The sequence below is a fragment of the Phyllobacterium chamaecytisi genome, assembly GCF_020164455.1.
GTDB lineage: Bacteria > Pseudomonadota > Alphaproteobacteria > Rhizobiales > Rhizobiaceae > Phyllobacterium > Phyllobacterium chamaecytisi.
In genome coordinates this window covers 229916-345258 of record NZ_JAIQWW010000002.1, presented here as the reverse complement: position 1 = coordinate 345258, position 115343 = coordinate 229916, and the positions used below count along the sequence as shown (strand labels likewise).

Here is a 115343-nt window from a genome sequence, read left to right as displayed (position 1 = left end):
CAATGTCCTGGCGCTGCCGCTGGTGGATATCGGCTTCGACAGCCGCTATCCCTCCGGCATTGCGATCCCGCGGATGAACGGCGCCCTGCCCGCAGCAGTGATCGTGCGGTCGATTTCCTCGGGCACATTCGAGGCTATTACGCGCCGTCTCGGCATCCTGCATGCTTTTGCGCATCTTGGTGTTCCGGTATGGAACTCGGCCAAGGCCATCGAGCGCTGCGTCGATAAATCCACCACCACGTTCCTGCTGGCACAGGCAGGATTGCCGACACCGGAAACCTTTGCGGTGGAAAGCGTTGCGAATGCCCGGCTGGTTGCCGAACGTGAGCTCGTGCACGGTCCACTGGTGCTGAAGCCGTTGTTCGGCTCTCAAGGGAAAGGCATTCGCCTGATCCGCAGCATCGAGGACCTGCCGGAGCCGGAAGAAGTCGATGATGTCTATTATCTGCAGCGTTTCGTGGCGCGCCCCGGGCCCCCTTATTGCGACTATCGCGTTTTCACCTGTGATGGCGAAGTGTTGGGCATGATGGCGCGCCGCGCCGAAGGCTGGATCACCAATATTGCCAAAGGAGCGAAGGCGGAGGCTGTCGAGGGGCCGTTGCGTGCCAAGCTGGAAAGTCTCGCGCTCGCGGCTTCCGCAGCCATCGGCGCCGATTTCGCCGGTATAGACATTATCCCGGCGGCTGACGGCAAACTGCTTGTCCTCGAGGTCAACAGCATGCCGGCCTGGACCGGTTTGCAATCCGTCGTACCCGTGCGCATTGCCGATTGCATCGCCAATGCTCTGGCGGCTTGGATCGAGGACGAACTCGACGAGAGACCGGCGGCGTGACCGCGACGCGCGAGCAGATAAGGCGTGCCTATATCGACGCCTGTTATCAGGAGATCGACGCACTGAAACCCGGTAATGTGCATCGTTTTGCCGACGGCCATCGCATGAGTGCCGAGCAGTTTTTCGAAAGCGCGCAGGCTTCATCGCAGGCGGTGACAGACCCTGCCCTTTCCACCGGACAGCGCATTCTGGCGGCCGTCAGGGAGACGCGCCGCAAGGTCGGAACCAATACCAATCTCGGCATCCTGCTTTTATGTGTTCCCTTGGCCAAAGCAGCGGCAAATGGTGGGGAAGACCTGCAAGGCGGCCTCGTCACGATCCTTCAAAAACTGGACGTCGAGGATGCGCGCGATGTCTTTTCGGCGATCATGCTGGCGCAGCCCGGTGGCCTCGGCTCCGCGCCCAAACATGATGTATCGACCGTCCCGGAGGTGTCACTGCTGGAAGCGATGGGGGAAGCCGCGGACCGCGACATGATTGCGCGGCAATATGTCACCGGATTTGCCGATATTTTTGACGGCGGGCTCAAGGCTTACGAAGCCGCGGCGAAACGCGGCGAGCGCGAGATGTGGCCAGCCGTTTTTACCTATCTGTTTTTCCTTTCGGCATTTCCAGACAGCCATATTGTCCGCAAGCACGGCAGTGCAATTGCCGGAAAAACGCAAAAGCAAGCGCAACAAATTCTGACGCGCGTCGAAGTCCTCGACGATGGAAAAGAGCGCGAAAAATTGCTTCTTGCTTTCGACGCCCAATTGAAAGCCGACAACATCAATCCCGGAACCTCCGCAGACCTGACAGTCGCGACGCTTTTTGCATTTGGACTCAACTCTCTCTTGCATAATGGCGAGGTAAATGCTTGAATTTCCCCAGCGGATTTCGTCCGCTGCTATCTGGCCAACCGACCCCGCTCGAAGGGTGCTGTGAACAAGGATAGCTGTCCATCGAGAGTCGTGTCTCGAGGTACGGCGTCTTTGGACAAACCATTGGGAAAACGGTTTAGGAGGAAATTGGCCGTGGCAAAAATCAATAAGGTTATGGTTGGCGAATCGCTGATTGGCGATGGAAATGAAGTCGCGCACATCGATCTTCTGATCGGACCGCGTGGCAGCGCTGTCGAGACGGCATTCTGCAATGCACTGACGAACAACAAGGACGGGTTCACCTCCCTTCTTGCGGTTATTGCGCCGAATATGGCGTGCAAGCCGAATACGATATTGTTCAACAAGGTTACGATCAAGGGCGCCAAACAGGCGGTCCAGATGTTCGGACCTGCGCAGCATGCAGTGGCTAAAGCGGTTCAGGACAGTGTTGCCGATGGCACCATTCCAGCGGACGAGGCTGATGATCTGTTCATCTGCGTCGGCGTCTTCATTCATTGGGAAGCTGAAGACGACGCGAAGATCCAGGACTTCAATTATCGTGCAACCAAGGAAGCGCTTCAGCGCGCAGTGACGGGCAAGCCGACTGCCGCCGAAGCAACCGCGCAGCGCGATTCAGTCAAGCATCCATTCAGCGCTTAGACACGAGACAACCCCGCACAGAGCAAACCCTCTGTGGAACCGGAGGGTCTGTTGCGCCGGTTGGCAAAAAGTCTGGGCTTCTAGACATGAAGAAGGGGGACACCCCCTTCTTCCACTGCCTCATCCCTGATTTTCATCCCGCATCAGAGACGAGATCGCCTCGGGTGCCAGCGCACCGCTATGCAGCGCCGTTGCCACAAGTGCAGCCGAGATGCCGATAGCTTGCAACTGCTCGAGATCATGCACGTTGCGTACGCCACCAGCGGCAATCACCGCACGATGTCCGGCACGGCGCTTGATCTCTGTCAGCCGCTCGAAATCGGGACCAGAATTGGCCCCGATGCGGCCAAGCGTCATGACGATGATGCGCGATGGCCAGTTGCTGGCGTTTTCAAGAATTGATCGGGGACCAAGGAACGCGTCGCCCCGGAAATCCAGCGAGAGAACGAGACGCGGGTTGGAGTGGCAGGCCTCCAGCAACGATGGATCAATTTGGGATTCGGAGCCTAGGACGGGCCAGATGCCATCTGTCGCGAGAGCGATTTCCAGTTGCTCCCGATCATTAAAACCGGCGTCTAGCCAGATATCAGCGTTCGACAATAATGGCTGCAATTTGTCCAGAGAACTTACCCGGCGGCGCTCTATCGCATCGAGATCGGCGACATAGAAAGCCGAAAAGGGATAGATTTTGCGCAAGCCCGCAGCGACATCGAGTATATCGGCGGTTGGGCTGAGCGGGGTTTCGATGGGCCGGTAGGAATCGCGATCGCCCAAGCGCGCGCGCACCACGAGACCATCTTTTATGTCGAGTACCGGAATGATATGCACGAGTCGCACCTGAGGATAAGAGAACTCATGAAATCCCGATTTGCCAACGAAGGAAAGACCCTAATTACCGGTTGGGATATCGGCGGCGCTCATCTCAAGATGGCGCAGTGCCGGGATGGCGAGATCATCTCGGCAAAAATCTTCAAGACATCGCTCTGGCTCGGGCTGGAGCAGACGCGTGAGGCATTGCGGGAGATCGCTCCGCTGCGGGGCGAAGGCAATATCAATGTCTTCACGATGACTGGCGAGTTGTCCGATACATTCGCCTCGCGCGACGCGGGAATTGCCGGGCTGCTGGACTTCATCGAAACGGAATTCGGCGCCGGGGACACGCTGATCTACGCCGGACGGTCGGGCTTTTGCGATCTCACAGCAGCGCGCAGCCTTGGCAGCGAAATCGCTTCCGCCAACTGGCACGCCACCGCAAGCCTGACTGCGAAGCTGACAGGCACGGGCCTGTTTGTCGACATGGGTTCGACGACGACCGACATTCTAGCGTTCAGGGATGGCGAGCTGGTGAATGACGGATATTCCGATGCCGAGCGGCTCTTGACCGGCGAGCTGGTCTATACGGGGTTTGCCCGTTCCGCGCTTATCGGCATCGCCGCACTGGTACCGGTGCGCGGACACATGACGCCGTTGATGAACGAATATTTCGCCAATACTGCTGATCTCGGCCGCATTCTCGGCACGCTGGACGAGGCGGATGACAAATATCCTTCGGCGGACCGGCTGCCAAAGACCGTCGCGGGTTCCATTCAACGCATAGCGCGGATGGTCGGGCGCGACAGCGGCGATCTTGAAGAGCACGAATGGATCGATATTGCGCGCTGGTTCAGCGAATATCAGCTGCGCATGATCCATGACGGCGCGTTCCGGGTGGCCCGCAAACTGGGTCATGCTGCGCCCGTCATAGGAGCGGGCATCGGACGGCCGCAAATCAGGCAATTGGCGAAACGCATGGATCGCCCTTACATCGATTTCGGTTCGTTGATTCCTGCAACCGAAAAAGCTCGCGACGACGCCAGCAAGGCAGCGCCGGCGGCGGCCGTCGCGTTGCTTGGGTCGATTTATGTAACTAATCAGACTAGCGCTTAGACCTGCGGCACTCTTGTCACGGCCTATTTTATGTAGGACCACTAGGGTCAGATTGGAGCATATCCTGATGAAAGAGATTCAATTGAGGGATGCCAAGGCAACGTTCTCACGTGTCATCGACGATGCAGTTGCCGGGGAAACCGCCGTCATTACACGTAACGGCAAGCGGGCGGCCGTGATCATCAGCTACAGCGAATATGAACGGTTGAGCCGAGTCCCTTCGCTTGGCTGGCTGTTTACCAACTCACCTTTGGAGAGAGGCGATCTGCCGGAACGTAAGCCTGCGAAGGCTTTGCACCGCTCAACGAAAGAGACTTCAGACCGCTCGGTGTCAAGTATCAGAATCCGTTCAGGACGCTCCCGGCCTGGGTCTTGAATCGCGCCCTCTCCGTCATCCTCGGGCTTGACCCGAGGACCTATTGGGATGCTCAAATCTGAGCGCTGAGTTCTTATTTGTTCAGAAAGTATGGGTCCTCGGGTCAAGCCCGAGGATGACGGAGAGGGAGGTGCGTTTCAGCCAGAACCCGAAACGTCCTAAATCTGACCGCCATGATGATGCACGGCTTCCTTGCCTTTCGCATCCGCTGCATCCTGGTGATCCTTGACCTTTTCCATCAGCCAGGACCAGGCCTGCAATTCATCCGGCCCGGCAGTTTTTTCCATCGCGATACTGAGATAGGCGATCTCCGCCTCGATCTTTTCTGGCGGCAGCATGGAAAGGCGGCTGACGAGGATCGCAAGTTCGAGTACGGCAGCCTTGGCACGGTTGAGCCCGGTGAATGGTGCGTGCGTGGCTTCGGAAACCACCTTGCAAAAATGGCGCGGGCGTATGGCATCCTCGTCGACGGAGACGACCTTGAGCACCGCATGACTGAGCGCTGCCTCCAATCTGGGCACCGGGCAGTTCTTCACTGCAACCGTGCGCCAATCCTTGCGGCCGGTCAGGCAACCGGCGAAGATCAGCATGTCGTCGGTATAATTGGCGATCGCGAACGGAATGGCGGCGAGATTTTCGAGCGTCTTCGACGGGCGGAACGGCGCGATCACCCAGCCATCCTCGTGCTGGATGATACCGAGCGGCGCAATGTGCGCGACGCCTTTGCTATCGACTGTAGTAACAATAGTTTCCCTGATATAGGTCACGGCGCCTTATCCTTTTTCGTGCGCAAGGTATGCCCCGCTTCCGCCAACCGCAGTCGGTCCTGTTGTTTGCCAGGAACAGCCGCGCCCCAGGAAAGCGGTTCATCCTGCGTGTAACGCTTGCCCAGCTTCCAAGCGATTTCCGCCTTGGTGAGTTCAGCACCGAGATAGAACGCATGGGCGCCGTCACTCTCAACGCCGAGAGTTGGAAAAAGTTCAAATGCGTCCTGCGCGATCCTGTGACCCTTGGCATTGAAGATGTGCACGCCATCCGGTGCAGTCATGATGCGGAAATTGGCGTCGCGCACGTCGGCGGCCAGCGCGGCAATATCCTCGACGCTGTTCGGGTAAGGCTTACGGTCGTGCACCTGCAACAGACCGGGATCATAGCCACGCGGCAGGGCATGATCCTGCTTGGCCGCAAACATGGTGCGCCGCGCGCTGTCGTGCTCCTCGACCGTGCGGATCGTATGCGGGCTGACATTGACGACAAGCACATTGCCGATCGACAGCTCGGAGCAGATGCCCGCAAGCAGGGCAGTGACACCGGAACTGTCGGCGTCGGTGAGTTCGGTGAGATTGCCGGTGCCCATCATCATCGGGATATCCGGCCAGCGGCGGCGCGCTTCAAGAAAGCGTCCGAGCGAGACGGAAAATCCGAAATGGATCGGGTCAAGCACCGGATCGGCGATGAAGGCGATGTTCGCAGCTTGAGCTGCAGCGATGGCGCGGCCGAGCGAATCGAGATCGCCCGGGTTCGAAGGAATGAGAATGGGCGTGACGCCATGTTTGATGGCGAGACCGATGGTATGCTCGGTGAGGCTCAGGAGATAGTCCGCACCGGCCGCGGCACCAGTTTCGAGCTCTTCGAGATTGGCCGAGTCGACACTGACTTCGAGCCCCTGACTTTTCAGAGCGCGAACGGCATCGGCCAGATGCGGAAACGGGGTTTCCGGCAGGCAGCCAAGGTCGATGACATCGGCACCGGCAGCGGCAAGATGCATTGCACGCAGCATGAGGGCATCGAGCGACAGCGCCGAAGCATCGACGATTTCGGCAAAGATTCGCATGTCATGCCTGGAAAGGTCGATGGGCTTGCCGACACGCCCAAGAAAGACGGGAAGATCGGCGACTTCATCAGGACCGCGGACGAATGGAATGCCGAAACGCTGGCTCAAACTGTCGAGATCACCGCGATAGCGCCCAGGCAGGATGACACGGTCCGCCAAAACAGGCGGCTTCAGGCGGCGGGCAATGATATCCTCGGTCATCAGCGCTGCGACCTTCACGCCGATATCGACAATCTCGTAGGTAAACGCTGTCTTACCTAGATCGGCAAGGATCCGCTCCAGCCGTGCACGGGCAAGATGCCCGGTCAAGAAGAGCAGATGCTCAGCCACCTGAAATCACCTTCTGGCGGGCGGTGATCGTTTCTATGAGTTCGGCCAGCGACTCGACGACCCTGGTTCGTTCATAGGTCTTGAGCTTTGCGGTGTTTTCCAGGTCGATCGGGCGCGGATAGACCTTGACCATGCCGCTCGGCGCCATGGTTTCAAGCTCCGGCGCCGTATCGCAGGCAAAAACGATGGACGGCACGAGGCACTTCCCCGCCTGCGCATAGACATTGGTGGGGAGCGAATCCGAAATGCCGGCGACACACTTTGCCACCGTGTTCGATGTGGCCGGTGCGATCACAGCCGTGTGGTAGACGCCGGTGTAAAACCCGCCAATGGGAACGGAACTTGCCGTCTTGTCGTGCAGGACACGGGTCGTTTCCGGAAAATCCAGCTTGAGCTTGTACATGCGCAGGACTTCGTTCGCCGCCTTCGAGACGAAAACATCGCAATGCTCGAGCGTGCGGATCAGCTCAAAACTTTCCACAAAGAAATGGCCCGAACCGGTCAATGCCCAGGCCCAGCGCGGCGTATGCAGTCTCGTCATTGCGCACCCATGGCTTCGGTCTGTCTGTGGCGCATGATCCTGCGTCCGGGGATGGATGCCAAGGGTAAATCGTGCGTATCAAGCATCCTGGGACCGGCAACATGGAGGCTCGTGCCCTCGCCCAGCATGTCCGGCAGCATGCTGTCGACAATGCCAACGGCGGCAAGTTCCCGCACAGTTGTATAGTGGGTATATTCGTCGGTCTGCTTCACCAGCAGCAAAGTATCGGCAGATAATTGTCTGGCCAACCAGGCACTCAAACTATCCGACGTGATCTGCCAAGAACACGGTATATCCACCGCATCCAAGGTCATCGATGAAGGAAGCCAGACCGGCGTTGCGCCGGCGTCCAGCACCTCGCCGATCTGCGATATTGATCGCGCCACCCGCAATTGCGGATGCCGCTCGGCGATGGCGATGCCGAACTGGTCCATGGCAAGGATGGCCATCGCATGCGCCGCGTCGTCGGAATAACCGAGACGTTTCTGCGAAGTTCGCACCTGATCGGCGAAAGGACCGCCGCCCGGAACGATGACCAGCGGAAAGTTTGCGCTCGCCAGAAGGTCGATCCAGCGCTGCATTTCCGCATGGCCCGCCGTGCTGCCTCCAAGCTTGACGACGAGAGGCTTCATGAGGATTTCCGGCCTCCATGCGCATGGATCGGCCGGGGCTTGGCCGATGAATTCTTCACATCGTTTTTCCGCTCGATCTCTACACCGACACCGCCGGGTCCAAGCTCCAGCTTTTCGGCCCGTACGACGACGCGGGTCACGCGCGGATTTTCCAGAACGAAAGCCGCTACCTGCTCGGCCAGCGTTTCGGCAAGCTCGATATGGCCGCGCGCGACGATGGCACGAATGCCATCCATGATGAGATCGTAGGACACGACGTGGCGCATGTCTTCCGGGTTGCGCGTCACCCGCAAGACATCGGCTGACACATCGAAACGCACCTTCTGCGCCTTGCCATGCTCGAAACTATAGGCGCCGATATGGACGGGCAAAACGAAATCACGGACGAATATCTTGTCGGTTCCAAGTCCGGCTTCGGCAGGATCGGGGAAATAACCGCGCGCGGCGAGCAGCTTGTAGTCGACGCCAGGAGGGGCGCTCGCCTCAAGAGCCTCGGGGATCAGGCCGCGAATCTTCGCTGTTGCCTGCGCATCGATCGGCGCAGTGCGATCGAGACCTGAACACAGCGCACCGCGGAAACCGAGAAAATCCGGGGCATAGGCCAACAGACGCGGGATATCCGGCGCTTCGAGCGATCCGGCAACGCCAACCTTCAACTCGTGCGACTGGCCATCCTTGATGAATTTGCCGATCTGGTCAGGTGTCATGTGGTCGAGTAGCCGCCCTTTCGACTTGTCGGCCGTATCGATCATCACGCCGTGAAAACCAGCGGAAGAGAGCTCCGCAAACAGATTTTCGCTGTACGTATCGCGGTAGTCGGCAAAGAGCACCGCGATCAATTTTTTGTGTGACGCAAGCGGCTTCAGCGCTTCCAGACAGCCGGCTAAATTGCCTGACGCGAAGAGCCCGATCTTGATATAGTCCACGCCGGTTGCGGCGAATTCCTCAACCTTTGTGCGAACGACTTCAGGTTGCATGGGAAGATCGCCGCAAGCGGCACTGACGGGCCGCCTTCCCGCAATAAAATCGATAACTTCCATAAGCTTGGACAGTGCAACCGCGCCAAGTGCACCGTTCGCCGGATCCTTCAGATCGATGATATCCGCACCATTCTGGAAGACGATTTCCGCCTCAAGAACATCCTGAACGCTCGCCAGCATTTGTGTCATCAGCATAGCCCCCGAAACAGATTGGAAATCTTGCCTGGCGCCAAAGAAAAGTTGACACCGAGGGTTGAGATTATGGCGGGGTTGTTTAAAAACACTACGGGCACCTCTGTTCTTAAGCGACCGCCGTTACGTGAATGGCGGCTAGTCTGAATGGTATGATCATGAAGAGTACGGTGCCAAACACTCTCTCAGTTTTATTCGGCTTTTTTTTGCTGTTCGTCAACGTGTCCGGAGCATCGGCGCAGCAGGCTGCGACGAATAAACCTGCAAAACCAGTGGTTGAAACGCGCATTGGCTATCTTCGCGCCTATGAACCGCAACTGGCACTATCCGTACTCGATATACCGCCCCGGGACGAGGGCGTGGCCGGCGCCAATGTCGCCATCAACGACAACAATACGACCGGCAAGTTTCTGGGCCAGAGTTTTGCGCTGGATGTGACCGAGACGAAGTTCGACGCCGACGTAGTGCCCGTGTTCAAGGAAATGCTCGCCCGCGGCGACAAGTTCATCCTGACCGACATTTCCGCCAAGCAATTGCTGTCGATTGCCGATCTTGCCAAGGATAGCGGCGTCCTCTTGTTCAATGTAGGCGCTACGGATGACAGTCTGCGCGAGGAGGAATGCCGCTCGAACGTCTTCCACACGGCGCCGACGCGAAGCATGCTCGCCGACGGACTGGCGCAATACCTCGTCTGGAAACAATGGCGCAAATGGGTGCTGCTCTATGGCTCGCACGACCGCGACAAGCTCTATGCCGATGCGATCCGCCGTGCCGCCACGCGGTTCGGCGCAACGATCGTCGAAGAGCGGCTTTACGAGGACAAGGGCACCGCGCGCAGGACCGATACCGGCGTCATCCAGGTGCAAAAGCAGATGCCGGTATTCACCCAGAACCTGCCGGAACACGATGTGGTCATCGTCGCCGACGAGAGCGAGGTTTTCGGCAGCTACGTCCCTTACCGGACCTGGACGCCGCGGCCGGTGGCAGGAACGGCCGGACTGGTTCCCTCAAGCTGGCACCCCGCCAGCGAACAATGGGGCGGATCACAGATTCAGAACCGTTTCGACAAGGCGACGGGACGGCGGATGCTGTCGAAAGACATGCAGGCTTGGACTGCAGTGCGAATATTGGGAGAGGCAATCACGCGGTCAAAGGGAAACGACCCCAAACAGGTCGAAACTTTCATCAAGGCGGATGACTTTTCCATAGCGGCCTTCAAGGGACAAAAACTCAGTTTCCGCAACTGGAACTGGCAGTTGCGCCAGCCGATCCTGATCGGCGATGGCCACGGCGTCGTTTCCACCTCGCCGCAGGAAGGTTTCCTGCATCAGTTCTCGGAGCTCGATACGCTGGGCGTGGACAGGCCGGAGACCAAGTGCAAGCTTAATTAAGAACAATGGATTGGGAGGACCAAAATGCGACGACGACACATGTGCCTGCTCGCTGCGACCATAGCGCTGCCATTTCTTGCACAGCCCGCCTGGGCAAATCTGGTCTATGTCTCGAATGAGAAAGACAACACCGTAACCGTGGTCGATTCGAAGACCATGGAGGTGGTCAAGACGATCAATGTCGGACAACGGCCGCGCGGCATAACCATCTCGCCCGACGGGAAGATCATCTATGTCTGCGCCAGCGATGACGACACGGTCGAAATGATCGACACCGCCACGAACGAGGTCGTGGGATCGCTGCCGTCAGGTCCCGACCCCGAGCTTTTCGTCCTGTCGCCGGATGGCCAGACGCTCTATGTCGCCAATGAGGACGACAATCTCGTCACAGTGATCGACGTCAATACCAAGGGTGTGGTTGCCGAGATACCGGTTGGCGTCGAGCCGGAAGGCATGGGTGTGAGCCCGGACGGCAAGACCATCGTCAATACCTCCGAGACGACGAGCATGGCGCATTTCATCGATACGTCGACCCATGAAATCACCGACAATGTACTCGTGGATTCGCGCCCGCGCTTTGCCGAGTTCAAGCCTGACGGTTCCGAGGTTTGGGTATCCGCTGAAATCGGCGGCACTGTATCGGTCATCGACAACAAGACCCGCGCGGTGACCCACAAGATCACCTTCGAAATCCAGGGATTGCGCTCCGAACAGATCCAGCCTGTGGGTATCCGCATCGCCGCCGATGGCAAGAAAGCCTATGTAGCGCTCGGGCCTGCGAACCGGGTCGCAGTGGTCAATACGGAAACCTACGAGGTCGAAAAATACGTGCTTGTCGGACAGCGGGTATGGCAGCTCGCATTCATGCCGGATGGCAAACAGATCATCAGCACCAACGGGTTGTCGAACGACATCACATTTATCGACACGGAAACCGATGAGCCGATCAAATCCGTCACCGTGGGGCAGTTGCCATGGGGCGTCGCGATATCGCCGAATTGAAGTAATTCTGAAGACCAAAGGGAGGAACTACATGACAACATATAAAACGCTCGCGCTGGCCGCATTTCTCAGCGTCGGACTGGCTCAATCCTTTGCCTTTGCTCAGGCTGACGACGATGACGACGCCAAGGCAGCACAGGAGCCGAAAGCGGCGATGCAGGCAAAGCCGCCGGCGATCACGCGCGGCAGCAAGAATGTGCCAGAGCTTATTCTCGGTTCGAAAGAGGATGAATTCACGGTCAATCAGAAGGATTTCGAACTGGTTGCCGGACAGGGCTATCGCTGGAAGATCACGTCCGCGGCCGGACTTGAATACAAATTCGTCACCGATCTTTTCCGCAATGTCTGGATGAACCAGATCGTCATCAACGATCTTGAAGTGCATATGGATGGCGGGCCGGCCTGGCTCGAATTCGACTCGCCGGGGACGATCAATGTACAGTTTACGGCGGTGCGGCCCGGTAAATACACCTGGTCCGTGCCAGACCTTGCAGACAAGGGAATGAAGGGTACGATTACCATCAAATAGCCGTCAGTTTGCGGCAAGGTCGTCGTCGCATAAGGTACCAAGGGTGGAGCTTGATGGGTACAAATGCCGGACTGAGGAACATCAATGACAAGTCAATGCCGGAAGCAAATCTTCCGGCGCTTGATCTCGCATCGGTGAGTTACGCCTATGGCAAACGCCAGGCGCTGGAAAACGTCACGTTTTCCATAGCGCCAGGCCGTTTTGCCGTGCTGCTTGGCCTGAACGGAGCCGGCAAGACGACGTTGTTCTCGCTCATAAGTCATCTGTTCGCAACAAGGCATGGCCGCATCCATGTGTTCGGTCACGACATCGACCGGCGGCCGGGCGATGCGTTGCGGCGGCTCGGCATTGTTTTCCAGGCACGCACGCTCGATCTCGATCTTTCAGTGCATCAGAACCTCTCCTACCATGCATCGCTGCATGGCATTCGCTCGCGCGAAGCCAACCGACGCATTCACGATCTGATGCAATCCATCGACATGAGCGACCGGCTCCATGAAAAAGCCCGCAGCCTCTCCGGCGGGCAAATCCGGCGCGTGGAGATTGTGCGGGCGCTGTTGCACGAACCCTCGCTGTTGCTGCTCGATGAAGCGACCGTTGGCCTCGATATCAAATCGCGCGCCACCATCCTCGCCGATATTCGCAAGCTGGTCGAGGAGAAGGGCATCAGCGTCCTGTGGGCGACGCATTTGATCGACGAGGTCAGCCATGCGGATCAGGTCATTGTCCTCAACCAGGGCAAGCTCGTCGCCAATGGTCCGGTGCATGACGTGGTCAAGAACGCCGGGGCGGAGACGATCAACGAGGCGTTCTCTCGGCTTACCGGGATATATGCATTGAATGCGGGGAACCGGCTATGACGGACATTGCCAGCCGCGTCCCCATCGGACGCAGCCGCTTCGGCGTGATGAATTATCTCGTTTGCCTCAAAGGTATCCTCATCCGCGAAGGCCTGCGCTATCTCAACCAGCGCGAACGCTTCATCTCGTCGCTGGTGCGGCCACTCTTGTGGCTGTTCATCTTTGCGGCTGGCTTCCGGCAGGTGCTCGGCGTTTCGATTATCCCGCCTTATCAGACCTATGTGCTTTACGAGGTCTACATCACGCCCGGCCTGTGCGGCATGATCCTCCTGTTCAGCGGCATGCAATCGTCCCTCTCCATGGTCTACGACCGGGAAATGGGCAATATGCGCACGCTGCTCGTCAGTCCGTTTCCGCGCTGGTTCCTGCTGGTGTCGAAGCTATTGGCCGGCGTTGCCGTTTCCATCATTCAGGTCTACGCCTTCCTGTTCATCGCCTGGTTCTGGGGCGTCAAGGCGCCGCCATCCGGATATCTGCTGACGCTGCCGGCACTGTTCCTGTCGGGCATGATGCTGGGCGCGCTTGGAATGCTTTTGTCGTCCCTGATCAAGCAGCTGGAAAACTTCGCCGGCATCATGAATTTCGTGATCTTCCCGATGTATTTTGCCTCTTCGGCGCTTTACCCGTTGTGGCGCGTACAAGAGGCAAGTCCCCTGCTCTACAAGATCTGCCTGCTCAATCCGTTTACCTATGCGGTCGAACTGGTGCGCTTCGCATTTTACGGACAGATCGAGTGGACCTCGCTTGCCGTCGTCTGCGGGTTCACCATCATTTTCATTGCGGGCGCAATCATCGCCTATGACCCCTCGCGCGGTCTCGTCATCAAGAAACAAGAGGGAGGCAATAATTGAAACGGTCAAAGGTATTCTTCGCGGCGTCGGCTGGCCTTGTCCTGCTGCTCTCCGGCAATGCTGCTATTGCCGCTGCGAACAATGATCCGAGCTGGCCTTGCGTCCAGCGCAAGGTACCGGAACTTTCGATCGGCCAGGTGTGGAATGGCCCGGACATTCCAGAGGCGGCGAAAAATTGGGATAGCGATCCAAAAATCGATGATCTCGTTGGCGAAGTCGCGGCGCGGCGCAATCCGCTCGACGGGGCACAAAAGCAGATCGTCGAGTTCGCCGGAGGACTGCCGAAAGAACAGGTGAACGACAAGATGTTCATGCTGTTTCAGGGTGTATTCGACACGTTGAACCGCGAGCGCGAGCAGGTGATATCCGGTATCTCACGCTACGCCGACAAGCAACGTGACATGGCGGAGGATCTGCGCAAGGAAGCCTCGACAGTGGACGCGATGCGCGCCAAGCCTGATGCGGATCCAGAAGAACTGGACAGGGCGAATGAAAGGCTGACCTGGGAAACCCGCATATTCGAGGAACGGGTCCAATCGCTGACCTATGTCTGCGAAGTGCCGACGATCATCGAGCAACGCCTGTACGGGCTGTCGAAGACGATCCAGAAATCGATCATCAAACCATAGGTTCGGTGACACGGCCGATGCGGCGATAGGTGAAGGCGTCCGGCGTTGTGTCGGCCGTCTTTGTGCTGATTGCCTCGTTGATCAGCGCGCCCATGCGCGCATGCAGCGGAGATTTGATGCAGGCCGGGTCCGTAGCAGCCGCGTCGCCGGCGATTGCCATGGCCTGACAGCGGCAACCGCCCCAATCGATCTCCTGGCGCTCGCATCTGCGGCAGGGTTCCTGCATCCAGCTTGTTCCGCGAAACGCATTGAATGCTGACGATTCATGCCAGATTCGGCTGAGGCTCCAGTCGCCGAAACGCTCGAAATGCAGAGACTTGATCGTGCCGGCAGCATGGCATGGAAGCACGGTTCCATCGGGCGCGACCATGAAGGCATCGCGCGCCCAGCCGCCCATGCAGGGTTTCGGATAGATGGCGAAATAATCGGGCGTGACGAAGTCTATCGTCATGATGCCGCGCAGACGTTCCTGCGCCTCCTCGACGATCTGCACCTGCCGCTCGACCGCTTCGCGTTCCGGCATCAGCGCCTTGCGATTGAGCAGAGCCCAGCCCGCATATTGCACATTGGCGATTTCAAGCCGCTCGGCGCCGAGGGAGAGCGCGAGTTCGATGAAATCCGGCACTTCTTCCATGTTGTGGCGATGGATCGGCGCATTGATCGTCAAGGGCAGACCTGCCGCACGGACGCGGCGTGCCGTTTCGAGCTTCTTTTCATGGGCGCCGCGCGAATTGCCGATCTTCTCGGTGGTAGCAGCAAACGCGCCCTGGAAACTCAGCTGGATATGATCGAGCCCGGCGTCGGCCCAGGCTTCAATCCGGCCATCGGCGATGCCAACGCCCGCCGTGATGAGATTGGTATAGACGCCACGCCGCGCCAGACAGGCAATAAGTTCTCCGAGGTCGGCACGAAGCGTTGGCTCGCCGCCGGAAAGATGTACCTGCAGAACGCCGAGGTCCGCGGCCTGTTCGAACAGCGAGAGCCAGCCTGCCGTATCCATTTCCCGGTTGGCTTTCAACAGCTCGACCGGATTGGAGCAATAGGCACACTGCAGCGGGCAGCGATGCGTCAATTCCGCCAGCATGCCGATCGGGGGTAGGACAGGTTCGTTCATAACGTCACCAGAAACTTGTCGGACCATTCCTGCAGAAAGCCGGTTACATCCGGCGCGATCTCGGCTTCATCTGCTGCATACTGGTCCGCCAGCAATGAAATCATCTGCGCAACGCTGTGGCGGCCATCGCACAGCCTCAAAATATCGAGGCTCACTTCATTCGGCCAGAACACCCGTTCTGGCGACAGCAGCGCCCATGCTTCGCGCACCGTATCATACTGCAGACGCGCATGAGACTTTAATATGGGTCGCGATTGCATGGAAACAACCGCACGGACGCGACTTGCGTGAGTCATGACGCCTCCGGATCGAAAGCGCCGGGCGGGATGTTGCCCTTTTCGCCGTAGGCATGCGCTAACGCATCGAGCATTGCCCAGAGGATATCGCACTTGAAAATAAGCGCGTCGATGACGGCTTGCTGCTTTTCCGGCGTATCGGCATGTTTCATCACATAGGCCAGGGCGAAATCGGAATCGCGTGACGCCTGTGTCGGCCGCTTGTCAAAATAGGCGAGGATATCCGGCGTCACATAATCATATTTCGCCAGCATGGCCGGCACACGCTCGCTGATGATAACGGGCGAGAATAGCTCGGTCAGCGACGACGCAACGGCCTCAAGCAGCGTGCGGTTGGTACAGAAGGAAAGATAGGCTCCGACCGCAAACCGCGTGCCCGGCAGCGCCAGCTTTTCACTTTTGACATCATCTGCATCGAGGCCAAGACCCGTAGCAAGCTTGAGCCAGCGCGCGATGCCGCCGCTCCAGCCGTCGTCGCCATCATGATCTTCGATCCGCTTGCGCCATTCGGCACGAAATTCGGGATCCTCGGCTCGAGCAATGATCATCGCATCCTTGCGCGGAATGACCGACTGATAGCAATAGCGATTGAGCGCCCAGGCCTGCATCTGACCCTTGGTCAAAGCGCCGTTGACCATCTGATGATGGTAGGGGTGACGATTGTGATAGCGCTCGGCACCGACCTGGCGCAGAACTTTTTCCAGATCAGCCGGTGACAATCCGTCTCGCGCCGCATTGCCGAATTTGCTCAAAGCCTGACCTCCATGCCGTCAAATGCTATTTTCCAGCCCGCTGCGACAACCGCCGCATGTTCAGGCGATGCCGCGTCGAGAATGGGGTTGGTATTGTTGATGTGCACATAGATCCGCTTCCTGATGCCAAGATCCGCCAGAGCCGCCAGCGAACCGCCCTCGCCCGAAATGTACATATGGCCCATGCGTGCGCCGGTTTTTGTACCTACGCCTGCCGTGATCATCTCGTCATCGGTATAGACGGTGCCATCGAAGAACAGGCAATCGGCACCTGACAGCCGCGCTCTAAGGGGCGCATCGATACCGGCGCAGCCCGGAATATAGAAGGCCGTCGCACCATCGTCCGATGCGATGCGCAAGCCAATCGTATCACCTTCCTTTGTGCCAAACCCTTCACTCGCCTTCGATTTGTCTTCGAGAAAAAGCGCAACCTTACCCGGCACAGGAAAAGTTTCGACAGTAATGCCGACAGGATTTCCCTGTGCGTCAAGAATATCCGTGCTCTTACCCACGGCGAGCTCGCGCCTTCGGACTATTTCACGATCAAGAACGTTGAAGATTGAATTGGATTCAAGGACGTCGAGAACCCGCCGTGTCGCATAAATCGTGAACGGTTCGCGCTCACGCAGGCTGAGCAGCCCGGCAATATGATCGACATCGGCATTGGTCAGGATGACGGCGCGGATAGGCGTCGAGCGCAACGGTTCATCGGCCCGCGGCTGTAATTCAGGCGTGACCGCTATCTGCTGGCGAATGTCGGGCGATGCGTTGAACAAAACCCAATCGTGCCCGTTCGCGCTGGCGGCGAGGCTGGACTGGGTTCTCGCACGGAAATTGGCTTCGCCATCCCGCGCTCCACGGCTCAATCGATAATTGCAATTCCACTGGGGAAACCCGCCTCCTGCTGCGGAGCCGATGACTGTCAATCGCATGCGGGCACAAACCCTCTCCTTCCGGAAACCTAAGTTCCGGCCGAACAACCATTAGAGCAAGTTTTGTCTATTCAGAGCCCGTTCTGTTTCTCGGATGGCGAGACAATCCACGCGAAAGGTGGCGAGTCCGATGTGTTTCCATCGGACGATGCCGCCTGACAAAGTGGGTGTCCGTCAGCCGGAAACCCGAAGGGCGGGGTGAATTTGGCTCAATCCCTTCGGGCTTCGGCATCGTCCGATGGATAAACATCGGCCTCGCCCAATCCCTCGATCTTGTCCACAAATTCCCTCCCGCAGAACGAGCTCCGAATAAACAAAACTTGCTCTGAGTGCCGCCCTACGCGATCAGATCGCGCAGGGCGATGGGTCAGATCTTACTTTTTTGCCTTGAGTTCTGCAGGCAGGTAACGCGAAAGTTCCATACCGGCAGCAACCTGACACATGGTAGGCTTTGTCCATGTTTTCTTCATGCTTTCCTCCTTCTACTCAAAGATCAAAGATTGATCTTTCTCTTTATCATACGCCGTTATGGCGCAAGATTGAAATTAAAAGGGCTCATTTTTCTGTGTTGGCTGCTTCGCCGCGGTCCAGCCATCCGTGCCGAGAGGATACCAAAGCACCGATTTGTATCCCCACTCGACGGCTCTTTTGGCCGCATTCCAGGACATCCAGCAGTTCGCCATACAGTAAAAAAGCACCTTTCGTTTCGTGTCGTCGCCCAACCGAGATTTCAGCCCTTTGCGAAAATAGGCTTCCGTCTCCTTGTTTATGATTCCATAGCCCACGTTTGCGAGCCATATGCTCCCGGGGATATCCTCCCGGACTTTTTCCCTCCAGATCGTCCCGGCCGGAAGATTTGCCGGCTTGGGATCGTGAGGAAGGACATCGACGAACACCGCCGATTTGTCTTTCCACAGGGCGATGGTTTCCTCGGTCGTGACCACCTTTGCCCCCTTCAGGGTGGCAGGAACCGGCGCCCTGTAATTTTCAGTCCTGTAGTCTGTCGGCTCCGGAGCCGTTTCACCCGCAAAAGCCGTCGTCACCAGTACGGTAAGTAAAACGGCCAACGCACAGGAACAGTTCCGCACCGGTTTTTCACCTCGCTTCATCCATCACGCTAGTGGAACGAATTTGACATTTGAGTCCTAGGTGGCAGCAACGCTCGTGCTCAAATGTCAAATTCAAAGTTCCACTAGATCCAACAACTTGCTAGTGGTCCTTTGATACCGACATTCGCAAAAGAGGCCTGCAAAAATGAGATGCGAATGTCAGTATCGGACCACTAGTGCGTGATCGGCTTGTTATTCTCGTCGATCAGGGGCACCTGGAAATCGAGCAGGATCTTGTTGATCTCACTCTGGTTCTCCCGGATGACCTTGTTCAATGTGCGCTTCCACTCCTGATCGGATGGGCGCACACCCATCGTGATCCGGTATGCCATATGCCCGGTCTTTTCCTTGATCAGGGGAACCACCGTCAGGTTCGGATCGATCTCTTTGGCATAATAACCTGCCATCGGCCCCCAAAGGATCGCAACGTCGATCACGCCACTTTTGAGTTCCTTGATCATGACCTCCGCCATCGAAGGCGCGAGCCTTGTATCGACCATCAACGGATAGGGATGGACATTGCGCATGTAGCCGACCTTGGCGAGGTTTGCCGACGGCGGAGTTCCGGCAACAACGCCAATTTTCTTGTCAGCCAATTTGCTGTCCTCGATCGTATCCACACCATCAAGTCCGCTGTCTTTCTTGTAGATCATCACATAGGTCGAGCGGTAATAGGCATTGGTATTCTGGACGAGTTCGTCGCCTTGCGCGTATCCCATGATAATGTCGCAGCGATTGGCCCGCAGTGTACTGCGGACGAAGCCCGTCGCCATCGGGAACCATGTATAGGCTACCGATTTACGCCCGGTCTTTGCCGCCACAAGTTCGGCCAGCTTGTTTTCGAATCCCTTGCCGCTCTCGTCGGAGAACGGCATATTGGACGGATCAGAACAAACACGCAGGACGTCAGGATCGACCAGTTCGCCCGAGGCTCCGATACCTGCGCCTTGTGCAAAGGCACCGGACGGCACGGCAAGTGCCGCCGCCATAACGCCACCGGCTATCCATTTCATCAGTGGTCGTGCAATTCGCATCATTTATCCACCCATACAGGAGTCTTCTGCCTCAGTGGCTGCAGGTGGCTTGTCCTCATGCTTCGCGGGCCGCCCGCGCGGCAAATCACCCACGGCGCGTGCGCGCAGATAGACATAGAGGTCGTCCATATAGCAGTAGACGTTCTTGTTATTGCCAAAAGCCGGCATGACGTTTTCCTTGCCAGCGCTGAGGTTCTTGCGGCCCGCAGCGACAATCGAAAGAAAATCAGAATAACTCATTGTCTTCAACGAATTTGCCAAAGCCGGTGCGAAGGACGATCCGGCACCATCAGCACCATGACAGACAAAACAATCCGAATTGAACCGGCGAAAGCCGCTGTAGGTGTACCAATCGACCGTACCATCCGGCTGTATCTTGAATGTTGGAGTTCCATCCTTATCGGCATATTTGCCGTTTTCGTCGGAGGCAACAGCTGCTGCGGCTTTGTCATCGGCGTAGGCGCTGCCGAGGCCCGCTACAAGCGCAAGACCGGCAGTGACGGCAAGCAATGTCATTCGAATAGGCATACAAGAACCTCGCATTCAACTCGTCAATTTGGGTCGGCACCTTGCGGCGCCGCCTGGACGGTTGGTTTAATCATCGATATGGATCAGGTGACACGGGGAGCCCGGCCTGGTTGAAACCGGGCGCCCATTATTCAAAGCCTGCATCCGCGGGCTCACTGTGTCAGCTTCGTTCCCGATTACTCAGGAACAGCGAAAACGGTCAACTGACCGCCCAAGGCCGTGTAGTCGGAAAGAGCAGCATAACCGCCAACCGCACCAAGGCCTTCATTCGGCTTCGTCAAGCCAGCGGCAAGACCGATACCAGCCCATCCGCCAACACCCGACAGAACGGCAACATACTGTTTGCCCTTATGTTCGTATGTGGTGACGTTACCGATGATGCCGGACGGTGTCTTGAACTTGTAGAGTTCCTTGCCGTCCTTATCGACCGCCTTCAGATAGCCTTCGAGTGTTCCGTAGAAGACAACGTCGCCATCAGTGGCCAAAGCGCCTGACCAGACCGAGAACTGCTCGGGCTTGGACCAGACGATCTCACCCTTCGCCGCATCCCATGCGATGAAGTTACCCATGCCGCCATGGCTGTTTGGAGCTGGATACATGGACAGTGTCGCGCCGACGTAAGGCTGACCGGCGGTGTAACTGACCTTGTAGGGCTCGTAATCCATGCAGACGTGGTTCGTTGGAACATAAAAAAGCTTGGTCTTTGGCGAATAGGCAGCTGGCTGTTGATCTTTCGTACCAAGAGCCGCCGGGCAGATGCCCTGCGCATTGACGTCCTCTTTTGCCGTTGAATACTTCGCTACGAGCTTCGGACGGCCATAGGTCTTGCTGTCCTTGTCCATGTCGATTTCGGACGCCCAGTTGACTGCCGGATCGTATTTCTTTGCGACCAGGAGTTCACCGGTTGCACGATCCAGCGTATAGGCAAAGCCGTTACGATCGAAGTGCACGAGGACATCACGCGGCTTGCCATCGACTTCGATGCCATCCGCGAGGATCATTTCGTTGATACCGTCATAATCCCACTCGTCATGCGGGGTCATCTGGTAGAGCCATTTCGCCATGCCTGTATCGGCATCGCGCGCCATGATGGTCATGGACCACTTGTTGTCACCCGGGCGCTGACTTGGGTTCCAGGTAGATGGATTGCCGGTACCGTAATAGATCAGGTTCAGCTTGGGATCGTACGAATACCAACCCCAGGTCGTTCCACCACCGACTTTCCACTGATCACCTTCCCAGGTCTTGGTGCTGGAGTCTGCTCCAATGGGCTTGCCGAGCTCCGTAGTCTTTTCCGGATCGACCAAGGTCTCCTTGTCGGAACCCATCGAATAGGCACGCCAGGCCTCCTTGCCATCCTTGATATTGTAGGCAGTCAGATGACCGCGAACACCGAACTCACCACCGGAAATACCGACAATGACCTTGTCTTTCACGACCATTGGTGCGGACGTTCCAGACTCGCCCTTGCTGCCGTCTACCGCCTCGGCGTTTTTCACGGACCACTCGGGCTTGCCTGTCTTTGCATCGAGGGCAACGAGTGTTGTATCGGCCTGATAAAGGAATATCTTGCCGTCGCCATAGGCTACGCCGCGATTAACGGTATCGCAGCACATGATGGGAATGACGTTTGCGTCCTGCTTGGGTTCATACTTCCAGAGGATTTTGCCATCATTGTTCAGGTCAAGCGCAAAGACGGTGTTCGGATAAGGCGCATGGACATACATCACATCGCCAACGATGAGCGGGCCTCCTTCATGGCCGCGCAGCACACCAGTCGAAAACGTCCAGGCGACCTGAAGGTTTTTGACATTGTCCGCAGTAATCTTATTGAGTTTCGAGTATCGCGTATTAGCGTAATCACCGGTCTGGATAGCCCAGTTCTTCGAATCAGAAATTACAGCCTGAAGATCGTCATTGGCCAGAGCTCCCCCCGCCAATGAGAACGTCATGGCCGTTGTAGCCAATGCAATTCCAATTAAATTCTTGTGTACACGCATTATGAGTCCTCCCTAAGTTCACATTTATGAACTATCGGACGAAGCCGTTTTTCAGTGCGGGTTCGCTCCATTAGCTCACGCAAATGGGGAAGTATTTCCGGCAGCGTGTCACGACAAAGCCAGGCGCGCAGAGGGCACCGTTACTGCCCACCTCGCTTGGCCTACGAAGACTGTCACCACTCCCTTGACGGTAACGTCCTTGAAGCCGGAAACAAGTTGACGATAGGAGAAAGAATTGCATTAGGCAAGCCGGATTATCAAATTATATTTGCTGCACTGCAGTGTACTTTTGCTGCATCGCAGTAAGTAGCAGATTTAGTTATCGTATTCTGCTAGACGACCCTGTCACATAATTTGATACTTATAGAAGGGATTCTGATTGCGGTTTGTTATTGTTATTTGCTATCTACTTGGAAAATGTATATTTACCGTCCGAAAAATGCGAGGATGCCATGACGATGTCGAAGATCACCCAAATTGCCCTGTTAGCAGGTGCAGCAATTGTCCTTTCCTTGCCGGCAAATGCTGCGTCAGATTACCCCACCTCGACCCTCGCCGAATATGTTTACGGCTGCATGAAAGCCAATGGTGAGAACCGTGATATGCTGCAGCGCTGTTCCTGTTCGATCGACGTGATTGCGTCCGTCGTGACCTACCCTCATTACGAAGCCGCCGAGACCTACAAACAGATGGGGCTGGTGCCCGGAGAGAATGGTGCCCTGTTCCGCGAAAGTGCTCCGGCGAAAGCTTCTATCACCGAATTGAAGCGAGCGCAGGCCGAAGCCGATGTCCGCTGCTTCTAGAACATTTCAGGTTCTGACTGAATCGCTCCTCCCTTGACCTCTGCGTCTCTCCACCCTTCCGTCATCCTCGGGCTTGACCCGAGGACCCACATATTATTCCGAGAAAATCAGAACAAGCACCGTATCGAACGTCTCAATGGGTCCTCGGGTCAAGCCCGAGGATGACGGAAGGGTCAGCGGCTCGGAAACTGGTGGGCCTGTTTTCGTCAAAACCTGAATCCCTCTAGGAAGCAGATCACAGGCTGGAGGATTCCAGCGGCCATTCGTCCTGGAATTTCTTGCCTTCGGTATCGGCAGCCTCGACCTTCACATCCTCGCCGGGCTTCGCATCGAACTCGAAGCGGAAATTCGGGTCTTCCGAGATCGAAATACCGCCTTCCATCGACATGATAAGCCGGTCACCCTGCGACACCGTCAGGCCCTGGATGAAGTGCGCGGGAATATAATAGCGCGTGAGCTGATCCATCTGCAGCCCTGAATTATTGGGGTGACGAATCATCAACTGCATTTCGGTTGCGCGGGTCATCGGCTCGTTGCCAGGCGTCTTGGATGTAAAGACGCGAAGCTTCATCTTCCCGAGCGAAGCCAGCGATTCGTCCTGATTTTTCATCGCCGGTGCAGAGCAGCCGCCGGATGCCTTGACGAAGGTCTGCGTCATATGAAGTTTCCCATCTTCGGTCTCCGCGATGGCGCGAACATAGGAATAGGCATTGACCCGAAGGCGCGTCGCCAGATGGGTGACGCCTGCATCCTTGCCGAACTGGAATACCGCAGCGACAGGCGACGGATTTTCATCGACGATGAGGGTGACAGCCTTGATCCGGCCAGTTGCCGCATCGGTTTTGAAATGCAGATCTATGGGTACGATTGCCGCGTCCTCGGCGCGTTTCGGCGCATCGATCGTGATGATGCCGCCCGCATCTCCGATCGGCTTTTGGCCGAATACATCGCCCTTCAAGCCATCCCACGTTTTGGTATCCGGAACGCTCGCGCTTTGCGCGCCAGCCGCGAATGGCATCGCCACTCCAACAAGCGCGAGAAAGACAAACGCAACCACCCGGCTGCGCAGTCGTATCGACTTTATCGTCATATTCTGCCTCCACCAAGAAAATTGGCGGTGCCCGGCCGTGGTTGAGTATATCACCTCGTCCAACGAAGTTGCAAACGGGTTCATTCCCATTCGAGCTCGGCAAAGGCGGCCGTGGCGTTGCGCACATTATATTCGTCGAAGAGACGCCAGTTGTTCCGTTCGCTTTCCGCCGCTGTCTTGACCGCGTCCGCCATAGGCACGCCATCGGCGATCGCCTTGCGAATATCGCGGGCCAGCGTATCGAAATAGTGCTGCTCCTGCTCAAGCGCCTGCGGCCACGCCGACGGAACGGGACCATGTCCCGGTACTGCGAATTTTGCCTGGATACCTTTCAGTTCCTCCAGCTGTGCGATCCAGCCAAGCAACGATCCATCCATCGTCGGAAGATGCTCGATGAAACACAGATCCCCGGTGAAGAATGTGCCCGACTGTTCGTCGAAAATTGTAAGATCGTTGTCCGTATGAGCAGGTTTCCATGCTTTCAATGTAAGTTTGCGGTTACCGAGATCGAGCTGCTCCTCGCCGGTGATGAGCTTCGTCGGCGGGATAATCCTGATGTCGGCCATCAGCTCACTGCCCATGGCGTCGCGATAGCTCTGCAGATAGTAATCCCCGCGGGCGGTCAGAGCGCGCGGCAGATTGTGATGCCCGACAACAATCGCTCCTGTATCTCCGAACGCGGCGTTGCCAAAAATATGATCGGGATGCATATGCGTATTGATCAGATAGCGGATCGGCTTATCCGTCCTGGCGCGAATGGCGGCGAGGAGTTCCCTCCCCTCGGCAACACTGCCGCCGCTGTCGATCACGGCGACCGCTTCGTCGCCGATGATGAAGCTGACATTGCAGATCTCGCCCTCGTTCTTCGCGGTCATCATCTCCGGCCTGCCCGCAAAGGCAAATATCCCGCCGGCAATCTCCTTGACAGGCAAAGCCTCGACCGAGCTCGATTGCGCCCGCGCCAGACGGACATGCGAAATGCCGCAACAGGCGAAAAAGACGCCAGTTTTAAGAACGCTGCGCCGAGTCGGCTCGCTCATGGTGGGTTCCTCACCCCAGCGAATTTTTCATTGAACGAACGCAACAGATCAGCCTTCACCTGCTGATTGCGATAATTGCGCGGCAGACGGATATCGAACGTGCCGATCACATGGGCGGGACGTTCGGAAAGCACGATGATACGGTCGGCGAGCATGATCGCCTCCTGCAAATTATGCGTCACCATCAACGCGGTTGTCGGGCGCTCGGACCACACGGAGAGCAGCATATGCCGGAGTTGCTGCGCTGTGGACTCATCCAGCGAGACAAATGGTTCATCAAGCAAAAGTATATCCGGCTCGATCGCCAGCGCGCGCGCTATCGCCGCCCGGCGTGCTAGCCCCAGCGAAAGCTCTGCCGGATAGAAATTGCGCATCTTCGACAGGCCAAGCGTGCTGAACAGCATGTCGAGGTTCGTCTCGCGCATGGGCTTGGGCAGGGCGAGCCGCACATTCTGCTCGACTGTGCGCCACGGCAGGAGCATCGGCTCCTGAAACACCGCCCCGATACGCGCGTCCGCCAATCCGGGCAACTGGATCGACCCATGGTAGTCGCTATCGAGACCAAGCAAAATGCGCAGTGTGGTGGTCTTCCCGCAACCTGACGGTCCAAGGATACAGGCGAACTCGTTCTGCTCGACCTCGAAGCGCAGATCGCACAGGACCTCAATCGTTCCACCGTTGGATGAGCGGAACGATTTTTCTTCGATATTGACCCTAAGCCGCGCTGCGACGCCAGCGAGTTGATGTGTGTTCAAGCGGTTGCACCACGACGAGTTCGATGAAGAGCATGACGGCAACAAAGGCCAGTGTATAGGCCAGTATCGCCGCGACATCGAAGAGTTGAAAAAACAGATTGATCTGAAAACCAACACCGTTGGAGCGGCCGAGCAGCTCGACCACGAGCACAATTTTCCAGATCAGCGAAATACCGGAACGCGACGCGGCGGCAATATAGGGCTGCAGCTGGGGGATCAGTATATGCCGCAAGCGATCGAGTGCATTGAAGCGGTACACCTTCGCCATTTCCGCGTAGCGCGGATCGAGCGCCCTCGTTCCTTCGCGCATGGTGACGACCACATTCGGGATCTTGTTGAGCGCTACGGCGCCGATCGCTGCGGCTTCATTGAGTCCGAACCAGATATAGGCGAGGACGATGATGACCAGTGCCGGTATGTTGAGGAAGAGAATGACCCACGGATTGAAGAACTGGTCTGCGCGTCGATGGCTGCCAAGCAGGACCCCGATGACCGAGCCGATAAGCATCGCCAGAACGAAGGAGGCGGCGACGCGGCACAAAGTGATGCCGAGATTATAGGGCAGATCGCCGCTTGCCGTTTCGCTGATGAAGGTTTGCAGAACCAGCAAAGGCGCCGGGAACGAGCGGCTGGGCCAGATCGTCGCCCCGACATGCCATGCAACGACCAACGCGCCAAACGACAGCAACACCATAAGTGGCGAGCTCCACTGCCACTTCGAAGCCGCGGTGGAAACAAGCTTGCCCGTTTGCTGCTGTTCGCTAGATGCAAGAGCCAATTAGTCTGCCCTCCAGAATGTGCCCGGTGCCAAGGCTTTTCCGGGGCCGACGAGCCGTTCGCCGCCAAGATCGGCGAGGATAGCATAGAGCTTCGTCGCATCGGCCTGTTCGTCCTCGATTGGCCGGTCGGGAACACCTTCGCGATACCGGTCACGCAGCACATCCAGTTCATGGCCTTCGGCTTTCACCACCGGCGCCAAACGTTGCCATTCCGCATCGGAACTGCCGAGCAGAGCCTTCGCATCTCGACTGGCCTTGACGAAACCTGCTATTGCGTCCGGATGGGCATCGGCCCATTTGTCGTGAAAGATGTAACCGATAGCCGACACGTCACCTGTGGCGCCGAGCGCCTTTGCAGCATCGCTGGTACTGACCAGGCGATGGAACCCGTTTGCTTCAAGCCTTGCGCAAAAATTCCAGAAGTTCAGCACGGCATCCAGTTCGCCTTGCTGCGCCTTTTCGGCAAGCAGCGGCGGCGTGCCGTAGACAATTTCGCTTTGCGCCGGCAGATCGAGTGAGAACTTATGCTTGGCATAGCCCTGTATGAGCAGCCAGCTCTTGTCCAGCGGCCCGCCTGCCACTCCGATCTTCTTGCCCTTGAGATCCGCCAGACTTTTGATTGGCGAGCCATCGGGAACCATCAAAGCGCCGACTGAACTGGAATACGGCACGAAGGTCAGGTCTTCGCCCGACGCGCGCTGCCGCGACACCCAGAGCCAGTCCGTGACAATGATATCAACATCCCCGGCCATCATGGCGACATTGGTTGCATCTTCACTGGCGAAGAAGCGGACATCGACATTCACGCCATATTTTTCGTCGAGCTTGTGCTGCTTGATCGTGTCCAGCTCCCAATTGACAGTCCCGAATTTCAGGACGCCAACACGGACCGTTTCAGCAGCCGGGCTTGCCTGCGTGCCAAAACCAAGAGCGAGCGCGAGCAAGATACAGAAGCGGAAAAGGCGTTGATGTAGTCCTGCCACGATGTCCTCCCAGACGGATCGACCTAGAGCTCGAGGTCCTTTGACGGATAATCGCATTTCCACCGAACGACCTTGAGCTTTGGATGTTCCCCGGACCATTTTGCAATTTCTGTCGGCGCGAGGAACATGCAATTGTTCAGGCCGCCCCTGTTTTCAAAATGCAGGCGCTCCTCCCGACAACTCGTCGGGTTGGATATGAGACAGATGGTCAAAACGAGATCAACAACATCCATACAGGCACCTCCCAATCCTCTGACACGTCCTACCCTCATTGCGCCGAAATCTCAGGAGTCCTGACGGGCCAGAAGGTCGTAGTGCGGATTTCTCAAGGTGCCCGATGAGAAATATTCGCCACAAATTACGGGTGTCATCTCTCGGCGTCAATTGCAACCGGCCGAGAAAACACGATCGTGAAGATGCGGCGTTATATCCTGGTCAAGCAATTGACTTATCAGGCGCTGAAGGTACCTTCTGGAAGTGTTCTAAAAACAGGGGGCGCCAATGCATGGAAAATTGGCGCCGGTCTTCGTCCAGGGCACCCTTGGCGAAATGAGGAGATGCCATGCGTTATTCTACCGTTCTGATTGGACTATCAGTTGCGATTCTGTCTGTTGCCGGAGCCCGGGCCCAAGACGCCGGCGACGCCACAGCAGGAGCAACAGTTTTCAAGAAATGTGCAGTCTGTCATGTGGCCGATACCGACAAGAACAAGGTCGGACCATCGTTGAACAAATTGATGGGCAGAACCGCGGGAACCCATCCAGGTTTTAGCTATTCACCTGCAATGAAGGCGGCGGGCGCAGCCGGACTTGTCTGGGACACAGCCAGCCTTCGTGATTATCTGCACGATCCGAAGGCCAAGGTCAAAGGCACGAAAATGGCCTTTCCCGGTCTGAAGGACGACAAGGAAATCACTGATCTTGAAGCCTATCTGAATCAATACAAATAACCGGATCGCCGCCGGCCGATCTGGCCGGCGGTGCCTTACCTTTATCAGGCAATCTCACGCCATTTGATTGAACAGCCGACCGACGCGATCTGCTCGCGCGGCCCCTGCCCCGTATCGGCAACTTGCTTCATCGCTTCGAACAGGTCGCGGCGGATATCTGGCGCCGCCGCTTCCTTGCGCGATGCATCGAGGCGTCCGCGATATTGTAATCCACCCGCGCCATTGAACCCGAAGAAATCGGGCGTGCAGACGGCCCCGTATGTACGCGCCACCGTCTGGTCGGCATCATGCAGATAGTGAAACGGGAACGCGTTCTCGCGGGCAAAAACCTTCATGTTTTCAAACGAATCGGCAGGATAGGCACTTGCGTCATTGGCATTGATGGCGACGAAGCCGATGCCGAATTCCTTGAGATCGCGGGCGTCGCGGACGATGCGCTGGATAACGGCTTTCACATAGGGACAATGGTTGCAGATGAAAGCAACGACCAGCCCCTTGTCGCCGGCCTGTGCCAGAATGGAATGCTGCCGGCCATCGATGCCGATCAGGTTCGCATCAACGGCCTTCCAGCCAAAATCACAAAGGGGTGGTATCGCCGCCATTTGTCCTCTCCTCCGCTCAAGCTGCCGCCCGGTGCCTCGCATGATCGGCAGCATGACGGATTGCAGCGATATTGTCAGCATAGGCCGCCTTGCCGTTTCCCTTGAAGACCGCTGAGCCCGCGACAAGCACATTTGCTCCTGCCGCTGCAACGAGCGGTGCCGTTTCGGGCGTCACGCCGCCGTCGATTTCGATATGAATCGGGCGGTTGCCGATCATCGCCTTCACGCGCCGTACCTTGTCGACGACCGAGGGGATGAAAGCCTGTCCGCCGAAACCCGGATTGACCGTCATCAAGAGCACCAGATCGAGCCGGTCAAGCACATATTCGATGACGCTCTCCGAAGTCGAAGGGTTGAGTGACACACCCGCCTTCTTGCCGAGACTGCGAATGGCCTGCAGCGAGCGATCAAGATGCGGACCAGCTTCCGCATGCACCGTGATGAAATCGCAGCCAGCCTCGGCAAAGGCGCCAAGATAAGCATCCGTCGGTGCGATCATCAGATGACAATCGAATATCGCGGACGTCCGGTTGCGGATGGATTTAATGATCTGTGGCCCGAACGTGATGTTTGGAACGAAATGCCCGTCCATCACGTCGAGATGCACCCAGTCGGCACCCGCTGCCATGACGTCTTCGACTTCCTGGCCGAGCCGGGAAAAATCCGCGGAAAGCACGGACGGCGCAATGAGTACGTTCCTGTTCATGGCGTTTTCTCCTCTCCTGACGATGCGGAAAACACCCGGCTGACCCTGATATCGTCCGCAGTAATCGTTGACAACGCCGCCGCATCTGTCGGCCCGTTGGATGCCTCGAACAGCCGGTTGGCGTGGCGCAGTCTCGCCCTGTCCAGCGCATTGCGAATGGAGCGGGCATTGGCAAAGTGCGGCTGCTGGCGGCGCCGTTCGATATAGTCGGCCATGATGGCGCGGCCTTCCGCATCGAACGTATAGTTCTGCTTCGACAGCATCGTCTCGGAAATGCTCAGCAACTCGTCCGAGCTGTAATCCGGAAAATCGATGTGATGGGCGATGCGCGAACGGAAACCGGGATTGCTCTCGAAGAACTTGTCCATGCGATCGGCGTAGCCCGCGAGAATCACCACGAGGTCGTCGCGCTGGTTTTCCATCACCTGCAATAGTATCTCGATCGCTTCCTGTCCGTAGTCGCGCTCGTTCTCCTGGCGGTGCAGATAATAGGCCTCGTCAATGAACAATACGCCGCCCATGGCTTTCTTCAGGATCTCCTTGGTCTTCGGGGCGGTATGCCCGATATATTGCCCGACCAGATCATCACGCGTCACAGAGACGAGATGGCCCTTGCGGATATAGCCGAGGCGATGCAACAGGTCCGCCATGCGCATTGCAACCGTGGTCTTGCCGGTTCCGGGGTTGCCGCTGAAACTCATGTGCAACGTCGGCGTTTCATGCGCGAGACCCATGCGGCGGCGCGCCCGCTCAACCAGCAGCAATGCTGCAGTCTCCTTGATCCGCTGCTTTACCGGCTTCAGGCCGATCAAGTCGCGGTCGAGTTCGTCCAGCACCTCCTTGACGCCGGATTCGACATATTCGGCGCGCAGGTCGATGGCAGACGGAACCTCCACGGGAGACTCCTCGAGTTGCGTGATGCTGGCATCAGCCATAGCGCTGCCCCGCTGGCTTGTCGGTTGCGTAGGACCTCGTCGTGTAGCGAACCACGCGGCCCTCGCCTTCCTGGCGAGCAAGGTGGAAGCCTGGCTCTTCCGGCGGGCGGTTGACGAGGAAGGACAGCTTGACCGATTCCCAGCCGTGGGTGTTGTCGAAGGCGACAAGGCGAATGTAATAATCGCCATAGACCTTGCGGCATTCCTTCAGCTCCATCATGAGGGCGGCCGCATCCGGGTTGTCGAACATCGGATGTCCCCACATGTCCCAATAAGTGTTGCGCGGGTGCGGGTCATCGGTGAATTCGAGGCTGACCGCCCAGCCATTGTCGATGCAATATTGCACCTGCTTGGCGATCTGCTCGTCGGTCAGATCAGGCAGGAACGAGAATGCTCCTTGAGTGATACGCATGTCGTTTCTCCTATTCTGCTGCTGTTGCCGTCGGAACGAAATCCGGCGAGTCGGTTGAGGTGTAGTTGAAGGAAACGTCCTTCCAGACTTCGAGCGCCTGCTGCAGAGGCTGGCAGGTGCGTGCTGCCATACGCAGGATCTCCGGTCCTTCATTGACGATGTCGCGGCCTTCGTTACGCGCGAGCACCATGCATTCGAGTGCGACGCGGTTGGCCGTTGCACCGGCTGCGATACCGAGCGGGTGACCGATGGTGCCGCCGCCGAACTGCAGAACAACGTCCTCGCCCAGAAGGTCGAGCAACTGGTGCATCTGGCCGGCGTGGATACCGCCCGAAGCCACTGGCATCATCTTGTTGAGCGAGGCCCAATGCTGATCGAAGAACACGCCGTTCTCGAGCCGCATCGGGTTGAAGTCCTCGCGGCAGATGTCGTAGTAGCCGCGCGTGGTTGCCGGGTCACCCTCCAGCTTGCCGACGACAGTACCTGCGTGGATATGATCCACACCGGCGAGCCGCATCCACTTGGCGATGACGCGGAACGACACGCCATGCGACTTCTGCCGCGTGTAGGTCGAGTGACCGGCGCGATGTAGATGCAGGATCATGTCGTTGCGCCGCGCCCACTTGGCCATGGACTGGATCGCCGTGTAACCGATGACCAGATCGATCATGACGATGTTTGACCCGAGCTCCTTGGCGAAATCGGCGCGCTCGTACATGTCTTCCATCGTTGCCGCGGTGACGTTGAGGTAGCTGCCCTTGATCTCGCCTGTTGCGGCCTGTGCCTTATTGACGGCCTCCATGCAGTAGAGGAAGCGCTCACGCCAGTGCATGAAGGGCTGCGAGTTGATGTTCTCGTCATCCTTGGTAAAATCCAGGCCGCCCTTCAGCGCTTCATAGACCACGCGGCCATAGTTGCGGCCAGACAGACCGAGCTTCGGCTTCACCGTTGCACCGAGCAGCGGTCGGCCAAACTTGTCGAGGCGTTCGCGCTCGACGACGATACCCGTGGGCGGGCCCTGGAAGGTCTTCACATAGGCCACCGGCAGGCGCATGTCCTCAAGCCGCAGCGCCTTCAGTGGCTTGAAGCCGAAAACGTTGCCTATGATCGATGCCGTCAGGTTCGAGATGGAGCCCGGCTCGAACAGGTCGAGATCGTAGGCGATGTAGGCGAAGTACTGGCCTTCACCGTTCGGAACCGGATCGACGCGGTACGCCTTGGCACGGTACTTCTCCGTTGCGGTCAGCCGGTCCGTCCACACGACAGTCCAGGTGGCCGTCGAAGATTCACCGGCAACGGCAGCCGCCGCTTCGATCGGATCGACGCCATCCTGCGGCGTGATGCGAAACAGCGCGATGATGTCGGTGTCCTTTGGTTCGTAGTCGGGCTCCCAGTAGCCCATCTTCTTGTATTCCATGACACCGGACCTGTAGCGGTCCTTTCCTGTGACCGTTTCTGACTTGTTCGACATGATGAGGTCCTTTCCTTGGTAATTTTGATTTCAAGCAGCCTTGGCTGCAGCGATTTGCGGATCGAGTTTGCCGGCGGCGTAGCGTTTGGCCATTTCATCAAGCCCGATGACCTTGATCCGCGATGCATTGCCCGCCGTACCGAACCGCTCGAAGCGGTCACGGCAAAGATCGCGCATGGCATCCATGGCCGGTTTGAGGAATTTGCGTGGATCGAACTCCGCCGGGTTTTCCGTGGCGATCCGGCGAAACTGACCGCTCATGGCCATGCGGCAGTCCGTATCGATATTGACCTTGCGCACACCGTGGCGGATGCCGCGCTCGATCTCCTCGACCGGCACCCCATAGGTTTGTGGCATCTCGCCGCCGAAGCGGTTGATGATGTCCTGCAAGGGCTGTGGCACCGACGACGAGCCATGCATCACGAGATGCGTGTCCGGCAGCTTGCGGTGGATTTCCTCGATGACTCCCATCGCCAGGATGTCGCCATCGGGTGCGCGGGTGAACTTGTAGGCGCCGTGCGACGTGCCGCAGGCGATGGCCAGCGCATCGACCTTGGTGCGCAGCACGAAATCCACTGCCTGATCCGGATCAGTCAAGAGCTGGTCATGACTGAGTACTCCGCTCGCACCATGACCGTCTTCAGCCTCGGCTTCACCGCTTTCGAGCGAACCAAGCACGCCGAGCTCACCTTCGACCGAAACGCCGACCCAATGGGCGATGGTGGCGACCCGCTTCGTGATCTCGACATTGTATTCGTATGAGGCCGGCGTTGCCGCATCGGCTTCGAGCGAGCCGTCCATCATGACCGAAGTGAAGCCATGGCGAACCGCGGTCAGGCAAGTCGCCTCGTCATTGCCGTGATCCTGATGCATGCAGATCGGAATGGATGGATAGATATCCGCCAACGCATCGATCATCCGCGCCAGCATCAAATCCTTGGCATAGGAGCGGGCACCGCGCGACGCCTGCAGAATAACCGGCGCATCGCAGGCTGCCGCAGCTTCCATCACGGCAAGCCCCTGCTCCATATTGTTGATGTTGAAGGCGGGCACGCCGTAACCATACTCGGCAGCATGATCGAGCAATTGTCGCAAGGTAATCCGGGCCATGATCAATACTCCTTTCAGTTCAGTTGATGAGCTTGCGCGCTGTGGCGACGATGTTTTCAGGCGTGATATTGAAGTGACGGTAGAGATCCGGCGCCGGGGCACTGGCGCCAAAGCCCTGCATGCCGATGAAGGCACCCTTTTCACCGATCCAGCGATCCCAGCCCAAGCGGGCGGCGGCTTCGATACCGATGCGGGGCGCCGCCGCCAGAACCGAGCGGCGATAGGCCGGGGTTTGCGCTTCGAACAACTCCCAGGACGGCATCGAGACAACGGCTGCCGGGATCTTGTACTGACCGCGCAGCATGTCGGCGGCGGTGCAGGCAATTTCGACTTCCGAACCAGTCGCCATCAGCGTGATTGCGCGCGGTTCCCCTGTTTCGCGCAGGACATAGGCGCCGCGGCTGGACCGGTTTTCTTCCGCATGAACGTGACGCAGCATCGCGAGATTCTGGCGTGACAGGACGATAACACTCGGCCGGTCGGAATATTTCAGCGCGAGCTCCCAGCACTCGGCGGTTTCGATGATGTCGGCAGGACGGAACACGTTTATGCCGGGTGTTGCCCGTAGCATCGCCAGATGTTCGATCGGCTGATGGGTCGGACCGTCCTCACCAAGACCAATCGAGTCGTGTGTCATGACGTAGATGACCTGCTGGCCCATCAGCGCCGAGAGACGCATCGCACCCCGCGCATAATCGGCGAAGGCCAGGAACGTGCCGCCATAGGGAATGAAGCCGCCATGCAGGGCAAGGCCGTTCATCGCCGCCGCCATGCCATGTTCGCGGATGCCATAATGGATATAGCGGCCGGAAAAGCTTTGCGGTGTGACGTCGCGCATTCCGGGCGTAACGGTCAGGTTTGAGTGGGTAAGGTCAGCCGAACCGCCAATCGTCAGATCGGTAGCATTGTTGATCACACCAAGCACCATTTCCGAAGCCTTGCGTGTCGCGACCTTGGTAGACTTCTCGACATGTTCGCGGCGGAAAGCGCCAAGCTCTTCAAACAGGCTCGCCGGCAACTGCTTCTGAACGGCCTGCCTGAGGTCGTCCCCATGCGGTGATGCCCCCATTCGTACACACCATTCGCGCCGCTCGTCGGCTCCACGACGGGCCACGTCGCGCCAGGTCTCGATGATTTCTTCGGGAACCTCGAATGGCTGATGCGGCCAGTCGATTGCCTGACGCACTGCAGCGATTTCGTTGTCGCCCAGAGGCGCACCATGGGTCTTCTCGGTTCCCTGCAGATTCGGCGCGCCCTTGCCAATGATGGTTCGGCACGAGATCAGCGACGGCTGGTCAGAAGACCTGGCGCGGGCGATGGCGTCGGCGATTTCTTCGTAGTCGTGGCCGTCGATCTCCTGGACATCGAAACCCGCCGCCTCGAACCGCATCAACTGATCCATCGATGTCGAAAGAGAGGTCGGCCCGTCGATCGAGATGGAGTTGTTGTCCCAGAAGACGATGAGCTTCGACAGTCTCAAATGACCGGCAAGATCAATCGCCTCGTGACTTATGCCCTCCTGCAGGCAACCATCTCCTGCGATCACATAAGTATGGTGATCGACGATATCCTCGCCGAACCGCTGCACCAGCAAACGCTCGGCAAGCGCCATGCCGACGGCCGTCGCGATACCTTGTCCGAGCGGGCCGGTGGTCATCTCGATGCCCTGCGCATGACCATATTCCGGATGACCTGCCGTCTTTGCTCCCAGCTGGCGGAAACGCTGCAGTTCCTCGATCGGCATGTCGGGATAGCCGATCAGATAATGCAGTGCGTATTGCAGCATCGAGCCGTGCCCAGCCGACAAAACGAACCGGTCACGGTCCGGCCATTGCGGATGCAATGGATCGAGTTTGATGAAGCGGTTGAAGAGAACCGTTGCGACGTCGGCCATGCCCATCGGCATGCCGGGATGCCCGGAATTGGCCTTCTGGACGCTGTCCATAACCAGCGCCCGGATGGCATTTGCCATATCGCGTTCCGAAACGGTTTCGGTTTCCGGCGTTTCTTGAAGCAAAGCTTGCGTATTCATCGCTATCTCCTTCACGAGGCGCGGTTTTTGCGTTCGATCAACTGCATGATCAGCGGCGTCAGGATAAGTTGCATGGCGAGATCCAGCTTGTTGCCGGGGACGACGATCGAATTGGCCCGCGACATGAAGGAATCGTGGATCATCGACAGCAGATAGGGGAAATCGATCCCGCGCGGCCGGGCAAAACGGATCACCAGCATCGACTCGTCCGGTGTCGGGATCCACCGCGCAATGAACGGGTTCGACGTATCGACAATGGGAACGCGCTGGAAATTGATGTCGGTCAGCGTGAATTGCGGCGTGATGTAGCGCACATAATCCGGCATCCGGCGCAGGATCACATCCATGACCGCCTCGGTGGAATATCCGCGGGTCGAACGATCACGATGAATCTTCTGGATCCATTCGAGATTGATCACCGGAACGACGCCGATTTTCAGATCCGCGTGGCGGGCAAGGTTGACGCCCTCCGCTACAGCGCAGCCATGCAAGCCCTCATAGAAGAGCAAGGTGCTTGGCGGAAAATCGCGCCATTCGGTGAACGTGCCCGCCGGCGCGTCGTATTGCGCGGCTTCCTCTTCGTCGTGGATATAGGTACGCGTTTGGCCCGTACCCCGGCGGCCGTATTCCTCGAAAACTTCATCGAGCTTGTTCAACTCGTTGGCATCGACATGGAAATGCGTGAAATTGGGGTTACCCTTGGCTTCTTCCTCCGCAACCTTTGCCTTCATGGCATTGCGGTCATACCGGTGGAATGCGTCGCCCTCGATGAAAGCGGCCTCGATATGTTCGCGGCGGAAAATCTGCTCGAAGATGCGCTTCACGGAGGTCGTTCCCGCGCCTGACGAGCCGGTAATCGATATGATTGGGTGCTTTGCCGACATGATTTCTTCCTCCACTCAAACCCTGAACAGTCCACGCTTGCTGAACAGCGGCGCGCGTTCGCCGATGTTGCTGGGCTCGGTGTGATACCGGCTGATACGGGCTACTTCCCTCGCCGAACCAAAGATGAACGGCACACGCTGATGCATGGTCTTCGGTGTCAGATCGAGTATGCGGCATGCCGTGTTGGTCGCAGCGCCTCCCGCCTGCTCGATGAGAAAAGCAATGGGATTGGCTTCATAGACGAGACGTATACGGCCGTCGCCATAGCCCTTGCGCCTGTCTCCCGGATAGAGAAACACGCCGCTGCGCATGAGGATCCGGTAGGTTTCCGCAACCAGGGATGCGATCCAGCGCATGTTGAAATCACGCTCGCGCGGTCCTTCGCTACCCTTCAGGCAGTCATCGACATAGAGCTGCACCGCCTCGTCCCAATGCCGGTAATTGGCAGCATTGATGGCGAATTCATAGGCGCGGTCAGGAATAACGATACTGGCATAGGCCTGAACGAAGGTTCCGAGCCGTGCCGAAAACACGAATACATGCGTGCCGCTGCCAAGCGTGAGCACCAAGGCAAGTTGCGGCCCATAAATGAAGAAACCGGCAGCGAGCTGGCGATCGCCTTTCTGAAAAAACGATGCGCCAGGCTCGCTGTCCGGCTGGCCTGCCACCGGGAGGATGGAGAAGATGGTCCCTATGGAGACATTGGTGTCGATGTTGGATGAGCCATCCAGCGGATCGATCGCCAGCGCCAATGGTGCGCTTGGGTCGAGCAAAGCGGGATGGGCGAGTTCCTCGGAGCCATAAAGAGCAACAGGAGCCTGACGCATGGCCTCGAGGAACATGTCGTCTGCGAAGATATCGAGGTCCTTCTGGGAATCGCCATCAGCATTTTTGCTGCCCTGGCTGCTGGCGAAGGCCTTGCCAAGTGCACCCTGATTGATCGTGTTGCGGATCTTGACCGCAGTCAGGGAGAGCTGGCGCACGACCAGCGAGACGGAAGCGCGCTGCGTATCGCCGCTCTCCGCATAGGATCCAAGAAAGGCATCTAGTGTTGCCGTGGTCATGGTAGTCCTCCCTGTCCGATTATCTCCGCATCAGACTTTGGGTATGGAACCACGCAGACCACACTTAGTAAAATTTATTATATTTACGTACTCGATAAATTCTATTAACTGCTATGCATGCGCAACTTGAATTTGAAACAACTGCGGGCGATACAGGCGATCATGCAGCACGGCACGATCGCCGCCGCAGCCAATGCGCTGGGGCTGACGCCTCCGGCGGTAACGATTCAGCTCAAATTGCTGGAAGAAGATGCCAATATCATCCTGTTTGACCGCACAAATGAGGGCCTGCGGCCGACCGCCGCCGGGCTAGCTTTTCTCGATGCTGCGCAAATGGTCGACGAACGGCTGCGCCTGCTCGAAGACGAGATCGATGCGATAAAGGGGTTGCGCATCGGCAGTCTGACACTGGGCGTCGTATCGACGGCGAAGTATTTCGCGCCGCAACTGATGGCGATTTTTCGCAAGGAACACCCGGATATCGCCATAAAGCTCGCTATCGGCAACCGCGCCGAGACGATTGCCGGGCTGAAAAGCCATGCGGTCGATCTCGCCTTGATGGGCCGACCGCCGAAGGATGTGCCGTTGCGTTCGGCGGTTTTCGGCGATCATCCGCTGGTGATGATCGCCGCCCCCGATCATCCGCTCGCCAAATGCCGCGATATCACCAAGGAACGCATCGCACAGGAGCATTTCCTTATCCGCGAGCCGGGATCGGGTACGCGTATATCGCTGGAGATTTTCCTGAGCGAACTGCCGGGCCGGCTTGATGATCTCGGCACGGAAATGTCGTCAAACGAGACGATCAAGCAGGCGGTGATGGCCGGGCTCGGCATCGCCTTTATTTCCGCTCACACGATCGCACTGGAGCTCGATGTGGGCAGGCTCGTAATGCTCGACGTGATCGGCATGCCAATCCGCCGCCAGTGGTTTTCCGTCGTACGCACCGACCGGACCATGTCACCGGCCATGCGCGCATTCCAGGATTTCCTCAGCCGTAAAGGCGCGCAGTGCCTGCCGGCAATCGACCGGCTATACCCAGCAACGGAGAATTAACCCGATTTAGCGAAGCCGATACCGAAGAGAAAACCTTATCAGCGCTTTGAAATGCCCTCCGGAGGTTCTATATTACAGGTGAAACCGCGCCTATTCTGGTGCCGGTGAACAGGGGCAATCTCCATGGACTCAATGGCGGGAATTTTTCGCGCGGCGGTGGCCATTGGTTTTGTTTTTGTGCTCGGCACAGAAATTGCCTCGGCACAATCCGCCAATTCTGGATGCGCGCTGACGCAAGTCGGCGGGACCGGAAGGCAGATATTGAAATGCCGTGGCGGCCTCACCATTACCGCTGAGCGCGGGGCACGGTACACGTTGTTGGACCGCAGCCGTGACGGTATCGTCGATGCGGTTCGGGCCCGGAGCAAGGCAATATTGCTCGATGCTCCGAAGTCGCCATCCGGATTCGTAGTCGACACACCGCAGGCTATTGCGGCGGTCCGGGGTACGAAATGGGCTGTCGATGTCAGCGCGGGCAAGACGGCAGTTTTCGTTGTCAGAGGTGCGGTCAGCGTCAGGCGGCAGGCTGCGCCCGCGGCGGTAGTGCTCGGACCGGGTGAAGGCGTTGATGTCGACGAAAGCAGCAGCGCCCTTGTTGTGAAGCGGTGGCCCCAACCGCGCGTCAACGCATTGATGGCGCGTCTCGGTCAATAATCACCCATGTCCAGTCGTGCACGGCAGATACTGGTCGCACTGATCCTTGCGGGCATGTGGGGCGGCGGGCTCGGCCTGATGCACATCAGGGGAAACACCTGGTTTCTGGAACGCGTCGAGGCTACCTTCGCCGATCTGCGCACCAATATCCGTGGCAAAAAGCCGGCACCGGATGCTGTCACAATCATAGCCATTGACGACCCGACGGTGACGCTGGTCGGGAGTTATCCTGTTCCCCGCTCGACGCTCGCTGCTGTCGTCGACGCAATTGCCGAGCTCAAACCGAAAGTCATTGCGCTGGATTTGCTTCTGGTGGATCGCGGTCAGGAAGATGGTGACCGGAAGCTCGCGGCGTCGCTCAAGAAAGCTACGACACTTCTGGCGGGAGCGGCCGTGTTCGCAAGTGGCAAGCAACTGATAGAGCCTGGACACGACGACGCACTTGATCGCATTCCGGATGCTGTCAGCTTGTTACTCCCGCAGCAGGAATTTGCCGATGTCTCGCCGATGGGGATTGTGAACGTCGCAACCGATCAATCCGGAACGCCGCGATTTATCCCGATGCTGTTCAAGAAGGGTGACGAGGTCCAGCCCTCTTTTCCATTGCGTGCAGTTGCGCTTGCCGCCGGAGTCGACCCTGTATTCGAGCCCGGCGGCATCGCACTGGGTGAACGCCACATCCGCACCGATATCGGCCAATCGTTTCCTCTGACCTTCTATGGCCCGAGGGGTACGATAAAAACCATCAGCGCCACTGCCGTGCTGGATGGTCAGCTTGAGGCCAAGGACATTACCGGCAAGATTGTCGTGCTGGGAACGACGGTAACCGGCGGCGGCGACGTTTTCCCGACACCATTCGATCAGGTGCTTCCCGGCGTGGAGGTCATCTCAACGGCAATAGCCCAACTTATAGCGGGCGATGCCACAGTCCGCGATCGTCATATCCGGCTTATCGATGCAGGCTTTGCTGTCGGTCTGCCGATCGTTCTCGTGGGACTGCTTGCGTGGCGGCGCAGTATCATTGGCCTTGCCGCAATAGTCGCGGTGGTCTGCGCATGGCTTGTCATCAATATGGTCGCGTTCGCAAACGGCATCTGGCTCAGCGCCGCAATTCCTATTGCGGCCGCAGTCCCCCCGCTCCTTCTATTCGGAGCAAGCCAGCTTTTGCTCGATCGCCGCCGCGCGCAGCATTTTGCTCGGCAGAGCGCGATGCTGCAAAGCGTGCAAGCGCCGGGACTTGGAAAATGGCTGGCAAGAAACCCCGATTTTCTGGCCGAGCCCGTCCGTCAGGACGCCGCCGTGGTTTTCATCGACCTTTCCGGATTTACCGGCCTCAGCGAGGTTCTTGGGCCTAATGCCACGCGCGAATTATTGAACGGCTTTTACGAGCTGGTCGATGAGGAAGTCGCGGCCTGCAACGGAACCATTACGAGTTTCATGGGTGACGGCGCGATGATCCTTTTCGGTCTGCCGGAACCTAGTCCGCAAGACGCGGCCAATGCCACACTCTGCTGCGTACGGCTGTCCAACAGAACGAAACTGTGGCTCGCCTCGCTTCCCGCTTCGACCGCTTCGCGCATCGGGTTCAAACTGGGTGCACATTTCGGCACAGTGGTTGCTTCGCGGCTCGGCGGCGGCGATCGCCAGCAGATCACCGCGACCGGGGATACGGTCAACGTCGCCAGCCGGCTTATGGAAGTAGCCAAGAAAAATCACGCGGAACTCGCGCTTACGACCGATGTCCTGCACATCGCGGGCCCGGACAGCGAACCGTACAAGACTGGCGTTCTGAGTGGGCCGCTCGAAACGGAAATACGCGGTCGCTCCGGCTCGGTTACGATCTGGCTGTGGCGCAGCGACGACAAAATTTGAACGACGATGTAGGATTTCTGCTTGCGCCAACGTCCTGTGGTCGTGTCAATCAAGTGGAGGTTTTCTATGTCCTATGTCGATGGTTTCTTACTTGCCGTTCCGAAAGCGAAGCTGGAAGCCTACAAGGAACTCGCCAGTACGGCGGGAGAGGTCTGGAAAGAGCACGGCGCGCTCGCCTTTGTCGAGTGCGTCGCCGACGATGTCCCCTACGGTGAGGTTACTTCGTTCCCGCGGGCTGTGCAGGCAAAAGACGACGAGATCGTCGTCTTTTCCTGGATCGTTTATGAATCGCGCGAAAAGCGTGATGCCATCAATGCCAAGGTGATGGCGGACCCTCGCCTGAAAGGCGACGTGGCCAACATGCCCTTCGACGGCAAGCGTATGATCTTCGGCGGATTTACGCCTATCGTGGAGCTGTAAGTAACGCTTACCGGACCAATATTCCAACTCCGGCGCCGCGCCGGCGGCGCGGCGGTGAGACGAGAGTAATTTCCGGCGACGTTTCCGATATTCTGTGCACCGATACTTTCGATGAGACGACTACCTGTATTTCTCGTTTCTGAAATGCTAGGGTGAGGTTCTACGGATTGCGAGTTCATGTCCACAGCCGATTCCGGCAGGGAGGGGACAATAGAATGGCTGTAGTCTTTATTCTTGCTTTTGTTGCAGTTGCGTCAGTCTTGTTTCATCTTTTGAGTCCCTGGTGGTGGACGCCGATCGCGTCCAATTGGCAATACATCGATAATACAATCATCATTACTTTCTGGATCACCGGTTTCGTGTTCGTCGCGGTGGTCTTGTTCGTCGCATATTGCGTCTTGCGTTTCCGCCACAAACCAGGAAACCGGGCGCACTATGAACCGGAAAACAGGAAGCTTGAATTCTGGCTCGCCACGGTGACCACCATTGGCGTTGTCGCCATGCTTGCGCCCGGTTTGTTCGTGTGGGACCGTTTCGTCAATGTGCCGAGCGATGCGACCGAAGTTGAAGTCGTGGGCCAACAGTGGCTCTGGAGCTTTCGGTTGCCTGGAGCCAATGGCAAGCTCGGAACGTCGGAAACCAGTGATGTCACTGCGGAAAATCCGCTCGGCGTGAACAAGAACGACAGCGCGGGGCTCGACGACATCATCATTCAGGGCGGCGAACTGCATCTTCCGATAGGAAAGCCTGTGAAGATGGTGCTGCGCTCGATCGATGTCCTGCATGATTTCTACGTGCCGGAATTCCGGGCGAAAATGGACATGGTGCCCGGCATGGTCACCTATTTCTGGATCACTCCGACGCGAACAGGCACGTTCGAAGTCCTTTGTGCCGAGCTTTGTGGCGTCGGGCACCCGCAAATGCGTGGAACGGTGGTGGTCGACAACGAGGCCGACTACCAAACCTGGCTGCAGCAACAGCAGACATTCACACAGATGATGGCAGCATCCGGAGAACCACAGACGGCACAGTGAAAACGGCACCGCTCTTCGGGAGAAAGAGCGAACACAGGGAGGGCAATAGATGGTCAATATTCCATCCAGCATCAACGACCCCATTCCGGCAGCGGAAGTCGAAGATGTGGAGCTTTATCACCCGCATAGCTGGTGGACGACCTACGTCTTCAGCCAGGACGCCAAAGTCATCGCCATCCAGTATTCGTTGACAGCCATTTCGATTGGCCTCGTTGCGCTTGTCCTTTCCTGGCTGATGCGGCTGCAACTTGCTTTCCCCGGCGTTTTCACCTTCATCGATGCCGACCGCTACTACCAGTTCATCACCATGCACGGCATGATCATGGTGATTTATCTCCTGACTGCGCTCTTCCTGGGTGGTTTCGGCAATTACCTGATCCCGCTGATGCTTGGAGCACGGGACATGGTGTTTCCCTACGCAAATATGCTGAGCTACTGGATTTACCTTCTTGCCGTGCTTGTTCTTGTCGCGGGCTTCTTCGTACCGGGCGGACCAACGGGTGCCGGCTGGACGCTCTATCCACCGCAAGCGGTGCTTTCCGGCACGCCGGGCGGGCAGGATTGGGGCATCATACTGATGCTGAGTTCGCTGATCCTGTTCATCATCGGCTTCACCATGGGCGGATTGAATTATGTCGTCACAGTTCTGCAGGGACGCGCGCGCGGCATGACATTGATGCGCATGCCCTTGACGATCTGGGGCATTTTCACCGCGACGGTCATGGCGCTGCTCGCCTTCCCTGCCCTCTTCGTCGCCTCCGTCATGATGCTGTTCGATCGCGTCCTCGGCACGAGCTTCTTCATGCCCGCAATCGTCGAGATGGGCACGCAGCTGCAACATGGCGGCGGCAGTCCGATCCTTTTCCAGCATCTGTTCTGGTTCTTCGGCCATCCCGAAGTCTATATCGTCGCTTTGCCTGCCTTTGGTATCGTATCCGACCTCATTAGCGTCCATGCCCGCAAGAATATCTTCGGGTACCGGATGATGGTATGGGCGATCGTGATCATCGGTGCGCTGAGCTTCGTTGTCTGGGCACACCACATGTATGTCAGCGGCATGAATCCCAATTTCGGGTTCTTCTTCGCCACGACGACCCTGATCATCGCGGTTCCCACCGCCATCAAGGTCTACAACTGGGTGCTCACACTATGGCGCGGCGATATCCACCTGACGATACCAATGCTGTTCGCGCTGGGCTTCATCGTTACATTCGTCAATGGAGGATTGACGGGACTGTTTCTCGGCAATGTCGTCGTGGACGTTCCGCTTTCCGATACGATGTTCGTCGTTGCACATTTTCACATGGTGATGGGCGTTGCGCCAATCATGGTGATCTTCGGGGCGATCTACCACTGGTATCCGAAGATCACCGGGCGAATGCTGAATGAAACCATGGGGCGGATTCATTTCTGGGTGACGTTCCTCGGCGCCTATCTGATCTTCTTCCCGATGCACTATCTCGGTCTGCTGGGGGCTCCGCGCCGCTACTACGAACTCGGCGAATCCGTGGTCAACCCGCCATCGGCGCATGATTTGAATATCTTCATCACCATGATGGCGCTGACTGTCGGTGCCGCACAAGTCCTGTTCCTGTTCAATGCCGCCTGGAGTCTGCGACACGGAAAAGACGCGGGGGGAAATCCTTGGCGGGCAACGACGCTCGAATGGCAGACGCCAACGACGCCGCCGCCGCATGGCAATTTCGGCAAGGAACTGCCGGTCGTCTATCGCTGGGCCTATGATTACAGCGTTCCCGGCGCTCCCGAGGATTTCATTCCACAGAATGAGCCGGATCCCGAGAACCGATCGCGAGAGCACGCGTCATGAGTGCAATCCTGATCTTTCTGGCGGGGCTGGCGTCCATCATCATCTGGTGGATGGCACAGCAGCGTCTGACCTCCAAACCATGGCTAGAGTCCGCACGAGCCAGCGACATTTTCCCGGTTACGCGGTCACAGATACCGACTGTAAAAATTGGCCTCGGCGTATTTCTCGCCGTGGTCGGCGCGTTGTTCACACTTTTCATCAGTGCCTACTTCATGCGCATGGGACTGCAGGATTGGTGGGCCATTCCCCTGCCCGGCGTCCTCTGGGTCAATACGGCTGCGCTCGTCGTGAGCAGCATTGCTCTGGAGATGGCGAAATCCTCGGCGCAGCAAAACGATGCCAACGCCATGAAGATCGCGCTTCTTGCAAGTTTCGTGACCGCGATCGGCTTCCTGGCCGGGCAGTTGTTCGCCTGGCACGAGCTGGTGTCTGAGGGCTATGTCCTCGCCGATAATCCTGCCAACAGCTTTTTCTATCTGATCACGGGAATGCACGGACTGCACATTCTTGGTGGTCTTCTGGTGCTCAGCCGGACGACGTTCAACGTATGGCAGGGCGAACCGCCAAAGGAGGCGCGGCTCAGCATCGAACTGTGCGCCATGTACTGGCATTTCATGCTCATCGTCTGGCTGGTCATTTTTGCGCTGTTCGCAGGCTGGGCCAATGATTTCGTCGATATCTGCCGGCAACTGTTGACCTGAGGATGTGACAATGACCGACGTCGTGGAAACCGAAACCAGAGTATCCCCGCCCCGGCCTGACGGCCTGCGTGGCTTCGCTTCCGACTGGGCTTCCGACCAGCGAACATTCAAGAACGTCTCCTGGGGGAAGGCCATGATGTGGATCTTCCTTCTCAGCGATACGTTCGTCTTCGGTTGTTTCCTGCTGGCCTATATGAGCGCCCGCATGTCGACGACTGTTCCCTGGCCCAATCCGAGCGAGGTTTTTGCGCTGAATATCGGCGGAACGGAAGTCCCCCTGATTCTGATCGCCATAATGACGTTCGTTCTCATCAGCAGCAGCGGTACGATGGCTATGGCCGTCAATTTCGGCTACCGGCGCGACCGCCGCAAGACGGCGCTATTGATGCTGCTGACCGCATTATTTGGCGCAACTTTTGTAGGAATGCAGGCTTTCGAATGGACCAAGTTGATCTCCGAAGGTGTTCGTCCATGGGGAAATCCGTGGGGCGCTCCTCAGTTTGGTTCGACTTTTTTCATGATCACCGGCTTTCACGGTACACACGTCACGATCGGCGTCATATTCCTGATCATCATAGCCCGGAAGGTCTGGCGCGGCGATTTCGACACGGAGAAACGCGGCTTCTTCACCAGTCGGAAGGGTCATTATGAAATCGTCGAAATCACTGGCCTCTATTGGCACTTCGTCGATCTGGTCTGGGTTTTTATCTTCGCTTTCTTCTATTTGTGGTGAGGGCTCCAATCATGACACAACCGGCAACGCAACCGGCAGTACATACTGAACATCAAGAGCACCCGATTAAGCTTTACCTCGTCGTTTGGGGTCTGCTCTTTGTTCTCAGTCTATGCTCGTATCTGGTCGACTACGTCGGTCTTCATGGCTATCTGCGGTGGTCGCTTATCCTGCTGTTCATGATACTCAAGGCCGGGCTGATCGTTGCGATTTTCATGCATATGGCATGGGAAAGGCTGGCGCTCATCTATGCCATCATACTGCCGCCGCTCCTTGTATTGGTATTCGTGGCGATGATGGTTTCGGAATCCCACTACGTCCTGTTGAGCCGGATGACCTTCTTCGGCACCGGGCCGTAGAGCCTTGAAAAGCTCCAGGCACAAAAAACGCGGCACCCATAGGCGCCGCGTTTTTCATTTGCATTCCATTTATTTACGAGTTCGAGACCGTGGCTTCGCGAGGTTCTGGACTTCTGCGCTAGGGAGCGGTGCGACAACCTTGCGGTAAAGGTGCCACGTCGCATGGCCGAGTACCGGGATGAAGATTGCCAGGCCGACAAAGAGCGTCAAGAAGCCGACGAAGAGCAGCGCGGCCACTATCAGACCCCACAATAGCATCGGTATCGGATTGGCGAGCACGGCCTTGATCGATGTTACGACGGCTGCCAACGCGCCCACGTCCCGATCGAGGAGAAGCGGAAAGGTGATGACGCTGGTGCAAAGAACAACAACGGAAAAGACAAATCCAATCGCGTTGCCGAGGATGATCATCCGCCAGCCCTCGGATGTGTTGAATACCTGGTTCAGGAAAGCACTGATCGACTCCGGCGCTGCGGGACCGAAAAGATTGACGTAAAGCGCCTGGGCGGTAAGCAGCCATACGATGAAGATCGCAAAGAGCAATATACCGACGGCAAAGATCGATGGCATGGCAGGCGATCGCCTGACCTCAAGTGCGTGCTGCCATGATGTATCCAGACCAAGTTCCCGCCTGCGGCTGATCTCATAGAGACCGAGCGCTGCAAACGGGCCGATCAACGCGAAACCCGACATCAGCGGAAACAGTATCGGCAGCGCGTTGGCTCCCGACGACCAGCGCGCCAATACCAGTCCGGCGACAGGATAGATCAGGCATAGGAAAACATAGTGAGAGGGCTTCTCCCAAAAATCGTCGAGCCCTTGACGAAGCGCAGCAAAAACATCGGCCACGCTGATTTTACGCACCTCAGGATAGGCGCTGGTATCATTTGCGCCAGCGATCACATGAAATTGTGCCATGAGCAATTCTCCCAATCTCGTTTCGAGCGGGAAAGGCACCAAGGGTACCATGCTAGAGGCGGTACCAATGGACCTAAACCTGCAAGACAAAACATACGCGAATCGGAAAAATTAAGCCAGAGACAATAGCCCCGTCAGGGTGGTCACTCGGCGGCGCAAAATCATTGCCGAGCCACCATCGTGGCGATCCATGATCGAACAGTATTTGCAGAGTCCAGCTTGAATTCGGCAACACTCTCGAAAGGCGGATCGCCCACCCTCACCGAGCGTCCTCCCGTTTCGTTGGCAAAGCGGAACATGGTCTCGTCGGTCAGATCATCGCCCATAACGAGAAGCTTGCGCCCCGCATAGGGTGCAGTTTCCATGAAGTGCGCGACCGCCATGCCTTTGTTGGTTCCGGCAGGTCCAATTTCGATGACCATCTTGCCGTCCTGGCGCTTCCACCCATAACCGAGATCCTTGACCAGTCCATCGACCGCATGAGTAGCGGCAATAGCTGCTTCCGGCACCTGCCGGTAGTGCACGGCGAGCCCCAAGCCCTTGTCCTCGATCACCATACCCGGCCATCGGCTCGCAAATTTCTGCAACACCATGCGCGGGCGGTCGAGCGCTCCCGCCTCCATCCCCTTCCGGAGAATTTCTGCATTTTCCCTGCGGATTTCCGCGCCATGAAGTCCTGCGACGGTGAAGTGATAGGGTTCAAACATCGCGTCGACAGCAGCAATGGAACGGCCGGTCACGAGCGCCATGGCACCATCCACCTTTTGCGACAGCTTCATGAGTTGAAGGGGTAACTCTGGAGGAATGACAATGCTTTCAGGCGTTGCCGCAAGATCAATCAGCGTGCCGTCAATGTCTATGAAAAGCGCCCAACCATCCAGATCGTCTGGCAGTGGGTGGCTCGCATCATCAACCGCCGTATTGGGCTGCATATCTCTTTCCTTTGCTCGAACTCTCATCATGGGAGAACTCAACTGGCCCGAAATCGTTCAATGAAAGTTGACTTGCTGCCACTTTTTTCCGGAACCATCATTTATTTGAGGCGTTGGTTAGAGTCCTGACTGCATGCAAGGGACATTTTATGGGACGGCTAGTCGTAATCTCAAATCGCACGGCGAATTTGGGAAAGAACACTCAAATTGGCGGACTCGCTGTCGGTATCGTGGATGCGCTTAAAGCTCAAGGCGGCCTTTGGGCTGGCTGGGACGGAAGTGTCGTAGACGCCGAAGAAACCGCAACAACCAAAATTCAGGCACACGGTAATGTCACGAGCCTGACCACCCCACTGACGAGCGAAGAACACGAAAAATATTACCTCGGCTTCGCCAACAAGGTGCTTTGGCCAGCCTTTCACTATCGCCTTGACCTGATGGACTATCGCATGGAGTTCGTGGATTGCTATTCTGCAACCAATGCGAAGTTCGCCGAGATGATCAGTCCGCATCTGCGGGATGACGACGTTATCTGGGTGCACGATTACCATCTGATACCTATGGCCGCTGAGCTCCGCAAACGAGGACACAAGAACAGGATCGGATTTTTCCTGCACATTCCGTTCCCCTCTGCCGACATCTTCTCTGCCGTCCCTCGCCACGAATGGCTGCGATATTGCATGCTGCAGTTTGATCTCATCGGCTTCCAGACGATCAATGACGTCCATAATTTTCATCGCTATCTGAAAGAACATTCCGATGCGGCAATCATTTCGCCCGAACTGGTTCGCGTCAACGATCGGACAATCCATATCGGGCATTTCCCCATCGGCATCGATGTGAAGCAGTTTGCGAAAGTGTCGGCCAGAACCGACGATACGATCGAACTCGAACGCATGCGCCGCACTGTTCTGAAGCGCTTCCAGGTCATTTCTGCGGATCGCCTCGACTATTCGAAAGGCCTGCCGCACCGAATGAAAGCCTTTAGAAAATTTCTGGAGATTTGTCCCGAATATCAGGGGCATGCGGACTACTTGCAGATTGCCTCGCCATCCAGGGAGGATGTCACCGCCTATTCCGATATCAAGGCCGAACTCGAGCAGCTTGCCGGCGCGGTCAATGGCAGATTCGCGGATTTCAACTGGGCGCCTGTCCAATACATCAATCGGAACATTCCAAGGGAAAAGCTGGCCCCTCTGTTTCGGGCAAGTCTGATCGGGCTGATAACGCCGTTGCGGGACGGAATGAACCTTGTGGCCAAAGAATACATCGCCGCTCAGGACAACAAGGATCCAGGCATCCTCATCCTCTCCAAGTTCGCCGGTGCAGCCGAGGAACTGAGCGAGGCCCTCATTGTCAATCCCTACGACATCAGCGAGGTTGCGCACGCTCTGAAGACGGCTGTCACAATGCCGCTGGAAGAGCGGCAACTGCGCCATCGCAAGCTTCTGAAGCGTGTCATCGATCACGATGCGCAATGGTGGCAGCGGGAATATCTCCATGCCCTGCAACATGGCGATCAGCACTCCGCCAATGAACGGGTTGCGTGAAGAATATGGCCTTACCCAATTCCGCCTATCGCATTCAATTGAGGAACGGACTGTCCTTCAATGACATCGCTGCAATAGTGCCGTACCTGAATAATCTCGGCATCGACACGCTCACCATTTCTCCAATTTTCAGCTCGATCGATGTCGGTCGCGGCAAGAAATCCTATAACCCAACGAAGCTGGACAGGGACGCCGGGGGTGAAGACGGCTTCGTCGCCCTCGATTCTGCACTTCGCAAGTTCGGTATGGGCCTCATCGTCGATATCAATCCAAACCAGCTGCCAGCTACCCACCATAATCCCTGGTGGTTTGATGTTCTCGAATGGGGATCAAAGAGCCGCTACGCCGATCATTTCGACGTCGACTGGAAGAAGCGCCTGGCGCTGCCTGTTCTGCAGCGCCCGTTGATCGAAGAAGTCCAGGCCGAGACGCTGCAGCTCAAATTCGATGCGAATAAATTTGCCCTCGGCATCTCTTACGGCGAGGTGTTTTATCCGCTGTATCCAAAATCCTATGAAACTATCCTTCGCGGCGTCGACAACCCTCTCTCGAATGATTTCCTGGATGCAGTAAACGAGGCTGACCCGCACCGATCGGACGAATTTCATGCCCGGTTGCGGGAACTTTACGACACCAGTGAACTCGCTCATCGTCTTGTGCTTGCGTCGCGACTGAAAGATATCTCACAGGACATCTCGATGCTCGAAGACGTGCTTTCGGCGCAAAAGTGGCGTCTGGTGACACGTCAGAAGGCTCGCCGCCGGATGAACTACCGCCACTCGTTCGAATCCATGCACTCTGTCGGTGTTCAGGTCGAAAAGACACAACCATTCAAGGATTTTCACGAGGTTCCACTTGATCTGCTCGAGATCAGTCAAGTCATCGGTTTTCGTGTCAACCAGATCGACGGTCTGGCCGATCCTGAAACATATTCGCAGGAATTGCGCCGGCACGCCGGTGAAAAAGCCTATCTGGTCGCCGACAAGATCCTGTTGGACGGCGAACCTTATCCTGCTTCATGGCATGTCGATGGAACCGCAGGCTACGAGTTCATTTCGGTGACCGCGAACCTTATGGTGGATCATGCAAAGCTGGCTGCGCTCGAACAACTCTACAGCAGCAATATTGGTGCGCAAAGTACGCTCCACTATCGCGGGGCAAAGTCAGCTGTACTGCACAGCAGATTCGCCGCGGAACTGCAGGCTCTGGTCGACCTGCTCATCGTTATAGAACCGAATGCCGCCGATGAGCTTGAGCTGGGGCGCGCGGTAAGCGATCTCGTCATCGAACTCCCGGTTTTCCGGACCTATTCGAATGAGGCGGGAATTCTCGAATCCTATCGATCCATTCTTCAGTCCACCATTTCCGATATTTTGGCACGCCCCGACGCTGCCGATCCCGCTCCGCTGAAATTCATACAGCGCATATTGGAAGCGGCGAATGATCCTGACGGAAAAATCGGCCAATTCATTGTGAGATTCCAGCAATTGACTGCCGCTGTCATGGCACAGGCAATCGAGCAATCGTACCAATATGGCCGTGGGCCGATCGCGCTTGACGAAGTCATATTACGCTCGAGTGATGCCGGGGATTCGGTGCAGCTTTTCCACGAAAAGATGCTGCGCAAAGCCACGGTCGCGCCTAAAGGCATGCTGGCGACAACGTTTTCCTACACCACCAAATTCGGCGAGGATGCGAGAATGCGGCTACTCGCTCTGTCCGAAGCGCCGGAAATCTGGGGCGAGGCGGTGGCGCAGTGGCGCACGCTCCATGCGGGCAATGTCGCAACGATCGAGGAAACGCTGGCGCCGGATCCTCAGACTGAATGGCTGATCTATCAAACCCTTGCTGCGATCTGGCCTTTGACGCTGCAGATCGACGATGAAAACAGTCTGCAGGCTGTCCGTAACGATCTTTGCGCATTCATCCAGAAAGCGATCAGCGAAATTCAGAGAGATTCCTTCTGGACGGAAATCAACAAGCCCTATGAGTTGGCCGTGATGGACTATATCGATCAGCTCTTCGCCGACCGTTCTTTCCTTCTGGACTTCACGAAGACGATGCGGCCTTTCTGGATAGCCGGCGCGCTCAATAGTTTTTCACAAACTGTTCTCAAGGCAACTGCTCCCGGCGTTCCTGTCATCTACAATGGAGCGGAATCCTGGGATTTCGCCGTGTCGAACATTCCGGCATCGAATGACATAGATTTCGATGCGCTTACTGCCCGGCTTTCCTATGCAGATCAGTGCCCCTTGAACATTCTCCTAGAGGATTGGCATACGGGTGCCGTCAAACAGCGGCTTGTCTCCGCCCATCTTCGGGCGCGAAAGCGCAAGCCTGAACTGTTTATCGGCGGCCAATACATTCCTCTGAAGGTTACCGGCAAGAAGCGGAAAAACATCATCGCTTTTCTACGCAAGCACGAATCCGACTATTGTCTGGTCGCCGTGCCCCGCCAACCGTTCGATGCGGTGAAACGGTTTCACGAACCCTTCATGCCGATACCCGCTTGGGGCGACACCGCAGTGCATATTCCAGCGGAAATCAATGGCAAGGAATTTCAGGATATCATGACGGGCAATCGATTGACCTTGACTGACAAGTGTCTCGTGGCCGATGCGATGCGGGGATTTTCCACGCTGTCGCTGATGTCGGATTAGCAATTACGTCGCATCGAGAGACTTCTTGCGCTTCCTGCGTGAAACGTTCATCGCTTTTCTCTCTTTGGCCATATCGCTGACTGCGGCTCGAAGTGCGGGATGCTTCGACATGAAAACATTAAAATCCCGGCGTTCGAGAACCAGGAACTGGCAAAAATCGACAGCGATGACATCCGCGGTCCTGCGCCCACCGCTCAAAAGTGCCATTTCGCCAAAGAAGGAGCCAGCCTGGAGACGAACCGGGTCGTCCTCCAGTTGAACCTCTACCGCTCCCGATGAAATGAAATACATGCCGTCGCCGCGATCGCCGATGCGGATGACGCGTTCGCCCGGCGATGCCACCTTTGGCCGAAACAACAGGAGAAGCTCTTCCTGAGAATTTTCGTCAACCTGGGCAAACATAGGGAAAGTTTCGATCAGCTGCTGCATTTCCAACTGATGCTGCCTGTTTCTATCTTCGCTGATCTTCCGGATACGGTCCAACTCGCGAGAAAGTGCGTCATGCTTGCTCTTTCCGTATTGTTCAAACAGGGATGGCCACTTTCGATGAACGGCCTTTTGTAGCCAGTCGCCACCGAGCAGAACGAGTGGATTGACGATGATCGACAGGATGGCGCCGGCGAGTATCAGATCCTGTCCCTCACGCGGCAAAAGGCCAAGCGAAACACCGAGACTAGCCAAAATGAAAGAAAACTCACCGATCTGCGCCAGACCGGCAGCGACCGACAGGCCCATCGAGATCGGAAAGCGTAAGAGAATGACGATCAGGAACCCAATCAACGATTTACCAAAGATGATCAGCGCCAGCACGGCAGCAACCGCAAGCGGGTCGCGGATGATGACATAGGGGTCGAAAAGCATCCCGACCGAAACGAAAAACAGCACTGCGAATGCATTCTGCAAAGGCAGGGAGTCGGCGGCCGCGCGATGGCTGAGATGCGACTCGCTCATGACGACGCCTGCGACAAACGCTCCAAGCGCAAAGGATACGCCGAAAATCTCCGCCGAGCCAAAGGCGATGCCGAGGGCAACGGCGAGAACGGAAAGTGTGAACAGTTCGGGTGAGCCGGTTCGGGCGACCAATGTGAGAATCCAGGGAACGACCTTCGGGCCGAAGTATATCGCCATCACCGTAAAAGCGCCGACCTTGAGCAGGGTTATGGCGATGGTCAATGTGATGGCAAGACCACCACCCGCCGTGGCGGCATCGGCTGCGTCCGCATTACCGCCCAAAACACCTGAAAATGCTGGCAAAAGCACCAAGGCGAGAACCATCGCCAGATCTTCGACGATGAGCCAGCCGACGGTCACGCGGCCATTTACGGAGTCCACCTGATTGTGCTCTTCAAGCGCCTTGAGCAGGACCACAGTGCTGGCGACGGAAAGACTTAGGCCAAAGACGATACCCGCACCAAGACCCCAGCCCCACAACGAACAAAGGCCAATGCCGAGCAGGGTAGCAAGCAGGATACGCCCCAGCGCTCCGGGGACAGCGACCCCTCGAACCGCCAACAGATCGGAGGCGGAAAAATGCAGGCCCACACCGAACATTAGCAGGATAACGCCCATTTCCGCGAGCTGCGAGGCAAGCCCGGCATCGGCGACGATGCCTGGTGTATACGGGCCCATCATGATGCCGGCGACGAGATAGCCGACGAGCGGCGGCAAGCGCAGGCGATCGGCCAGATAGCCGAAGACCGCGGCAAACACAAAGCCGATAGCAACCGTCGCTAAGAGTGAGACCTCTTGATGCACGTCTCTCTTTCCATGAATTTTGCAGGCTCTCGAAGCAGGATTTCACAAAAGGTCGATCCGCAGGAAATTGCAATAGATCGTTCGATTATGTTTGAACCCCCGCAGTTACAACTGGTCACACGTAAATTTCAATCCTGCGTAGCGAAAACCGTTCCGGATTCAAGAATTCTTGCGCAAGAATCGGATGTTCCTGTGCGAGAATGGCCCGATTTCATATAAGAGCTCCGCAGAAATGAGAACCTGCTACGCAAAATCAATTGCTCCGCCCTCTTCATCTCCGGAACCGCCCATACAATAATACCAGTTGGATTTCCAAAAAAATAATGCGAGGGTGAAAATCCAGCCCTTGGGAAGACCGCTGGCAAGGAGAAATCATGGAACGCCAGCAGCTGTTAGCGGAGATCCGGTCGCGGATCGATGCGTTCGAAACGGGAATTCCCCTGCACAAGAAATTGAAGATGGCGCTGCAGGATCTCATCATCAGCAATCGCATAAAACGAGGGTCTACTCTTCCAGGCGAGCGGGCCGTGGCGGAGGCTCTTTCGCTTTCGCGGGTGACCGTCAGGAAGGCCCTGGAACTTCTTATCCAGGATGGCCATTTGCGGCGGCGGCATGGCGCGAAGACTGAAGTAAGCGTTCCTGTCGAGAAATCGCTTTCGACCCTTGCCAGCTTTTCCGAGGATATGGTTGCACGGGGGCTTGAACCCGGATGTATCTGGATTTCCAAGGAAATAAGCCGACCATCCCCGGCGGAAGCGATGGCGCTCGCCTTGCCGCCAAATGCCGATATCATTCGCTTGAAACGGATACGAACCGCTGACGGGGAGCCCGCCGCCTACGAGACTGCAGTCGTTCCGGCAAAGTTTCTGCCATCACCCGAACTCGTTGGCGACTCCCTATACGAGGCACTGGCAAAGCGCAGTGCGTTGCCGCAGCGAGCCATACAACGGCTGCGTTCGCGGCCCGCTTCGGTCCGTGACAGCGAGCTGTTGAAATGTGCGGTTGGCTCACCGTTGCTTATCATTGAACGGCGTTGTTTCCTTGCCGACGACCAGCCCGTGGAATTTACCGAAACAAGGTATCGCGGCGATCTCTACGATTTCGTTACGGAGTTAAGCCGCTAATACCAGTTTTTGACTGGTTGCAATCTGGTATGAACTGGATATCGTTCTCGCCATAAGCGAGGATTTTGAAGTGAAAATCGGGGATCTCGAACGCAGCCTTATCGTCTCCTGCCAGCCGGTTCCGGACGGCCCGATGGATCGTGCCGACATGGTCACGGCGTTTGCCTTGGCGGCGATCGCCGGAGGTGCAAGCGCACTCAGGATTGAATCTGTGGAATATGTGCGAGCGGTCCGCCAGGTGACGGATGCGCCGATCATCGGTATCGTTAAAAAAGATCTCGAAACGTCGCCCGTCCGCATCACGCCCGATGTGGCCGACGCGGTGGCGCTGATCGATGCCGGCGCGCAGATTGTCGCGTTCGACGCAACATCGCGCCCGCGGCCCGATTCTGTCGCAGATATCATTGCGGCCATTCACGCCAAAGGCGCTTTGGCGATGGCGGACTGTTCGTCGGTCGAGGATGGTCGCGCCGCGCTGGCCGCGGGTGCCGATTGTGTTGGGTCGACGCTGTCCGGCTATACCGGCGGACCGGTCCCCGATGCGCCAGATTTCGAGTTGATCGCCGGACTGCGGAAACTGACCCCTTATGTGATCGCGGAGGGCCGTATCAGGACTCCCGAGCAGGCAGCGGAGGCACTTCGCCGGGGCGCCTTCAGCATTGTCGTCGGCTCCGCCATCACCCGCACCGAGCATGCCACCTCGTGGTTCAAGCAGGCAATCGATGCCGGGTTTTCACGCAGAGCCAACCAAGCCGTACTTGCGATCGATATCGGCGGGACCAAGACGATGGCGTGTCTGGTGAAAGAAGGCAAAGTCATCGAGGAGGTCCAATTTTCTACCGACCACAATCTCGGTCCCGACGGCTGGATCGACGCTATCGCCACAAAGGTCGCCAACTGGCGCGGCTCCTACGGGAGGGTTGCTGCTGCCGTCACAGGGATTGTCGTCGACGGGCATTGGCAAGCGCTCAATCCGGCAACGCTCAACCTGCCGCAAGGCTATCCCCTCATCGACAGGTTGCGCGATACTTTCGGCGTTGATGCAATTGCAGTCAACGATGCGCAATGCGCCGCCTGGGGCGAGCACCGGTTTGGCGCCGGCGCGCAGAAGGACATGGTGTTCCTCACGATCTCGACCGGCATTGGCGGCGGCATCGTCATCAACTGCCGGCTCTTGCAAGGAACCGCCGGTCATTTCGGCTTGTTTCAGGGCTACTTCGAATGCTCGCATCGACCGCTCGAAGACAGCATTTCCGGCCACTGGATGAATGCGGAAGCCTGCAAGGCGGGCTATGAGCTGGAGGCACCGGCCATCTTCGCCGCAGCGAGGTCCGGCGCGCCCTGGGCATCGCATATTATCGCAATTTCTGCCCGCAGACTCGCTATACTCTGCCAGAACATACAGCTGGCGCTCGATCCGAAGTGTATCGTCATTGGCGGCGGTATCGGGCTTGCCGAAGGCTATATCGATCAGGTTCGGGGCGCATTTACATTTCCCAAAATATCGCTGCGTCCAACCCTTGTGAGTGCCGGTCTCGGCCGTCACGCGGGGGTAATCGGCGCGGCGGATCTCGCCATTGCACAATCCAACTCAATTATTGGAGGCTAGAACATGCTTAAATTTACAAAAATCACTTTATCGGCTCTCGCACTGATTACGACATCCTTGGGCGCCGCCAACGCCGCGGTTACCGTTCTAGGCTGGCCGGGCGGTTCGGAAGAAACCGCGTTGCGCGCTGTTGCCGAAGCTTACAACGCGCAAAGCGGCGTTGCCGACGCGGATAAAGTTGAACTGCTTTTCTATAGCCGCGACGGCTTCTACGACAAACTGCAGGCCGACATGGCGGCGGGATCGAGCGCCTTCGACATCAATCTTCTCGCGACATATTCGATCGGCCGCTATGCCTCCTATATGGAGCCAGTCGACCTTGGCCCGGATGCCGCCAAGGTATTTGGCGAGTCGGTGCTGAAGACCATGCAGTTCGATGGCAAGCAATATGGCGTCCCAACCGATCTCTCCTTGCATTTCATGTATTATCGCAAGGATCTCGTCGACGCCTTGCTCGCCGACCCGGCAGCCAAGGCCAAATATGCCGAGATCAGCGAGAAATATCTCGGCAAGGCCCTGGAGCCGAAGGCTCCCGACAGCTGGACCTGGGATGACTGGGCGGCGACCGCGCTTTATTTCGCCAAGTCCGTAAATCCCGAAAGCCCGGTTCGCTACGGCACGGTGCTGCAGATGAAGAACCTGCTTTTCAACATCATGGTGTGGCAGTCTGTGGCCCGTGCCAATGGCGGCGACTGGATGGATGCCTCGGGCAATATTACCATCGACTCTCCGGCTTACCGGACGGCGCTGGAACTTTACAAGAAGCTCTATGATGCGGGTGCTTCGCCGAAAGATTCGCTGTCCTACGAATACGCTGAAACGAATGCTGCGTTCGGCTCCGGTCAGGTGGCGACGGCACTGCAGTGGAATGCTGCAGCCAGTGAACTCACCGATCCCGCCAAATCTCCGGCGGTTGCCGAGAATGTCGGTATCGTTGCGCCCCCAGCCGGTTCGGCCGGGCGGGCTGACCATATCCATGGTCTCGGGCTTGGTATCAACAAGAACGCCAAGAACAAGCCAGGTGCCGCCAAGTTCCTCCAATGGCTGGCGACCGAGGACGCTGCCCTGCTTTATGCCCGCAGCGGTGGTTCGCCTGCGCTCCTGCCCGATGTTGCGGCAAAGATTGCCAAGGAGCGGCCGGATCTCGTTACGCTCGGTCAATATGCCGGCGCCTATGGCTATGTCATGACCGGCGCTACATCGGCCAATGCCTTCCCGGTTTACGAACTGCAGGCGAAGGAATTCACCGGCTACTGGTCGGGGCAGGAAACCCTGGACGATGCACTTGCAAACACGAAGGCTGGGATGGAGAAACTCCTGAAGCCTTAGGCCTCCCGCCGCGGTATCTCTCCCCTTGTGGGAGAGAAAGCGATTTCAGCATCTTAGCCCTTGCTAAGTGCTAGAAATCGCCAGAGAGGGGATTGGGTTGTGAGTTTTGACATCCCCTCTCTTGGATTTTCTAAGGATTTAGCAAGGGCTAAATCCAAGAAAATCCTTTCTCCCCCACAAGGGGGGAGATAAGCGGAGCAACTTATCCCAAGCCATTTGCAAAGGAAAAACATGGTCGATTTGGACCACAAAGGCTGGAGAATTTTTGCGAGCCCGCTGGTCGGCTTTCTGCTGCTTTTTCTCGGACTTCCGATCCTGATCGATCTTGTCTACAGCCTTTCCCGCGTCAGTTTCACAAATTTGCGCAGCCCGGAAATCGTCGGTTTCGGGAACTACGGCGAGGTGCTCGGCGATGGACAATTCTGGCGTGCCAGCTGGTTTTCGCTGCGCTTCGGCGTGATCACGGCAATTCTGGAATGTGTGCTCGGTCTCGGGCTTGCCGTGTTCCTGTCGCCTCTGATCGAGAAGCGCTCATGGCTCATGGCGCCGCTGATGTTGCCGCTGATGGTTGCACCGGCGATGATCGGGCTGATGTACCGGCTCGTGCTGCACGAGTTCGTCGGCCCTGTTCCGTATTATTTATATCTATGGTTTGGCGACAGCCCGTCATTCCTCAATGCGGAAAATGCCTTCTGGACCCTTGTCGTCGTCGAGACATTGCAGTGGACACCCTTCGCGCTGCTGCTCTTCTATACCGCCTATCGGGCCATTCCGGATGATGTGCGCGAAGCCTCGGCCATCGATGGTGCTTCCGCTCGCCAAATCTTGACTGCAATTGAATTGCCCCTGATGCGGCCGACGCTCATCTTCACTTTTTTCATCCGGTTTATCGATGGATTCCGCGTGTTCGACAACGTCTATACGCTGACCGGCAGTGGTCCCGGCGGCTCGACCACATCGCTGCCTATCTACATCTACGAGGCCTTCTTCAAGCAAGGCGCGATCGGCAAGGCCATCGCCGCCTCCGTCATCCTGTTCCTGGCGTCGTTCGTTGGTTTGTACGCGCTGACATGGCTATCGCGCCGCGGGAAAGGCGCCGCGTCATGATCAAACTCGCGCGCTGGATCGTCTATGCCGTGGCTGCTCTTGCCCTGAATTTTCCGGTTATCGTCACGCTGCTCACCTCCTTCAAGAGCGGCAAGGAAATATCGATCAATCCGGGATTCTGGATTTCGAGCCCTACCCTCGAAAACTATGCGACGGTTCTGCAGGTGAGCGACCGGTTGAACATTTTCGCCTATCTCTTCAACAGCCTGGCGGCCTCCCTGATCGGCACGGTGCTCGCCATGATCATTACTTTTCCGGCAGCCTATACCATTGCGCGCGGCAAATATGGCCGCAAGGTCCTGATGCCGCTGATCGTCAATCTGCGCGCGGTGCCGCTGATCATCTTTGCGATCCCGCTCTACATGATGTTCCAGTTTGCCGGCCTGCTCGATACACAGCTTGGCCTCGGACTGATCCTGACCATCGTCAATCTGCCGCTTTCGTTGATCGTCTTCGTCAACGCGATTGCGGAAGTTCCCATCGAAATCGACGAGGCGGCAAAGCTGGACGGTATGAGCAAATGGGGAATAATGAAGGGGATGATGTTGCCGGTCTGCCGTCCAGCACTGGCAACAGTCTTCATATTCGGGTTCATCACAGCGTGGAACGAATTCCTGTTCGGGCTGATGTTGACGTCAAACAGGGCTGTTCCGATGACAGTCGGCGCTTCGTTCTTCTTCGCGGCGAGCGGCGGCGGCATTCAATGGGGCGCGGCATCGGCCGTCATGATCGTCGGCGCGTTGCCGCCGATGCTCATCGGCATCATCATGTACCGACAAATCAGCGGTTCCATGACGGCAGGTGCGGTGAAGGGATAGGTAGTTCACAAAATCTCCCTTGCTGTCCGAGCCTCGCCGGTACAGACTTGAGCCAAAAATGCGGGGGATCATGCGTACCCAGATCGTTATCATCGGCTCGGGGCCATCCGGCCTGCTGCTCGGACAGCTCTTGAGCGATGCCGGGATCGGCAACATCGTCCTCGATCGCGTCGGCAAGGAATATATCCTCGGCCGCGTCCGCGCGGGGGTTCTCGAGGAAGGCACAGTCGAACTGATCGACAGGGCGAAATCCGGCACGAGGATGCACGTCGAGGGGCTACCGCATGATGGCTTTTCTCTTGTCTTCGACGGACGCGATCATCGCATCGACCTGACTGGCCTTACCGGCGGCAAGCGCGTCATGGTCTACGGCCAGACGGAGCTCACCCGCGACCTGATGGAACGGCGCGAAAAGAGCGGCGGCGAGAGCATCTATGATGCAAGCAACGTTCAGCCGCATGATTTCGATGGCAACTCGCCTTACGTCACTTATGAAAAAGCTGGCATCACCCATCGTATCGACTGCGATTTCATTGCCGGGTGCGATGGTTTTCATGGCGTCAGCCGCAAATTCGTCCCGGAGAAATCGCTGCGCGTTTTCGAGAAAGTCTATCCCTTCGGCTGGCTGGGCATCCTTGCCGATGTGCCGCCGGTCAATCAGGAACTGATCTATGCCAATCATCCGCGCGGCTTTGCGCTGTGCTCCATGCGCTCCGCGACCCGCAGCCGCTACTATGTGCAGTGCGCTCTCGACCAGAAGATCGAGGACTGGAGCGACGATCGCTTCTGGGACGAGTTACGGCGCCGCCTGCCTCCCCATCATGCGGACGCGATGATAACCGGACCTTCGTTCGAAAAGTCGATCGCGCCCCTGCGCTCCTTCGTTGCGGAACCCATGCGTTTCGGGCGTCTTTTCCTCGTTGGCGATGCGGCGCATATTGTGCCCCCGACGGGAGCCAAGGGGCTTAATCTGGCGGCGAGTGACGTCCATTATCTTTTCTCCGGACTTGCCGAATATTATCGCGATGGTTCGGATAGCGGCATCGACGCGTATTCGGCGCGGGCGCTTTCACGCGTCTGGAAAGCGGTGCGCTTTTCCTGGTGGATGACAACAATGATGCATCGTTTTCCGGATACGGGGGAATTCGACCAGAAGATCCAGGAGACCGAACTCGACTATCTCACCCATTCCCGCGCCGCTTCTACGGTGCTGGCGGAAAACTATGTCGGTCTGCCTTACTGAACGCGATTTTTAATTCGATCGGTCTATGGCTGGACCGGACACCCCGAGCTAGTGTTGGGAAGTCGCTCATTTGGATTCGCGCCCATGATCTCGCGTCACCTGCCGGCTTCGTCATATGTGGTACCGCTGGGGGCGCTGGCGCTTGCCATTGCTGTACAGCTCTTTGGTGTTCCGGGAGGCCCTGGACATGCATGGGTAACAGTTCTCGTTTCGCTTATCACTCTCGCCATTTTGCTCGTCACCGTGTTCGTCGTCCTTGAGCATGCGGAAGCCTTGGCATTCCGTCTTGGCCAGCCCTACGGAACGCTGCTGCTCACCTTCGCCGTCACGACCGTAGAGGTTTCAATCATCGTTTCGATGATGCTGCATGGCACAAACAACCCGACATTGGCGCGCGAGTCCGTCTTCTCGACGGTGATGATCGTCTGCGCAGGTGTCGTCGGCCTGTGTCTTACGCTTGGAGCATGGCTGCATCGCCAGCAGGATCTGAAACGGCAGGGAACAAGCGCCATTCTTTCGGTTCTGACCGCCTTGACGGTACTGACGCTCGTTCTGCCCAACTACACACTTTCGACGGATCCGGGCAGCTTTTCCCCTGTCCAGCTCATCTTCGTCAGCTTCTGTTCGGTACTGCTTTATGCGAGTTTCGTGTTCGCACAGACGGTGCGCCATCGCGACGACTTCCTCGATGAAAGCGCTGCCTATGTCGGGATCCACGCGGGAAATACATCCAGGCGAGCACTTTACGCCAACGCGCTTTTCCTGGTGATAGGACTGGTTGGCATTGTCCTGCTCGCGGAACAGGTCGCCGTCGGCATCGAGGATGGCCTTGCTGCGCTGAACGTCGCGCAGAGCGATGCGATCGTCGGCGCCTTTATTGCGACGCTGGTGCTTCTGCCCGAAGGTCTGGCCGCCATTCGTGCCGCGCTTAACAATGAATTGCAGCGCAGCCTCAACATTGCGCTCGGTTCGGCCCTGGCGACAATCGGGCTGACCATTCCAGCAGTCGGCATGGCAAGCCTTATCACCGGGCGAGAGCTCACGCTCGGCCTTTCGTCGGGCGATACGGTACTTCTGGCGCTGATCCTTTCGATCAGCATCCACAGCTTCGGAACAGGGCGGACCAACGTGCTCACCGGCATGGTGCATCTGGTCGTCTTCATCGCCTTCGTGCTTTTGCTTGCAGTTCCCTAAGACACGAGGCGCATTTACCGTATCGTAGCCGTATATTTGCCGCCGCTGCATTCCCAGCGCCGGGACGAACATCTATCGTTGTCGAGGTGAAACGGATCCCGGAGCAAATTCGATGAAAAGCAAATTCGGCAAAGTCATATTGGCGGGCGGTGTCCTCGGTCTCTGCCTGACAACGAGCGTCACGGCGGCAACGATCAAGGATCTGCAGGGCGCCTGGACCATGAACGGAACCAAGTGCGAGGACACATTCAAGAAGGTCGGCAAGACGGTCGAGTTCAAGGACCGGACGGCTTCGACTTCAACGGGATTGCTGATCAGCGGCAGCAAGGTCACAGGGCCGAACGCCGTGTGCACAACAAAGAGCGTGAAGAAACAGAAGGACCGGCTGTCGGCGACGTTGTCCTGCACCGATTCAATGATCGAAAGCGATATGACCCAGACGTTCAAGATCGTCGACGCGAACACGTTTCAGAGGTTCGACCCCTTCGGCGATAATATGTATGTCACCTACAAGAAGTGCGACATGTGATGTTCGAGCCTTGCCGCCCGCGCGCGGCGGGCTGGCTTGGCTGTCAGAAATGCATAACGACGCCGAAGATCGGTCCCTGCTCGACGACATTCATGACAAAACCGTCATTGCTATAGTCGACGCCAAGCGCCCGATAGCCGGCTACGGCTGAAACCTTTTCGTTGAAACTGTAGCCAATGCCACCGGCAACATCCCAGTCGACATCGGCACCACCGCCGCCAACAAGACCCCAGCCGGTAAAATAGACCTTGTCGGTGATCGAATATTTGGCACGAATGCCGCCGAGGCCATCGACCCAGGTCGCGCTGTCTTCACGCTTCACACCATCGAGAATGCCGCCGCTAAACGCAATCTCGGTGCTGGCATTCCAGACCCTCAACCCGGCGACAAGATCGAGGTTGCCTCTTTCGCTCTGCAGCACGGAATACCCAGCGCCGACGAGCCCGGCAAAGGTTTCGGAGGTCACGCTGACATTGTCCGCGATAATCCCTCGCGGCGTGCCCCGGCCACTGGAGATCTTCGTATACATGATATCGGTGAAAATGCTGTAGCGATCATAGCGCGCCTCGCCAATGGCCATAGCGGCAAAATCGAGCTCTTTGAGGATGTCGCCAAATTTCATGTCCATGTGCACTGTGGGCAGGCCGAACAGACCCGTATCCCCGGACATGCCCGCCGCCCAGAAATATGGGGCGACCGCAAAGGTCCAACCATCCTTTTCGGTTTGCTTGAGTTCCGGCGCCATCGGCGACGTGATGTCGGCCGCCGAGACCGGGCTTGCAAACAGCAAACCGGCCGCAAGCGCCGACGCCAAAGTATTAAAAAGTTTCATCGCTGTCCCCCTTTTGAACGTCGCGATCAGTCGTCAACCGAATCCCATGTATGGTCCGGATTGAATGACCTTATCTCTATAACCATCTTGTCGGTAGCCGGTCCGAGATCCTTTTCGTAAATGGTCCCATGATGACTGACGACGAAAGTCTTGATTCCGGTTTCGCCATATATTGCCGGCCAGGCGATCAAGGCATGTCCGGCGATCATGTTGCCATTGATGACAAAATCATACTTGCCGCCGGCAATGTTGCTGCCCTGGCCTTTGAGTATCCGGTAGCGATAACCGAAATAACCGCGGTCTGACTTCGCGCTGGCTTCGATCTTGGCGTCATCTCCGAAACTTCCGGCAGGGCTTTCCTCGCCGCCGTCCGATTTCCAGTAGAGCCCGTCGTGCTTTCCTTCTTCACTGATGAGCTTCTGAGCAAATTCGAGCACGCCATCATCATCGTGATCCTCCTGCGCGTAGGCAGTCTGCGCCGCGATGTAGCTGCGGCACGTCTCGATGGCCGCGGTTTCGTTCTCGCCGATCCGCCGCGCCAGAATCTCCTCGAGCCCCTTTTTCGTATCGAACTGCCAGCCGGCGTCCTGCTTGACCAAGGGGAACGGAAATGGCCAGGCAAGATTTCCGAGAATGACTTCCTTGCTGCCATCTTTCCGGTCTTTCAGTTCGGCGCGTTCCCCTGAGGCCTTCTGGAGGTCGGTCAAACGATCATCGAAGTCATCCGATTTCTTGGCCGCTTCGGCATTCAGACCAAGAACCTTGGCCAAAGCGTCGACGTCCTTCGCACCGAGATCCTTCTTCAAAGCATCAAGTGCCTCCCCCGGTTCCTTGAAAGTTTCCGATTTTGCGCCAACGAAACGTTGAAGCGAAGGCTCCGCCGCAATCAAAGGAGACGTTGCCGCTATCGAAAGGAATGCGGAAGCGAGAAGTATTTTCAAAGTTGAGCGATACATTTTCCTAATCCCTTCACAAGGAATGGTGATGGCTTCGACAGGTCACCGACGGCCACGGCCTCCGCCACCTCGACCTCCGCCGCCTCTGCCGCCGCCGCCGCGTTGCACCCTGGGGCCGCCACCGCCCCTGGCGCGCTGGCCGCCTCCCTGGACCCTGGAACCACCGCCAGCCTGGGCTCTGGGACGTCCGCCGCCGCCACCCAAACTGGCGTTGCCTCGCTGGGACGAAGCGCGAGCATCCCGACCAGAGCCATAATTGCCGAGGGAGCTTGGCTGCCTCGGACGGTTATCGACGCGGCCGCCGGCTGGCTGTTGCCGAGGGCGGTCGGGACGGCTTGCATTGGGCCTGTCCCGATTCGGTCGGTTAGCCCCTGCGCCTTGTCCGATGTTGCGGTTACCCGCGCCTGCACCTTGCCCGATATCGCGATTGGCCGGACGATTTGCACCTTGACCGGGACGATTGCCGGCGAAATTGCCGCCGTCCCTTTGCCTCAGTTGGTTCTGCACATCGCGGCGTACATCGCTGCTCTGGATTCTCGATCCGATTGCAGCCCCCGCGAGACCGGCACCTGCGGCTCCCGCGAGTCCGCCAAGGTTGCCGAGCTGGCCGCCGCTTTCCCTTAGATCGAGCCGGTTTCCCCTGTTCTCGCGAATATTGTTCGTGATGGAATCCCGGTCGAAATTGAATTTGCTGCTATCGAAATTGAGGTTGTTGATATTGTTCTTGTCAAAATTGAAATCGTTGCGATTGATTTCACCGATGTCGATGTCGACGTCCTCCCCTCCCCACGAGTGCCAATTATCCCAGTCGACCGCCGCACCGAAGACCGCTCCGGTGATAAATCCGCTCCAATAGGGAGCGTAGGGATAATAGTACGAAGGATAGGGATCGCCATAAACGATCGGGGCCGTCGCAACATAGGTCGGGCTGGTCAAGATGACGGGATCATAGGTCGGAACGTACGTCACTTCCTTTTTGGCAGGACGGATGATGACGTTGTTGTCGTTGTTCGTTTCCACGACAACCTGGTCATTTGACTTGATTGTACCATTGTCTACTGCCTTGTCGCGGAGTTCCTGTATCGCTATCAGCAAGTCTTTCTGCTGATTGACGACCGCCTCGCCCAGTTGCTGTGTCCATTCAAGATCGTCGTTCATCATCGTCAGAACTGTTGGATAGTTGAGAAGCGATATGACGCTTCCGTCCCATGATGGATCGGGTTTCGCATCCGGCTTGGCTTTCGCTTGATCCTGAAACCGTGCTGCCTGGACGATCTGAAGAGGATTGAGCGCGGCTGAAAGCACAAGGGCCACAAGGTCGTCGGGATAAAGCGCGATGCGCGCGGTCAGCGTTTGCAGTTCTGCCGCAGTCAGCAGTGCCGGCGCCGGCGCCACGGGTGCGGCCGGCGCTGTTGCGGCGGGCGCAGGCTGCGTCTGTGTCCAAGCCTGCATGCCCGGCCCGCACATCAGCAGCGCTGCCGAAGCCACGATGGCAATCGTTTTTTGGTGCAATGACATAGCGGCTCTCCTCAAATTCCACGTTCTGACGACGTGCGGCACCCCGGTAATTGCTTGCAGTCGGTTCGTTAGGGCATCAAACCTTTTCCACAGACAGGACGGCTCCGGTGGAGTCGATCAGGCAAGTCGAACGCTGGCCCTTGGAGTCGAGGATGATCTGATATTTGCCGCCATCCACCGCCGCCGAGCTCACGGGAAGGACCGTCGCGCTATCGCCGCCAAACTTTGTCGCCGAAGCGCTGGCGCAGGCCAGTTGCAAATCGGCTGGGGCCGTCTGCGCCGTGTTTCTTGCCATGTTTTCGGGTGTGGGGCTGTTGTCCGACACACATCCTGCCAGCGCCAATATACCACTCGCAACGATCATGAAGTTGATATTTTTCAAATGTCCTCGACCTGATTTGCAAAGCATCGTTTTCCCCCTGACTTTGCTACTCAAACACCTTTGTAGAGTGACGCGCCCTGCATGAGCACGATCACTTTCGCTCCGACCTGGATCTGTGAAGCCAGATCGACAATGTCTTCATTGTTCATTCTGATGCAGCCCGACGACACATTGAGCCCGATAGACCAGGGCTCCGGCGTGCCGTGGATGCGATAGATCGTGTCCTGATCGCCCTCATAGAGATAAAGCGCGCGTGCTCCGAGCGGATTGTCGGGACCGCCGGGCATTCCCCCTGCGAACTTCACGGCATTCGGGTCACGCGCCACCATCTCGGCGGGCGGCGTCCAGGTTGGCCATTCGGCTATGCGCCCGACGCGCACTATACCCGCCCATCCGAAACCGTCGCGGCCGACGCCGATGCCATATCGGACGGCTTGACCACCACCTTTGACGAGATAAAGGAAATGCTGGTTGCCATCGATGATGATGGTTCCCGGTTTTTCAGCGGTCCGGAACGGAACCATCTGCTTGCGGAATGCCTCGGGCACCTGACCGTTCGCCGCGTAATATTTGCGGGCTTTCTTGCTGTCATAGGCGATCCAGGTCCGGGTCTTCGTATCGTAGATCTGCGTCTTCGGAACCTGCGCCAATCCCGCCGCGATACCGCCGACGAGTAATCCTGCTACAGCCAGAAAAGCAGCTGATTTCATGCCAAGAAACGATGCGGAACTTCTTTTCATTTCGCCGTCCCCTTCAACCATTTTTGCACCCGGTCCGCATGTTTTCCGACCCATGCCTTGGCGTAGTCGGCTGGCGGTTGACGGTCGACTTCGACCGCATAGCTCATCTCGGTGATTTCGTCGGGCGTGAAATCGATGTTTTCAAGGAACTTGGTCACTTCCGGGCTCTTCGCCGCCAATGCCTTCGAATAGGCGATGTGGAAGCGCGCGGCATCCCAGGCGACGGGTGCACTCGATTTGGCCAGCCAATCGGGATCGTCCGCAGGCAGGATTACATGCCACTTGGACGCGTCGTGGGCGGGCTCATCAAGCTTGACGATGTCATGCAGCTTGAAGACGACATGGGGGCTGTAGCACGCAAATATGATCGGCTTATCTATCGCCTCGGCCGCATCGACCGCCGCCATGCCCATTTCCTCCGGCATTTCGAGAAGCCGCATTGTCTTGGCATAACCATAACTGTTCGCCCGAATACGTTCGATGACTGTCGATGACCATGTCTCGGCGCCAATCCACATCTCTCCCTGGCCATCGCCGTCCGTGTCGAAGGCTGCGGTCTTTTTCGGATCGAGAAGATCGGCGACCGCATGGATGCCCGTCTTATCGACTGTCTGCTTGGTCGTGCAAATGCCCTGCCAGGCGGGAACGCCGAAATCCGCGAGTTGGACTTTATCGCCGTATTTCTCCACCAGTGAATTGAGGTTCGGCAGCCAGACCTCCGGGTGTATGTCAACCTCCCCGGAAGCAAGCCCGGCGAAAGCGGTCATCGTCCCCATCTCCTCGACGTCGACGCTTTTGTGCATGTTCGCTTCGAGAGTTGTCTTGATGATGTTTGCGGTAACCTGGCCCGACGGCCAATTCGGCATGGCGACAACCAGATCGGCTGCAATTGAAGTCGCGGGAAACGTCATCCAGACTGACAGGACCAATCCCGCAAATTGACCGAGCCTCGTTAATCGTTGCCTCATCTGCCACGCTCCCACATGATATGATCGGCATTAGCAAGCATCGATTGCATTATCGTAAGTACGTAACTGTTAATTTTTGCCGGAAGAGCGTTTCCGGTGTAGAACTTAAAGGGTCCATTCGGACGCGTGGGGTGGTATGACACGGATTCTGATCGCGGATGACCATGAGATCGTCCGGCAAGGCGTGAAAGCGATCTTGTCGAAGCGGGATCGCTGGGAAATCGTTGGCGAAGCAGCCGACGGGCGCGACGCTATCGGACAGGCACGACTGACCGAACCGGAAATCGCCATTCTCGACTACGCCTTGCCCTTCATCAATGGTGTGGAAGCGGCGCGACAAATCCGGCTGCACAGTCCGAAGACCGAGGTCCTGATATTTACCCAGCACGACAATGAAGCTCTGCTGCGCAATATTCTTGAAGCGGGCGTGCGCGGCTATCTGTTGAAATCCGATGCCACGCAATATCTCATCCAGGCAGTGGAAGCATTGGAGCACCGCCAGCCGTTCTTTACCAAGACGGTGTCTGACATGCTCGTGTCATCCTATCTCGCTAAATCCGATGCTGCGTCGAGTATTCTCACCTCGCGCGAAACGGCAGTGGTCAAACTGATCGCCGAGGGTCACAGCAACAAGGAGACGGCAGCGGTGCTTGGCCTTAGCGAGAAGACCGTCGAAAGCCACCGCGCGGCTGCAATGCGGAAACTGGATGCCAAATCCACCGCGGCCCTTGTTCGATATGCCATAAGAAACCGGTTGATCGAGGCTTGACGATGGTTTCGCGCGAAATGTTCAAGCATTACCACTATTCCGCCGCCGCAATTTCCTCGAGTGAAAGCATCGACATGGATCATACCTCCGGAGCAGCTAAGCTGCCGCGGCCATCCCGCAGTCGCCTGGCCGCACTGCCGGTGCTTGGGCTCTTGCTCACGTTCGCATTGGCTGGTTGCGCCGGGCATGCCAAAGGCGTAATGGCTCCGGTGGCCGTGACGGGTGCAACGGGTGGTTCAACGGTCGACATGCTCGTGGTGACCAGCCGCGTACCCTCGCACGATCCGGCGACGTTGTTTACGGGGGAGCGCAGCCCGACGCCCTATTTGACGGATATCACCGTATCCATCCCTTCCGATGCCAAGCGCAAACCGGGAACAGTCCAGTGGCCGAAAAAGGTACCGCCGAATCCGGAAACGGACTTTGCCGTGACAAAAGTGCAGCAACTGCATTCCCCCGAAGAGGGACGCGCCTGGTTCCGCCAGCATGTCGTTAACGGGCATGCGATGGTCTTCGTCCATGGTTTCAACAACCGGTACGAAGATTCGGTTTTCCGCTTCGCCCAGATCATTCACGATTCCAAGGCGCAGGTAACGCCAATCCTGTTCACCTGGCCCTCGAGGGCACGCGTCTTCGATTACAATTACGACAAGGAGAGCACCAACTTCTCGCGTACTGCGCTTGAACAGGGACTGCAAACGCTTGCCAAGGACAAGGACGTCAAGGAAATCACGGTCATGGCTCACTCGATGGGAACATGGCTCGCCATGGAATCGCTGCGGCAGATGGCAATACGCGACGGCCGGGTGCAGCCCAAGATAAAGAATGTGATTCTTGCTTCGCCCGATATCGATGTCGATGTCTTCGCAAGGCAATGGAACGAACTTGGCAAGGACAAGCCGAAAATCACCATCTTCGTGTCACAGGACGACAGGGCCTTGAAGGTGTCGCGGTTGATCTCGGGCGATGTCGATCGTCTTGGCGCGATCAATCCGGCGGCAGAGCCTTACAAGACCAAGCTGGAAGCAGCCGGAATAACCGTCGTGGATCTGACCCAGGTCAAAACCGATGACGGGCTGCGCCACGGCAAATTCGCCGAAAGCCCGGAAATCGTCCAGCTCATCGGACAGCGGCTCGTGACGGGACAGACGCTTACCGATTCAGACGTTTCCTTCGCTGACGGCGTGACGGCGGTCGTGGCCGGAAGCGTCGGTACCGTGGGCAAAGTTGCCGCCACGACCGTGACCGCGCCGCTCACCGTGCTCGAGGGCAACAAGATCGAATATAGACGCCCTAAATCCGACAGGGTGAACGAGACCCTGAACAGCAAGTCACCCACGCCCGAGCTTAGCTATTAGGCGGACAATGGCGCTCGACCAGGACAACGATCCGGCCTTCCTCGTGTTTCGCGGAGGGCCGTTTTACAACTTGCAGCTGAAAACAAATCTGCTCGACGGAACCGATCTCAAGCCCCTGCCTCGCGCGTTGATATTAACAGCCATTGCGTGGGGCATACCACTTCTGTTGACCCTCGTGGCGGGCACGGCTTTCGGGACGCTGGAAGCGCGTCCATACTTACTCGATCCCGGCACCTTCTCGCGTTTCTTTCTGGCGATCGGGCTGTTCATTTTTGCCGAAACACAGATAGAGAACCATCTGAGTGACGCGGTGAGATACTTCTTTACAGGCCACCTTCTTGACGAGAAGTCACTTGTGAACGCCAAGGCGGCAATTCGCAAAGCAAGTGAGCGTCTCGATGCACGATTGGGAGAAACTATCTGTTTGACGCTTGCCATCCTTGCATCGATATTCCTGATATCGAACATGCAGGAACAAGCATCCTCGTCCTGGGCCATGACAATCAACGATGAGGGGCGATCCCTCAGTCTTGCGGCGTGGTGGTCTATCATCATCAGCAACACGCTTTTCTGGTTTCTGCTCTTGCGTGCGGTATTGCGGCACATCGTGTGGGCGCTATTGCTGCGTGATTTTTCAAGGCTCCGGACAAGGCTTGTGGCAACGCATCCGGACAGCCATGCCGGTCTGAGTTTCGTCGGCCGTTATCCCAACGGCTATATTCTGTTCACCGTCGCGGTAGGTAGCGTCGTCGCTGGCACTTTGACGCACCAAGTCTTGCACGGGACAGTTACAGCAACTGCATTTGGATCCATTATGGGTCTTTGGCTCGCCGTTATATTCGCCTATTTCGGCATACCACTGATCGGCTTTGCCCGTGTGCTCGGAAAGCTCAAGCGACAAACGTTACTCGCAGCATCCGCACGGGCAACCGACTATCAGCGGCAATCCGAGCGTAACACGCTTGGCAAGAACGTTGTCGGCGATGGCGAAAAAACCATCAAAGGCGATGAAATACCCGATCCAGGCAAGCTCTACGATGCGGCGAAAAAGCTCTCACCGATGCTGGTGACGCGATCGACGCTTGTGCCCGTCTCCGCCGCTGCCCTGCTCCCATTCGTGGCGATCGGTCTGACGCAGCTGCCGATGAAGGAGCTGGCTCCGATTCTGAAGCGTCTGTTGCTGCTTTAGAGCAGTTTGCTCTAGCCTCCCGCGACGAGCCGGAAAAGCGCGCGAACGAGAGATAACTTGGGCATTCTCTCAAAACTCCTGTTCCGGCAGCGAAAGTCCACAGTTCCAATGACTATATGGGGGCCCGAGCGTGTCCGTAACTGCCCGACTTCGCGGTGGGTGCAAGGGAGAGCGAATTCGTCAATCGCCGGTCCCGCCCGGGCGGGGCAAGGGGAAGGGAGGCAACCCCGTGCCCTTGGCGATGCTGGTCCAAAATAGCGCCTGCAGCAACGATGTTACAGTAACATCGTTGCAAGAAATTCAGCCTCGACGCATCTTTGATTGCTGAAGGCGTTCTCGCGCCGATTCCAGCAAAAATACTGAAACAGGCTTACCGCATGAAACGCATTCTGCCAGCTCTTTTGATCCTGCTCTGCGCCTCCGAGATCGCCGCAGCCGAGCCGCTGCAATCGCGCATGCTCCAGCGGCAAACGGCCCGCGCCATCCGCAATGCGGGGTTCTGGTGCGACAGGATCACCGATGCCAGAATCGACAAGGCGCGATCCGCTGGCGGCCCCACTATCGTGCAGGTGACCTGCGATGACAAAACGACGTTCGCGCAATACAGTCTGACCATGAACGCTACCAACAGCAAGGTAACGAAAATCGAACCTTGGAAGTGAACGCTCCGGGTTTGGTAGCCAAGAGACGTTACTTTAGTTGGATGCGTCAGCCACCGGAGCAGGCAGGACAAAACCTGCCTTCGTCAAACCGGCTCCAAGCTGGTCGACGATCTCCGGCGAATAGTGGCGGGCAGCCATATCGGAGCGGAACGACGCGGGGAAGTGCTTGCGCTTGGCGTTCAGCTGTTTTGCCGCTTCGTTTATATCTCCGGCATTCTTCATCTGGCCCGCTGCCGCAAGTTCGAGAATGTTGGCAATATAGTTTTCCGATCTGCCCATCTGCTGCACGCGAAGCAGCGCTTCCGCAAATTCTCCGCGCCGGTAAGCATCAAGCGCAAGCGTGAGCCCGGCATCGCTGGGCGCGGCGCCATCGACCATCCCGGCTTTGACTGCCATTCCCGCACCTTCCGCCCATCGGCCTACGGCGAACAGCATAGCTCCTAGCCGAGCCGGGATGAGGCTATTGCCGGGATTGAGTCCCATTGCACGATACCCTGACACGAACGCCGCTTCCGTCTGACCATTGCGGAATTGTGCCAGCATTTGCGCATATCCGGCGCGGTCGGACATAGGGGCGAGCGAAACGGCTTTATTTGCCAGCGTCAGTGCCTGCGCGGTCAATTCGGTCGGCACTTCAGGCGCGTCCAGCTCAAGATTGACGATTGCGAGTTCGGCGTTGATGTCTGGATTGTTCGGTGCGTCCAGCAGCGATGTACCGAGGCAAGTTTGCACCTCTTGTAACAGGCTTGTATCAAGCTGTTCGAGAGCCACGGCAGACCGCAGGACGCAGCCATTGCCAAACGTCGGCGACCTCAATTCACGCGTCAACTCCAGGCTGTTGATCACGCCGCGCGTGCCGGCGAACCGGTTTGCCAGGTCCGCAATCAGTTCGTAGCGAACGTCGATACCCGGCCCCCTGCCCACCTCGACACGCTCGACTCCGGAACGCAGGGCTTCTCCCGTCGCAGGATTGACAACCTGCCACCACACCGCACGGTCGTGGTCGTCAGGGTGATATTTGAGGATCACATGATAGCGAGTATCCATTTGACTTTGGGAACCGAACAGAGATCCAGCTGCCGATCGGATCCCGCCCGTTTGCGACGCCATGTCTCCTGCCGCAAGCTTGAGCGTCTGATACTGCGACAGGGCAGTCATCAGGTAATCGCGGATAAGTCCGGCCTCGATGTCCGTCTGGTCACCGGCCAATTTCATCTCGATGGCAACATTTGGCTTTTCCGAATAAACAGGGCCCCTTCCGGAAAGAAACCACAGGAAACCACAAGCGGCCGCTACAAGTCCTGCAAGAACGAGCCGTCGATCAAAGACCCTGCTCTTCCAGCCGGAATTTGTACTCCCGATTTCGGGCGCATCAAGAAGGTCGGCCTCGTCGAGAGTTTCAGTCTGGGGTGGGGCCTTGGTAAAAACAGGAATATAGCGTCCGCGCGGCAGCTCGATGCGGACGCTGCCTTCTTCGGCGTGAGCCTCATAATATTGGGCAAGAGAGGCGCGAAGCCGTGTCGCCTCTATGCGGACAATTGGATCCGTGGTGGGATCAAAGCTGCAGGGGCGACCGAACACATCGACCGCGATCGTATAGGCCTTCACCGCAGCAGCACGACCCTCGAACATTTCGCTGGCTACAAATCGCAGGAAATTCCTGTTGCGATCGGTCGAGTGAAACTGGGGATCGGACAAGAGCCTGTCCAATTCCTGCTTCGCCTCCTGTTCGGTGACCTCTTCGGTTTCCGTTGCGTCGATATTGACGTCAACTTCCATGGCAGACCCCCGTGCTTCAGCCTGGAACAGAATTGAACGGAACAGGCCAAGAAGCCATAGGGTGAATACCCCAGGTTGCACCGGAATTATACTGAGACACTTAGTTTAAGCAGGATTGATCAGGGAACAAAGAGCTACTCCAGATTGATTGGTCAAGGCTTTTTGCTGCGCGCCGCAATGCAAATATCAATAACTTCGTTTTCGATATCGGAACACAAGGTCTCGTATTCCACCAACAGTCTGTCGTCCGAGGAGCCATTTCTCCGCAAGCGGTCAAGGGTTGAACTCGCTTCGTCGAAGGCGTCGCAGAGGCTTACCAAAGTAGAATTCCGGGTGCTGAGCATCTGCAACTGCCCGCGCATCGCCGGCAGTTTGAGCATCAATTTCCAGAGTCCCCTTTGGGATGAAGCCGTTGACATTGCCGATGCTGAACCTCCGCTTCCGTCGTGAACTAATCCATTCGAGCTATATGCCGCCAAAGGCAGGCGAACCGGCAGTTGTGCAGAACGTCCGGTTTCTGTCGGACGATAGTGCATAATTGATGCTCGCCGCGGGAGTACGTTACGGTAAAAACCGCGGGGACAGGTCCTAAGGGGCGGAAAATATTCTGATCATGTTCAACGTAGAGGTATGACCTCGTCTCTTCTGGCCCCGCCTTTGTTACCGTTACGTACTTACAAACGGGCACTCCAGTGGAGAACGTGTACGCGACGAACAAGGCCAATGACCTTCATGGAACATGCGAATTCAAAATCCCCGTCCGATGCGATTTCGGTGGACTTGTCCGCACGGCGTACTGGAATGTCGTTCCAGCGGACCCGCATGAGCGCCGACCGCACCTTGATGTCGGTGATCCGCACGTCCCTTTCACTGATCGGCTTTGGATTTACAATATTCCAGTTCTTCGAGAAGTTGCGCGATGCCGGCACACTCACCCATGCCGGGGCGCCCCGCAGTTTCGGACTGGCGCTTGTGCTTCTCGGCATATGCATGCTTGTGATCGGCATCATCTATCACACGCAGTTCATGCTCGAACTTCGACGTACCCGGGAGGAAATGGTGGCGGATGGCATCGTTCACGGGGAGAGCCGTTATCCGGTTTCGTACACACTTGTGACGGCAGTAATCCTGCTTCTTATCGGTCTCTTCGCTGTCGCAAGCATGGTCTTTGATATCGGCCCATTTCAGGATGGAACGGGCAGCTGATTCCTGGAGTAATCGTTCAAAGAGAGGAGTTATGAAGTTGGCTAAAGATAAAAAGAGCAGCAAACCAAAGAAGGGTGGCGGTCAACCCAATATTCTCGTTATTTGGGGTGACGATATCGGCATCTCCAATCTGAGCTGCTACAGCCGCGGCTTGATGGGATATCAGACGCCCAATATCGATCGCCTCGCCAAGGAAGGCATGATGTTCACCGACAGCTATGGTGAGCAGTCGTGCACGGCCGGAAGGTCTTCCTTCATCACGGGCCAGAGCGCCTACCGGACCGGCCTTTCCAAGGTGGGCATTCCTGGCGCAACGGCCGGGCTTCAACCCGAGATCGTGACAATCGCGGACCTGTTGAAAAACCAGGGTTATGCTACTGGCCAGTTTGGCAAGAACCACCTTGGCGACCTCAACAAGTTCCTGCCGACGGTCCATGGTTTCGATGAATTCTACGGCAATCTTTATCACCTCAATGCCGAGGAAGAGCCGGAGATGTACGACTACTTTCCCGAAAAAGATTTCCCGGGCTTGCGTGCAAGCATCGGACCGCGTGGCGTCATCCACTCCTGGGCGCAAGACAAGGACGACCCGACGGAAGAAAAGCGCTGGGGCAAAGTCGGCAAACAGAAGATCAAGGACACCGGACCGCTGACCACCAAGCGTATGGAAACCTGCGACGAAGACTTCGTCGATGCGGCCAAGGATTTCATCAAGCGCCAGAACAGCGCCGGCAAGCCCTTCTTTGTCTGGCTCAATACCACGCACATGCATCTGTTCACGCATACGAAGAAATCGAGCCTCGGGCAGGCCGGGCGCTGGCAGTCTCCCTACCACGATACCATGATCGATCACGACAAGAACGTAGGCGATATGCTCGACTATCTCGACGAACTCGGCATTACTGAAGATACGTTCGTGATGTATTCCACCGATAACGGTCCGCACATGAACTCGTGGCCGGATGGAGGTATGACGCCTTTCCGAAGCGAGAAAAACTCGAACTGGGAAGGTGCCTTCCGTGTTCCAATGCTTGTGCGCTGGCCGGGAAAGATCAAGGCAGGTTCGATTTCAAACGAGATCGTCCAGCACCATGACTGGCTGCCGACCTTCCTCGCCATGGCGGGCGATCCCGACGTGATGGACAAGCTGAAAAAGGGTTACACTGCCAACGGCAAGCCCTTCAAGAACCACATCGACGGGTATAATCTCTTGCCCTATCTGACGGGCGAAGTGGATAGCAGCCCGCGCAAGCTCTTCGTCTATTTCAGCGACGACGGCGATGTTCTGGGCATTCGCTACGACAACTGGAAAGTCGTCTTCATGGAGCAACGCTGTCAGGGTACGATGCGGATTTGGGCGGAACCATTTACGCCGCTGCGGCTGCCGAAGCTGTTCAACCTGCGCACCGATCCCTACGAGCGGGCGGACGTCACGTCCAACAGCTACTATGAGTGGCTGCTGTATCACTATTATATTCTGTTTGGCGCTTACACGATCGCGGACAGGTTCGCAGCAACCTTCAAGGATTTCCCACCCAGTCAGAAGGCGGCGAGCTTCACCATAGACGACGCGCTCGCGAAGATGGCCGAAGCAAGCAGCGGCAAATTCAACTAAATATCGCCAAGGGCGGCTTTCGCAAGACAGCCGCCCGCTGCCGTCAATTGACAAGGGAACGAGCCATGACGCTGGCGCAGATCATCGGATTCGCGATCAATGCGAGCATGTTTCTCATTGTCTTCGCACTCGGATTGCGTGCGACCTTCGATGACGTGACGTACCTGTTCCGCAGACCAAGTCTTTTCGTCCGTTCAATTCTCTCCATGAATATCATCATGCTCGCAATTGTGGTGCTGTTGTCGCTGCTGTTCAATCTCCACCCGGCCATCAAGATCGCGCTAGTTACGCTCGCCGTTTCTCCGGTTCCGCCGGTGCTGCCGGGCAAGCAGGAGAAGGCCGGCGGCTCGGCCTCCTATACGATCGGCCTGCTGGTGGCGACGGCGCTGGTTTCGATCGTGCTCGTTCCCCTCTCCATCAGTCTTCTCGGGAGTTCGTTCAACATCGATATGCACGAACCCGAAAGCGCTATCGCTTCCGTCGTGCTGATTTCCATAATCATTCCCTTGGTAGCTGGCGTCGTCGTCCGCCATTTTGCGCCTGACCTAGCAAACCGCATCGAACGCCTGATCTCCCGGTTTGCAACGCTGCTTTTGATCGTCGCAGTCGTACCGGTCCTGTTCATCGCCTGGCATGCCATCTGGGCGTTAATCGGAAACGGAATTGTCATCATGCTCGTGCTGTTCACGCTTATCGGCGTAGCCGTCGGTCACTTCCTCGGTGGTCCCGATCCGGATGACCGCACGGTCCTCGCACTCGCCACAGGAACGCGGCATCCTGGTGTTGCGATTGCCATAGCAAGTTTGAATTTCCCCAACGAGAAGGCTGTTATGGCGGTCGTGCTTTACCATCTTGCCATCGGTGCTATCGTCTCGATACCTTATGTCAGGTGGCGCACTCGCATTCATGCAGCGCTCCGTCCGGAGATGAAATGATGCTCGACCAACCGGAACGAACCCAAACCAACACCGCTCCTTTCGACAACATGGTGTGGATTCCAGGCGGCGAATTTCGCATGGGTTCGGACAATCACTACCCCGAGGAAGCCCCTGCGCACAGGGTCCGGGTCAATGGTTTCTGGATGGACAAGTTTACGGTAACCAACCGCGACTTTGCCCGTTTTGTCGAGGCGACCGGTTATGTGACGCTGGCTGAAAGACCGGCCAATCCAGAAGACTATCCGGGCGCTTTGCCGGAAATGCTGGCGCCATCCTCGACGATGTTCAAGAAACCCTCATCTCCAGTCGACATGAGCAATCATTTCAATTGGTGGGTCTATGTACGCGGCGCCAATTGGCGCAACCCGCGGGGTCCCGCCAGCACAATCAAGAAACTCTCCGATCATCCTGTCGTCCATGTCGCCTACGAGGATGTCGAAGCCTATTGCCGCTGGGCCGGCAAGGAATCGCCCACCGAAGCGGAATGGGAATTCGCCGCCTGCGGTGGCCTGGACGGGGCCGAATATGTCTGGGGTGATGAGTTTACCCCGGACGGGAAGCACATGGCCAATACCTGGCAGGGCAACTTTCCTTATCGGAACACGCTCGACGATGGATACGAGTATACGTCTCCGGTGGGGTCATTTCCGGCCAATGGCTACGGGCTGTTCGACATGGCCGGCAATGTCTGGGAATGGACCACCGACTGGTACCGTGAGCACGGCAAGATAACGAGCCCCTGTTGCACAGCGGACAATCCGCGTGGTGGCACGCTTGAGGAAAGCTTCGATCCGCGTCAACCCTCTATAAAGGTCGCGCGAAGGGTGACCAAGGGCGGCTCGCATCTTTGCGCACCGAACTACTGCCGGCGCTACAGACCGGCGGCGCGCATGTCGCAGCCCGTCGATACCTCGATCTCACATCTCGGTTTCCGCTGTATCGTCCGGCCCGGTAGCGAAGGATAAGACGCGCGATGCTCAGGGACCTGTTGATCCAGCTCACGGAACCAATCGTCTCGATCATCGACATCTTCGCATTGATCATCATCGCGATCGGCACGGTGGATGCATTTATCAACGGCACCAGGGTGATGTTTTCGCACCCGGAAGGGCATCATGCGGTCCGGCACGTGTGGATGCGCTATTCGCGCTGGCTGGTGGCGGGACTGACGTTCCAGCTTGCAGCCGACATCCTCGAAACCTCGGTCACTCCGGCCTGGGACGACATCGGCCGCATTGCGGCGATCGCAGTGGTCCGTACTTTCCTCAACTTCTTTTTAGAGCGCGATCAACGCGACATCGGGGAACTTCAGCGTATTCCCGACTAGCCGCGCACTTTCACCGAAATCGTGGTGCCTTTTTTTCCGGTCGAAATATCGATCGTACCGTCGAGCGGGCGAAGCCGTGCCTCCATGCCGGAAAGACCAACGCCGACATTCCGGCGCTTTCGCCTTTCGATGCCGACACCATCATCCTTGACGGTGAGCGACAGGATCGTATCGGGCCCGCTCCCCTGTCGGATCAGCCTGATCGTTGCCTTGGCGGCGTGGGAATGACGGTAGATATTGGTCAGCGCTTCCTGCACGATTCGAAAAATCGTGAGTTCGACACCCGGTGGGGGTCGTTTTGCCGCCAATACGGGATCGACCCTCAGTTCGATTTCCAGTCCGCTGCGCTCCTCAAAACCCACGACGAGTAGCTCGAGAGCATTCGGAAGGCCGGATTCGTCGAGCATCGGGGGATGCAGCAGGTAGGATAGTGTCCTGAGTTCCTGATTGCTTTGCGAAATGAGTTTCGATGCGCGCGCCAGCGCCCGCGAGGTTTCGCCGTCATTATCGGGCAGGAGGGATTTTACGTTCGCCAATTCCATCGCCGCGCCGATCAGGTGTTGGCCCGTGGAATCGTGAAGATCCCTGGCAATGGAACGGCGCTCCTCATCCTGTGAAACCAGTAGGCGTTCGCTGACTTCGCGCAGCGACTCGTTCGAATACATCAGCGCAATCGAACGGCGCCGTGCCAGCCAGGCTGTGGCGAGAAACGCTGCAAGGGCGATGGCCAGAACGGTACCGTAGACGCGTACCGACTGCCGCCAACCAGCAAGCAGCGCATTCTCGTCAATACCGTAGGTTACGTAGAATGGGAAACCTTCGACCTTCCGGTAGGCCACCAGCCGGTCGATGCCTTCCGACGAAGAAACGTGGTGCATCTCACCCGACACTGGATTCTCGGCTGTCGCCTGTCGAAACCAATCAGGTACGATTGCGCCGCCTTCCCAGAACGGGACGTTCACCACGACTTCCCCGTTCCCGCGCAGGAATTGAGCAGCGTCCGAGGGAGAAGCAGCTCCATCGAACAGTCTGGTGAAATATTCGATCGGCATCGTGATCAGTATCAAGCCGTCGAACTTCCCGTCTGGTTGGCGTAGAGCCTTGCTCATAGTCAAGGAAGGTTGCCCGTACACGCGGCCAATCAACGGGTCGCCTATAAATGTGACATCCGATGGATGATCCCGATGATAGCGGAAATAATCCCGGTCGTTCACGTCAAGGGAACTGTTGCGATAGCCTTCGCTGGTAGAAACGAGTTTGCCGTCGCGGTCTACAAGGGCAATAACGCCCGAGTGCTTCAGAAATTGCTTCTGGGTAGCCAAAAATCTGACCAAACGCTCCGAGGCAGCAATTTCCGGCCATGACATCGGCTCAACCTCGGACGAAATACCCTGAAGCACCATGTCGTTCGCCTCGAGTATCTTGCTGACATAGGCTTCGAGCAGGGCGGTCTTCTGGCGCAACTGGATTTTCGACTGCGAGACCATCCGGTCCCGGCTCTCGACAACACCGACGACGAACACCGTTATGATGACGCCAACACTCATGAGCAACAAGAGGCCATAAGGCAAAAGCGGGAGTGCAGGGGCGTTCATCGGCACGTCGGGCGACAACGCTTTTCCGTCTGGAAGCATAAGGCCAAGACGCCGCAAAAATGCCGGGATGGCTGCGATGCCCCAGCGATCCGCGGATCGACGCAGGATTTTCACCGCCTGCTCCCGATGCGGCGCTTCAATATGCGCGGTATGGTTTTAATTCCCTGCCCGATCATCGTCCCCGAGTGAGAGTGGCTTTTCCCTCACATGCTACGCTGTTGTTTTCAAACATCCTATCACAAAACAGGTCTTAGCTCGCGGCGGCAGGGGAAATTTGATCCGCCATTGTGCATTGCTTGCAGAGGGAGGTCGGCTTTCATCTCCCTAGATGCGCAAGCGCGGTCCGCAGCGGAGCATCGGACACCTGAATAATGCCGAGGTATGGGTGAGCCATGTCGATAATCAGAAATATTGCTCCTCCGACCGAGAGAGCGCACACGAACAACATGCCAATGACCGTGGCGTTGGCCGGTGCCAAAAGCCCGAACGAGAAAAAGAGCAACGCGAGCCAGAAGACAAGGATTACAAGGAAAGCCTGGGGCAAACCTTCGCCTCCTTTCTCAAGGAGCAACCAATGGGCCTCCGCAATTTCTCCGCTTATCGCAATGGCACGCGACTGGAGCTGGCGCTTGGCGTCGGTTTCGGGAGAAAGGGCTCGCAATTCATCCTGAACAGGCTCGATCCCTAGGTCGCTTTTGCGCGCGTCCGGCGTTGTATCATCATGGTCCTCGTCGACCCAGGCATCCTGCAGCCGCAAGCTGACCAGCTCCGCAAGCAGACGCCGCGCCTCCTTGGTTTCGGGGCCGTAATGCGCCATGACCCGGTCGAGAAGGACCACGCGCGCCACCGATGTTCTCAGCTCTGCCTCGGCGTCATCGAATGCCGTCTTTGCCGATGCGATCAAGAACCCGACCGCGAGTGCTGACAATGTTCCGACCACTGCCGTAGCAAGCTTGATTGCCTCTTTTGAGTCCGTACTCAGGTGATGTTTCGGCAGGCGGTCACGAAGAAATATTCCTGCCAGCACAGCAAACGACAGGCAGACGAATGCGACGCCGCCGATTGCAAGAGCACTCATGGTTGGAAGTTCGCGGCTAGGTTGCTCATAGGTCGTAAACTCAAGTGTCCAAGGCCTTTGCTTCCGCCGGACGCTTGCGCGTGGCACGCCACTCTTCAAAGCGCTGCATGACGACAAAGAAAGAAGGAACGAAGAGAACAGCAAGGCAGGTCGAGGCGATCATGCCACTGAAAACCGTGATGCCGATAGACTTGCGGGCACTTGCGCCGGCTCCAGTCGCAAATACCAGCGGTGCCACGCCGAGGATGAAGGCAAACGAGGTCATCAGGATCGGCCGGAAACGAGCCCGTGCCGCGCCCGTTGCAGAATCGATGATCGATTTTCCCGAGGCACGCAATTCGCGCGCCATTTCGACGATGAGAATGGCATTCTTTGCCGAAAGCGCGAGGAGCAGAATAAGGCCGATCTGCACGTAGAGATTGATCGCGACATGCAGACCCAGGAAAATGGAAACGGGGCCGATCAATGACAACGGCGCGGCAAGCAGCACCGATACCGGAGCGATCCAGCTTTCATATTGCCCGGCCAGCACCAGATAGACCAGCAACAGCGCAAGAGCGAAGACCAGGATCATCTGGTTGCCGACCAGCTTCTCCTGATACGACAGCGCCGTCCATTCGTAGCTCGTGCCATTCGGCAAAGTGGCGGCCGCGATCTCTTCCATAAGGTTCATCGCCTCGCCCGACGAAAATGTCGCCGCTGGTACGCCGACGATCGAGGCCGAAGGATAGAGATTATAGAGACTGATCAAAGAGGGTCCGACGCTCGGTATGATGGTCAACACCGTTCCGAGCGAGATCATGTCGCCATTCTTATTACGCACAGTCAGGTTGTTGATGCTGTCCGGCGTCAGGCGGAATTGTGCATCCCCCTGGACATAGATCTGGAACACCCGGCCGAACTTGTTGAATTGAGCGACATAGCTCGAGCCGAGATAGCTTGCGAGGGTATCGAAAACCAGATCGGTCGTCAGCTGGAGTGATTCAACCTTCTCCCGATCGATCTCCACGGTATATTGCGGCGCATTGGCCTGAAAAGGTGCATTGATGCTTTGAATACCGGACTGGGATTCAGCCGCTTTCACTATCGTATTCGTCAGGCTCTGCAGTTTGGCGAGATCGAAACTGCCGTCGCGCAGTTCCGTCTGCATGGTGAACCCGCCCGCATTGCCGATGCCCTGGATAGGTGGCGGCGGAAGGACGAGTACCCTGCCCTCGCCTACGCCTTTGAGTTTCACGTTCAGCGTTTTGTAGAGCGAAGCCAGGTCCTCGCCCGAACCACGCTTGCTCCAGTCATCGAGCATGATGTAGGCAAGGCCGGCATTGGCGAGCGCTGAATTATTGTCGAGGGCAGAGATGCCGGCAATGGTGATGACCTGGGAGACGCCCGACGTTTCCTTCGCGACCCGCCCCAGTTCCTCCAACGACTTTTCCGTGCGGCCAAGGGCAGCGCCATCCGGCAGTTGCACCGCTGCCAGAAGATAGCCCTGATCCTCGATGGGCAGGAAGCCAGTTGGCGCACGCGACATGCCATAACCGGCAGCGGCGATGATGGCGAGAGCGATCACCGCCATGAGGCCGCTGCGCGCTACCATCGAACCGATCACACGGACATAACCGTTTTCCAAGCGCTGGTAGACTGCATTGAAGCCACGAAAAAAGAAGTTGCGCCTTTCCGGCGGCACCGGGGGCCGCAACCACATGGCGCACTGCGTCGGCTTCAACGTTGCGGCGTTGATCGCGCTTATGAACGCCGTGGCTGCAATAACGAGAGCAAACTGCGAAAATATCTGGCCGGTGATACCCGGCAGAAACGCAGCGGGCAGAAACACAGCCATGAGAACGAGCGTGATGCCGACGATCGGCCCGAAGAGCATATCCATGGCGCTGATGGCGGCATCATGGCCGGACATGCCGCGCTCCATATTGTGCGAGGCACTCTCGACGACGACGATCGCGTCGTCGACGACGATACCGATTGCCAGCACGATGGCGAACAGGGTCGAGAGATTGACGGAAAATCCCATGGCAGCCATGGCTGCGAAAGCACCGATGATGGTCACCGGAACAGTCGTCGCGGGCACCAGCATGGCGCGCCAGTCCTGCAGGAAGACGAGAATTACGATCAGCACCAGAAGCGCCGCCTCGAACAAGGTCTTGTAGACCTCGCCGATTGCCTGACTGACGAAGGTCGTCGTGTCGAATGGAATGGAATAAGCAACGCCCTGCGGAAATCCGGCAGCAAGCGTCTTCATTTTGGCGCTTACGCTCTTGGCCACGTCAAGTGCATTGGCACCAGGAGACAGGAAAATCGCGAGGCCCGCGGAATCCGCTCCATCGAGCCTGAACACCTGACTATAGGTTTGCGCACCGAGCTCAACGCGGCCGATATCGCGCACGCGCGTCATGCCGCCATTGGCGTCGGTCTTGACGATGACCGCACCAAACGCGTCGGGATCATTAAGGCGGCTTTCGACATTGATCGTATACTGGAAGGATTGGTTCTCCGGCGCCGGCGGCATGCCCACCTGACCGGCAGTCACCTGCTCGCTCTGCTGCTGCAACGACTGGATGACGTCCTGCGCCGTCAGGCCGCGTGCCTGCATCTTGTCGGGATCGAGCCAGATACGCATCGAATATTGGCCCGCGCCAAATACCGTAACATTGCCAACGCCGGGAATTCGGGCGATTTCATCCTTGAGCGCTATGGTGGCGTAATTGCTGAGATAAAGGCTGTCGTGGCTGCTGTCCGGCGAGGTCAGCGTGACGATTTCGAGGATCGACGTCGACTTCTTCTGAACGTTGACACCCTGCACCTGCACCGATTGCGGCAGCGAGGCCAGCGCAGCTGAAACGCGGTTCTGTACAAGGACCTGTGCCGCGTCGAGATCGGTGCCGATGGCGAATGTGACCGTGAGCGCGTAGCTGCCATCAGAGGCCGCGTAAGACTGCATGTAGAGCATGTCCTCAACGCCGTTCACCTGCTGCTCGATGGGCAATGCGACCGTATCGATCAACGTGCGCGCGCTGGCTCCGGGATAGCGGGTCGTGACTTGTACAGTTGGCGGCACGACATTCGGATATTGCGCGACCGGCAGCGAATACAGGGAAACAAAGCCGATGACGACCATGAGGATGGCGATCACATTGGCCAGCACAGGCCGTTCTATGAAGAACTTCGAGATCATTGCGCTGCGCCGTTCGCCGCAACGGCGCTAATATTCTTCAACTGTGGCTCTATCTTCTGGCCGGGTATGGCCGACAGCAAGCCCGAGACGACAATGCGATCTTCTGGCTTGACGCCGGTTGTCACGACACGCAATTCGCCAACCAACTGACCGATCTCTACCTTGCGCTGCTCGACGACATCATCCTTGCCGGCAACGAGGACATAGCGCCCGCTCTGATCACTGCCAATGGCGCGATCCGGCACCAGCAGCATCCCTGGCTCTTCGAACAAGGGAACGCGGACGCGGACGAAATAGCCAGGCAGCAATTGCCGATCGGCATTGGGCAGGACGGCACGGACGGCCAGCATGCCGGTCGACGCTGTGATGGTGGGTGCGACGTAGTCCAGCGTACCCACATGCGGGAAACCGGTTTCACTTTGCGTGCCGACTTCAGCGGGAACCTTTTTCAAATCCTGCGCGGTCATCCCGCGTTTCGCCATAGCAGCGCGGATACGCAACACGTCCTTCTCACTGACGTTGAAATTGACATAGATGGGATTGAGCTGGACAATCGTTGCAAGCGCCGTGGTGGACGCGATAACGAGTTCGCCTATTGACACCAGCCGCGCGGTGGCGACACCGTCGAACGGCGCTTTCACCTGCGTGTAGCTTAAATTGAGCTGGGCCTGTCTGACGTTGGATCCCGCCTGTTGCTGAATGGCCAGGTCGGCTTCACGTTGCGCCTCCGCCTTCTGCAGATCTTGCTGTGTAGCGAAAGTTTTGGCCACGAGCGCTGCCTGACGTTCGTATTCGGCCTGCGATAGCTTTACAGATGCGTCGGCTGATGCCTTTGCAGCATTCGCCTGGTCCAACGCTAGCTGGTAAGACTCGGGCTCGATGACGAAAAGCGTGGTACCGGCTTTTACCGCATCCCCGTCATTATACTCGATCTGCTCGATGAAGCCTTGTACCCGTGCAACCAGCGCAGTCTGGTTAACTGCTGCGGTAGTACCAGTCACCTCAAGATAGGGCGTGACGTTCTGTTTTACCGGAAGCGCCACATCGACCTTAGGCGGCGGTGGGGGAACGTAGGTGTTCTCTTGATTACAGCCGGCTAATGCCAGCCCGAATAATGTGATGCAGGCAAAGCCTAACCTCCTGCGAGCGCCGAAAGAACGTTCAAATTGCCGTGTGTGCAATCCACTTATTCCGGCCATTATGTCCCCCAATTGGCCTTTGCAGAAAACGCATGATCGATGCTACGTTATTCCGTATCTGAGAGATAGCTCTCCATAAAAAATTGTAGGGGGTTGTGATGCGGATGATTTTGACTGTCATTGGAATTGGGATGTTTTGCAGCTCGGCCATGGCGCAGACTGCCGCAGAACGTGCGGCATGCATGGCGGACTTTCAGAAATACTGCCCCGGCGTCATGCCTGGTGGCGGGCGGGTTATCGAATGTCTGGCCAAGCAATTGGACAAGCTCACACCCGAATGTAAAAAAGTCGTCCAGTCACACGCTCCGAAATAGACCGGGCGTTCATTCATCAAATCATGATGTCGCCCAGTTCCTGTTTCGCGACAGCCCGCAGGCGTTCAGCCTCGTCTTCGCCGATCCAGCGATAGGGGAAACGCAAGCGCGTGCCCACGGGTCCCCAATTGCCGATGGCGCAAAGCAATTTATCCAGCGCAGCATTTGAATAGCCGGACTTTTGCCGGAATGGAACGATGTGCTCGTCCATGAATTTGCAGATGCGCTGTTCGATTTCGACGGCAGCGTCCATATCGGTTTGCATGAGGTCGGTCCAACGCTGCGCGCCGCGTGGGCTAAGACAGGCGACGTTGGAAAACGCACCCGCTGCCACCCCTTCCCTGATGCCCGTCGCGAGGTGATGCCCCGGTACGAAAAGCGCGACGCCAGGCAGATGCTCGCGCGACTCGGCGTACCAAGTTGAGTCACCGTCTGCCAGCTTCACGCCGATCACGCCCGGCGTTTCAGCCAATATCGCACCAAGTTCCTTTGGCGAAAGGACGCGTTTTGCATGCGGTGGGTTGTAGAGGATAAGTGGAATGCCGTTGGCAATCCCGGACGCCCTGTTGAGGTAGTCGATTGCCTCTTCGTCCGTCAGCGGCCACCAATCCGGCAAGATGACCTGAATGGCCGCAGGACCCAGTGAAGCGGCGCGTCGTACACGATTCAGCATGATCGTTGGATCGGGCTGACAGGCACCGACGATGAAGGGCATGCCCGCTTTCCGGCAACGCTCGGCCAGCATCAGCTGGATGCGATCGAACTCGTCTTCGGTCTGGTTGTGGAATTCGCCAGCGGTTCCGTTGGAATAGATACCATCGACCTTCGCGTCGATCAGGATGTCGATTTCAGCGCCAAGCTTGCTGAATTCGATGCTGTCGTCCGCCTCGATGGGCAGGAGTAGACTGGCCCAATTCCCTTTGATCGCATGTTCCGCTGATTTCACACTGAGCTCCTAGTTCAAATCATCGCGGATGCAGGCCTTGAATTGACCAGGCGAAACTTCCCGCAATTCCGGTACCGTATGGGCGCAGGCCTCCAGCGCCACGGGGCAACGTGTCCGGAAAACACAGCCGCTCGGCGGATTGGCCGGGCTTGGAATATCACCCTTCAGGATTTGCCGGTTGCGGGGCGCATTCGGATCCGGAGACGGGATCGCGGAAAGCAAAGCACGGGTATAGGGATGTTGCGGCCGCGCATAAAGATCAGCGCTTGATGCAATCTCCATGATGCGGCCGAGATAGAGGACAATCACCCGATCGCAAATATATTCGACAACCGCGAGATCATGCGAGATGAACAGCATGGTCAAGCCGAGCCGTTGCTGCAGATCGCGCAGGAGATTGATGACCTGCGCCTGGATCGACACATCCAGCGCAGAAACAGGCTCGTCCGCGACAATGAATTCCGGTGCGAGCGTCAGCGCGCGTGCGATACCAATGCGCTGACGCTGCCCGCCGGAAAACTCATGTGCATAGCGGTTGACCGCTTCGGCGGGAAGATCGACCTGCACGAGAGCGTTTCGTGCCCGGTCCATGCGTTCCTTGCGGGTGCCGATGCCCTGGATCTTCAAGCCTTCGGTCAAAATCTCGCCGATGGTCATGCGGGGCGACAGGCTGGCAAAGGGATCCTGGAAAATATACTGCATGCGAGGCCGCGTCCGTCGCATCTGCGCGGCCGAAAGTGTTGTCAGTTCTGTGCCATCGAATTCTACACTACCCGACGAAGGCTCGACCAGACGCAGGACCGAACGGCCGATTGTTGTCTTGCCGCTGCCGGATTCGCCGACCAGTCCAACCACTTCCCCCTTCGCGATATCGAAGGAGATGCCTTCCAGAATATTGAGTTTCGTGCCGCGGGAAACATAGTGTTTGGCCAGATCGCGGATGGTGAGGAATGGCGCAGCGCTCATCGGCCCACCTCCTGCCACCGTATGCAGCGGCTCCGATGCATCGTATTGACCTCGGCGAGTGCGGGCACTGCTGCGCGACAGGCATCGATTGCATAGCTGCAGCGCGGTGAAAATGCGCATCCGTCCGGCATGTCAGCAAGACTGGGGACAACGCCCGGAATAGCCGCCAATTTCTGCCCAGCCTGCTTCATACGTGTTGCGTCGCCGAGCCGGGGCATCGACGCCAGAAGTCCCAGCGTATAGGGATGGCGCGGGTTGCGGAAAACCTCGGCAACAGGCCCCTCCTCGACGATGCGCCCGGCATACATGACCGCGACGCGATGGGCGATCTCGGCCACCACGCCAAGGTTATGCGTGACGAAAAGCATGCCCATACCGCGTTCACGCTGCAGCTTGATCAGAAGATCGAGGATTTGCGCCTGGATAGTCACGTCGAGAGCCGTCGTCGGTTCGTCGGCGATCAGCAGTGTCGGATCGCAGGCCAGTGCCATGGCGATGGTCGCGCGCTGCCGCATGCCGCCCGAAAGCTCGTGCGGATACTGTCCTGCCCGGCGTCTCGCATCGGGGATGCCTACCTGATCGAGAAGCCCGACCGCCGAATTCATTGCTGATTTCCGGTCGGCATCGCGATGAATGCGGATCGGCTCAGCGATCTGATCACCCACCGTGAACACCGGGTTGAGACTGGACATTGGCTCCTGGAACACCATGCCGATGTCGTCGCCGCGGATTCTCCGCATCTGTTCGTCATCCAGCGTGACGAGGTCACGAACAGCGCCATCCTTGCTTTTGAAGTGGATACTCCCGGCAGCAATCGCACCGACATTGCGGGTCAACAGGCCCATGACCGACAGGCTGGTCACGGATTTGCCGGAACCGGATTCGCCGACAAGCGCAACCGTTTCGCCGGCGGCGACCGATAGATCGATACCATCGACAGCGGTAATCTCGCCGCCGCGAGTGCGGAAGATTGTTCGCAGCCCGCGAATGTCGAGAATGGGATCGGCGCGCTTGTCCATATCCAGCCTCAGCCAAGCAGCCCGGTAGAGCGCAGGATCGCGTCGATCTTCGCGGATTCTGCAGCATCGAGTGCCTGTCTCGGTCTTGGCATGACGTTCGTATCAATGATGCCAAGGCTGCGCATGGCAGTCTTGAAACCGCCCACGCCGGACGCGCCGCCGCTGACGCGGCTTTGGGCCACCCAGACGATCTCGAAGAGGCGGCAGAGCCGTTCCTGCTCCTTGCGCGCGGCCGCCCAATCGCCGCGTTGCGCCGCATCCCACAGGCGGACGTAGCCATGCGGATCCACATTGGCGAGACCCGGGACTACACCATGCGCGCCCATCGACAGCGCATTGTCGACGACGATCTCGGAGCCGGTCATCAGGAAGATGTCCTTGTTCTCGGCGAGATCCAGCAAGGCGTAGCGGAAATTGCCGTCATCGCCACTGGAATCCTTGAGGCCGATAATGGTGCCTTCCTTAGCTAGCGTCGTCACAGTCGATCGAGCCAGCTTGGCGTGAACGCAGACAGGGATGTCATAGGCGACGAGCGGAACATCGACGGCATCCTTGATATAGCGGAAATGGTCGATGATCTCCGGCTGGCTGGTGACAGTGTAATACGGTGCTGTCACGACAACGGCGGCAGCACCCGCTGCCTTGGCGACCTTGGCATGGCCAATGACATTGTCGGTCGTTGCATCGAGAACGCCTGCAATGACCGGCACGCGGCCATTGACGATCTTGACCGAGTGTTCGAGAATTTCCTGCCTGGTTCTATCGTTATGGAACACCACTTCGCTGGTCGATCCGAGAACGAATACGCCGTGGCAGCCCGCGCCGAGCAGATGTTCGAGCACGCGCGTGTAGGACGGGTAGTCTACAGTGAAATCCGGATTGAGAGGTGTTACGACGGGAGGAACAACCCCATGAAATTTGGTCATTTTCGCTTTCTTTCTTTGTCAGTTCAGTTCGGCGCGAGGATCGAAGGCATCCCTTAGACCATCGCCAATAAAGTTGATTGCAAGGACGGCAAGGACCAGAGCCCCACCGGGGAACAGCCATTGCCAGGGGAATTGTTCGAGAACGGCCGTCGAGCGCGCTGCGTTGAGCATGTTGCCCCAGCTGGCGGCGGGTGGTGCAATACCGAGACCGAGGAACGACAGTCCGGCCTCAAGAAGGATTGCATTGGCAATCTGGAGTGTCGCATAGACGACGAGGATATCGATGGAGTTCGGCAGGCCATGCCGGAACAGCAGATGCCCGAGCCCTGCTCCCATGCCGCGCGAAGCCAAAACGAAATCCCGTTCCCGGAGTTCAAGCAGCCTCGAGCGGATCATGCGGGACAGGAGTGGCCATGACAGCAGCGAGATGACAAGCACCGTCGGCCAGATGCCCGTACCGGCAATCGACGCCAGCACCAGCAGGAAGATGACCGGCGGGAGGGTCATGACCAGATCGACGAAACGCATGGTGACGGCGTCGGCCCAGCGACCGGCAAGCGCCGATATAGCGCCTACCAGAAACCCGATGATCGCCGAGATGATTGTCGAGGCTACAGCGACCAGCAGGGAAATGCGGCCGCCCTCCAGAACACGCACGAAAACATCGCGGCCGACACCATCGGTTCCGAACCAATGGGTAGCCGTCGGTCCGCTGTTCATGGCGAGCAGATCGATGTCGTTCGGCTTGAACGTCCACCACAAAGGATAGGACAGGATCATCGCGAGCATCGGCAGAATGATGCAAACACCGAACAGCGCCGCCTTGTTGTGGCCAAAACGGTGGAATGCGCGCGCCATCGGACCGGGACTGTGGGAAGGGGTGCGTGCAAGCATCTCAACCGACCTTGATACGCGGATCGATGATCGCATAGGTGATATCGGTCAAAAGGTTGACCACGATCACACAGGCCCCGATGATCAGTGTTGCGCCCATGATGACCGGATAGTCTCGCGTCTCGACGGCATTCACCAACAACAGACCCATGCCCGGCCAATTGAATACGCTTTCGATGAAAATCGCGCCGCCGATCGCGAGGCCAATGGTCGAGCCGATGACCGTCACCACGGGCAGCAAGGCATTGCGCAACGCATGCTTGGCGATGACCCAGAATTCCTTGACGCCCTTCGCCCGCGCCGTACGCACATAGTCCTGATTGAGAACTTCAAGCAGTGACGAGCGCATGTAGCGCATGATCAGGGCAGCCTGCGCGATTGAGAGCAGTGCTGCGGGCAAGATCAGATGATGGAGCAGGTCAACCATGGAAAATTCCGCACCAGGCGTCAGCATGCCACCCGATGGCGCCCATTTCAGGCGAACGGCGAATACATAGAGGCCTATCAGCGCGCTCAGAAATGCCGGGCTCGAAATGCCGACAAGTGCAAAGACCGAGAATGAGAGGTCCACCGGCGAGTTCCGCCGCACCGCGCTGATAACACCAGTGACGATCCCCGCGATAATCGCGATGACCAATGCCGATCCCATCAACAGGACTGTGGGACCGATGCGCGACAACACCAGATCCAGCACCGGCTGATCCTGGCGCTTGATCGAGAAGCCGAGGTTCCCCGAAATGGCCTGTTGCAGCCACGCCAGATATTGAACCGGCAAGGGTCTGTCGAGCCCAAGCTGGCTGCGCAGTTCGGAAAGCTGCTCTGGCGACATCGGGATGTTCGGATCGATATAGGCATCGATCGGATCGCCGGGGGTGAGACGCAACAGCAAGAAGATAAGCACGCTCAAGGCAAGGAGCATGCCTACTCCTATCAGCAGACGTCGAAGACTGTATTGAAGCATTTTCGTTCCGTTTTGCCGGGGTGGCCAGCGCCACCCCTCGAACTACGATCAGGCGCGAGCGATTATTCGCCGAGTGACCATTTTTCCGGATGAGCCTGATAGGGGCCGCCACCCGGCGCCGGTGTCCAGATGAAATCCTTGACCTTTGACGACACAACACCATAACGGTTCGCCACCCACAGGGTTGCCCAGGGCAAGTCGGTATTCATGACCTTGCAAACATCCTGATAGCGGCTATCGCGCTTGGACGCGTCGGGCTCGGCAAGAGCGGTATCCAGCGCTTTGTTGAGTTCCGGCATACGCGCACGCACCACATTGGGGCCCGCTGGCGGGATCTGCTTTTCATTGAGACCGACATTGATACTACCCGCATCAGGCCCGTTCTGAAGACCGGCATAGACCAGCTGGAACTGCGCGACGTCCGGCTTCGGGTTCAGGACGATGCTGTTGTAGGTCGGTGTATCGACGGCGCGCGGCACGACATTGATCCCCACCTGCGAAAGCATGGCTTGCACGGCGGCGAGCACATTGGTCGCGAGAGGGGTCGTGTAGTAGGTCAGAAGGGTAATCGGCTTGTCGCCATTGATCTGCGACCATCCGGCTTCATCCAGAAGTTGCTTCGCCTTTTCCGGATCGTAGGCATAAGGGTCAATGCCCTGTGGCATCAGCTGGTCCGCGACATAGGCGCAATTGGCCGGCTTGGCAGCACCCGCATAAAGGCTCTTGATGATGGCATCGCGGTTGATGGCATACATAACCGCTTTGCGGACCCGCGGATCTTTCCAGATCGGCGACTCATGATTGAAGCCAAGATAGTTGACCACGAAGCTGTCGCCTTCGATGACCTTGAAAGCTTCATCGCCCTTGAATGTCGAGACATCGTTCGAATCGACGTATGTGAACTGGATTTCACCGGCGCGAAGGGCAGCAATCGCGGCTGCCGGATTGGCGAAGTATCGGTTGATCACCCGCTCGAGTGCCGGTTTTCCTCCGCGATAATCAGTGTTGGCGGCAAGTTCCACATATTGATCGGTGACGTATTTGGTGAACTTGAAAGGCCCGGTCCCGATTGGCGAGGTCGACCACCATGCGTTTTTGGCGAGTTGATCTGCCGGTATCGATGCCAATGCATGTTCCGGCAGCATCATCACCTTGGTCATTGTGTCGAGAGTACTCGCGCTCGGCGCACTCAGCTTGACGATCAGGGTATGATCGTCCGGAGCTTCGACTGATGAGACTGCTTTCAATCTCGCAGCAAGGACGGACCCCGATTTCGCGTCCATGGCCAGACCCATGGTGAACTTCGCGTCCTTGGAGGTAAACGGCTTGCCGTCATGCCATTTGGCGTCCGCAAGCTTGAACGTATAAGTCATTTGATCCGGACTGACTTCATAGCTATCCGCCAGCACACCGACGACCTTCTGCAGTTTGTCGTCATAGGTGACTAGCGGCTCGAAATAGACACTGAGCCAGGTAAATCCGGCTGTTGCCGCGAGCGGGTTGAAGTTTCCCTGGAACCCTCCCGGCCCGACATCGAATCCACCCGACAAGGTTGCGGATTGCGCTGCAACCGGCGCCAATGTTACGCCTCCAATCAGCGCCACTGACAGTGCCAGCGCTGAAGCCATCATTCGTAGTTTCATGGTATCCTCCCATTTGTCGTATTGGTCTTGTTATGTGCAATCACTCGAGCGATCCCCTCGTAATGACTGTCGAGGCGGTTGCGGGCGTCTTCGAGATTTCTTGCCTCGACAGCGTCAACGATCGCCTCATGATCACGCCATGTCGCCATCGGATCTGTATTTTCCAGATTGACGAAATCGGACGCTTTGTAGAACGCGAGCCAGAACACCTCGATGAGCCGCACGAGCGTCTCATTTTCCTGACAGCGGAAAAGCAGCCGGTGAAAAAGCCTGTCTTCGTCGACAAACGCTTCATTGCGCTCGGCATGGATGCGCATGCGAGCCACGACCTGCCGTAGCTCCCGGATATCTTCGTCAGTGATTTTCTGCAGCGTTTTGGCGATCAAGCCGACTTCGAGAGTCCTGCGAATCTCCAGCACTTCCTCGATCTGTCGCAGCGCCCCGCCCAAGCCATAGGCAAGATTATCAAGAAGCGGCTCGAAGGAGAATGCCTTGACGAAGACGCCAACACCTCGCCGCGACTCCAGAACACCCACCGACTCCAATGCCTTGATACCTTCGCGCAACGAGTTCCGGCTGACGCCGAGCTGGCTGGCGAGTTCGCCTTCGGGCGGCATCGGCGCGCCTGCTTCCAGACCATTTTCGTTGATGTAAGCCCGCAAGCTTTCTTGCACTGACACATGCAGCAGGGGCGCGCGGTGCAGAGGCTTGAGGGATTTGAACGCCATTATGCGGATTCCAATCTCGGTGATGGTACAGTTTAGACTAGATAGCCACTTGTAGGATATCTGTCAACAGGACAGGGCTGGTCCCTCTAAACACTCTTACAACTCAATGTGAAGAAGTTGAAAATAGTAATCTGTTGACAGTCTTCAATTTGCTCCGTACGTTTCGATGAAGCCAATATCAGCGGAAAACCGACCTGTCGGGTTCCGTGAACACTCGGGAGGTGGAATGGCATTCCTGGAATTAGACGGCCTGACCAAGAGCTACGGTCCGCTTACGGTTGTCAAAGGCGTCAACCTATCCGTCGATAAAGGCAAACTCGTTTGCCTTCTTGGGCCCTCTGGCTGCGGCAAGACAACAACGCTAAGGCTTATCGCAGGCTTCGTTCCAGCCAATGCGGGCGAGATACGCGTCGGCGGAAAGACCATATCTTCAGCTCATTCGACCGTACCGCCCGAGGGGCGCAACATGTCGATGATCTTCCAAAGCTACGCGCTATGGCCGCACATGACGGTCTTCGAGAATGTGGCTTACGGCCTGAAGCTGCGGCGTCTTCCACAATCGGAAGTGACCAAGAGCGTCCGGACTATCCTCTCGGCCACACAACTCCTTCCGCTGGAAAATCGCTATCCGGGCGAACTCTCCGGCGGTCAGCAGCAGCGTGTATCGCTGGCACGAGCACTGGTCATCAAGCCTGAAATCCTGCTGCTTGACGAGCCGCTTTCAAACCTCGACGCCAATCTGCGCGAGGAAATGCGCTTTGAGATCCGCCGGCTTCACGACGAATTTCGCTACACGACGGTCTATGTGACGCATGATCAGGCGGAGGCCATGACCACCGCCGACATGATCGTCGTCATGAATGACGGCCGTATCGAGCAAGCAGGTTCGCCGGAAGATATCTATGAACGTCCGGAGACTGAATTTGTCGCCCGCTTCATTGGCGGTACCAATATTCTCAGCGGCACCCGCGGCGATAAACATAGCGTTATTGGCGAAGGCGGGCTTGTGCTCCGATGCGGCAGCGGGAGCACCGCGGCTTCCGGAAAAACAGCAGTTTCGGTTCGGCATCATGACATCGAACTGTCGTCGGCCAAGCCCAAGAGTGCCGACACGAATGTGACGGTCGGCACAGTCACGCGGCAAATCTATCTCGGTTCGCACCGGGACTATCTCGTTTCAATCGCTGGTGGAGAAACGGTGCGCACAGTCGCGCCAGTCAACGTTGCGATCCCGGTTGGCCAAGAAGTATGGCTGCATTTCCCACCAGAGAAATGCCGGGCGCTCGCACAATAAGGGAGGAACTATGCATGTGGAAGAAAGCTCTATCTGCCGCACTCTTGGCCACGGGACTGGCGGCCTCACCCGCCGCCTGGGCTGAAGCACCGGCGCCCTACCAGATTACACCCGAGCTCGAAGCAGCCGCCAAGGCTGAAGGCAAGGTAGTATTCTATACCGCTACCGACGTCGCGGTCGCCGAAAAGCTCGCCGAACTCTTCAAATCCAAGTACCCGGGCATAGCAGTACAAGTAGAACGCGCCGGATCCGAACGCGTCTTCCAGCGCATCGGTCAGGAGTACTCGACCGGCATCTATAATGCAGACGTGATCGAAACTTCCGATGCAGTGCACTTCGAATATTTCAAGCGCCAGGGCTGGCTTGCACCCATGGTGCCGCAGGAAGTGGCCGACAAATGGCCTGCCGATGAGCGCGATCCCGACGGTAACTTCGCCGCCTACCGCGCACATCTATCCGTCATCGCCTACCGTACAGACTTGATGAAGGATGCCGACGCTCCGAAGACGTGGGAAGATCTGCTCGACCCGCGTTTCAAGGACAAGATGGTCAAGGCGCATCCGGGTTATAGCGGCACGGTGATGACTTCGACATTCGTGCTGAGTCAGCTTCTTGGCTGGGACTATTTCGAAAAGCTCGGCAAGCAAAACATAATGCAGGTGCAATCTTCGACCGAGCCTCCGAAGAAACTCGCTCAAGGCGAACGGGCACTCGAAGTCGATGGCAATGAATACAACGTCTTCCGTCTCATCGACGAGGGAAAACCCATCAAGATCGTTTACCCGGACGAAGGTACACCGCTTGCCGTCGGTAATGCAGCGGTTCTGAAACAGGCCCCCAATCCGAATGCCGCCAAGTTGTTCTACGCATTCCTCTTTTCGCTCGATGCGCAGCAGCTCAACAGTGATTTCGGCGGGCTGAGATCATTCCACCCGGACGTCAAGGAAAAGGCGGATCGCACGCCTTTGTCGAAGATCAAGATTCTGCATTCGGATCCTGAGAAACTCGAGCCCGAGATTCCCACCATCAAAGCCAACTATGAAAAGTATTTCGGGACATAATTGATCATGACCAGTGACATTCAGGTTCAAGCTTTGCCGGTTCAAGGTCGGCGCCGCAGCATCGATTTTTCATGGCCGACTTTCGCTCTGTTGACGCTTGTCCTGAGTGTCCTGGTTCTCCTGCCATTATTCTGGCTCGTCTACTATAGCTTTCGCAGCGATACCGGCGCGGGCGCCACCTTCGCCAATTACATTGCCCTCGTCGCCGACCCGACCCTTCTTCGCGCTTACGGCCTTGCGATCGGAATGGCCTTGGCCGTTGGCGTCCTCGCCTGCATCATCGCAACGCCGATGGCATGGCTTGTAGCGCGGACGGACTTACCCGGCAGACGAACAATCCGCATGCTGGTAACAGCGTCGTTCGTCACACCACCTTTCCTTGGTGCTATCGCCTACGAGATATTGGCTGCGCCAAACAGCGGCATTGTCAATATCATGTACAGGAGTGTCTTCGGGCTCGAAGCATCCGAATATCTGGTGAACATCTATACGTTCAGCGGCCTCGTCTTTGCCATCGCCTGCTTCACCTTCCCCTATGTTTTCACGCTTGTGGCGAACGCACTCGACAAGGTTCCATCCGATCTCGAGGATGCTTCTTCAATTCTCGGTGGCAAATCCATGACCACGTTGCGGAAGGTGACGATTCCCCTGGTACTTCCGGCAATGCTAGCGGGAACGTTGATTGCCATTCTGCAAGCCCTGACGATGTTTGGCTCCCCGGCGATCCTCGCATTGCCTGCCGGCTTTCATGTGATCACCACGAAGATCTGGAGCCTTTTTCAGTTCCCGCCACGTCTCGGCCTCGCAGCTGCCGCCGCGCTGCCTTTGCTGATTATCACCGTCATTCTCCTGCGCGCGCAAAAATCGATCCTTGGACGCAAGGGCTACACGGTTCTCGGCGGCAAGAGCGGTACCCCAAGGATCACCGAACTCGGCCCATGGAAATGGCCGGCCATCGCCTTCGTTTTCTGTGTGCTCAGCCTGACGATCATCTTGCCGTATCTGGCTATTCTCAAGACGGCCTTCACCGGCACGGTCGGCGACCCAATTAACCTCAGCACGCTGACTTTGAGCCATTGGCGGTTCGTGCTTTTTGAGTTCTCGGCGACACAGCTCGCCCTTCGCAATACGTTTCTCCTTGGATTTCTGACGGCGACTGCCGTCACAGCCATCGCGCTGATCGTATCTTATCTAGTGATCCGCCGCTCGGTTCCCGGTTCTGGTTTCCTCGGCGTCCTTGCCACCGCTCCGGTTGCAATTCCTGGCATTGTCCTCGGCGTTGGCCTGTTCCTCAGCTATGCCAATCCGACATTCCAACTTTATGGAACGATCTGGATCCTCCTCATCGCTTTCATGACAATCGAGCTCCCGGCGGGTTATCAACAGATGTCCTCGGCCTTTTCCGGTGTCCATCCGGAACTGGAGGAAGCCGGCCGCATCGTCGGCGCATCGCGGTTGAGAACGTTGTGGGATATCACAGCTCCGTTGCTGCGGACGAGCGTCGTCGCGGCCTGGTGTTTTGTTTTCGTCGGCACAATCCGCGAACTCTCAGCAACAATCCTGCTGACTACCGCAAACACCAAGCTTGTCTCGGTCATTATCTACGATCTTAACGAGAGCGGCGATCTTGGAGCGATCTGTGTTCTCGGTATCATTCTTCTTGCCGCTTCTTTTGCCGTGGTGTTTGTCGCCAACCGGGTTCCGGTACTTGGTGGTTCGCAAATGAATACGCGAGGCTAGAGCAAGTTGCCCTGCCTCTCGGCAGGGTCGCCAATTGCTGGAATTGCTGCTAAACGAGGGCTGGAGGAGTAATCCGCAAGGTTCTTGCTCCGTAAATACTGGAACCTTCACGATGGCTTGCGCATGTCAGAGATAACGAACGCCCCGCACAATTTATCCGCGATCGATTTCCTTCGCACCCGTTCGCTCGCGAATGTTGTACAGGCCGAGATCGAGCGGATGATCATCGATGGCGAGCTCAAGCCCAATGAGCGGGTGAATGAAAACGGCCTTTCCCAGCGCCTCGGCGTTAGTCGCGGACCAATCCGCGAGGCCTGCAGCGCGTTGGCGGCCATGGGACTTATCGAGATTATCCCCAACCGCGGCTTCTTTATCCGGGCGCTTACCAATGACGAGGCCCAGGACCTTTCGGAAGCCCGCGCCGGTGTCTTCGGATGCATGGCCATGATGCTGGCGGAGCGGGTGACTGACGCCGAGATCGCAATCCTTCGAGCACTGTTGCAACGCATGGATGAGATTGTCGAGCTCGGTGACGTCCACATCTACTACCCAGTCAATCTCGAGTTCCATAAGCAGATCACGCATATGGCCGGGAACAATCGCCTCGAACTCATCTATCAGAGCTTTGTGCGCGAGTTGCATATCCAGCGCTATCGCGCCCTTTCCAGCCACGATGTGCTCCACATCTCCAACGAGGAACATCGTGCAATTGTCGATGCGCTCGAAGCGCGCGACCCTGTCCGCAGTCTCATCGCTGCGCGCACCCATATTCTCAATGGCATCGTACGTACCCGTCAGGCTGGACAGCCGGGCCCGGTTGAACAGCTTGAGAAACAATCGCGCAAAACGAGCGACGAGAGGTCCACTGACGAAACTTGATCCAGTCCACGATGGCTCGAGGTTTTTGCAAACACAAAACTGTTGACAATTAACAATCCTCCCAGCACAGTCGATTTGAGAATTTACTCAAGACAGACGTGACATAAGAGGATTTGGGATGAATCAGAACAAGGCAGTCGATATCGAGCTGACGAAATACGTGGCCGAATTCGTGGTCGAGACAGCATTTGCCGATCTTTCGACGGAAGTTATCGAGTTAGGCAAGAAATCGATACTCGACGGCTTCGGTCTTGCACTGTCCGGTTCGGTCGCCAAAAGCGGCGAACTCGTTCGCCAGCATCTCGGAGATCTCGGGCTTGCTGACGGCGCCGCGACCGTTATCGGCGGTGGCCGCAAGGTAGCACCTCGGTTCGCTGCATTTGCCAACGGTGTTGGCATCCACGCGGATGATTATGACGACACACAATTGGCCGTCGCCAAAGACCGTGTCTATGGCCTGCTCACACATCCGACGGCGCCTGCCTTGCCAGCTGCCTTTGCGATCGGCGAACTTGTCAGGTCTTCCGGCAAGGACTTCATGCTGGCATACCATCTCGGCGTCGAGGTCGAATGCAAGATCGCCGAAGCAATCGCGCCCCGTCACTACCAGACAGGCTTTCACGCGACAGCTACATGTGGAACTTTCGCCGCCGCCGCAGCGAGTGCCAGACTAATGGGCTTCGACGTTGCGACCACGCAGCGTGCGCTATCGATTGCGGGCAGCCAGTCCGCTGGTCTGCGCGAGAATTTCGGCACGATGACAAAACCATTCCATGCGGGGCGGTCCTCGGAAAGCGGCGTTGCGGCGGCACAGTTCGCGTCCTATGGCTGGACCGCCACGCCTCGGATACTCGAGGCACCGCGCGGGTTCTTTGCTGCAGCGGGCGGCGGCTACGATCAGAGTGCCATCTTCGACAAATTGGGCGCCCCCTGGACTTTCGCCAATCCCGGCATCTCCATCAAACCGCATCCGTCGGGCTCCCTCACCCATCCCGGAATGACCGAAATGCTGCGATTGATCAAAGAGCATGGCATTCGCACCGAGGACGTGAAGCATGTACGCGTTGGCACCAATTCCAATATGCCAAATGCCTTGATCCATCATCGTCCGAAGGATGAACTCCAGGCGAAATTCTCCATGGAATTCTGCATGGCGATCCTGCTGCTCGAAGGCCGTGCCGGCCTCAACGAGTTTACAGACGCTGCGGTCGAACGCGAGGACGTCAAGGCGATGATCGAGAAGGTCGATTTCGTTATAGACGACGAGGCCGAAGCAGCAGGCTATCACCTTATGACAACGCTGATCGATATCGAACTCAAGGATGGCCGCAAGATTTCCGGGCGCGCCGATTTTGGCAAGGGCAGCCCGGCATTCCCCATGAGCTATGACGAGGTAGCAAACAAGTTCCGTGAGAACGCCGAGTTCGCAGGGATGTCCCGCAGCAAGGCGGATGAGATCGTCGAACTGGTGCGCGGGCTGGAAACCCTTAGCACTCTGGACGATCTGTCAGCGCGTCTCATCTCTGTCGCCTGACGAAAATCATCATGCCAGACTCGGGAACATTGGGTGGCGGTCCGCGTGTCTTCGACCGCACCCCCGCGAGAATGGGTCTGGCAGTACTGATCGGCATTGCAGGGGCTGTCGCTGCTAAAAGTATATCGATGCCGCTACCGTATCTTCTGGGGCCGCTTCTGGCCTGTGGGAGCGCCTCGATCATGGGGGCTCCCCTTGCAGCATTGCCTTATGGCCGGGAGCTCGGGCAGGTGGCAGTCGGGCTCGCCATTGGTTTGCGCTTTGTTCCAGTCGTGGTCATTGCAATCGCTAAATTGCTTCCGTTCATGCTCCTTGCAACGATTTTGATGATCGCGGCAACGATGATTGCCGCGTTGTTATTGCAAAAGCTTGCGGGAACGGATCGCAAGACCGCTTTCTTCGCTACCGCTGCTGCCGGCCTTGCGGAAATGGCCGTGGTCGCCCATCAGAAAAACGCGGACAGTGATACTGTCGCTGTGGTCCATTTGATCCGCGTTACTTCGATCGTAACGATCGTTCCGTTCCTGGTAACGATATTTGGCGAGGATGGCGGTATTCATCTGACGCCGATACCTTTTCGGGGCGAAGCGATCCCGCTTGTTGCCCTGTTCGTCGTGGGAGCTGCCGCTGCATTTCTCGTGCGGAGATTGAAGCTGCCCAATACCTGGCTGCTTGTCCCGGCGGCGATAGGCGCTCTCGTTTCCGGCTTTGGCTTTGGGCCGTTCGCGGTTCCGTCGACCGTGCTTACGATCGCACAGGTGGTCATAGGCGTTTGGCTTGGCTGCCGCTTCAGACGATCGCTCCTCGGCAGGCTGTGGCGTGTGACGTCTTCGGCTCTTGTCACCACGGCGTTCCTGCTCGCTGTTGCCATGGCAATAGCCTGGGCGCTTTCGGCGGCGACGGGCCTTTCGTTCGTCACCAGCTTACTAGCCGTAGCGCCGGCCGGGGTCACTGAAATGGCCCTCACCGCTACGGGGATGCATCTCGATGCGACGACCGTCACCGCATTCCAGATCACCCGGATTGCTGTGGTGATGACGACGATCCTCTTCACGTTTCGAATATTTGAAACCTTTTCGCGTCGCCTCGACGCATCCTCTGATTGAAAGGATTGTTCCATGACAAGCCATCTCGTGATCGGCATTTTAAACGGCGATGATATCGGCCATGAAATCGTGCCAGCAGCCGTCGAAGTAACGCGCGCGGCTGCTGCCAAGACGGGTCTGCAAATCGATTGGCGGCCGATGCCGATCGGTCGGTCGGCGCTTGACACGCACGGCTCGACTTTTCCTGAAGGCACGATGGAAACGCTTTCGAAGATGGATGGCTTCATTCTCGGTCCAATCGGACATCAGGCCTATCCAAAGGTTCCCGGCGCGATCAATCCGCACCCGATCATGCGCAAGGGCTTCAACCTCTTCGCCAATGTCCGTCCGACGAAGTCCTTTCCTGGGCTTGGGGCGATTCACGAGGGCATCGATCTCGTCATCGTGCGCGAGAATAATGAGGGGTTCCAGCCCGACCGCAACGTGGTTGCCGGCTCTGGCGAATTCCGGCCGACGGAAGATGTGACGATCTCTGTTCGCGTCATTACGCGCGTGGGCTCATCGCGTGTGGCACGGGCGGCATTCGAAATCGCGCAGCAACGCAAAAAACGCCTGACGCTTGTCCACAAAAACACCGTGTTCAAGCTTGGTTGCGGCATGTTCGTTGAAGAGTGCCATCGGGTCGCCAAGGAATTCCCCGAGGTGGCTGTCGACGAGGTGATCGTCGACACCATGGCAATGCGTCTGATACGCGATCCGCAGAGTTTTGACGTCATCGTTACCACCAACATGTTTGGCGATATATTGACGGACGAGGCTGCGGGGCTCGTCGGCGGTCTCGGCATGGCACCCGGCTTGTGCATCGGTGAGGGCAATCTGGCGATGGCGCAGGCCACACACGGCTCCGCTCCAGATATCGCCGGCAAGGGCATAGCCAACCCATTCGCCATGATCGAATCCGCACGGATGATGATCGAGTGGCTGGGCCATAACCGCAAGATAGCGCAGGCCGTGGAGGCAGCGTCCATCATGGAGAAAGCAATTGCTACGGCACTCGGCGATCCCGCCACGCGTACACGCGATATCAAGGGGACTGCTGACACTGCCGGAATGACAAGGGGAATTATTGCGGCGCTGGGTTAGTTCGCCAAGTTCGTTCAAAGACCCCTCCCTGCTGCTTCGCAGCCTCCCTCCTCATAGGGGGGAGGGTAACAGCGCCATTTCTGTGGCCTACAGCGCAGTCTTTGAACTAAGCCTTGATCTCTTCCGGCTCCTGGCCGTTGAAGAATTTCCAAAATGCGTCATAGACAAGATCGGGACGTTGTTCAGCCGGATAATGGCCGGTTGGCATCGCCCAGCCTCGCATGTCGGGAGCCCAGGGCCTCCATGCCTCGAGCGGAGCGAAATGACGCCCACAATGGCTGTTGGAACCCCACAGAACCAGCACCGGACAGTCGATCTTGCGATTGCCGAAGTCTGCCGTGTCCATGGCGAGATCGACGCTGACAGTCGCCCGGTAGTCTTCGCATACCGCATGGATCTGTTCAGGCGTGGTACAGCGCTTGTATTCAGCCATCGCTTCCGGGCTGAAGATTTCAAGGCCAACGCCTTTCTTGTTGAGTTTGTAGTCGATGTAGTAATCAAGGTCAGCTGTCAGCAGCTTTTCAGGGAATGGTGCCTTTTGCGCCATGAAAAACCAATGATAGGCCTCGAGCCCCCAGCCAAGTGTAACGTTGGTAAGGGCATGATATGTCGGAACGATATCGAGCGAAGCCAGCCGCTCAACGCGATCGGGAAAATCGAGCGCCATACGGAAAGCAGCGCGCGCACCGCGATCATGTCCCGCAACCTGAAACTTCTCGAAGCCAAAATGCGATATGACTTCTGCGTTGTCCTGCGCCATGGCACGGAATGAGTAAGCCGAATGATCGTCTCCTCCATCCGGCTTCGAACTGTCGCCATAGCCGCGCAGGTCGGGGGCAACAACAGTAAAACTTTTGGCGAGCGCGGGCGCGATCCTATGCCAGCTGACATGGGTCAGCGGATTGCCGTGCAACAGCAGAAGCGGCGGCCCCTCACCGCCGATCGCTACATTGATCTCTGCGCCCGCAGTTCGTATCCGCTCATAGCGGAAACCGTGCATCAGCTTTCCCTTTTCTTCAAAGAACGGGGGCACCTTGGACATCGACTCTGTCAGCGACATCGCATTTCTCCTTCTCGCTTGCTATCAATCATGCAGGATATCCTGGAGATCACGTCATGCCCATTTCTGTAAATTGTCAACAATTTATAATTGACAATCATGAAAAAAATCGTCATCCGAGTATATGGAAACGGAATTGCCAAATGCGCCGCCAAGGAGTCAATCAATGAAGACACACAAGATTGCAGCCATTCCGGGCGACGGTATTGGCAAGGAGGTTGTTGCCGCCGGGCTTCGTGTCCTTGATGCCTGCGCAACCCGCGATGGCAATTTTACTGTCGATGTCGATAATTTCCCTTGGGGATCGGATTTCTACAAGGCGAATGGTGTCCTGATGCCCGAGGGCGGCATCGACAAATTGAAAGCCTTCGACGCTATCTATTTCGGTGCAGTGGGTGCGCCCGATGTTCCTGACCACTTGACGCTATGGGGCCTGCGCCTCGCCATTTGCCAGCCTTTCGACCAATACGCCAATGTACGCCCGACCCGTATTCTGCCGGGCATCGAAAGCCCGTTACGGGGTGTTACTGCCGAGGATCTCGATTGGGTAATCGTTCGCGAGAATTCCGAGGGGGAATATGCCGGCCAGGGTGGCCGCTCGCACCGGGGCTTGCCGGAAGAGGTGGCGACGGAAGTCTCGATCTTCACGCGTGCTGGCGTTTCCCGCATCATGCGCTTTGCTTTCCAGCTCGCGCAATCGCGGCCGCGCAAGCTCCTGACCGTCGTCACCAAATCGAACGCCCAGCGCCATGGCATGGTATTATGGGATGAGATCGCCCGAGAGGTTGCAAGCGATTTTCCCGATGTTACCTGGGACAAGATGCTGGTCGACGCAATGACCGTACGCATGACGCTCAACCCGCGATCGCTCGATACGATTGTCGCTACAAACCTTCATGCCGATATTCTCTCTGACCTAGCCGCCGCACTCGCCGGATCGATCGGCATTGCGCCAACCGCTAACCTGAATCCCGAAGGACGTTTTCCTTCGATGTTCGAACCCATCCATGGCTCGGCGTTTGATATCACCGGCAAGGGGATCGCTAACCCGGTGGGGACATTCTGGTCGGCGGTCATGATGCTCGAACATCTCGGCGAGCCCACGGCCGCGGCCAGGCTTATGCGCGCCATCGAACGGGTCACTGCTGACCCGGCACTGCACACACCGGACCTTCGCGGCAATGCAACGACGGACATGGTCACCGATGCGGTCTGTGCGGCCATCCTCGGCGACAACGAGTAGGAAGGAAACAAGATGCCAGCCAACAGTCTCAAGATTGCGGTGATTGCCGGCGACGGCATCGGAAAAGAGGTAGTCCCGGAAGGATTGCGCGTCCTCGAAACGGCCGCGGACAAATTCGACCTCGATCTGAAGTTCGACACGTTCGACTTTGCCTCGTGCGACTATTACGCGAAGCACGGCCGCATGATGCCCGAGGACTGGAAGGCGCAGATCGGCGGCCATGACGCGATCTTCTTCGGCGCCGTTGGCTGGCCGGAGACTGTGCCCGACCATATTTCCCTATGGGGTTCGCTCCTGCAGTTTCGGCGCGAATTCGACCAATATGTGAACCTGCGCCCCGTGCGGCTTATGCCGGGAGTGCCGTCACCATTGGCAGGTCGCAAGCCGGGCGATATCGATTTCTTTGTCGTCCGGGAAAACACCGAGGGCGAATATTCTTCGATCGGCGGCAAGATGTATCCTGGAACGGAGCGGGAGATCGTCGTTCAGGAGACGGTGATGAGCCGCATCGGCGTCGATCGGATTCTCCGTTTTGCCTTCGATCTCGCTCAGAGCCGAGGCAAGAAACACCTGACGTCAGCGACAAAATCCAACGGCATTTCGATCACCATGCCCTATTGGGACGAGCGGGTGGAAGAGATGGCGAAGTCCTACGCCAACGTGCGCTGGGACAAGTATCACATCGATATTCTTTGCGCGCACTTCGTGCTCAACCCCGATCGTTTCGATGTCGTCGTGGCATCCAATCTTTTCGGCGATATCCTCTCGGACCTTGGCCCCGCCTGCACGGGAACCATCGGCATCGCGCCTTCCGGCAACATTAACCCGGAGCGCAATTTTCCGTCGCTGTTCGAGCCGGTTCATGGTTCGGCGCCCGATATCGCCGGCAAGGGCATCGCCAACCCGATCGGGCAAATCTGGGCGGGAGCCATGATGCTGGAACATCTCGGTCACCCGCAGGCGGCGGCAGCTATCATAGACGCAATCGAGGCCGTCCTCGCCGATCCCTCTTCACGGACCGGCGATCTCGGCGGCACCGCCAACACGATCACGTGTGGCAGGGCGGTGGCGGAGGCGCTTTCCTCATCCAATTCCAACGCGTCGAGGGCATCATGAAATCAGAGCTGCCGATCATTGCCCTGACACCCGGCGACTGCACCGGGATTGGTCCGGAGCAAACCGCGCGAATTTTGCACGACCGGCGGATGTCGGGCACCGCCCGCATCGTGGTCGTTGGCGATGCACGGGTCATCGATGTCGGAATGCAACAGGCAGGCGTATCAGTCGTCTATAAGCGCTATACATCCCCTGCTGCGATCGACTGGTCTGATGATGCTGTTCCTCTCGTCGATCTCGCCAATACGGATCCCGCACTTTATGCACCCGGGGTCGGCAGCGCGGAATCCGGTCGCGTAACCGGTGAGACATTGTCACGGGCAATCGATTTCGCCAAGGCCGGTGAGGTCGACGCGGTTTCCTTCGCACCGCTCAACAAACGCGCCATGTATGATGGCGGATGGAAATTTCCCGACGAGCACAAGATGTTCGCTCATCTGCTCGGCCACAAGGGCTATTTCAGCGAGATGAATGTGCTCGACAATCAGTGGATGTCCCGCGTCACATCGCATGTTTCGCTCAGACAGGCGGTCGAGCAGATCAACCGCCCGGCAATCGAAGATGCAATTGTTCTGGCGACGACGATGATGAAGAAGGCGGGTATCGAGTCTCCACGGCTTGCCGTCGCCGCGCTCAATCCACACGGCGGCGAAGGCGGTCTGTTCGGAACCGAGGAAATCGAGATCATTCGCCCGGCTGTTCAAGCCATGGCAGCGAAGGGCATCAACTGCGAGGGTCCCTTCCCGTCCGATACAGTCTATCTCAAGGCTTTTGCCGGAGATTATGACGGCGTTCTTTCCATGTATCATGACCAGGGCCAGATCGCGACGAAGATGCGCGGATTCAATCGGGGTGTGACCGTAACTGCTGGCCTCGATACCGTTTTCACAACTCCCGCGCACGGGACAGCGTTTGATATCGCCGGCAAAGGCGTGGCAGATACAGGCGCGTTTGAAAACGCCATCAACCTGGCAAGCAGGCTGGTCCAGTTCAAACGGCTCAAGGCGTTACAGGCTTGAAACCCAGGTACTCAATGTCGATGCCAACATAGCCGCAAGGCCACCAAGCGCCAGCACGCCCAAGACCGGAAACCTTGGCGCAAAGTATAGGATCACGCCTGAAAGCCCGGCGATTACAAAGGCTGTGACCCCTCCATCGGCCAGCCGGAACAAGGACAACACGCCGGCGATAATCAAGCCGATACCGACCGGCGCCAAACCCTCCCGCATGGCGCGGTGCCATTTCTTGTCGCGATGATGGTTTGTCAACTTGAAGACGGAATAGCATAGCAGCGATGATGGAACGAAGAGGGCCAGCGTCGCCACGAACGCGCCGAGCCAGCCAGCGACCTTCCAGCCAATCACGGTAGCTAGCATCATTCCAGGCCCGGGAGCGGCACGCGACACTGCGAACAGGTCGAGAAATTCGCGAGAATTCACCCAGGCATGAACAGTGACTGTTTCATGCTGGATACCGGCGACAATCGCTGCGCCGCCGCCGATCGAGGTGAGCGAAAAAGGGATGAACACCAGAGCGATCGCAACGAGGGTATCGAAACGCACTTCAGATTCTCCGCCAGGCCAGAGCGACACTGATCGGGGCGATGACGCAGGCAACGGGGATGAGGGGAAAGCGGAAAATCCCGACAAGTATCGCCGTCACCGCAATGGTAACAATGGATGGAGGAAATCGCATCGCCCTGCGAACGCCATGAACACACATGATGATCAAGAGGCCCATTGCAGCGAAGGCCACGCCGTCCGAAATCACCGGCAGCAAGGGATAGCCAGCAAGGGCATCGAACAACTGGCAAAGACCCACGACCGCAAAGAACGGACCGACAAGAAAACCAAGAACGCAGGTTAAGGCGCCCACAGGCCCGCGCAACTGTTCACCCATGCAGATGACCAGATTGACCACATTCGCACCAGGCAGCATTTGCGAAATCGCCAGACTGCTTGAGAAATCCTCTTCGTCGATCCAGCGCTTGCTGAGGACGAACTCCCTGTAGAGCCAGCCGCTGAGGCCTCCACCGAAACTCAAGACACCGATCTTGAAGCAGAGGAGAAAGAGAGACCGAAGGCGTGGTGTTTCTAGCGGAGAGGCAGGGACTGGAGAAGTCAAGGGTTGTGTCCGTTGCTTGGGCTGAACGACTCTAACTTGATACGCGCTGATCTCGTCTTGGGTCTCCTGCTGGCGTTAGTCAACCGGCAATTTCACGTGTTCAGCACATATTGTCGTGACCACTCCGCACCGCGCTTCAGGGCAGGAAAGCCCCACCGTTCACATGCATTGTTTGTCCCGTCACGAAGCGGCCTGCCGGGCTGGCAAGATAGCGCACGGCCGCCGCAACTTCTTCAGGTGTGCCGCGCCGGCCGACCAGTGTACGCGTCGTATTATGGTGCGCCGGCTCGCCTCCGGATGAGGTATGTGCGCGATTGGTATCGATCATTCCGGGCGAGACCAGGTTCACGGTAACGCCCCGCGGACCAAGCTCATGCGCCAAGGCCTTGGTGAACCCATCGAGCCCGGCCTTGGCTGAAATGACGTGGGCGCGGTTCGTCGCCCCGGTATAGGCGGTAAGACCACCGATATTGACGATTGCTCCCCCCTCGCCTGCGATCAGATGGGGGATTGCAGCGCGGCTCATCAGGAACGCTCCGTCCAGCGTCACACCCATGACTTCGCGCCAGTCGGTGAAAGACAACTTCTCGACTGGAGCCTCCCGCCGGATGGCTGCATTGTTGACGAGAAGATCGAGACGACCCAGAACTTCCACAGTCTTGCCGACGAGCCGCTCCGCATCGGCCTCTTGCGCCACGTCGCCGAGAAGCACAATTGCCCGGCTACCCTGCGTCTCTACTTCACGCGCCACGGATTCGGCCGCTGCTTGATCAGACCTTGCGACGATGGCGATTGAAGCACCTGCCTCGGCCAGCGCAAGCGCGATAGCGCGTCCGATATTGCGCGATGCGCCCGTTACCAATGCTACACGGCCCTTGAGTTCACGATTGTCCTTGCTCATGCCCGCGCCGCCCTCAAATCGACTTTGCGACCCTCTGCTATCTGATTGAGGGTGTCACGCAATGCTGCGATCTTGCCGCTGTCAAAGCCGCCGAACCGCAAATTGGCCTCGAACTTGGAAGCCAGTTCGGCATCCGGCAATGGTTCATGTGCGCCGCCGCGCATGTACGGCTGCCTGAACTCGTGGACGGTTCCGTCCTTTAGGGTTGCCTTGAGGTGGCCGGTGAAGTTTTTGGGATAAGGATCGTTAGGATCGATTTCGTAGGAGATCCTGGCGGCAAGTGCCCGCACCTCCGGGTCCTTGACACGTTCATTGGTAAACTGCCCGAGACCCGCCTCACCGTCGAGGAAACCGACTGCCATGCAGAAGGGAGTGGAGAATTTGCCGGCATAGCCATTGGGTGGCCGGTGCTTTTCAGCGAGTGGTTCCCACAGGCGATGAACAGTGCCCTCACCTACCTTGCAAGTGATGGAAACAATATCCGCCGGTAGCACGCCAGCAGCTGCCAGCTTTCTCGCGCAGTCGATAAAGGGCTGCGTCATGGTCCCGCACGCGTAAGGCTTGAAAGCCAGCGTCTCCAGGATCCAGGTTTTGCCCAGACCATCAAGCAGCGGTGCGAAATCTGGCGTCTTCGACGGAGCAAAGGCCTTGTAGAAGCCGTGCGAACCATCGAAGACCGTGATAGGTCCGGTGAACCCTCCTTCTGCAAGAAGGGCAGCGCGCAACCCGGCCTGTGCCGCAGCCCCGGCATGCAGGCGCTTGGTCGAACTGCCATCGGCGAGATACTCGATGATGCCGGACGCGAGACTGCCGGAAATGCCGAGCGCTCTGCCGATCGTTGCAGCGTCGAGACCGAGTGCCGCACCAACGGCGGCGGCGGCGGCGGGAGCACCAAATATTGCAGTGGGGTGGAAGCCGGCCTTGTGGGTCGCCTGCGGTGCAACGAGGCTCATCCGGCACATCAATTCGGAACCAACCGCGATGCCGCGCATCACTGCCTTGCCATCGAGACCGCGTTTTTCGGCGATCGCCAGAACAGCCGAGACGATTACCGCGCCGGCGTGGATGGGCCCGCCTTCAAAAGTGTCGTCATAGTCTTCTCCGTGGGCGGCTGTACCATTGACGAGCGCGGCATCGTAAAGCCCAAGGCCGCGATCGTGACCATAGGCCGTGCACGACCCTTCATCCACTGCACTGGCAAGCGCGGCGCGGACATAGTCCGTGTGTCTTGCAGCGATGGAAAGACCGATAATATCGAATATCAGGCGACGGCAGACATCAGCGACCGCAGATGGTGGCGCGGCCTCCTCGGCAAAGGCGGCCAGTTTGACCGCCACAGGCGTCGATGTCGGGACGGAATGGTTCATGAATGCGCTTCCTCGATTTTGGTCTTGCGGGCGTCGCGGAATTCGCGGCTAAGCGAAAAGACGACGAAGATGAGAGCGATCGACAGCAGGCAAACGGCGATCGGATCCTGAAGGAATATCATGTGATCGCCGCCTGACAGAACGAGCGAACGGCGATAGCTCGATTCCACCATGTGGCCGAGCACGACGCCGAGAATCATCGGTAGCACGGGGAATCCCGCGATCCTCATAAGATAGCCAACCAGGCCGAGTGCAAGTGCAATGCCGAGATCGAACAGACTGTTATTCAGGGTGAAGATGCCTGACAGGATCAGGGCAAAAATGAACCCCGCCCGATAGGCTCGTGGTCTGTTAACAAGCCAGATGCAGGCAGGCAGGATGATCATGCCAACACCAATCTGCGCAATAATAGCGATGAACGAGCCGACATAGATACTGTCGATGACCTGTGCGCTCTGCTCGAACAGGCGCGGACCAGGGATGAGCCCGTGCATCAGCAACCCGCCAAGCAGGACGGCTGTAGAATTGGAGCTCGGGATGCCGAAGCTGAGCAGCGGGATCAGCGCGGTACTTGCCACCGTATTATTGGCGGCCTCCGGCGCTGCGACGCCTTCCTCCGAGCCTTTGCCGAAAAGCTGCGGCGTTTTCGACCAGCGCTTTGCTTCGTTGTAGGACATGAACGCGGCGATGGACCCACCGCCACCTGGGGTCAGGCCCTCGAACAACCCAAGAATACAGCCGATGGTTTGCGAACGCTTGAGCTTGTTCATCATCGACCAGCTTGGCAGCTTGATCCTGATCGTCTCATTCAATTGCAGGACGGTTGACGACCCGGATTGGCTCATGAGCTCGGTAAGTGCAAACAGACCAACCATGACAAGTACGGGTTCAATACCACCAAGAAGATCGGGAATATCGAAGGTGAAGCGTGTAACGCCGGAGATCGGGTCCGTGCCGACAGTCGCGATCATCAATCCGACGGTCGCGGCTGCAAGGCCCTTGATCAATGAACCTCCGCTCATGGAGGCGATGACGCTGAGGCCGAGGATGCCGAGACCGAAATAGGATGGCGGGGTGAATGCCAGCGCCAGCCAGGATAAGGGCTCGGTCAGCAAAATCAGCATCGCTAGTCCAAAGAGACTTCCAACGACGCCCGACATCAGCGAAATGCCGAGTGCCTCTCCGGCACGCCCCTGGCGATTCATTTCATAGCCGTCGATCACCGTAGCAGCGGAAGAGTTGGTTCCAGGCGTTCTTATGAGAATAGCCGGGATCGACCCGCCATATTCAGCACCGATATAGACGCATGCCAGGAGCGCAATCGCTTGAGCCGGGTCCATCGTGTAAGTGAAAGGAAGAACGAGCGCCATGGTGATGGACGCGGATATGCCCGGCAGAGCACCGCCAAGAATGCCCCAGGTAAGCCCGCCAATGGCAACGAAGAAGAGTGGGGTCTCGGTCAGCAGGTGGATGATGTCCCAGAATGTGGTCATCAGAACATTCCTTGAAAAAGCGAGCCTACCGGCTGATGGACGCCAAGCAGTTTGACGAAAATTGCCCAGTAGAACACCGCACCGCCGACAGCCGCGGCCAATACCACCCAGTTGCGCGGGGCGCCCTCATAAAGCGCGACGGCGCCAATCAGGAGAGCGGTACCCGCGACATAGCCGATAAACGGAAGGACAAAGACATAGACTGCGCCCAAAAGAAGAAACCCGATGGCGCGGGGCAAGTGGGCATCCTGGTCATCATCGGTACCTGCTGCGGTCGCCGTCCTAGCCCGCCTGAGGAGTATGGCACGTGCAATCAAAAGGACACCAAGAATGGCAAGGATGATGGAAAGCACATGCGGCAAGCCTGTGGCACCCACTTCATCGGACAGGGTGCTGTCGGCGATTTGACTGGACCAAGCATAATACGTCCCGGAGACGGCAAGAAGAACAACGCCGCTGATAAGATCTTTGTTCATGGGGTGGCCCTCATACGCTGTAGGAGATCGGCCCACGCGGCCGATCTCCTGGCGTCATTATTTGATGGCGCCTGTCGACTTCAGGAACGCCTCAGTTGTCGATCCAAAATTATCTATGAAAGCCGGATAGTCCTTGTGCGCGATAAACTGAGGGACGAGCACTTCTTCGGTATATGCCTTCTTGTAATCCGGATCTTCAAGCAGCTTCTTCACAGCTTCGTCCCAGATTGCAGTCGTGGCCTCCGGAATACCTTTGGGACCGGCGAGGCCGCGGAATTTGACAAGACTGACGTCAAACCCCGATTCCTTCACAGTCGGCACATCCGGCTTCTCGGTAATGCGTTCAGGATTGAAGGTGGCAAGCAAAGTGATTTTGCCGGCATCGAGCTGCGAGCGCAATTCCTGGATCTCGCCAATACCGATATCGAGCGTGCCATTGAGAACATTCAGCATCATGTCGCCGCCGCCCTCGTGGGTAACGATTGCAGGTGTGACGCCTGCTGCCTTCTTCAGTTGCTCGGCCGCCTGACGTTCCAGCGATGCGGGATTGGCCGCGCCCCAACGCCCGCGTTCCTTCTTTGCATGGTCGATGACGTCTTTCAGCGACTTGAAAGGCCCATCAGTCCGCGTATAGATCACCTCGCTATCGGCGAAAATGTTCACCAGCGGATCCATGTCCTTGTATGTATTCTGCGGTTTGCTCATCAGCGAAGTATAAATGTAAGTCGGTGTCGTCGCGTAGAACACGCTACCATCGGCTGGCGCTGTCGCAACGCGTGCCATGGCCTTCGCGCCGCTGCCGCCCTGGACGTTTTCCACGATGAAGGTAGCGCCGATATACTTGCCCAGGTACTTCGTCATTTCGCGCAGGAATACGTCACTACCGCCGCCGGGGCTGGAATGGGTCACCAGCGTCACAACTTTATTAGGATAGGGCAGCGGGTCAGCCTTAGCCGCTGCGCTGGATAAGATAGCGGCAGTGGCAAGGCCGAGCGCCGCCACGCCGATCGATTTCATGAAATTCATTGTCTCTCTCCCTTTCAAGTACCGTTTCTTCAGAACGGCTTCCCTCTCTTCAAGTCATTCAGTAACGAGTTCCCGTTCGCCGCTGACGAGTGTAACAAGTCTTCCGACATCAGCACCTTTATCGATACTCTGCACCAGTTCCAGCAGTTCATCCTGGCAAGGGGTGTCAATGACGCCCTCCGCGCACATGCGAAACTTATCCTCAAGTCCAGCATCGCTGATCGGGTTGGAAGGCCCGCCGCGGTAGCGCTCATCGGCCCATTGTATCAAGGTACGCCCGTCCTTGGTGATCACCTCGATACGCGAGCGGATCTTGTCATAACCGAGCGCATCGATCTCAAGATCGTTGATGACATCCGTACGCGCTTGCAGGTCCTGCATGGCGTCTCCGGCTACAAACGCGTCCTCGAACTCATGGTGACTGGCGCGGCGGCACAACACGATCATCGCGAGCAAAGCGGGCATCGAAAATTTAGCCTGGAGATGATTTTGCGCTATTGGATAGCGAATAGGCTCGATGATATTTTTGCCGGCAAAGAAGCGGATGCGTTCGACCTCTTGTGGTTTCAGATCGTGATCCAGGACCAGCTTCAGCATCGCGTCCATTGATTGATGGGTGAGAATACCCGACGGGTATGGCTTGATGCTGACGCCGGGTTCGATAATGGTCAAAGGAGCGCCGAAACCGGCCACGGTTTTGTCCTCATCAAAGCCCTCGCCCATGACGGAAAAGAAGCCCCAGGGGCCGTCGAGTGCGGCCGGATCCGCTTCGAAACCAGCTGCAGCGAGACGTGCTGCAGTGACACCATTTTCGCACGCACGTCCGACATGGAGCGGCTTGGTCATGGTGCCAAAATTCACACGGATACCGGCGGCAAAACTTGCCGCCAATCCGAGTGCGTGGGCGAGCTTGT

113 protein-coding genes (2 of these 113 running past the window's edge) are annotated in these 115343 nt (G+C 57.4%); 52 read left to right on the top strand and 61 right to left on the bottom strand.

Annotated features, from left to right (window positions below; translation table 11 throughout):
- The 3 genes from LB462_RS05380 to fae form a co-directional block, all read left to right on the top strand.
- On the top strand, nt 1-832 hold the 3' portion of the coding sequence (locus tag LB462_RS05380) for an ATP-grasp domain-containing protein (RefSeq protein WP_224506317.1). The gene continues 83 nt to the left of window position 1, outside the view; the window shows 832 of its 915 coding nt (coding positions 84-915); the start codon falls outside the window, past its left edge; the stop codon is at nt 830-832.
- The gene (locus LB462_RS05375) at nt 829-1692 is read left to right on the top strand and encodes a triphosphoribosyl-dephospho-CoA synthase (RefSeq protein ID WP_224506316.1); all 864 of its coding nucleotides are present in this window, start codon (nt 829-831) and stop codon (nt 1690-1692) included. The genes LB462_RS05380 and LB462_RS05375 overlap by 4 nt, the downstream gene beginning before the upstream one ends.
- Before the next feature lie 153 nt (nt 1693-1845).
- Nucleotides 1846-2352: a formaldehyde-activating enzyme gene (gene fae / locus LB462_RS05370; RefSeq protein WP_112529174.1), complete on the top strand. Its 507-nt coding sequence runs from the start codon at nt 1846-1848 to the stop codon at nt 2350-2352.
- Nucleotides 2353-2472: 120 nt separating this feature from the next.
- Here fae and LB462_RS05365 read toward each other — a convergent pair whose 3' ends face one another.
- A complete protein-coding gene (locus tag LB462_RS05365) occupies nt 2473-3180 on the bottom strand; it encodes a HisA/HisF-related TIM barrel protein (protein ID WP_224506315.1) in 708 nt (235 codons plus the stop codon).
- Between the two features lie 27 nt (nt 3181-3207).
- Between LB462_RS05365 and LB462_RS05360 the strand changes: the two genes are divergently transcribed.
- Together LB462_RS05360 and LB462_RS05355 are read left to right on the top strand one after the other, a co-directional pair.
- A complete protein-coding gene (locus LB462_RS05360) occupies nt 3208-4278 on the top strand; it encodes a hydantoinase/oxoprolinase family protein (protein ID WP_224506314.1) in 1071 nt (356 codons plus the stop codon).
- 67 nt (nt 4279-4345) lie between these two features.
- Nucleotides 4346-4654: a type II toxin-antitoxin system Phd/YefM family antitoxin gene (locus LB462_RS05355; RefSeq protein ID WP_370637070.1), complete on the top strand. Its 309-nt coding sequence runs from the start codon at nt 4346-4348 to the stop codon at nt 4652-4654.
- Nucleotides 4655-4812: 158 nt separating this feature from the next.
- On the opposite strand, the gene LB462_RS05350 is transcribed toward LB462_RS05355, so the two are convergent.
- The 5 genes from LB462_RS05350 to LB462_RS05330 are packed head-to-tail and all read right to left on the bottom strand — an operon-like array spanning nt 4813 to nt 9160.
- Nucleotides 4813-5421, bottom strand: coding sequence for a DUF447 domain-containing protein (locus LB462_RS05350; protein WP_224506313.1), 609 nt, complete (start codon nt 5419-5421; stop codon nt 4813-4815).
- On the bottom strand, nt 5418-6818 hold the full coding sequence (locus tag LB462_RS05345; protein ID WP_224506312.1) for a DUF6513 domain-containing protein: 1401 nt from the start codon (nt 6816-6818) through the stop codon (nt 5418-5420). The genes LB462_RS05350 and LB462_RS05345 overlap by 4 nt, the downstream gene beginning before the upstream one ends.
- Complete coding sequence (locus tag LB462_RS05340) at nt 6811-7359, bottom strand: flavoprotein (protein ID WP_224506311.1); 549 nt, start codon at nt 7357-7359, stop codon at nt 6811-6813. The genes LB462_RS05345 and LB462_RS05340 overlap by 8 nt, the downstream gene beginning before the upstream one ends.
- Nucleotides 7356-7991, bottom strand: a complete 636-nt coding sequence (locus tag LB462_RS05335; protein ID WP_224506310.1) for an amino acid kinase family protein — start codon at nt 7989-7991, stop codon at nt 7356-7358. The genes LB462_RS05340 and LB462_RS05335 overlap by 4 nt, the downstream gene beginning before the upstream one ends.
- On the bottom strand, nt 7988-9160 hold the full coding sequence (locus tag LB462_RS05330; RefSeq protein WP_224506309.1) for a (5-formylfuran-3-yl)methyl phosphate synthase: 1173 nt from the start codon (nt 9158-9160) through the stop codon (nt 7988-7990). Before LB462_RS05330 ends, LB462_RS05335 begins: the two co-directional genes overlap by 4 nt.
- Nucleotides 9161-9333: 173 nt before the next feature.
- Between LB462_RS05330 and pedA1 the strand changes: the two genes are divergently transcribed.
- From pedA1 to LB462_RS05300, 6 genes are read left to right on the top strand one after another with little or no spacing between them, the layout of a single operon-like run.
- Complete coding sequence (pedA1, locus tag LB462_RS05325; RefSeq protein ID WP_224506308.1) at nt 9334-10554, top strand: lanthanide ABC transporter ABC transporter substrate-binding protein PedA1; 1221 nt, start codon at nt 9334-9336, stop codon at nt 10552-10554.
- Nucleotides 10555-10578: 24 nt separating this feature from the next.
- The gene (locus LB462_RS05320; RefSeq protein WP_224506307.1) at nt 10579-11556 is read left to right on the top strand and encodes a YVTN family beta-propeller repeat protein; all 978 of its coding nucleotides are present in this window, start codon (nt 10579-10581) and stop codon (nt 11554-11556) included.
- A gap of 31 nt (nt 11557-11587) precedes the next feature.
- The gene (locus tag LB462_RS05315; RefSeq protein ID WP_224506306.1) at nt 11588-12085 is read left to right on the top strand and encodes a cupredoxin domain-containing protein; all 498 of its coding nucleotides are present in this window, start codon (nt 11588-11590) and stop codon (nt 12083-12085) included.
- 53 nt (nt 12086-12138) lie between these two features.
- Nucleotides 12139-12945, top strand: coding sequence for a lanthanide ABC transporter ATP-binding protein PedB/LutE (pedB, locus tag LB462_RS05310; protein WP_224506305.1), 807 nt, complete (start codon nt 12139-12141; stop codon nt 12943-12945).
- Nucleotides 12942-13796, top strand: coding sequence for a lanthanide ABC transporter permease protein PedC (gene pedC / locus LB462_RS05305; protein ID WP_224506304.1), 855 nt, complete (start codon nt 12942-12944; stop codon nt 13794-13796). The genes pedB and pedC overlap by 4 nt, the downstream gene beginning before the upstream one ends.
- Complete coding sequence (locus LB462_RS05300; RefSeq protein WP_224506303.1) at nt 13793-14425, top strand: hypothetical protein; 633 nt, start codon at nt 13793-13795, stop codon at nt 14423-14425. Before pedC ends, LB462_RS05300 begins: the two co-directional genes overlap by 4 nt.
- Here LB462_RS05300 and pqqE read toward each other — a convergent pair.
- The 9 genes from pqqE to xoxF5 form a co-directional block, all read right to left on the bottom strand.
- Complete coding sequence (gene pqqE, locus LB462_RS05295) at nt 14415-15539, bottom strand: pyrroloquinoline quinone biosynthesis protein PqqE (protein WP_224506302.1); 1125 nt, start codon at nt 15537-15539, stop codon at nt 14415-14417. The genes LB462_RS05300 and pqqE overlap by 11 nt on opposite strands.
- A complete protein-coding gene (gene pqqD, locus LB462_RS05290; RefSeq protein ID WP_224506301.1) occupies nt 15536-15835 on the bottom strand; it encodes a pyrroloquinoline quinone biosynthesis peptide chaperone PqqD in 300 nt (99 codons plus the stop codon). Before pqqD ends, pqqE begins: the two co-directional genes overlap by 4 nt.
- The gene (gene pqqC, locus LB462_RS05285; RefSeq protein ID WP_224506300.1) at nt 15832-16587 is read right to left on the bottom strand and encodes a pyrroloquinoline-quinone synthase PqqC; all 756 of its coding nucleotides are present in this window, start codon (nt 16585-16587) and stop codon (nt 15832-15834) included. Before pqqC ends, pqqD begins: the two co-directional genes overlap by 4 nt.
- Nucleotides 16584-17519, bottom strand: a complete 936-nt coding sequence (gene pqqB, locus LB462_RS05280; RefSeq protein ID WP_224506299.1) for a pyrroloquinoline quinone biosynthesis protein PqqB — start codon at nt 17517-17519, stop codon at nt 16584-16586. The genes pqqC and pqqB overlap by 4 nt, the downstream gene beginning before the upstream one ends.
- Before the next feature lie 374 nt (nt 17520-17893).
- Entirely contained in the window at nt 17894-17989 is a 96-nt protein-coding gene (locus LB462_RS05275) for a pyrroloquinoline quinone precursor peptide PqqA (RefSeq protein ID WP_100002498.1), read from the bottom strand.
- Nucleotides 17990-18064: 75 nt separating this feature from the next.
- On the bottom strand, nt 18065-18586 hold the full coding sequence (locus LB462_RS05270; RefSeq protein WP_224506298.1) for a PQQ-dependent catabolism-associated CXXCW motif protein: 522 nt from the start codon (nt 18584-18586) through the stop codon (nt 18065-18067).
- 215 nt (nt 18587-18801) lie between these two features.
- The gene (locus LB462_RS05265; protein ID WP_370637069.1) at nt 18802-19665 is read right to left on the bottom strand and encodes a substrate-binding domain-containing protein; all 864 of its coding nucleotides are present in this window, start codon (nt 19663-19665) and stop codon (nt 18802-18804) included.
- Complete coding sequence (locus tag LB462_RS05260) at nt 19666-20190, bottom strand: c-type cytochrome, methanol metabolism-related (protein WP_224506297.1); 525 nt, start codon at nt 20188-20190, stop codon at nt 19666-19668. It lies immediately after the preceding gene.
- 176 nt (nt 20191-20366) lie between these two features.
- The gene (gene xoxF5, locus LB462_RS05255) at nt 20367-22142 is read right to left on the bottom strand and encodes a lanthanide-dependent methanol dehydrogenase XoxF5 (RefSeq protein ID WP_224506375.1); all 1776 of its coding nucleotides are present in this window, start codon (nt 22140-22142) and stop codon (nt 20367-20369) included.
- Between the two features lie 506 nt (nt 22143-22648).
- Between xoxF5 and LB462_RS05250 the strand changes: the two genes are divergently transcribed.
- Nucleotides 22649-22993, top strand: a complete 345-nt coding sequence (locus tag LB462_RS05250) for a hypothetical protein (RefSeq protein WP_224506296.1) — start codon at nt 22649-22651, stop codon at nt 22991-22993.
- Nucleotides 22994-23228: 235 nt separating this feature from the next.
- On the opposite strand, the gene LB462_RS05245 is transcribed toward LB462_RS05250, so the two are convergent.
- The 5 genes from LB462_RS05245 to LB462_RS05225 form a co-directional block, all read right to left on the bottom strand.
- Nucleotides 23229-24083 carry a quinoprotein dehydrogenase-associated SoxYZ-like carrier gene (locus tag LB462_RS05245; RefSeq protein ID WP_224506295.1) on the bottom strand — a complete coding sequence of 285 codons (855 nt, stop codon included), beginning with the start codon at nt 24081-24083 and terminating at the stop codon, nt 23229-23231.
- A gap of 80 nt (nt 24084-24163) precedes the next feature.
- Entirely contained in the window at nt 24164-25123 is a 960-nt protein-coding gene (locus LB462_RS05240) for a quinoprotein relay system zinc metallohydrolase 2 (protein WP_224506294.1), read from the bottom strand.
- Nucleotides 25120-25878 carry an ABC transporter ATP-binding protein gene (locus tag LB462_RS05235; protein WP_224506293.1) on the bottom strand — a complete coding sequence of 253 codons (759 nt, stop codon included), beginning with the start codon at nt 25876-25878 and terminating at the stop codon, nt 25120-25122. Before LB462_RS05235 ends, LB462_RS05240 begins: the two co-directional genes overlap by 4 nt.
- Nucleotides 25838-26572 (bottom strand): ABC transporter permease, encoded by a 735-nt coding sequence (locus tag LB462_RS05230; RefSeq protein ID WP_224506374.1) that lies wholly within the window; start codon nt 26570-26572, stop codon nt 25838-25840. The genes LB462_RS05235 and LB462_RS05230 overlap by 41 nt, the downstream gene beginning before the upstream one ends.
- A gap of 84 nt (nt 26573-26656) precedes the next feature.
- A complete protein-coding gene (locus tag LB462_RS05225; RefSeq protein ID WP_224506292.1) occupies nt 26657-27640 on the bottom strand; it encodes an ABC transporter substrate-binding protein in 984 nt (327 codons plus the stop codon).
- 562 nt (nt 27641-28202) lie between these two features.
- Between LB462_RS05225 and LB462_RS05220 the strand changes: the two genes are divergently transcribed.
- Nucleotides 28203-28589, top strand: coding sequence for a c-type cytochrome (locus LB462_RS05220; protein WP_224506291.1), 387 nt, complete (start codon nt 28203-28205; stop codon nt 28587-28589).
- A gap of 44 nt (nt 28590-28633) precedes the next feature.
- Here LB462_RS05220 and LB462_RS05215 read toward each other — a convergent pair whose 3' ends face one another.
- Genes LB462_RS05215 through LB462_RS05175 form a run of 9 tightly spaced genes read right to left on the bottom strand, consistent with a single transcriptional unit; the run spans nt 28634 to nt 37806 of the window.
- Entirely contained in the window at nt 28634-29191 is a 558-nt protein-coding gene (locus LB462_RS05215; RefSeq protein WP_224506290.1) for a thioredoxin family protein, read from the bottom strand.
- A 16-nt stretch (nt 29192-29207) separates the two neighbouring features.
- On the bottom strand, nt 29208-29897 hold the full coding sequence (rpe, locus tag LB462_RS05210) for a ribulose-phosphate 3-epimerase (RefSeq protein WP_224506289.1): 690 nt from the start codon (nt 29895-29897) through the stop codon (nt 29208-29210).
- The gene (gene cbbX, locus LB462_RS05205) at nt 29894-30832 is read right to left on the bottom strand and encodes a CbbX protein (protein ID WP_224506288.1); all 939 of its coding nucleotides are present in this window, start codon (nt 30830-30832) and stop codon (nt 29894-29896) included. The genes rpe and cbbX overlap by 4 nt, the downstream gene beginning before the upstream one ends.
- Nucleotides 30825-31244 carry a ribulose bisphosphate carboxylase small subunit gene (locus LB462_RS05200; RefSeq protein WP_112529053.1) on the bottom strand — a complete coding sequence of 140 codons (420 nt, stop codon included), beginning with the start codon at nt 31242-31244 and terminating at the stop codon, nt 30825-30827. Before LB462_RS05200 ends, cbbX begins: the two co-directional genes overlap by 8 nt.
- Before the next feature lie 10 nt (nt 31245-31254).
- Nucleotides 31255-32715 (bottom strand): form I ribulose bisphosphate carboxylase large subunit, encoded by a 1461-nt coding sequence (locus tag LB462_RS05195; RefSeq protein ID WP_224506287.1) that lies wholly within the window; start codon nt 32713-32715, stop codon nt 31255-31257.
- 30 nt (nt 32716-32745) lie between these two features.
- Nucleotides 32746-33825 carry a class II fructose-bisphosphate aldolase gene (fba, locus tag LB462_RS05190; protein ID WP_224506286.1) on the bottom strand — a complete coding sequence of 360 codons (1080 nt, stop codon included), beginning with the start codon at nt 33823-33825 and terminating at the stop codon, nt 32746-32748.
- A 19-nt stretch (nt 33826-33844) separates the two neighbouring features.
- Nucleotides 33845-35857, bottom strand: a complete 2013-nt coding sequence (gene tkt / locus LB462_RS05185; protein WP_224506285.1) for a transketolase — start codon at nt 35855-35857, stop codon at nt 33845-33847.
- Nucleotides 35858-35868: 11 nt separating this feature from the next.
- On the bottom strand, nt 35869-36741 hold the full coding sequence (locus LB462_RS05180) for a phosphoribulokinase (protein ID WP_112529045.1): 873 nt from the start codon (nt 36739-36741) through the stop codon (nt 35869-35871).
- A gap of 15 nt (nt 36742-36756) precedes the next feature.
- Nucleotides 36757-37806, bottom strand: a complete 1050-nt coding sequence (locus tag LB462_RS05175) for a class 1 fructose-bisphosphatase (RefSeq protein WP_224506284.1) — start codon at nt 37804-37806, stop codon at nt 36757-36759.
- Nucleotides 37807-37923: 117 nt separating this feature from the next.
- Here LB462_RS05175 and LB462_RS05170 point away from each other — a divergent pair, with 117 nt between their 5' ends.
- The 9 genes from LB462_RS05170 to LB462_RS05130 all read left to right on the top strand — a co-directional run bounded on the left by LB462_RS05170 (nt 37924) and on the right by LB462_RS05130 (nt 46463).
- Complete coding sequence (locus tag LB462_RS05170) at nt 37924-38862, top strand: LysR family transcriptional regulator (protein ID WP_112529041.1); 939 nt, start codon at nt 37924-37926, stop codon at nt 38860-38862.
- A 123-nt stretch (nt 38863-38985) separates the two neighbouring features.
- The gene (locus LB462_RS05165) at nt 38986-39516 is read left to right on the top strand and encodes a FecR domain-containing protein (RefSeq protein WP_224506283.1); all 531 of its coding nucleotides are present in this window, start codon (nt 38986-38988) and stop codon (nt 39514-39516) included.
- A 6-nt stretch (nt 39517-39522) separates the two neighbouring features.
- Complete coding sequence (locus LB462_RS05160; RefSeq protein ID WP_224506282.1) at nt 39523-41388, top strand: CHASE2 domain-containing protein; 1866 nt, start codon at nt 39523-39525, stop codon at nt 41386-41388.
- A gap of 66 nt (nt 41389-41454) precedes the next feature.
- The gene (locus tag LB462_RS05155) at nt 41455-41808 is read left to right on the top strand and encodes a DUF1428 domain-containing protein (protein ID WP_224506281.1); all 354 of its coding nucleotides are present in this window, start codon (nt 41455-41457) and stop codon (nt 41806-41808) included.
- Between the two features lie 215 nt (nt 41809-42023).
- Nucleotides 42024-42842 carry a cytochrome c oxidase subunit II gene (locus LB462_RS05150; protein WP_224506280.1) on the top strand — a complete coding sequence of 273 codons (819 nt, stop codon included), beginning with the start codon at nt 42024-42026 and terminating at the stop codon, nt 42840-42842.
- 49 nt (nt 42843-42891) lie between these two features.
- Nucleotides 42892-44670 (top strand): cytochrome c oxidase subunit I, encoded by a 1779-nt coding sequence (gene ctaD, locus LB462_RS05145; protein WP_224506279.1) that lies wholly within the window; start codon nt 42892-42894, stop codon nt 44668-44670.
- Nucleotides 44667-45371: a cytochrome c oxidase subunit 3 gene (locus LB462_RS05140; RefSeq protein ID WP_224506278.1), complete on the top strand. Its 705-nt coding sequence runs from the start codon at nt 44667-44669 to the stop codon at nt 45369-45371. Before ctaD ends, LB462_RS05140 begins: the two co-directional genes overlap by 4 nt.
- 10 nt (nt 45372-45381) lie before the next feature.
- Nucleotides 45382-46104: a heme-copper oxidase subunit III family protein gene (locus tag LB462_RS05135; protein ID WP_224506277.1), complete on the top strand. Its 723-nt coding sequence runs from the start codon at nt 45382-45384 to the stop codon at nt 46102-46104.
- Nucleotides 46105-46115: 11 nt separating this feature from the next.
- Nucleotides 46116-46463, top strand: a complete 348-nt coding sequence (locus tag LB462_RS05130) for a cytochrome C oxidase subunit IV family protein (protein ID WP_224506276.1) — start codon at nt 46116-46118, stop codon at nt 46461-46463.
- A gap of 69 nt (nt 46464-46532) precedes the next feature.
- On the opposite strand, the gene LB462_RS05125 is transcribed toward LB462_RS05130, so the two are convergent.
- Together LB462_RS05125 and otsB are read right to left on the bottom strand one after the other, a co-directional pair.
- Nucleotides 46533-47381: a DUF2189 domain-containing protein gene (locus tag LB462_RS05125; RefSeq protein WP_224506275.1), complete on the bottom strand. Its 849-nt coding sequence runs from the start codon at nt 47379-47381 to the stop codon at nt 46533-46535.
- A 161-nt stretch (nt 47382-47542) separates the two neighbouring features.
- Nucleotides 47543-48313 carry a trehalose-phosphatase gene (otsB, locus tag LB462_RS05120; RefSeq protein WP_224506274.1) on the bottom strand — a complete coding sequence of 257 codons (771 nt, stop codon included), beginning with the start codon at nt 48311-48313 and terminating at the stop codon, nt 47543-47545.
- Nucleotides 48314-48462: 149 nt separating this feature from the next.
- Between otsB and LB462_RS05115 the strand changes: the two genes are divergently transcribed.
- Nucleotides 48463-49863: an alpha,alpha-trehalose-phosphate synthase (UDP-forming) gene (locus tag LB462_RS05115; protein ID WP_224506273.1), complete on the top strand. Its 1401-nt coding sequence runs from the start codon at nt 48463-48465 to the stop codon at nt 49861-49863.
- Nucleotides 49864-49868: 5 nt separating this feature from the next.
- Complete coding sequence (gene treY / locus LB462_RS05110; protein ID WP_224506373.1) at nt 49869-52523, top strand: malto-oligosyltrehalose synthase; 2655 nt, start codon at nt 49869-49871, stop codon at nt 52521-52523.
- 3 nt (nt 52524-52526) lie between these two features.
- On the opposite strand, the gene LB462_RS05105 is transcribed toward treY, so the two are convergent.
- On the bottom strand, nt 52527-54278 hold the full coding sequence (locus LB462_RS05105; protein ID WP_224506272.1) for a cation:proton antiporter domain-containing protein: 1752 nt from the start codon (nt 54276-54278) through the stop codon (nt 52527-52529).
- A 374-nt stretch (nt 54279-54652) separates the two neighbouring features.
- Here LB462_RS05105 and LB462_RS05100 point away from each other — a divergent pair, with 374 nt between their 5' ends.
- The 8 genes from LB462_RS05100 to LB462_RS05065 all read left to right on the top strand — a co-directional run bounded on the left by LB462_RS05100 (nt 54653) and on the right by LB462_RS05065 (nt 63231).
- Nucleotides 54653-55402, top strand: coding sequence for a GntR family transcriptional regulator (locus LB462_RS05100; protein WP_224506271.1), 750 nt, complete (start codon nt 54653-54655; stop codon nt 55400-55402).
- Nucleotides 55403-55472: 70 nt separating this feature from the next.
- Nucleotides 55473-57011, top strand: coding sequence for a putative N-acetylmannosamine-6-phosphate 2-epimerase (locus tag LB462_RS05095; protein ID WP_224506270.1), 1539 nt, complete (start codon nt 55473-55475; stop codon nt 57009-57011).
- 3 nt (nt 57012-57014) lie between these two features.
- Entirely contained in the window at nt 57015-58340 is a 1326-nt protein-coding gene (locus tag LB462_RS05090) for an ABC transporter substrate-binding protein (protein ID WP_224506269.1), read from the top strand.
- A gap of 231 nt (nt 58341-58571) precedes the next feature.
- A complete protein-coding gene (locus tag LB462_RS05085; RefSeq protein ID WP_224506268.1) occupies nt 58572-59447 on the top strand; it encodes a carbohydrate ABC transporter permease in 876 nt (291 codons plus the stop codon).
- Entirely contained in the window at nt 59444-60265 is an 822-nt protein-coding gene (locus tag LB462_RS05080; protein WP_224506267.1) for a carbohydrate ABC transporter permease, read from the top strand. The genes LB462_RS05085 and LB462_RS05080 overlap by 4 nt, the downstream gene beginning before the upstream one ends.
- Before the next feature lie 70 nt (nt 60266-60335).
- Nucleotides 60336-61508 (top strand): 4-hydroxybenzoate 3-monooxygenase, encoded by a 1173-nt coding sequence (gene pobA, locus LB462_RS05075; RefSeq protein ID WP_224506266.1) that lies wholly within the window; start codon nt 60336-60338, stop codon nt 61506-61508.
- 84 nt (nt 61509-61592) lie between these two features.
- Complete coding sequence (locus LB462_RS05070; protein ID WP_224506265.1) at nt 61593-62702, top strand: calcium:cation antiporter; 1110 nt, start codon at nt 61593-61595, stop codon at nt 62700-62702.
- A 112-nt stretch (nt 62703-62814) separates the two neighbouring features.
- Nucleotides 62815-63231: a hypothetical protein gene (locus LB462_RS05065; protein ID WP_224506264.1), complete on the top strand. Its 417-nt coding sequence runs from the start codon at nt 62815-62817 to the stop codon at nt 63229-63231.
- Nucleotides 63232-63274: 43 nt separating this feature from the next.
- Here the strand turns inward: LB462_RS05065 and LB462_RS05060 are convergent, their stop codons facing one another.
- The 6 genes from LB462_RS05060 to LB462_RS05035 all read right to left on the bottom strand — a co-directional run bounded on the left by LB462_RS05060 (nt 63275) and on the right by LB462_RS05035 (nt 68627).
- On the bottom strand, nt 63275-64063 hold the full coding sequence (locus LB462_RS05060; protein ID WP_224506263.1) for a hypothetical protein: 789 nt from the start codon (nt 64061-64063) through the stop codon (nt 63275-63277).
- 26 nt (nt 64064-64089) lie between these two features.
- Nucleotides 64090-65019, bottom strand: coding sequence for a DUF2950 domain-containing protein (locus tag LB462_RS05055; protein WP_224506262.1), 930 nt, complete (start codon nt 65017-65019; stop codon nt 64090-64092).
- A 42-nt stretch (nt 65020-65061) separates the two neighbouring features.
- The gene (locus LB462_RS05050) at nt 65062-66537 is read right to left on the bottom strand and encodes a DUF3300 domain-containing protein (protein ID WP_224506261.1); all 1476 of its coding nucleotides are present in this window, start codon (nt 66535-66537) and stop codon (nt 65062-65064) included.
- 76 nt (nt 66538-66613) lie between these two features.
- Entirely contained in the window at nt 66614-66919 is a 306-nt protein-coding gene (locus tag LB462_RS05045; RefSeq protein ID WP_224506260.1) for a hypothetical protein, read from the bottom strand.
- 50 nt (nt 66920-66969) lie between these two features.
- Entirely contained in the window at nt 66970-67659 is a 690-nt protein-coding gene (locus LB462_RS05040; RefSeq protein ID WP_370637068.1) for a L,D-transpeptidase, read from the bottom strand.
- Nucleotides 67656-68627, bottom strand: a complete 972-nt coding sequence (locus LB462_RS05035) for an ABC transporter substrate-binding protein (RefSeq protein WP_224506259.1) — start codon at nt 68625-68627, stop codon at nt 67656-67658. Before LB462_RS05035 ends, LB462_RS05040 begins: the two co-directional genes overlap by 4 nt.
- A 136-nt stretch (nt 68628-68763) precedes the next feature.
- Here LB462_RS05035 and LB462_RS05030 point away from each other — a divergent pair, with 136 nt between their 5' ends.
- The 4 genes from LB462_RS05030 to LB462_RS05015 all read left to right on the top strand — a co-directional run bounded on the left by LB462_RS05030 (nt 68764) and on the right by LB462_RS05015 (nt 72605).
- Complete coding sequence (locus LB462_RS05030) at nt 68764-69396, top strand: response regulator (RefSeq protein WP_224506258.1); 633 nt, start codon at nt 68764-68766, stop codon at nt 69394-69396.
- 74 nt (nt 69397-69470) lie between these two features.
- Entirely contained in the window at nt 69471-70754 is a 1284-nt protein-coding gene (locus tag LB462_RS05025) for an alpha/beta hydrolase (RefSeq protein ID WP_224506371.1), read from the top strand.
- Nucleotides 70755-70761: 7 nt separating this feature from the next.
- Entirely contained in the window at nt 70762-71943 is a 1182-nt protein-coding gene (locus LB462_RS05020) for a hypothetical protein (RefSeq protein WP_224506257.1), read from the top strand.
- A 377-nt stretch (nt 71944-72320) separates the two neighbouring features.
- Nucleotides 72321-72605 carry a hypothetical protein gene (locus tag LB462_RS05015; RefSeq protein WP_224506256.1) on the top strand — a complete coding sequence of 95 codons (285 nt, stop codon included), beginning with the start codon at nt 72321-72323 and terminating at the stop codon, nt 72603-72605.
- A gap of 33 nt (nt 72606-72638) precedes the next feature.
- Here the strand turns inward: LB462_RS05015 and LB462_RS05010 are convergent, their stop codons facing one another.
- On the bottom strand, nt 72639-74384 hold the full coding sequence (locus tag LB462_RS05010) for a hypothetical protein (RefSeq protein ID WP_224506255.1): 1746 nt from the start codon (nt 74382-74384) through the stop codon (nt 72639-72641).
- A 152-nt stretch (nt 74385-74536) separates the two neighbouring features.
- Complete coding sequence (locus LB462_RS05005; protein ID WP_370637067.1) at nt 74537-74767, bottom strand: hypothetical protein; 231 nt, start codon at nt 74765-74767, stop codon at nt 74537-74539.
- Nucleotides 74768-75206: 439 nt separating this feature from the next.
- Here LB462_RS05005 and LB462_RS05000 point away from each other — a divergent pair, with 439 nt between their 5' ends.
- The 5 genes from LB462_RS05000 to LB462_RS04980 all read left to right on the top strand — a co-directional run bounded on the left by LB462_RS05000 (nt 75207) and on the right by LB462_RS04980 (nt 79470).
- Nucleotides 75207-75590: a YidH family protein gene (locus LB462_RS05000; RefSeq protein WP_255626453.1), complete on the top strand. Its 384-nt coding sequence runs from the start codon at nt 75207-75209 to the stop codon at nt 75588-75590.
- Between the two features lie 37 nt (nt 75591-75627).
- Entirely contained in the window at nt 75628-77205 is a 1578-nt protein-coding gene (locus tag LB462_RS04995) for an arylsulfatase (RefSeq protein ID WP_224506254.1), read from the top strand.
- A gap of 65 nt (nt 77206-77270) precedes the next feature.
- On the top strand, nt 77271-78140 hold the full coding sequence (locus LB462_RS04990; RefSeq protein ID WP_224506253.1) for a bile acid:sodium symporter family protein: 870 nt from the start codon (nt 77271-77273) through the stop codon (nt 78138-78140).
- Complete coding sequence (locus tag LB462_RS04985) at nt 78137-79108, top strand: formylglycine-generating enzyme family protein (protein WP_224506252.1); 972 nt, start codon at nt 78137-78139, stop codon at nt 79106-79108. The genes LB462_RS04990 and LB462_RS04985 overlap by 4 nt, the downstream gene beginning before the upstream one ends.
- Before the next feature lie 8 nt (nt 79109-79116).
- Nucleotides 79117-79470: a DUF1622 domain-containing protein gene (locus tag LB462_RS04980; RefSeq protein WP_224506251.1), complete on the top strand. Its 354-nt coding sequence runs from the start codon at nt 79117-79119 to the stop codon at nt 79468-79470.
- Here the strand turns inward: LB462_RS04980 and LB462_RS04975 are convergent.
- From LB462_RS04975 to LB462_RS04960, 4 genes are all read right to left on the bottom strand, one after another.
- Nucleotides 79467-81179 (bottom strand): cache domain-containing sensor histidine kinase, encoded by a 1713-nt coding sequence (locus LB462_RS04975; protein WP_224506250.1) that lies wholly within the window; start codon nt 81177-81179, stop codon nt 79467-79469. The two genes, LB462_RS04980 and LB462_RS04975, sit on opposite strands and share 4 nt — an antisense overlap.
- A 202-nt stretch (nt 81180-81381) precedes the next feature.
- A complete protein-coding gene (locus LB462_RS04970) occupies nt 81382-82143 on the bottom strand; it encodes a bestrophin-like domain (RefSeq protein WP_224506249.1) in 762 nt (253 codons plus the stop codon).
- A 40-nt stretch (nt 82144-82183) separates the two neighbouring features.
- Nucleotides 82184-85330: an efflux RND transporter permease subunit gene (locus LB462_RS04965; protein ID WP_224506248.1), complete on the bottom strand. Its 3147-nt coding sequence runs from the start codon at nt 85328-85330 to the stop codon at nt 82184-82186.
- A complete protein-coding gene (locus LB462_RS04960; RefSeq protein ID WP_224506247.1) occupies nt 85327-86529 on the bottom strand; it encodes an efflux RND transporter periplasmic adaptor subunit in 1203 nt (400 codons plus the stop codon). The genes LB462_RS04965 and LB462_RS04960 overlap by 4 nt, the downstream gene beginning before the upstream one ends.
- Nucleotides 86530-86627: 98 nt before the next feature.
- On the opposite strand from LB462_RS04960, the gene LB462_RS31380 reads away from it, so the two are divergent.
- Nucleotides 86628-86843 (top strand): cysteine rich repeat-containing protein, encoded by a 216-nt coding sequence (locus tag LB462_RS31380; RefSeq protein WP_370637066.1) that lies wholly within the window; start codon nt 86628-86630, stop codon nt 86841-86843.
- 16 nt (nt 86844-86859) lie between these two features.
- Here LB462_RS31380 and LB462_RS04950 read toward each other — a convergent pair whose 3' ends face one another.
- The 8 genes from LB462_RS04950 to LB462_RS04915 all read right to left on the bottom strand — a co-directional run bounded on the left by LB462_RS04950 (nt 86860) and on the right by LB462_RS04915 (nt 94926).
- Nucleotides 86860-87789 (bottom strand): dihydrodipicolinate synthase family protein, encoded by a 930-nt coding sequence (locus LB462_RS04950; protein ID WP_224506246.1) that lies wholly within the window; start codon nt 87787-87789, stop codon nt 86860-86862.
- A gap of 9 nt (nt 87790-87798) precedes the next feature.
- A complete protein-coding gene (locus tag LB462_RS04945) occupies nt 87799-88755 on the bottom strand; it encodes an ABC transporter ATP-binding protein (protein WP_224506245.1) in 957 nt (318 codons plus the stop codon).
- The gene (locus LB462_RS04940; RefSeq protein WP_224506244.1) at nt 88752-89774 is read right to left on the bottom strand and encodes an ABC transporter ATP-binding protein; all 1023 of its coding nucleotides are present in this window, start codon (nt 89772-89774) and stop codon (nt 88752-88754) included. Before LB462_RS04940 ends, LB462_RS04945 begins: the two co-directional genes overlap by 4 nt.
- An 8-nt stretch (nt 89775-89782) precedes the next feature.
- Complete coding sequence (locus tag LB462_RS04935) at nt 89783-90700, bottom strand: dihydrodipicolinate synthase family protein (RefSeq protein WP_224506243.1); 918 nt, start codon at nt 90698-90700, stop codon at nt 89783-89785.
- Nucleotides 90701-90718: 18 nt separating this feature from the next.
- Nucleotides 90719-91594: an ABC transporter permease gene (locus tag LB462_RS04930; protein WP_224506242.1), complete on the bottom strand. Its 876-nt coding sequence runs from the start codon at nt 91592-91594 to the stop codon at nt 90719-90721.
- Between the two features lies 1 nt (nt 91595).
- Nucleotides 91596-92555 (bottom strand): ABC transporter permease, encoded by a 960-nt coding sequence (locus LB462_RS04925; protein ID WP_224506241.1) that lies wholly within the window; start codon nt 92553-92555, stop codon nt 91596-91598.
- 62 nt (nt 92556-92617) lie between these two features.
- On the bottom strand, nt 92618-94198 hold the full coding sequence (locus LB462_RS04920) for an ABC transporter substrate-binding protein (protein ID WP_224506240.1): 1581 nt from the start codon (nt 94196-94198) through the stop codon (nt 92618-92620).
- Nucleotides 94195-94926: a FadR/GntR family transcriptional regulator gene (locus tag LB462_RS04915; RefSeq protein WP_370637065.1), complete on the bottom strand. Its 732-nt coding sequence runs from the start codon at nt 94924-94926 to the stop codon at nt 94195-94197. The genes LB462_RS04920 and LB462_RS04915 overlap by 4 nt, the downstream gene beginning before the upstream one ends.
- A gap of 226 nt (nt 94927-95152) precedes the next feature.
- Here LB462_RS04915 and LB462_RS04910 point away from each other — a divergent pair, with 226 nt between their 5' ends.
- From LB462_RS04910 to LB462_RS04880, 7 genes are all read left to right on the top strand, one after another.
- Nucleotides 95153-96220, top strand: coding sequence for an ABC transporter ATP-binding protein (locus tag LB462_RS04910; RefSeq protein ID WP_224506239.1), 1068 nt, complete (start codon nt 95153-95155; stop codon nt 96218-96220).
- 14 nt (nt 96221-96234) lie between these two features.
- Nucleotides 96235-97281 carry an extracellular solute-binding protein gene (locus LB462_RS04905; RefSeq protein WP_224506238.1) on the top strand — a complete coding sequence of 349 codons (1047 nt, stop codon included), beginning with the start codon at nt 96235-96237 and terminating at the stop codon, nt 97279-97281.
- A 6-nt stretch (nt 97282-97287) separates the two neighbouring features.
- The gene (locus tag LB462_RS04900; protein ID WP_224506237.1) at nt 97288-99021 is read left to right on the top strand and encodes an ABC transporter permease; all 1734 of its coding nucleotides are present in this window, start codon (nt 97288-97290) and stop codon (nt 99019-99021) included.
- Between the two features lie 123 nt (nt 99022-99144).
- Nucleotides 99145-99900 carry an FCD domain-containing protein gene (locus tag LB462_RS04895; RefSeq protein WP_224506236.1) on the top strand — a complete coding sequence of 252 codons (756 nt, stop codon included), beginning with the start codon at nt 99145-99147 and terminating at the stop codon, nt 99898-99900.
- 118 nt (nt 99901-100018) lie between these two features.
- On the top strand, nt 100019-101434 hold the full coding sequence (locus LB462_RS04890; RefSeq protein WP_224506235.1) for an MmgE/PrpD family protein: 1416 nt from the start codon (nt 100019-100021) through the stop codon (nt 101432-101434).
- Nucleotides 101435-101445: 11 nt separating this feature from the next.
- Nucleotides 101446-102540, top strand: a complete 1095-nt coding sequence (locus tag LB462_RS04885; protein WP_224506234.1) for an AbrB family transcriptional regulator — start codon at nt 101446-101448, stop codon at nt 102538-102540.
- 12 nt (nt 102541-102552) lie between these two features.
- A complete protein-coding gene (locus LB462_RS04880; RefSeq protein ID WP_224506233.1) occupies nt 102553-103623 on the top strand; it encodes an isocitrate/isopropylmalate dehydrogenase family protein in 1071 nt (356 codons plus the stop codon).
- Between the two features lie 106 nt (nt 103624-103729).
- Here LB462_RS04880 and LB462_RS04875 read toward each other — a convergent pair whose 3' ends face one another.
- Nucleotides 103730-104683: an alpha/beta fold hydrolase gene (locus LB462_RS04875; protein ID WP_224506232.1), complete on the bottom strand. Its 954-nt coding sequence runs from the start codon at nt 104681-104683 to the stop codon at nt 103730-103732.
- Between the two features lie 166 nt (nt 104684-104849).
- On the opposite strand from LB462_RS04875, the gene LB462_RS04870 reads away from it, so the two are divergent.
- The 3 genes from LB462_RS04870 to LB462_RS04860 are packed head-to-tail and all read left to right on the top strand — an operon-like array spanning nt 104850 to nt 108061.
- Nucleotides 104850-105926, top strand: coding sequence for a tartrate dehydrogenase (locus tag LB462_RS04870; protein ID WP_224506231.1), 1077 nt, complete (start codon nt 104850-104852; stop codon nt 105924-105926).
- Nucleotides 105927-105938: 12 nt separating this feature from the next.
- Complete coding sequence (locus tag LB462_RS04865; RefSeq protein WP_224506230.1) at nt 105939-107042, top strand: tartrate dehydrogenase; 1104 nt, start codon at nt 105939-105941, stop codon at nt 107040-107042.
- The gene (locus LB462_RS04860) at nt 107039-108061 is read left to right on the top strand and encodes a PdxA family dehydrogenase (RefSeq protein ID WP_224506229.1); all 1023 of its coding nucleotides are present in this window, start codon (nt 107039-107041) and stop codon (nt 108059-108061) included. The genes LB462_RS04865 and LB462_RS04860 overlap by 4 nt, the downstream gene beginning before the upstream one ends.
- On the opposite strand, the gene LB462_RS04855 is transcribed toward LB462_RS04860, so the two are convergent.
- The 8 genes from LB462_RS04855 to LB462_RS04820 all read right to left on the bottom strand — a co-directional run.
- Nucleotides 108050-108604: a chromate transporter gene (locus LB462_RS04855; protein ID WP_224506228.1), complete on the bottom strand. Its 555-nt coding sequence runs from the start codon at nt 108602-108604 to the stop codon at nt 108050-108052. The genes LB462_RS04860 and LB462_RS04855 overlap by 12 nt on opposite strands.
- Nucleotide 108605: 1 nt before the next feature.
- Complete coding sequence (locus tag LB462_RS04850; RefSeq protein WP_224506227.1) at nt 108606-109166, bottom strand: chromate transporter; 561 nt, start codon at nt 109164-109166, stop codon at nt 108606-108608.
- Nucleotides 109167-109302: 136 nt separating this feature from the next.
- Nucleotides 109303-110067, bottom strand: coding sequence for an SDR family NAD(P)-dependent oxidoreductase (locus LB462_RS04845; RefSeq protein ID WP_224506226.1), 765 nt, complete (start codon nt 110065-110067; stop codon nt 109303-109305).
- Nucleotides 110064-111434: an MmgE/PrpD family protein gene (locus LB462_RS04840; RefSeq protein WP_224506225.1), complete on the bottom strand. Its 1371-nt coding sequence runs from the start codon at nt 111432-111434 to the stop codon at nt 110064-110066. The genes LB462_RS04845 and LB462_RS04840 overlap by 4 nt, the downstream gene beginning before the upstream one ends.
- Nucleotides 111431-112927 (bottom strand): tripartite tricarboxylate transporter permease, encoded by a 1497-nt coding sequence (locus LB462_RS04835; RefSeq protein WP_112528918.1) that lies wholly within the window; start codon nt 112925-112927, stop codon nt 111431-111433. The genes LB462_RS04840 and LB462_RS04835 overlap by 4 nt, the downstream gene beginning before the upstream one ends.
- Nucleotides 112927-113403 (bottom strand): tripartite tricarboxylate transporter TctB family protein, encoded by a 477-nt coding sequence (locus LB462_RS04830; RefSeq protein ID WP_224506224.1) that lies wholly within the window; start codon nt 113401-113403, stop codon nt 112927-112929. The genes LB462_RS04835 and LB462_RS04830 overlap by 1 nt, the downstream gene beginning before the upstream one ends.
- A gap of 57 nt (nt 113404-113460) precedes the next feature.
- Nucleotides 113461-114429: a tripartite tricarboxylate transporter substrate binding protein gene (locus tag LB462_RS04825; protein ID WP_224506223.1), complete on the bottom strand. Its 969-nt coding sequence runs from the start codon at nt 114427-114429 to the stop codon at nt 113461-113463.
- Nucleotides 114430-114483: 54 nt separating this feature from the next.
- Nucleotides 114484-115343: the 3' portion of an MmgE/PrpD family protein gene (locus LB462_RS04820; RefSeq protein ID WP_224506222.1), read on the bottom strand. 562 nt of this gene lie beyond the right edge of the window; only the last 860 of its 1422 coding nucleotides appear in the window; its start codon lies beyond the right edge, outside the window; its stop codon occupies nt 114484-114486.

Excerpts from the sequence above, each read along its gene's own strand:
- LB462_RS05040 (WP_370637068.1), bottom strand. The coding sequence starts at position 67,659 with ATGAAAAGAAGTTCCGCATCGTTTCTTGGCATGAAATCAGCTGCTTTT.
- LB462_RS04890 (WP_224506235.1), top strand. The coding sequence starts at position 100,019 with ATGAATCAGAACAAGGCAGTCGATATCGAGCTGACGAAATACGTGGCC.
- LB462_RS04965 (WP_224506248.1), bottom strand. The coding sequence starts at position 85,330 with ATGATCTCGAAGTTCTTCATAGAACGGCCTGTGCTGGCCAATGTGATC.
- LB462_RS05250 (WP_224506296.1), top strand. The coding sequence starts at position 22,649 with ATGTCGAAGATCACCCAAATTGCCCTGTTAGCAGGTGCAGCAATTGTC.
- LB462_RS05020 (WP_224506257.1), top strand. The coding sequence starts at position 70,762 with ATGGCGCTCGACCAGGACAACGATCCGGCCTTCCTCGTGTTTCGCGGA.
- LB462_RS05175 (WP_224506284.1), bottom strand. The coding sequence starts at position 37,806 with ATGACCACGGCAACACTAGATGCCTTTCTTGGATCCTATGCGGAGAGC.
- otsB (WP_224506274.1), bottom strand. The coding sequence starts at position 48,313 with ATGCAGCCCAATACGGCGGTTGATGATGCGAGCCACCCACTGCCAGAC.
- LB462_RS05245 (WP_224506295.1), bottom strand. The coding sequence starts at position 24,083 with ATGACGATAAAGTCGATACGACTGCGCAGCCGGGTGGTTGCGTTTGTC.
- pqqB (WP_224506299.1), bottom strand. The coding sequence starts at position 17,519 with ATGCGATTGACAGTCATCGGCTCCGCAGCAGGAGGCGGGTTTCCCCAG.
- LB462_RS05130 (WP_224506276.1), top strand. The coding sequence starts at position 46,116 with ATGACACAACCGGCAACGCAACCGGCAGTACATACTGAACATCAAGAG.
- LB462_RS05335 (WP_224506310.1), bottom strand. The coding sequence starts at position 7,991 with ATGAAGCCTCTCGTCGTCAAGCTTGGAGGCAGCACGGCGGGCCATGCG.
- LB462_RS05170 (WP_112529041.1), top strand. The coding sequence starts at position 37,924 with ATGCGCAACTTGAATTTGAAACAACTGCGGGCGATACAGGCGATCATG.
- LB462_RS04940 (WP_224506244.1), bottom strand. The coding sequence starts at position 89,774 with ATGGACAAGCGCGCCGATCCCATTCTCGACATTCGCGGGCTGCGAACA.
- LB462_RS05275 (WP_100002498.1), bottom strand. The coding sequence starts at position 17,989 with ATGAAGAAAACATGGACAAAGCCTACCATGTGTCAGGTTGCTGCCGGT.
- LB462_RS05265 (WP_370637069.1), bottom strand. The coding sequence starts at position 19,665 with ATGATGCGAATTGCACGACCACTGATGAAATGGATAGCCGGTGGCGTT.
- LB462_RS05100 (WP_224506271.1), top strand. The coding sequence starts at position 54,653 with ATGGAACGCCAGCAGCTGTTAGCGGAGATCCGGTCGCGGATCGATGCG.
- LB462_RS05220 (WP_224506291.1), top strand. The coding sequence starts at position 28,203 with ATGCGTTATTCTACCGTTCTGATTGGACTATCAGTTGCGATTCTGTCT.
- LB462_RS05320 (WP_224506307.1), top strand. The coding sequence starts at position 10,579 with ATGCGACGACGACACATGTGCCTGCTCGCTGCGACCATAGCGCTGCCA.
- LB462_RS05240 (WP_224506294.1), bottom strand. The coding sequence starts at position 25,123 with ATGAGCGAGCCGACTCGGCGCAGCGTTCTTAAAACTGGCGTCTTTTTC.
- LB462_RS05330 (WP_224506309.1), bottom strand. The coding sequence starts at position 9,160 with ATGACACAAATGCTGGCGAGCGTTCAGGATGTTCTTGAGGCGGAAATC.
- LB462_RS05215 (WP_224506290.1), bottom strand. The coding sequence starts at position 29,191 with ATGGCGGCGATACCACCCCTTTGTGATTTTGGCTGGAAGGCCGTTGAT.
- treY (WP_224506373.1), top strand. The coding sequence starts at position 49,869 with ATGGCCTTACCCAATTCCGCCTATCGCATTCAATTGAGGAACGGACTG.
- LB462_RS04895 (WP_224506236.1), top strand. The coding sequence starts at position 99,145 with ATGTCAGAGATAACGAACGCCCCGCACAATTTATCCGCGATCGATTTC.
- LB462_RS05000 (WP_255626453.1), top strand. The coding sequence starts at position 75,207 with ATGAGCGCCGACCGCACCTTGATGTCGGTGATCCGCACGTCCCTTTCA.
- LB462_RS05115 (WP_224506273.1), top strand. The coding sequence starts at position 48,463 with ATGGGACGGCTAGTCGTAATCTCAAATCGCACGGCGAATTTGGGAAAG.
- LB462_RS04945 (WP_224506245.1), bottom strand. The coding sequence starts at position 88,755 with ATGAGCGCTGCGCCATTCCTCACCATCCGCGATCTGGCCAAACACTAT.
- LB462_RS04990 (WP_224506253.1), top strand. The coding sequence starts at position 77,271 with ATGACGCTGGCGCAGATCATCGGATTCGCGATCAATGCGAGCATGTTT.
- LB462_RS05055 (WP_224506262.1), bottom strand. The coding sequence starts at position 65,019 with ATGTATCGCTCAACTTTGAAAATACTTCTCGCTTCCGCATTCCTTTCG.
- fba (WP_224506286.1), bottom strand. The coding sequence starts at position 33,825 with ATGGCCCGGATTACCTTGCGACAATTGCTCGATCATGCTGCCGAGTAT.
- LB462_RS05050 (WP_224506261.1), bottom strand. The coding sequence starts at position 66,537 with ATGTCATTGCACCAAAAAACGATTGCCATCGTGGCTTCGGCAGCGCTG.
- LB462_RS05090 (WP_224506269.1), top strand. The coding sequence starts at position 57,015 with ATGCTTAAATTTACAAAAATCACTTTATCGGCTCTCGCACTGATTACG.
- LB462_RS04905 (WP_224506238.1), top strand. The coding sequence starts at position 96,235 with ATGTGGAAGAAAGCTCTATCTGCCGCACTCTTGGCCACGGGACTGGCG.
- LB462_RS05035 (WP_224506259.1), bottom strand. The coding sequence starts at position 68,627 with ATGAGGCAACGATTAACGAGGCTCGGTCAATTTGCGGGATTGGTCCTG.
- xoxF5 (WP_224506375.1), bottom strand. The coding sequence starts at position 22,142 with ATGACGTTCTCATTGGCGGGGGGAGCTCTGGCCAATGACGATCTTCAG.
- LB462_RS31380 (WP_370637066.1), top strand. The coding sequence starts at position 86,628 with ATGCGGATGATTTTGACTGTCATTGGAATTGGGATGTTTTGCAGCTCG.
- LB462_RS04915 (WP_370637065.1), bottom strand. The coding sequence starts at position 94,926 with ATGGCGTTCAAATCCCTCAAGCCTCTGCACCGCGCGCCCCTGCTGCAT.
- LB462_RS04880 (WP_224506233.1), top strand. The coding sequence starts at position 102,553 with ATGACAAGCCATCTCGTGATCGGCATTTTAAACGGCGATGATATCGGC.
- cbbX (WP_224506288.1), bottom strand. The coding sequence starts at position 30,832 with ATGGCTGATGCCAGCATCACGCAACTCGAGGAGTCTCCCGTGGAGGTT.
- LB462_RS04845 (WP_224506226.1), bottom strand. The coding sequence starts at position 110,067 with ATGAGCAAGGACAATCGTGAACTCAAGGGCCGTGTAGCATTGGTAACG.
- LB462_RS04840 (WP_224506225.1), bottom strand. The coding sequence starts at position 111,434 with ATGAACCATTCCGTCCCGACATCGACGCCTGTGGCGGTCAAACTGGCC.
- pedC (WP_224506304.1), top strand. The coding sequence starts at position 12,942 with ATGACGGACATTGCCAGCCGCGTCCCCATCGGACGCAGCCGCTTCGGC.
- LB462_RS04875 (WP_224506232.1), bottom strand. The coding sequence starts at position 104,683 with ATGTCGCTGACAGAGTCGATGTCCAAGGTGCCCCCGTTCTTTGAAGAA.
- LB462_RS04985 (WP_224506252.1), top strand. The coding sequence starts at position 78,137 with ATGATGCTCGACCAACCGGAACGAACCCAAACCAACACCGCTCCTTTC.
- ctaD (WP_224506279.1), top strand. The coding sequence starts at position 42,892 with ATGGTCAATATTCCATCCAGCATCAACGACCCCATTCCGGCAGCGGAA.
- LB462_RS04925 (WP_224506241.1), bottom strand. The coding sequence starts at position 92,555 with ATGCTTCAATACAGTCTTCGACGTCTGCTGATAGGAGTAGGCATGCTC.
- LB462_RS05155 (WP_224506281.1), top strand. The coding sequence starts at position 41,455 with ATGTCCTATGTCGATGGTTTCTTACTTGCCGTTCCGAAAGCGAAGCTG.
- LB462_RS04910 (WP_224506239.1), top strand. The coding sequence starts at position 95,153 with ATGGCATTCCTGGAATTAGACGGCCTGACCAAGAGCTACGGTCCGCTT.
- LB462_RS04930 (WP_224506242.1), bottom strand. The coding sequence starts at position 91,594 with ATGCTTGCACGCACCCCTTCCCACAGTCCCGGTCCGATGGCGCGCGCA.
- LB462_RS05080 (WP_224506267.1), top strand. The coding sequence starts at position 59,444 with ATGATCAAACTCGCGCGCTGGATCGTCTATGCCGTGGCTGCTCTTGCC.
- LB462_RS05360 (WP_224506314.1), top strand. The coding sequence starts at position 3,208 with ATGAAATCCCGATTTGCCAACGAAGGAAAGACCCTAATTACCGGTTGG.
- LB462_RS05355 (WP_370637070.1), top strand. The coding sequence starts at position 4,346 with ATGAAAGAGATTCAATTGAGGGATGCCAAGGCAACGTTCTCACGTGTC.
- LB462_RS04980 (WP_224506251.1), top strand. The coding sequence starts at position 79,117 with ATGCTCAGGGACCTGTTGATCCAGCTCACGGAACCAATCGTCTCGATC.
- LB462_RS04870 (WP_224506231.1), top strand. The coding sequence starts at position 104,850 with ATGAAGACACACAAGATTGCAGCCATTCCGGGCGACGGTATTGGCAAG.
- pqqD (WP_224506301.1), bottom strand. The coding sequence starts at position 15,835 with ATGACTCACGCAAGTCGCGTCCGTGCGGTTGTTTCCATGCAATCGCGA.
- LB462_RS05085 (WP_224506268.1), top strand. The coding sequence starts at position 58,572 with ATGGTCGATTTGGACCACAAAGGCTGGAGAATTTTTGCGAGCCCGCTG.
- LB462_RS05060 (WP_224506263.1), bottom strand. The coding sequence starts at position 64,063 with ATGAAACTTTTTAATACTTTGGCGTCGGCGCTTGCGGCCGGTTTGCTG.
- rpe (WP_224506289.1), bottom strand. The coding sequence starts at position 29,897 with ATGAACAGGAACGTACTCATTGCGCCGTCCGTGCTTTCCGCGGATTTT.
- LB462_RS05195 (WP_224506287.1), bottom strand. The coding sequence starts at position 32,715 with ATGTCGAACAAGTCAGAAACGGTCACAGGAAAGGACCGCTACAGGTCC.
- LB462_RS04865 (WP_224506230.1), top strand. The coding sequence starts at position 105,939 with ATGCCAGCCAACAGTCTCAAGATTGCGGTGATTGCCGGCGACGGCATC.
- LB462_RS05030 (WP_224506258.1), top strand. The coding sequence starts at position 68,764 with ATGACACGGATTCTGATCGCGGATGACCATGAGATCGTCCGGCAAGGC.
- LB462_RS04825 (WP_224506223.1), bottom strand. The coding sequence starts at position 114,429 with ATGAATTTCATGAAATCGATCGGCGTGGCGGCGCTCGGCCTTGCCACT.
- LB462_RS05340 (WP_224506311.1), bottom strand. The coding sequence starts at position 7,359 with ATGACGAGACTGCATACGCCGCGCTGGGCCTGGGCATTGACCGGTTCG.
- LB462_RS05150 (WP_224506280.1), top strand. The coding sequence starts at position 42,024 with ATGGCTGTAGTCTTTATTCTTGCTTTTGTTGCAGTTGCGTCAGTCTTG.
- LB462_RS05260 (WP_224506297.1), bottom strand. The coding sequence starts at position 20,190 with ATGCCTATTCGAATGACATTGCTTGCCGTCACTGCCGGTCTTGCGCTT.
- LB462_RS05160 (WP_224506282.1), top strand. The coding sequence starts at position 39,523 with ATGTCCAGTCGTGCACGGCAGATACTGGTCGCACTGATCCTTGCGGGC.
- pqqE (WP_224506302.1), bottom strand. The coding sequence starts at position 15,539 with ATGAACGAACCTGTCCTACCCCCGATCGGCATGCTGGCGGAATTGACG.
- LB462_RS05140 (WP_224506278.1), top strand. The coding sequence starts at position 44,667 with ATGAGTGCAATCCTGATCTTTCTGGCGGGGCTGGCGTCCATCATCATC.
- pedB (WP_224506305.1), top strand. The coding sequence starts at position 12,139 with ATGGGTACAAATGCCGGACTGAGGAACATCAATGACAAGTCAATGCCG.
- LB462_RS05010 (WP_224506255.1), bottom strand. The coding sequence starts at position 74,384 with ATGGAAGTTGACGTCAATATCGACGCAACGGAAACCGAAGAGGTCACC.
- LB462_RS05065 (WP_224506264.1), top strand. The coding sequence starts at position 62,815 with ATGAAAAGCAAATTCGGCAAAGTCATATTGGCGGGCGGTGTCCTCGGT.
- LB462_RS04960 (WP_224506247.1), bottom strand. The coding sequence starts at position 86,529 with ATGGCCGGAATAAGTGGATTGCACACACGGCAATTTGAACGTTCTTTC.
- pobA (WP_224506266.1), top strand. The coding sequence starts at position 60,336 with ATGCGTACCCAGATCGTTATCATCGGCTCGGGGCCATCCGGCCTGCTG.
- LB462_RS04935 (WP_224506243.1), bottom strand. The coding sequence starts at position 90,700 with ATGACCAAATTTCATGGGGTTGTTCCTCCCGTCGTAACACCTCTCAAT.
- LB462_RS04830 (WP_224506224.1), bottom strand. The coding sequence starts at position 113,403 with ATGAACAAAGATCTTATCAGCGGCGTTGTTCTTCTTGCCGTCTCCGGG.
- LB462_RS04835 (WP_112528918.1), bottom strand. The coding sequence starts at position 112,927 with ATGACCACATTCTGGGACATCATCCACCTGCTGACCGAGACCCCACTC.
- LB462_RS05135 (WP_224506277.1), top strand. The coding sequence starts at position 45,382 with ATGACCGACGTCGTGGAAACCGAAACCAGAGTATCCCCGCCCCGGCCT.
- LB462_RS05015 (WP_224506256.1), top strand. The coding sequence starts at position 72,321 with ATGAAACGCATTCTGCCAGCTCTTTTGATCCTGCTCTGCGCCTCCGAG.
- LB462_RS04900 (WP_224506237.1), top strand. The coding sequence starts at position 97,288 with ATGACCAGTGACATTCAGGTTCAAGCTTTGCCGGTTCAAGGTCGGCGC.
- LB462_RS05165 (WP_224506283.1), top strand. The coding sequence starts at position 38,986 with ATGGACTCAATGGCGGGAATTTTTCGCGCGGCGGTGGCCATTGGTTTT.
- LB462_RS04885 (WP_224506234.1), top strand. The coding sequence starts at position 101,446 with ATGCCAGACTCGGGAACATTGGGTGGCGGTCCGCGTGTCTTCGACCGC.
- LB462_RS05025 (WP_224506371.1), top strand. The coding sequence starts at position 69,471 with ATGGATCATACCTCCGGAGCAGCTAAGCTGCCGCGGCCATCCCGCAGT.
- LB462_RS04970 (WP_224506249.1), bottom strand. The coding sequence starts at position 82,143 with ATGAGTGCTCTTGCAATCGGCGGCGTCGCATTCGTCTGCCTGTCGTTT.
- LB462_RS05315 (WP_224506306.1), top strand. The coding sequence starts at position 11,588 with ATGACAACATATAAAACGCTCGCGCTGGCCGCATTTCTCAGCGTCGGA.
- LB462_RS05230 (WP_224506374.1), bottom strand. The coding sequence starts at position 26,572 with ATGGTGTTGCTGTCGTTTGGCGCGTTGGTCGTTGCATGGCATGTCGGG.
- LB462_RS04920 (WP_224506240.1), bottom strand. The coding sequence starts at position 94,198 with ATGAAACTACGAATGATGGCTTCAGCGCTGGCACTGTCAGTGGCGCTG.
- LB462_RS05070 (WP_224506265.1), top strand. The coding sequence starts at position 61,593 with ATGATCTCGCGTCACCTGCCGGCTTCGTCATATGTGGTACCGCTGGGG.
- LB462_RS04860 (WP_224506229.1), top strand. The coding sequence starts at position 107,039 with ATGAAATCAGAGCTGCCGATCATTGCCCTGACACCCGGCGACTGCACC.
- LB462_RS05180 (WP_112529045.1), bottom strand. The coding sequence starts at position 36,741 with ATGTCGGCAAAGCACCCAATCATATCGATTACCGGCTCGTCAGGCGCG.
- tkt (WP_224506285.1), bottom strand. The coding sequence starts at position 35,857 with ATGAATACGCAAGCTTTGCTTCAAGAAACGCCGGAAACCGAAACCGTT.
- LB462_RS05125 (WP_224506275.1), bottom strand. The coding sequence starts at position 47,381 with ATGGCACAATTTCATGTGATCGCTGGCGCAAATGATACCAGCGCCTAT.
- LB462_RS05200 (WP_112529053.1), bottom strand. The coding sequence starts at position 31,244 with ATGCGTATCACTCAAGGAGCATTCTCGTTCCTGCCTGATCTGACCGAC.